Below are 92,342 nucleotides of genomic sequence, written 5' to 3' on the forward strand. Positions count from 1 at the left end.
CCGAAGGAGGTCGGCGACGACATCGTGCCTTACCTCGTCAACATGACCAAGCGCGGGGCCGAYCAGATCGGYGGCGCCGACTACACCTTCGACTGCACCGGCAACACCAAGGTGATGCGCCAGGCGCTCGAAGCCTCGCATCGCGGCTGGGGCAAGTCGGTGGTCATCGGCGTTGCCGGCGCCGGCCAGGAGATCTCCACCCGGCCGTTCCAGCTGGTCACCGGCCGCAGCTGGATGGGCACCGCCTTYGGCGGCGCRCGCGGSCGCACCGACGTGCCGAAGATCGTCGACTGGTACATGGAGGGCAAGATCGAGATCGATCCGATGATCACCCACACGATGCCGCTCGAAGACATCAACAAGGGCTTCGARCTGATGCATTCCGGCGAAAGCATCCGCTCGGTGGTGCTTTATTAGGCAGCTACCCGGGCCCGTGGCAGCCGCGCGTTGGCCAGATTCAAACAAAGACCAGCCTGGCCGTCGCCGAGCTGGTCTTTTTGTCGGATCGGATCTTGGAAGCCTTCCTATCGCTCGATGATGAGATCGCTGAGCGGCTTGGAACAGCACGGCAGGAACAGGCCGGCGTCCACTTCCCTTTGCCGGATGCCGCCATTGTGCATCATGTCGACCGTGCCGGAGACCAGCTTGGACTTGCAGGTTCCGCAAACGCCGTTGGCGCAGGACGACGGGATCTTGATCCCCGCCTTCTTGGCGCAGGAAAGGACCGTCTGCCCGCCAGAAACGTCAATGGTTCGAGCCTGCTTCGAAAACGCCACCTGGAAAACGCGGGCGCTTGCATCTGGCGTCGGTTGGATAGAAGGCTCTTCGAGAGCTGCCGCATCGAAGCTTTCCTCGAGGTAGTTCTCCGGCGGAACGCCGGCTGCCTCTGCGATCTTTCTTGCTGCTGCCATGAACGGAGCAGGTCCGCAGCACATCACGACACGCTCGGAGAGGTCCGGAACCGCCAGCTTCACGTAGTCGGCGGAGATGCGGCCGGCGAGACCTGGCCATGACGGCTCGTTCGTGACTTCTTCCGGCAGAAAGTGAAGTCTCAAACCCGCAAGCTTGTTTGCCAGGCAGACGAGTTCCTCGCGGAAAATCAGATCCTTGGGCGTGCGTGCGGCGTGCATGAAAACTGCATCGATAGGTTCGTATGTGTCGGCGAGCGCCCTGACCATTGACATCACAGGCGTAATGCCCGAACCCCCGGACAGGAACAGAAATTTCCTGGCGGCTCCTTTGGGGCGGATGAAATGGCCAAGCGGCCCATTCGCCTTGACGGTGCTGTTGACGGCCAGATTGTCATGCAGCCAGTTGGATACTCTTCCGCCAGCGACCCGCTTCACCGTGACGGAGAAGGCATTGCGGCGGTAGGGCGAGGACGAGATGCTGTAGCAGCGGCTTTCGCTTTCACCCCCAAGTTCGAGATCGAACAGGAAATACTGTCCAGGCTCGAAATTGAACTCCTTGCCGTCGGGGGAGGCGAAGGTGAAGGTCTTGACGTCGTGGGTTTCCTGCCGAACGTCGATGCACACGAGTGTGTCATCGGTCTCCGGATTCCAAACGAGGGGCAGCTTCAAGGCAATCGACATGGTCTCCGGGCTCCTAATATCCATGGGCGCGCATCCGCTCGATGTACCAGTTGGCGAATTTGTCGAGGTTCGTTTCGGAAAAGCGAGAGTAGGGGCCTGGCTCATAGGCGGGATCCAATGTGCCGGCATGGGAGCGTGCCACCAGTTCGGCATCCTGCTCGGTCGTTGCAATCCAGACGTTCGTCAGTTTCTCCAGGTCGTAGTCGACGCCTTCGACCGCATCCTTGTGGACGAGCCACTTCGTTCTCACGAGCGTCTTGCCCGCTGACAACGGAATGACGATCGCGACAACCGCGTGGTCACCCATGAAATGGTTCCAGCTGTTGTGACCCCACAGATGCATGTCGCCGAGATCCTTGCGGGTCATCGTGCCCAGGAGCTTGGCGGATGCGGCAGTAGCGTCTGCTGTCTGGGACTCGCCGGCGCCTGAAATGATCAGCCGTTGCGTCCGGAAGTTCGTCGCGCAGTCGACGAGTTGCTCGACGGCTGCCGAGGGGTAGCCATCCGCCTCCCAGCGCCTGGTGCGTTCCTCGTAGAGAGCCTGGTGCTGCCTTGCCGTCTCCTGATCTTCGGGGCTGAGACTTTCAGGATCGAAGCCGAAGTCGAGATCGACGAAGGAAACACAGAGTTCGGGGTGATTGGCCGAGCAATGGTAGCACTCGCGATTGTTTTCCATCGTGAGCTTCCAGTTGCCTTGCTCGATGACATCCGACTGGAACGCTACCTTTGCGTTACTGATATCGTAGGGCGCGAGCCGTTCTGCCATCACCTGTTCGAGGCGATCGATATCCTGCGGAGGATTGTCGGAAAGACAGACGTAAATCAGACCGCCGATGGACTTGAAGGCGATGGGCTTGAGGTTCTTGCAGCTTTTGTCGAAATCGGTGCCCATGTGGGGTGCGTAGCTAAGTTCACCCGAGAGCTCGTATGTCCATTGATGATAGGGGCAGACCAGCTTCGAAACGATGGTCGGACCCGCATCGAGCAGCCTGGAGCCACGATGGCGACAGACATTATGGACGACGCGAATTTCCCCATCATCATCGCGCAGCAGGATCAGGCTGCTGTTGCCGACATCGACAACGACAGCGTCACCTGCTTCCGGGACGTCGCATTCAAGTCCGACGCAGATCCAGTGCTTGCGGAAAAATACGTCCAGATCCGCCTCGAACACGTCCTCTCGCGTATAGAGGCCGGCTGGCAGCGAGTGACCGTCGATCCGGTCATCGAGCAGGGATGAAACGGACGCTGGGAGCTTCTGTAACATAATTTCTCCTCATCTAAATCTGGAGAATCTATGTGCGCAAAAAACCATGCTCTCAACGGCATTAATATTCAGCGTTGACATAACGATATGTAATGCGTGAACGTCCTGTTTTCAGGTGCGCAGTGATCGTTTGTCATGCCGCGCGGGAGATGAAACAGAAGGCGACTTCGCATGGTCAGTTTGCGTCGAAAGCTTCCTCCTTTGACCGCTTTGACGACGTTTGAGGCTGTCGCTCGCCTGTCGAGCTTTACCCGCGCGGCGAGCGAACTCGGCGTCACGCAGGCTGCTGTCAGCCGCCAGATTCATCTTCTCGAGGAAACGGTCGGCAGCCCCTTGTTTCGGCGCTTGCACCGCAGGGTCGAATTGACGGAGAAGGGTAAGGCGCTTTCATCGGCAAGCACGCAGGCGCTCAATCTGATTGCCGATACGCTTGCGGATATCACCGCGCAGGACAGCAGCAACGAACTCGCGATCAGCGCGACGATCTCGTTTTCGCATTTTTGGCTGCTGCCGCGCATCGCCTCTTTTTCGCGTGCCCATCCCGAGATCAAGCTACGCATTATCACCCAGGACAAACTTGCCAGTCTCGACAATGATGAGGTGGACATTGCCATCAGATATGGCAATGGAGCCTGGCCCGACGGACAGGCGGAGCTTCTGTTTCACGACGAGATCTTCCCGATCTGCAGCATCGACTATGCGCAAGAGCATGGCCCGATCGCTTCGATCGAGGAACTTGTCCGCCATCCGCTGATCACCAACGACACGGATGATCCCACCTGGACCGGATGGCGCGATTGGCTTGCCGAATTCTCGGTCAAACTTCCCCCGAAGCCTTCGGGCATGCGCTGCAGTTTTTACACCGAAGCCATCTATGCGACGCTCAATGGGCAGGGAATTACGCTCGGTTGGAAGCGCCTGGTCGAAAACCTGTTGAACCAGAACAGCCTGGTTCGTGTGACCGAAGCATCGGTTGCCACCAGGAACGCATATTTCGTCGTCCTTCCGCATCGCCGACAAGGCAACGCCGCGGCAAGCACCTTCGTTCGATGGCTGAAAGACAGTTCAACGGAGGCGATTTGATCAGTGCTGCATTCGCATATGCTTCGCCTGCCAATGCCGTCTCCTGCTCCCATTGGTCCGCAATTTTCCTAGAGGGAGATAACGCTCTCTCATCAACGACTTACGCTCGTCTCCGCCGCAGCACTTGCGCGCTGCAAGAGAGGGTCGCTTCGACGTGGACGTCAGTCGCTCCGACGCCGGGCCTTCGCGCTCTGCGCGGCAAGCCGTCGGCCAATCCAGGAAAGGTATGAGCAGGAGATGAGGAACCAGACGCCAACGAAGACATAGGCCTCCAGCGCCTGATTGCCCCAGGCGACATCGCTGAAGGCCATGCGCGCGGTGGCGCTGAGATCGTGCAGGCCGAGGATCACGACAAGGGACGTATCCTTGTAGGCGCCGATGGTGCTGTTGACCAATGCGGGCATGGCCCGCTCGGTCGCCTGTGGCAGGAGCACGAGACGGGCGGTCTGCCAGAAGCCGAGGCCAAGCGAAGAGGCAGCCTCATGCTGGCCGGCCGGCAGCGCCATGAGGCCGCTTCGCACATCCTCGGCGAAATAGGCAGCATGGAAGAAGACGAGGGCGATCAGGACCGCCACGATCGGATCGATGGCCATGCCCTTGGGGAGCGTCAAGGGCAGTACGAAGACACCGACGAACAGCAGCGTCACCATCGGCACTCCACGCATGATCTCGACATAGGCGCCTGCGGCGCGGTGCAGCAGCCGATGGCGCGTCTGGTAACGGGCGAGTGCGAGCAGCACCCCGACCGGCAGGGCGAGGGCCAGCGCGATGGTGGAAAGGATGAGGAGGATCGGCAGGCCATTCCACTTGGTGGCATCGACCGGAACGAGTCCGAGGATGCCCCCGCCCATCAGCGTGAAGGACGCGGCCATGCCCGCCAGCCAGAACCCGGCGAAGAGCCTCATGTCCAGCCAGCGCCCGCTGACAGCCATCTGACCGGTGGCGATGGAAAGGCCGAGTAGCAGCAGCGAGGCGAGCATCGGTCGCCACTGCTCGTCGAACGGATAGGTGCCGAACAGGATGAAACGGGACTTCTCCGCCCAGAAGGGCCAGCAGGCGCCTGCCGCCTCGGCACATCCGGCCGGATCGGCAAGTGGTGGCACGGCTGAGAGGACGAGCCAGTCGACAATGGCCCACAGGATGACCAGCACGAGGCAGCCGCCAGCGAGCGACAGGAGGCTTGCGCCCGGTCGGGAAAGCTGCCTCAGCAGCCAGGCGGAAAGCCGGCCGAAGCCGATCGATTGTGTCATGCCGCTCATCGTCCGCCCCTCCCTTCCCGGGCGCGGGTGCGGGCGTTCCAATGGTTCAGTACGCCGGTGAGCGCAAGGCAGAGCAACAGGTATATCGACATGGTGATCAGCATGGTTTCCAATGGCCGGAAGGTTTGGTTGATCGCGGTGCCGGCGACCGACATGAGGTCCGAATAGCCGACGGCAATCGAGATCGAAGTGTTCTTCAGGAGATTGGCGAACTGATTGTTGAGAGGCGGAACGACGGTGCGCAGCACCTGGGGCACGACGATGAGCCGGGTGGTCTGGCCGCTCTTGAGGCCGAGCGCCGCCGCGGCCTCGATCTGGCCCTTAGCAACACCTTCGATGCCGCCGCGCAGCACCTCGGCGATCTGCGCGCCGTGATAAAGGCCGAGCGCGACGGCTACGGTGCAGAACTGGATGGAAAGGGCGACGCCGCCCTCCACCGAAAATCCTGCAAGTGCCGGCCAGGAGAGCCCGAGTGGTGCGTTGAGCGCGACGGCAAGCGCAGCCGGCACAGCGACGCATAGGGCAAGCGCGACCGGCAAGACCGGCAGGCGACGGCCGGTGAGGGCCTGGCGGCGGGAGGCGTGGCGCGTCCACAGCCAGATGAGCGCGCAAACGAGAAAGAGGCTGGCGAAGAGCCAGAGCGTATTGCGTGGATCTTGCGAAAGCCAGGGCAGGTAGATTGCCCGGTTGGAAATCGTGAAGGGGCCGAACACCAGCGCCTGTCGGACGGTAGGCAGCCCGTTCACTGCGGCGACGAAGATGATCAGCAGGACCAGAATCTTCGGCAGGTTGCGGAAAAGTTCGATGTAGGCCAGCGCGAAGTAGCGTGCGACGGGCGATGTGCTGACGCTGAGTAGGCCGAGCAGAAGGCCGGCAAGCGATGCAATGACGAGGCTCGCGACAGCGACGACGACGGTGTTGGCGAGGCCGGCGAAGATCGCCCGCAGATAGGTGTCATTCGCCCCATAGGGGATGATCGTTTCGCTGAGATCGAAACCGGCCTGCTGGGAGAGGAAGGCAAAGCCCGGCCGGATGCCGGCCGCCAGCATGTTGGAATGGACGTTGAAGGCGATGACGGCGAAGGCCGCGAGGATCGCTAAACCGACAGCGATATCGGCAAGAGAAACGGCAGGCCCCACCTTGGGGGGACCGTCCTGCGAGGCTGGAGGAGTTTGCAGTTTCCGGTCCATGGAGGCGCTCAGGGATTGGTTTCGACAGGCAGGGCAAAGCGGGCGACCAGCGCCTTCTGCGCCTCGGTCTCCGGCCCGGAGCCAGCGCTGGCGACAAGGGCGGTGGCCTCCGCCACATCGAGGCCGAAAGCACGCAGAATGCAGATGGCGAAAGTGCCGGTGCGGCCTATGCCGGCCGCGCAATGGACGAAGACCTTGTCGCCGGTGGACAGCGACCGCGCCGTTTCGCCGGCGAGGGCGAAGAGCCCGGCCTCGTCCCCGGGCACGCCGAAATCCGTGATCGGGAACCGTACGACGGCAATGTCCATCCCTTCGGCGAGGGTAGCAGCGTAGCCGGGCGCCTTCTCCTCGATTTCGGCATGCGGAGTGAGGTTGACGATGCGGGTGATCTCGTGTGCACGCAGGTCGTCCATGTCGTCGGCGAACGGTCGCAGGCGGCCGGGCATCGGCCCGAGCCAGAGTGTGCCGGCAATGCCTGACGGCAGCCGGAGGGGGCGCAGGAAATGTGTATCGGTCATGCGGTTTCCGCTGCGAGCTCCGAGAGAAGGTAGGCCGGCGTCTGCGCCGTCGAAACTGCCGTCACGGTCACACGCAGCGCGGCGAAGGCGGCCTCGAGATCCCCATGTGCGGCTTGCATGCGCCAGCGGATCACGCGCCAGTGCAGGGCGGCATGGGCCTCGGCGGCAATCGGATCGAGCACAAGGCCGGAGACAAGCTCAAGGAGCCGGGCGCGGATGGCGAAGTAGCTTTCGACGAGCGCCTCGCCGGGGTTGGCCGCAAGTTCGCCGATCGTGGCGAGCTGGATGCGGGCGGACATGGCGAAATTCGGCGCGCAGCAGCGCGTGCAAAGGTTCAGCATGTCCGACAGCATGGAGAAATGCAGGTTGCGCTGGGCGGGATCGAGAGTGCTTACCACCGTGCCGACACCTGAGCGTGTTTCGAGGAGATGCTCGAAGGAAAGGCGCTGCAGGACCTGGCGGATCGGGGTGCGGCTGACGCCAAACTCCTGCGCCAGCTTGCCCTCGTGCAGCATCATCGGCGTATCGGGGTGGGTCGTGCAGATGCGGAAGCGCAACTCCTGCAGCATGTCCTCCGAACGGGGCGGACCGGATCTCGATGTTTGCGGCAAGCTCACGCTTTCCCCTTTCCTGTGATTTGGCCCGCATCCGCGCGGCCGTTGTTCTGGTTGTGCAGCCAAGCTTCCTGAAGCGGGCTCTCGACCGATTCCGGAAAGGCCCGGCGCACCATAGACAGGGCCTCTTCGACCGAAAGGCCCCGTGCATTGAGAATATGCGCTGCGACCATGCCGCTACGCCCGGCGCCGTAGCTGCAGCACAGCGCGATGGCCCGGTCCCCGGTCAGCAGGGCCGAAACCCGCCCTTCCAGCCGCCGCCACGCCTGCATCCACGCCGCGCCGGGTGYGGAAAAATCGTCGATCGGCAAGGCCGCAAACGCGATGCCTCTCTGCCTGACGCGCCTGCGCAGCAGGGCGCGGAAGCCGGGTGGGCAGTCACCGTCGCGCGCCAGAAACAGGAAAAGACCGGCCCCGCAGGCGGAAAGCGCGGCGAGCGTCTCGTCAATCCCCTCGGGATCGACCCAGATCTCACCGCGAGGATCGATCGTCACACCGGGCGCGCCGAGGGTCACGAGGCGTCCGCCGCCGGGGCAATCGACGGTGGCGCGGATGGATATGAGATCGACTACATCCGCCACGCCGCCGTTCCTCCTTCTGRCCGCTCTCTTTACCGTATCGGATAGGCGTACATCAGGCCACCATTGGTGGTCGAGGCATTCTGGGTACCTTCGCGCTTGAGCTTGAAGGGCGTCGCAGGACCAAGATGGCGGTCGTACACTTCACCGTAGGAACCGACCTGCTTGATCACCTGGTAGGCCCAGTCGGCGGGCAGCTTCATCTTGGCGGCCATGTCCGCGGTCGCGCCGTCCTTGGCGAAAAGACGCTGTACGGCCTTCGGCTGCTTGTCGAGATCGGCAATGGCGGCATCGACATTGGTCGAATTGATGCCCAGTTCGTCGGCGTTCAACATGACCTGGAATGCCCAGCGCACTGCCTTTTCCAGCGTTTCGTCCGGTTGGGTCACCAACGTTAGCGGTTCGGCGGAGATGATCTCTGGCAGGAGCTCGTAGTCGTCGGGAACCTTGGCCAGGCGGCGGTCGGCGGCAAGCGCAGTCATGTCGGAGGCGTAGGCGTCGCATTTGCCGGCGAAGAAAGCCTGCAGGCGTGCGGTCTTGTCGGCGATGTTTTCGACCTTGTAGGCAAGGCCTTGGGCGGCGAACCAGTCTGCGATGTTGAGCAGTGTCGTCGAACCGTCCTCGGCGCAGATCCTTGCGCCCTTCAATTCTGTAGCGGACTTCACGCCCAGTGATTTCGGCACCATGAAGCCTTGGCCGTCATAAAATGTGGTCGCGACGAAGGCGAGGCCGGGATCGGCCGAGCGCGTTCCGGTTTCCGTGACCGAGCGGGAAGCCATGTGCGCTTGCCGGGAGACCAGGCTCTTCAGCGAGTCGGAAAAGCCGATGCCGCGGATATCCGCCTTGCTCGCATCGCCGAGGATGGCGGCGGCCGCCATGCGGCAGAAATCGGCATTGAAGCCCTGGAAGACGCCGGCGCTGTCGGGCACGGAAAAGCCCGGCGCACTGGGGCTGACCAGGCAGACGAGCTTGCCGCCAGAGACCACCTCATCAAAAACCGGACCCGCCTGAGCCTGGGACGTAATGGCAAGACCGGCGGCGCAGGTGAGCGCTGCCGCGAGATAAGACCGAAGCATGATGTTTCCCCTCCTCAATCAGGTAAAGACAGCTATACCTGTATACATGTGTAAGGTAGAAGCGGTCTTTCCTGCTGTCAACGGGGTAGTCGACGGGACAGAATAGTATTGCGTCGACTATCGGGGCTCGACCGAGTGAGTGGCGGAGGAGGACCGCTTGCTCAGCGGTTCGGGTTCGCGCCGTTGGGCATGCAGGCGGTCGGCCAGATATGCGCCGGCTGTAACGCCACGAGGGACCTAGCCAAAGGGGCCGAACCAAGATCGAGGATATGCCAACCGTCTGAAAAGATGGAACGCTACTCCGTTGCCCATCAGCCAGTGATCGCTGCGAGGGAAAGCCTGTTCGAGTTACACACAACTGTCACTCTGGGCTGTTACACATCGTGTCATCCGAATGAATTCAGGAGTCATTCGAATGATAAAGATGACTGAGGATATCGCGGTCCGATCCAAATGGGGCCAATGGCAAACCGTCGAGGAACAGCTCAATCGGGATATCGCGTCCGGCGCTCTTGCGGCGGGTGCCCGGTTGCCGACCGAGACGGAGATGATGGAGCGCTTCGGCGTCGGTCGGCATACGGTTCGCCGCGCGATAGCCGAACTCGCTGCGGCCGGAAAGGTGCGGGTGGAGCAGGGGCGGGGCTCCTTCGTGGAGGAGCAATCCGTCATCCGCTACAACATCGCGCGACGGACCCGGTTCAGCAGGAACTTGAAGGAGCAGGGCCGCGTTCCCTCCGGCCAGCCGGTCGAGGAGCTTGAGATAGCGGCACCGCCGGTGGTCGCATCTTCGCTGCGCATCGCCGAGGGCGATGCGGTCTATATGATCGTGCGTCGCGGTTTTGCCGACGACGTGCCGATCACTGTCAGTCGCGCCTACCACCCGGTGGCGCGCTTCCCGAACATGCATATCCGCCGTGGCCAGGGCGTTTCAGTGACCGAGATCTACAGGGACTTCGGCATTCCCGACTATCTGCGCCATCGCACCATGATCTTCACCCGCCTGCCGATCGGCGAGGAAGCGCGCCTGCTCGCGCAATTGGAGGAGCAGCCGGTGCTCGTCGTCCAGAAGGTCGACGTCGATATGGCCGGCAATCCTATCGGCTACTCGGAAGTCGTGTGGGCGGGCGAGCGTATCCAGTTCGTTGTCGATTACGACGAGCAACCCGCCGACGAGGGCGGGGATACCTGAAGCGATACCAGCAAATGCCGCAGCGGTTTGCGTTCGGCGAAAAAGGGGTGGGAGCACCTCCGACGTCTTTGCCTTGGTGGAGGGTACTCCCGCGAAATTCGAGGTCTATCAGAGAAAGAACGATGAGCGACGTGAGAGAAACGGACAGAGTTATCGGCCATTACCGCCATGACGAAATCCTGAGCATTCTGGCTGCGGGACGACCGGACCCTATCAAGAACTGCGCCGAACAGGTGCTGGATGCGCTGGGCGAGGTTTCGGTCCTCGTCAATCGCACAGGGCTGGCCATGCTGCCCTTCGTTGATACGGTTCGCAGCACAGCCTTCCATCTGGGTGAAGTGCTGATGGCGGAGGCGCATATTCGCGTGCCCTCGCACGGTGTCGAAGGATATGGCGCCGTTGTGGGCCGCGATCTCGAGCATGCCATGAGCGTCGCCGTGATCGATGCGGCAATTGCCGCCGGGCTTTCCCGCGAACAGATTCTTGCCTGCCTCGATGCGGAACGCGCGCAACAGGATGAGGCCGACCGGGCGCGGCTGCGCAAGGTCGAGGCTACACGCGTAGAGATGGAGACCTTCTGATCATGACGCTCGCCATCACACCGACCGTTGACGACGTTCGCACCAATGCAGTCTTCGAGGAACTGATGTGGGGGATCGCCCGCCCCGGTATCGAACGGCGCCTTCCGGCCGCTGGTTTCAATGCCGTTGCCGAAAGCCTGATCGACCGCGAATGCAGTTTCCACGCCGAAACCGACAGAGCACTTTCGGACCTGATCACTCTGACGGGTTCAAAACCTGCTGCGATCGACAAAGCCGACTACGTCTTCGCGCCCATTGATGCGGAGACAGGCGTGGCAGCGCTTGCCGCGCTGAAGATCGGTTCGTTGTCCTACCCGGACGAAGCCGCGACGCTTTTTGCGACCGCCCGTTTCGGTTCCGGTCAGGCCTTGCGCCTGTCCGGCCCCGGCGTTCGTGACACCCTGACGATCGAGGTTGACGGTATTCATCCGTCTTTCTGGTCCATGCGCGCGAAGTCGCTCCGTTATCCACTCGGCTGGGATCTCTTTCTTCTGGATGGTGACCGGCTGATCGGCATTCCCCGCTCAACCAAAATCGAGGTGCTGTGATGGCCTATGTGGCAACAAGGGGCGGTGAGCGCGCCATCGAGCAATCCGAACGGCTCTACCGGGAAGACCTCGGCACGATCACCAAGGCGCGGGTCGATGCCGTGCGCGATGGTCTGCCATACCTGGTCGACCGCGTCATGGGTGAAGCTTCCTTCTACGAGCCGGACCTGGCGGCCTTGGCCCTGGCGCAGTCCGGTGGAGATCTTTACGAGGCGGTGCTGCTTTTGCGCGCCTATCGCACCACGCAGCCACGGCTTGCCGTGGCCGAGCCGGTCGAGCAGCCGGATCTGTTCACGGTGCGGCGCATTTCTGCGGCCTTCAAGGATATTCCGGGGGGACAGATCCTCGGTCCGACGCTCGACTACTCGCATCGCCTCCTGGAGGTCGGCGTTCTGGGCGGTGAGGACTATGCAGCACCGGGTGTCGAGGATGCCATGAAACCTGCGCCGGCCACGCAGCCGTCGCTGGCCGCCTGGCAGAAGATGCAGGGGCTGATACCGGATCATCCGACAGAGCCGGTACAGCCGGAGGAAATTCCCGACGTTACCCGCGAACCGCTGCTGTTCCCGGCAAGTCGCGCTCACAAGCTTCAGTCGCTTGCCCGCGCCGATACCGGCGGCACGCTCGCACTCGGTTACGCCACCATGCGCGGCTATGGTTCGGTGCACCCGACCGTCAACGAGCTGCGGCTTGCCGAAGCACCGGTGCGCATGCGGCATCCGCGCGGCACAGTCTTTTCCGCTGGCCGCATCAGGGTCAGTCAGACGGAGGTGATCTCGAAGGCTGCCACTGGCCTCGAGCTCGGCTTCTCGGCGACCTTCGGTTGGAACGAGGTGAAGGTGATCGCTGCTGCGACCCTCGACCTTGCTTCCAACCAGCCCAATCCACATCCGGCCTCCAACGAGGAGTTCGTGCTCTATCACACGGAACCGGTGGAAAGCTCCGGGTTCTGCATTCACTTCAAGCTGCCGCACTACGTCACCTTCCAGTCGAGCCTCGACGCGCTGCGCCGGGTTACGGCCGACCGCGCGCAAGCGACGGCGAAGGTCAAATCGAAGACGGAAAACGAGGCAAGAGAAGATGAGGTCGTGTCGTGAAGTCCAACGCTAAACTGAAGGAACTGACAAAGCCTTGGGCGGCTTTCAACTACGGCTTCCTCGACGAATCTGCCAAGCGGGAAATCCGTCGACGCCTTCTGAAGGCGATCGCCGTTCCCGGCTACCAGGTCCCCTATGCCAGCCGCGACGTGCCGATCGCCCGTGGCTGGGGAACGGGTGGCTTGCAGGTGACGCTGACGCTCCTGAAACCGGATTCGGTGGTGAAGGTCATCGATCAGGGTGCCGACGATTCCGTCAATGCGAGCAGCATCCGCAAGTTCCTCGGCAAGGTGGGGGGCGCCACCGAGACGAGCGATACCGAGGAGGCGACGCTCATCCAGTCCCGGCATCGCATTCCCGAGGAGAAGATGCGCGAGGATCAGATCCTCGTCCTGCAAGTCCCCAATCCGGAGCCGCTGCGGCCCGTCCAGCCGGACATGTCGACCGCGCGCGAAATGCATGGGGACGCCGACTATGGCCAGCTCTGGCTGGTGCTCTACGAGCAGCTCGTCAGATCCGGGCGCATCATGCAGGGATCGAGCTATCCGAGCATGGTCAACGGCCGCTACGTGATGACGCCGTCACCCATTCCGCGCTGGGACGTGCCGAAGCTCGATCAGGCCGACCATTTGACGATCCTGTCGGCCGGTCGCGAGAAACGCATCTTCGCCGTGCCGCCTTACACCAGCGTCGAGCCGCTCGTCTTCGACGATGTTCCCTATCGCGTCGAGGATCATCAGGACAAGACCTGCCACCGCAGCGAGGTCACCGGCTTCTTCATGAACGAGCTTCCGCAGGAAGACGGCACGTCCCGCTATGAACTGTCCGACAGCTATTTCGGCATCAAGAACATACGCAAATCTGAAGGGGAGCCGGTGAACATCGGCGCAACCTGGTACAACAATGGAAGGATGGACTGATGCCCTCCACATTCTTCGATGGCCAGCCGGCCATTCAATACCAGCCGCCACGGCTGATGACGGCAGATCCGATCCTGAGCATGCGCGGCATCAGCCGCAGCTTCGGTGATGTCAGAGCATTGGTCGACGTGGATGTCACGGTCTATCCGGGTGAGGTGCTCGGCATCGTCGGTGAATCCGGTTCAGGAAAATCGACGTTGCTGCGCATGATGAACCTTGAAGATACGCCCGACAAAGGCACCTATCATCTGGCATTGCCAGGTCGTGATGACGGCAATCTCTTCGGCCTCGACCGTTTCCAGCGGCGGATACTGCGGGCGCTCCATATCGGTATCGTCTATCAAAACCCGCATCTCGGACTGCTGATGAACAACAGCAGCAGCGGCAATGTCGCCGAGCGGCTGCTGATTGCCGGGGAGCGCAACTTTGCAGCCCTTCGGGCCCGCGCCAGGGAAGCGCTGGAAGCATCCGAGTTCCCGCTGGCGCGCATGGATGCGCGTCCCGTCGAGCTTTCCGGCGGGATGCAGCAGCGCGTTCAGCTTGCAAAGGCGATCGCGCTCGAACCGGCACTGTTGCTTCTCGATGAACCGACTACGGGCCTCGATGTCAGCGTCCAGGCACTCGTTCTCGATACACTCAAGAAGCTGCAGCGCGACCGGGCCATCACCATGGTTCTCGTCTCGCACGACCTGGGTGTCATACGGACAATGGCGGACCGCGTTATGGTGATGCGCCGGGGCGAGGTTGTGGAACAGGGGCTTGCTGACCAGATTTTTCAGGATCCGCAGCACGCCTACACACAGCAACTCGTTCACGCGAAGCTTTGAGTGGGGGACTGGAAGATGAATATCCATACGTCCGCCACGCCGATGCTGGCTCCTGTACTGCGCGTCGAGGGCCTGTCGAAGCACTTCCAGATGCATCATCTGAAGCGCACCCTTTTTGCCTTTGAACAGATCGCCTTCGAGCTCGGCGAAGGCGAGTTCATTCTGCTGAGGGGCGAAAACGGGGCCGGTAAGTCTACACTGCTTCGCACGCTCTATCGGTCCTACCTGCCGCGCGCGGGGCACGCTTACTATCACACGAAGGAAGGCGTCATTGATCTGGCGTCGGCCGCAGACGTCGACGTGGCGCTTCTTCGCCGTCGGGAAATCGGCTTCGTCACGCAGTTTCTCAATGCCCGACCGCGCGTTGCGGCGGAGGAGCTGGTGGCTGAACCGTTGCGGCTTGCCGGGACGTCGCATGCAGAAGCACTGGCGGAAGCCCGCCGCTGGCTCGCCGCATTCGGGGTGAAGCCGCAGCTCTGGCTGGCCTATCCCTCGACATTTTCGGGCGGCGAACAGCAGAAGGTGAACCTTGCGAGGGCGCTGATCCTGCCGCAACGGCTTTTGCTGCTGGATGAGCCGACCGCTTCCCTCGACCGCACGGCCCGACGCGCGCTCGTCGAGCGGCTGACTGAACTCAAGGCCGCGGGCGTGGCGATGATCGGGGTCTTCCATCATCCGGAAGATGTCGCCGGTCTGATCGATCGGGAAATACATTTGGAAACGATCAGGATTGCAGATGAGGCAGACGATGTGGCTGAGTGACTTCGAGATCGTTCTCAGGGACCGTGTCATCGAACGGGGTTCGTTGAGGATCGAAGATGGGGTGATTGCCGAAATCCACGAAAGGCCGGTGGCCAATGCGGATATCGACGGGGAAGGGCGGCTTTTGCTGCCCGGGTTTATCGATATTCATGGTGACATGATCGAGAAGGAGGTTGAGCCGCGCGCCAACGTCCGCATGCCGCTCGAACTCGGTATCTATGACCTCGACAAGAAGCTCGCGGCCAACGGCATTACCACGGCTTACGCGGCGCTGGCCTTCACGCCAGCGACTTACGGCCACGTCCGTTCGCTGGAGAACACCATTGCCATCATCGAGGCGCTGGCTTCGATGCGCAGCGAGCTGCTCGTCGACCATCGGGTTCATGCCCGCTTCGAAGTCACATTTCCATCGGCGGTCGCCGTTGCCGAAAAGCTGATGGATAGCGGCTCTCTCGGACTGATCTCGCTGATGGACCATACACCCGGGCAGGGCCAGTACCGCGACCTTGAAATCCACACCCGCAACATGGCCAAGACCAAGAAGATCGACTACGCCACGGCCGTCGAAATGGTCAAACAGCGCATTGCCGAACGGGAGACGCACGGCGATGCCATGCATGTCGTCAGCGGTCTGGCCGAACTGGCACGTGCGCGGGGCGTCGTCGTTGCCTCTCACGATGACGACACCTTGGAAAAGGTGGCGCTTTTGCACGGTCTCGGTGCGGCGATCAGTGAATTCCCGATCACGCTGGAAGTCGCGGCCGAAGCGCGGCGGCGCGGCCTAGCGACGGCGATGGGAGCTCCGAATGCCTTGCGCGGACTTTCCTACTCCGGCAACCTCTCGGCCCGCGAGGCCTTCGCGGCCGGTGTGCTGGACATTCTCGCCAGCGACTACCACCCGTCGGCGATCTTGCCCGCGGTTCTGGCGCTTGGCGAGATGGGCGAGGGGGGATTGCCTGCGTCCGTAGCGCTTGCCAGTGCCAACCCTGCCGCCGCGCTCGGAATGACGGATCGTGGCCACATTTGCGAGGGGCTGAGGGCAGACTTGGTCATTGCAGAACGCGGCAGGATGCCGAGGCTTCGTGCGACCATCTGCGGTGGCCGGAAGGTGTGGTCGGACGGCGCGGTGACGGTGGGAGCCAAAGCGGCCGCGTGATCGGCCACAGGATCATCTGCAAGTTTCAGGGAAGCCGGGCAAGTATGCCCGGCTTTTTTTGTTTTGGGATGAAAGTCTAATAATACCGAAATTCATTTGAATGTATCGGATGATTGTTGAGTTGTATAAAATCATTTTCCAAAAAAATAGACGTTATAATACATTTGTCATGTGCGTTCTGTATTGAAGACTTTCAGAAGAAAGGCGCGAGATTTCGCGATTTCGCACTGGACGAAGTGATTGCTTCATTTTTGGGTGAAGAATATGCTGGAACTGTACTCGATGAAGAAGTCTTTCGGGCAGCTGAATGCAGTCGATGACGTGACCGTGACGATCGAACCCGGTCAGATGGTCGGGGTGATCGGGCGAAGCGGAGCAGGAAAATCAACGCTGCTTCGACTGATCAACAGGCTGGTGGAACCCACGAACGGCAAGATCCTGTTTGGGGGTCGCGATATCACGAAGCTTAAAGGGCGTGACCTCCGTCTTTGGCGAGCGTCGTGCGCGATGATCTTCCAGCAGTTCAATCTGGTAGAGCGCATGGACGTGCTGACCAACGTGCTGATTGGTCGAGTGGCCCATCAGGGCGTCGTATCGACGATCATCAAGCGGTTTACAGAGGAAGAGAAGGCGATGGCCGTGCAGGCGCTTGATCGCCTCGACCTCTTGTCGCAGGCTTTCCAGAAGGCCGGCACTCTGTCAGGCGGCCAGCAGCAACGCGTGGCGATCGCGAAGGCGCTCGTGCAGCGGCCGGAGATCATGCTGGCCGACGAGCCGATCGCGTCCCTCGATCCGGCCAACGCCACCCGCGTCATGGAAGCGTTACGGAAGGTCAATCGGGAGGACGGGATCACCGTTCTCGTCAACCTGCACACACTCGACACGGCCCGCGCCTACTGCGACCGCATTATTGCGATGAAGGCCGGCCGCGTCGTGTTCGAGGGACGGCCGCACGATCTGACGCGCGAACGCCTCAACGCCGTTTACGGTTTCGACGATGCCGATTCCGCGATCGATGAAGCCGTGACATGGACCGCCATTCCTTCCCTTGCCGATCAGCATGAGAAGCAGATGGCCGTGGCCTGATTTCCCCTCGGCTTCGGCAATGGCGCCGAGCCGTGATCCATCCCCGGAGAACTATGATGAAGAACGTCCTCATGACGATGGCCGCAACGGCCGTGTTTGCGCTTTCGGGTTCCGCGCATGCGCAGGAATGGAAACAGCAATACAAGACCATCCGCTACGGCATCACGTCAGCGGAAAATGAAAAGGATCGTGTCGCCCGTTACAAGGGCTTTACGGCCTATCTTGAAAAGCAGCTCGGCGTGAAGGTCGAGATCTTTACGGCCGGCAGTTATGATGGCGTGGTCCAGGCGCTCGCCGCCGACCAGATCGAATTCGCAAACCTGGGTTCGTCGGCCTATGCAGCAGCCTACACCGAAACCAAGGGCGGCGTCGAACCGATCCTGGCTCAGGTCGATAAGGAAGGCGCCAGCGGGTATTACTCCGTCATCAGCGTGCGCTGCGATTCTGGCTACAAGTCGCTCGCTGACCTGAAGGGAAAGGTTCTGGCCTTTGCTGATCCGGACTCGACCTCCGGCTACGCAGTTCCCTATTTCAACCTGGTGAAGGAAGGTATCGATCCGACCACCTACTTTTCGGCCGTGCCTTTCTCCGGCGCGCATGAAACCGGTGTAATGGGCGTCTTCAACAAGCAGTTTGACGCGACCGCGACCTACATCAATACCGAGAAGAGCGGCATTCCGCAGCGCATGGTGACCAAGGGAATGATCCCCTCCGGCGAGATCTGCAACATCTGGAAGTCCCCGGAGATCACCAACGGTCCGGTAACGGCACGCAAGAACCTGCCGACCGACATGATCGAGGCCGTCAAGACCGCTCTGCGTGAGCTGCCTAAGAACGACCCGGCCGTCTACAAGGAGATCACCTCCGGCGACGAGACCGCCGACGGCTACATCGAAGTCAGCCACGATCGCTATCAGTGGATCGTCGAAATGCGCGACTGGCTGCGCAAGCAGCGCCGCCAGGGCTGATCACTGCCGATGATACGAGGCGGCACCGGAAGGCTCCGGTGCTGCCTTTCTTGATAGAGCATTATTGGTCAAGCGCATGAGCGATCTCTCCCCTTCAATCCGAAATTTCGAGACCGAATACCGCGAGGTGCGGAGAAGCGCGCGGCGGGTTCAACTTGCCTCGACGCTGGTGTTCACTGCCCTTGTGGTGGTTTCGGCTTACCTGGGCGGGTTCTTCGCCTTCACCGAAGTCACCTTGCCCTCGGGCGAGCGGGTGGCGATGTTGAAGCTCTGGGCCGGCTTGCCGCGGCTGGGGGAATACCTGGAAAAAACCATCCCGACCTTGCGGTTCTCGACGCTTGGTGCGGATCTTGCAGAATGGTTCTGGCGCTGGAAAACCTGGCTCGCGTTGCTCTGGGAGACGATCCTGATCGCCTATGCGGCCACCGTTCTGGGCGTCTGCGGCGGCTTCGTTCTGAGTTTTCTTGCCGCTCGTAACCTGAGCCCGGCCGGATGGCTGTCGATCGCCGTCCGCCGCTATCTCGAGATCATCCGGACCGTGCCTGAACTGGTCTGGGCGTTGATCTTCGTCTTTTGCTTCGGGGTTGGCCCGCTTGCAGGGGTGCTTGCCATCGGCCTGCATGCATGCGGTTCGCTGGGCAAGCTCTATTGCGAGGTCAACGAGAATATAGACATGCGCCCGCTCGATGGCATCAAGGCCTCCGGCGGAAGCTGGTTGCAGCAAATGCGATACGGCGCCGTGCCGCAGGTCATTCCGAACGTCATCAGCTACACGCTCCTGCGCTTCGAGATCAATGTCCGCTCATCGTCGATCATCGGGTATGTCGGCGCTGGCGGTCTTGGTCAGGAGATCCGCACGGCCATGTCGCTGCAGGAATACACGGACCTTTCGGCGCTGTTCGTCATCATCCTGGTCAGTGTGACCGTTATCGATTTCCTGAGCGAACGCCTGCGTCACCGCATCATCGGCATCACGGAGCATTGGGCATGAGCGACGCGGACCTTCCTCTCGAAACGAACATGGTCAAGGACGCCAAAGCTCGGTTGCGTGGCGCATTCGAACGGCCGCTCATCCGCCGCCTTGCGCCCTGGATCATCGTTGTCTCGCTGTTGATCCCGTTCGCCTTTAGCGCGGTTGCTTTCGATGCGACGCCAGCCCGGTTTGCAGAAGGGCTGTCGCGGCTCGGCGGCATCATTGCCTTCATGTTCCCCCCACACGTCTGGACGACCTGGGTGGAGTGGAGCGAAGTGCTGGAGGGGCTTGGCCAGACGATCGTGATGGCATTCCTTGGCACCTTGCTTGGCGCTGCCGTTTCGCTGCCGCTCGCGCTGCTCGGCGCAAAGAACATCATGCCGTTCGGTTGGCTGCGGCTGTTTTCCCGCCGGGGATTCGATGCACTGCGTGCGGTCGAGCAGATCATCCTGGCGCTGGTGTTCATTCGTGCCTTCGGGCTCGGTCCGCTGGCTGGAATCCTTGCGATCGCAGTCTCCGAGATCGGCACGTTTGCCAAGCTGTTTGCCGAAGCAATCGAGAATACGTCACGCAAGCCGGTCGATGGTGTGAAGGCTTCCGGTGGCAGCACTTTGCAGGCGATCCGCTATGGGATCGTGCCGCAGGCTCTGCCGGTCATTTTCTCGATCATCCTCTACAATTTCGAATCCAACGTTCGCTCGGGCACCATTCTCGGCGTCGTCGGGGCGGGCGGCATCGGTTTCCTTCTTGCTGATCGCATGCATGCCTTTCGTTGGCCAGAGGCCTGGTCGATCATTTTCCTGATCGTGGCCATGGTCTATCTGATCGACCTCGCCTCCGCGTCACTGCGGCGTCGGCTGGGCGCTGCGGGGCGGTGAAGGAAGGCGTTGTCCGCATGGCAACGCTTGCCGCCGGCGAAATACGACGCTTGCATTGACGTCTCCTGAACCAAAGCCATTTGAACGATCAGGCATTCGTGAAGACCGGCAGGTTGCGTCCCGATTTCCGGTGCGGTGACTCCTGGTCGCCCCAACGGGGTCTCCGCCGGTCTGCGGGGACGCCGACCATCGGTCCCAGAATCGTCAACGCGTGGAGAGGGGCGGGGGAGGTGGTGGCGTCGTCGAGCCTGTGCCGAGCGAACGCTGAACCATGACGCTGTCGGCCCAGCGTCCGTAGCGGTAGGCGATCCCGGGCAGCAGGCCGACGCGCACGAAATTGAATCGCTCATGCAGGGTGAGCGAGGCGACATTGTCGGCGTCGATATAGCCGATCATCTGGCGAAAGCCGGCCGCGGCACAGGCGTCGATGAGGCCGCGCAGGAGCAGGCGGCCGACGCCTTGGCCGTGATGCTCGTGATGAACATAGATCGAGTGCTTGACGGTGTAGCGGTAGGCTGGCCGCTTGCGAAACAGAACGACGTAAGCGTAGCCGACCACTGCGTCGTCCTTGGTCGCGACAAGATGCGGGAAGCGGCGGCTCTTCAGGTTCTTCCGCCGCTCGCGCAGGTCGTCGGGTTGCGGCGTGTCGCCTTCATCTACACCTTCCTCGATGCCGCGACGGATGTGCCGGCGATAGATGGCCAGCATGGCATCGACGTCGCTTTCCCGCGACGGGCGAATGACGATTGTTTCATCCTGCGGCATAAGGGATCCGAAGCTCCTCGATCCTATTCGGCGACCACATAGGTATGAAGTCGTATGCGGCCCGATGAGTCGGTTTGACGGTAGAGCCCCTGAATCTCGACGTCAAAGCCGGGAAACGCGTTGAAACAGGCTTCGAACATCTTGAGGTAGTCGATCATCGGCTGCGCGCGCTCGGTCAGCCGCTCTCCCGGCACGATGGTCGCGATCCCAGGCGGATAGACGACGAAAGGCGTCGTTGCGATCCGCCCGGCGATGGCGTCGATCGGCAGAAAGTCCACATCGTTGCGCACAAGGCAGCGTGCGGCGTCGTGGGGCGAAAGAGCGATATCCGGCAGGTGTGCCTCAGAAAACTGCTTGGCCTGCAGCGCGCTGACATTGGCGTCGCGGAAGAAGCGATGCATGTCGCCGCACAGGTCCCGCAGGCGCACGCCGGCGTAACGACCGGGTCGGCGTCGATAGAACTCCGGGATTGCCTCTTCGAGAAGCGCATTGTCGTCGTGTAGCTTCTTGAAAGCGACAAGGCCGCTGATCAACGTGCCGGCCTTGCTTGCCTCGACGCCGGGCGTGAGCAGGAAAAGCAGGGAGTTCAGGTCGTTCTTTTCCGCGACGATCCGGTTCTCGCGCAGGTATTGCGCGACGATCGGCGCGGGAATGCCGTGCTCTGCATAATTGCCGGTTGCCCTGTCAAACCCGGGAGTGAGCAGCGTAAGCTTGTTGGGGTCGGTCATCGCGAAGCCCGGCGCCATATCGGAAAAGCCGTGCCAAGCAGCTCCTGGGGTGAGGTGCCAGAAGGCCGGATTGGTGGCGAGCTGATCGGTAGCGACGCTCTCCCACGGTACGTCGTGGACCGCTCCCGGGCTTGCCACATCGGGCATGGCCACGCGGTCCGGCACGAAGGGCTCGAAGAACCAGCGGCGCTCTTGCCGACGTTCCTTTTCCTCGAACTCCCGGCGCACCGTCCGTATCTTCTTGCGGAGTTCGATGCCGAGCCGGATCGTATCGTCCCATAGAACCTCGCCGGAACGGCCCTTCATCATCTGCGCGCCGACATCAAGGGATGCGAAGAGCGGATAGAAGGGCGACGTCGAGGCGTGCTGCATGAAACTTTCATTGAAGCGCCGGTGTTCGACCCGGCGCTTCTGGCCGCTGATGTGCCGATCCTTCATGTGGATCTGTGACGCCTGCGAAAAGCTTGCGAGCTGCTTGTGCGTGGATTGCGTGGCGATGATGCCCGGCGCCTCGGGTCCGAGTTCGCGAAGGCCCATGGCAAAACGCCCGGCATAAAGCGGATGAAACTTCATGAAGCCCGCCCAGGCTTCGTCGAACAGGATATAGTCGCACAGATGCCCGATGGCGTTCACGATCATCTCGGCATTGTGGATCGTGCCGTCATAGGTGCACTGCTCAACCACCGCCACCCGAAACGGGCGCGGCTTCTGCCAGGCATCCGGGTCCTTGACCAGCGGATGGGTGCGGATGCGCTCCCGCAGCGTCTCCTCGTTCAAGGCGCCGAAATCCATAGGGCCGATCAGGCCATGGGCGTTTCTGGCTGTCGGCACATAGATCGGGATACCGCCCGAGATCATCAGGGCACCGTGATGGGCCGCCTTGTGATTGTTGCGGTCGAACAGCACCAGATCGCCATCGGTGACGAGGGCGGAGAGAGCGACCTTGTTGGAGGTCGAGGTGCCGTTGAGGACGAAGTAGGTCTTTTCGGCGCCAAAGATCTTGGCGGCTTCCTTCTGTGCGGCAAGGGCGGGGCCTTCATGGGTCAGGAGATCGCCGAGATCGAGCACGGAGTTGTCGAGATCGTCGCGGAAAACCGCTTCGCCCAGATGCTCCATGAACACGCGGCCGACCGGGCTGCGGCTATAGAACACGCCGCCGTTATGGCCGGGGCAGGTCCAGAGCTGGTTGCCTTCCTCGGCGTAATCCACCAGCGCGCCAAAGAACGGTGTCTTCATCGTCTCGGCATATTGCTTGAGACGACTGATGAGGTTTTTCGCGATGAAGGCAGGCGTCTCCTCGGACAGGAAGACATAGCCGTCGATGAAGTCGAGCACTTCGACGGGCACGTCCTCGAAGCGCTTGCGCCTTATCAGGAGGATGATCGGGAATTCGAGACCGCGCCGGCGCATCAGATTGATGAGGGAGGCCGTCTTGCCTTCCATGCCCTTCTTGCCCCAGTCGACCATCATGCAGCCGATGGCTGCATCCGTCTGGACGGCGATTTCGGCGTCTTCGAGATTACGCGCACGGACCACCTCGAAACCGGACCGCTCGATCTCCTCGACGATCTGCTTATACCGGGCCCCTTCGAGATCCTCGTTATCGAAGGCTGGCGTCGCGAACAAAAAGGTGAAGCGTCTGAAGTAATCCATCTGAGCCTCCGCCATTTACACGGAAGCGAGTTGTTCGTGCGTTTCGTGACGATGTTGTGACGGTGGCTCCGATTACCTGCTCCATGGCCTGATGCATACTTCCGACAGCGCATTCTGCCGTCACCCGATTGACGTGGGAAAGTTCACCAAATAGGGCCAAGCCGAAATGTGTGGTAAGCACCAGCAAGACAGCAACAGGAGTTTAGAGTGAGCGAACCGACCGTAGCAGAGGCGACAGATCGCATTTACGAATCGCTTCAGGCAGACAATGCCGACATCGATGTGCATATCGCGACCCTCAAGGCAGCATTGATGCGGGCCGGTTTGAAAGAGGCTGTGTTTGACCCGGCCAAGCTCGTGCAGAACAATCGTTCCGGACGGAAGCTGATGCAGGCATATTTTCGGCAGCGCGGCGTGACGGTGAAATTCTCCGCTGCGTGAAGTCTTCCAGGGTTCTAGACATGCCGCAGTAAGGCTGCTGCGGCAGCTCCCTCAAGGACCCGACAAAACGTTTTGGCAACGTAAGCTCTCGGCCCACAGAACAAGCGACTTTGGGCCGAAAGTGTCTCTTCGCGCCGCTAGTTGCTCCTCGAATAACGCCGGGGATAGACGCTCGCCGGTTTGCTCCCTTCTCCAAGGTCAGCCGCACTTCGCCCAAAGGGATCGAAGGATCATTGATTGATTCCAATCAACACGGCAATGTTCGCTGGACCGCCGTGAAGAGATGATGCTGCGGTTGACGGGGGAGGCGAATATGGTGCCGAAAGGGCAGGGGAAGCGGGTGACGTTTTCCGATGTCGCCAGACGGGCCGGGGTCGGCACGGCAAGTGTCGATCGGGTCATCAATGATCGCGGAAACGTCAGCGAGGAGGTCAGCAAGCGCGTTTTACAGGCTGCAAAGGAGCTCGGCTTGCGACGGTTGCTGCCGGAGGCGCATCGTCGTCTGATACGGATTGACGTGATCCTGGCTCGGCCGGAGCTGCCGCTGATCGCCCGGATGGGGTTCGAGTTTCGCAGGATCTCCACGTCGCTCGATCGCTCGATCGTCATTCACAGAACGGTGCTTGAGGATGAACGGCCGGAAACGTTGGCGAAGGCGCTCGAAAAGACGAGTTGCGATGCCGTTGTCTCCTACATGCAGGATCACCCGATCGTCCATGCTGCCGTCGAGGAACTGAGCGCGCGGAGCGTCCCTGTTGTCACCGTCATTTCCGATGTTCCCGGGTCTGCGCGCATTGGCTATGCGGGGACGGATCACTACAGGGCCGGTCGATCGGCCGGCTATTTCATCACAAGGATGACGGGGGCGCCGGGTCCGGTCATCGTCCTTTGCAATCATCTCGGCTTTCAATCCCATGCAGACCGTGTGCGCGGTCTCAAACAGTTCCTGGAAGAAAGAGCGCCGGACTGGCACGTGGCAGAGATCGTCGAAGGCGGCGACGACCGGGTCCGTTCGGAGCTGCAGCTGCTTGAGGCGTTTCGAAAGCATCCGGACACGGTAGCGATCTACAATGTCGGTGCCGGGAATATCGGCGTGGCGCGGGCGATCCGCGCCGATATCCTCCATCGCCGTCCAGTGTTCGTCGGTCACGAATTGACCCGCAACACGGCGGCGTTCCTCAGGGAGGGCTTGATGTCACTGACGATCGACCAGAGCCCCGAACTGCAGGTCAGGCTAGCCGTCAACATGCTTCTCCGGCATTTCGATTTCTTTGGCGCCGAACAGGCGGCCTATCCGCACGAAACGGAAGTGCCGATCGTGCTCTATGGACCGGAAAATATTCCCAACCCGCTTCCGTTCTGACGAACCGATCGGCTGATGGATTTCCATCAGCAAGATGTTTGTCGGCGGAGGGGCGTCGCGTCATGCTTCCGGCGTCAAGAGGTGCGTGCACCTCTTCAGGGAAGGAAACAACCATGAACGATATCGTTGCCCCCGTCCGATGGGGCATTCTTGGTGCCGCGCGCATTGCGGACGGCGCCATCATTCCGGGTCTCACGAAGAGTGCCTGGTGCGAACCGCTGGCGATCGGCGCGCGCAGTAAAGAGCGTGCGCGTGCCATGGCGGACAAACATGGCATTGCCCGTGCCTATGGCAGCTACGAGGAGGTGCTTGCCGATCCGGATGTCGAGGCTGTCTATGTGGCCTTGCCGAACCATCTCCATGTGGAATGGACCCGCAAGGCCGCGGACGCCGGCAAGCACGTGCTTTGTGAAAAGCCGGCGGCAATGACGGCCGCGGACCTCGATCTGCTCGAAGGGGTCGATCCGGCGCTGAAAATTTCCGAAGCCTTCATGGTCCGCCAGCAGCCGCGCTGGATCAAGCTGCGCGAGATCCTCGCGGCCGAGGAATACGGCAAGCCGCTTTCCTTCTCCTCGCTCCTCTCCTTCATGATGACGAACCAGGCCGATTTCCGCCAGAAGCCGGAATTTGGCGGCGGTGCCTATTACGATCTCGGCTGTTACACGGCCATGACTGCACGCTACGTCTTCGGCGCTGAGCCGGAGCGGGTCTTCGCGGCCACTCAGAACAATGACGGCGGCATCGACATGTTCACCTCGGTGATCCTCGATTTCGGCAGCGGACGGCACGCGACCTTCATGGTGTCGCTGGCGCAAGCCTCCTCCCAGTCGATCCAGATCGTCTGCGAGCGCGCCTTCATCTCTTTGCCGCAGGCCTATGTGCCCTCCCGCGTCAGCCCGAACACGATCGCGATCGACACTTCGGCCGACCACGCGAACTCCAACATCCATACGCTCGAGTTCCCAGCTCTCGACCAATACGAAGAAGAGGTGACCAACTTCGCCCGGGCGATCCGCGGCGAGGCCGTTCCCTATTTCGACATGAAGGACGCGCGCGCCAATGCGACCGTCGCGGATGCGGTCTTTGCCTCGGCAAGGAGCGGCATCTGGATTGATGTGAAAGGATACTGAAATGACGATCAAACTTGCCCTGATCGGCGCCGGGCGCATCGCGAAGATGCATGCCAGGGCCGTCGCTGCCAGCCCTGACGCAGAACTGGTTGCGCTCACCGATGCCGTGCCTTCCGCCGCGCAGGCGCTGGCTCTTGCAACCGGAGCCAAGGCGTCCGACGCCGACGCCATCGCGTCGGACAAGTCCGTCGATGCCGTGCTGATCTGCACCCCGACGGATACGCATGCCCATCTCATCGCGAAATTTGCCAGGGCTGGCAAACATGTCTTCTGCGAAAAGCCCGTCGATCTTGATCTCGGCCGCGCCGAAGAGGTGGTGTCGATCGCGAGAAAGGCCGGCGTAAAGCTGATGCTCGGCTTCAACCGCCGCTACGACCCCAACTTTGCCGGCGTGCGCGCGGCAATCGATGCCGGCCGGATCGGTGACGTCGAGATGGTGACGATTACCTCGCGCGATCCGGGCGCTCCGGACATTTCCTATGCCTCGCGCTCCGGCGGCATTTTCCGCGACATGACGATCCACGACCTCGACATGGCGCGGTTCATGCTGGGCGAAGAGCCGATCGTCGTTTCGGCCCATGCTTCGGTCCTCGTCAAGCCGGAGCTGAAGGAGATAGGGGACAGCGACAGCGCAACTGTCATCCTCGAGACTGCGTCGGGCAAGCAGGCTGTTATCACCAACTCCCGCCGCGCCACCTACGGCTATGACCAGCGGGTGGAGGTGCACGGCTCACTGGGCGTCGCCCGGGCGGAGAACCATCACGAAAACACGGTCGTTATTGGCAATGCGGAAGGCTATAGGAGCGCGCCGCTGCAGAACTTCTTCATGACCCGCTACACCGCGTCCTATGCCGGCGAGATCGCCGAATTCATTGCGGCCCTCAAGGAAGGTCGCGAGCCGGCGACGACAGGTGCCGATGGTGTCATCGCGCTGAAGCTCGCCAATGCCTGTGTCGAATCGGTGAAGACCGGCAGGCGCGTCGCCGTCTAGATCGGGGCTCTCCAATTCTGGAAGGCGCGCCAAGCCCTGGCGCGCCTCTTCTGTCGCTAGATTTCCGTGCCCGATGAGCGGCGGGCGACGAGTTCGGGGGCGATGATGAGATTGCGGATCGGCGCTGTCGGATCGGCGAGCCGTGTGGTCAGCGTTTCAACAGCCGCGGCGACCATGTCGGGTACCTTCTGGCGAATGGTCGTGAGCGAAATCGGCTCGGATGCGGCCATTGGAATATCGTCGAAGCCGATGACGGCAACTTCGTCCGGTACACGGAAACCGTGCCAGGCGAGGCGGCTGATCGCACCAAGCGCAATCAGGTCGTTTGCGGCGAAGATCGCCGTCGGCCGGTCCTTGCGTGCCATCAGCGTATCCGTGGCCGTGCTGCCGGCGTCGACGTCGTATCGGCCCTCGACGATGATGGGCTTCAGGCCATGCTCCTGCATGATCTTGCGGTAAGCGTCCGCGCGGCGCTGCGCACCGGCGCCCGGACCGCCGGTAATGTGGGCGATGTCGCGATGGCCGAGCTTCAGCAGAAACTCGGTCGCGAGTCTTGCTCCGAGCGCGTCATCGGAGCTGACGCTTTCGACTCTCTCGGATTTCAGGTCCCGGCCGATATAGACGGTCGGCAGGAGCTTCGAGACGGCGACGATCTCATCCCGCTCCGCGGGCGCGCCGATCAGCACGAGGCCTGCGATGCGCTGATCGATGAAGGCGCGGATCGTGCTGGTCGTACCGCTGACGGCCAGCATGGCGAAGTAGCCTGCGTCCCTGAGTGTCCTGTCGCATTCGCGCGCAAGCATCGCCTCATAGGGGTTCAGCACGTCGCCGACAACGAGACCGATCGATCGGCTCTGGCGGCTGGCGAGCGTCTGGGCCGCAAGGTTCGGGGTGTAGTTGAGATTGGCAGCGGTGGCGAGGATGTGGGCTTTCGTATCGTCCTTGACGCCCGGGTCGTTGCGAAGGGCGCGGGAGGCCTGCGAGCGCGACACGCCAGCCGCCTTGGCGACGTCCTCCAGCGTAATTCCGGATCGGGTGGGAAAGTCCTTCATGCCTTCCTATAAAAAGGGTCTGGCCGAAACGCGCAAGCGGCGAAGTGATGTTTGCAGGGCCAGCCGGGGATTGGCCCCGGCCTGCTGATATCGTTGCGGTTATTGTTTCGCCTTTCCAGCTTGCTCGATGCAGAAGCGAAGGGTGGTCGCCGAGGTGGCGACAGCCTCGATCGCCGACATGGAATAGTCTTCGTTCTCGATGCTGATGACGTCGTCGTAGCCGATCTGCTGCAACGCCTTGACGATATCGAGCCAGCCGTGGACGGCCGTTCCGTGACCGAGAGACACGAAGTTCCAGGAGCGGCCGTCGACCGGCGTCACGTGCTTCGGATCGAGCAGGCCGTCGATGCGGGCGCGCTGCTCGATCCGGGAATCCTTGCCGTGCACGTGGTAGATGCTGTCGCCGAGCGCTGCGATCGCAGACAGCGGATCGCCGCCCATCCAGATGAGATGGCTCGGATCGAAATTGACGCCGACCGTCGGGCCGACCGCCTCCCGAAGACGGAAAAAGCTCTCCGTGTTGTAGACGCACTGGCGGCCGTGCTGCTCCACGCAGATGCGTACTCCCTTTGCTTCGGCAGCCCGAGCAAAAGGCCTCCAGAATGGCAGCACACGCTCCTGCCACTGCCACTCCAGCATCTCCATCGCTTCCAACGGCCAGGAGGAGGTAATCCAGTTCGGGTTCCGGTCGTCGGGGCCACCGGCCGGCAGGCCGGACATCATGACGATACGTTCGACGCCGAGGAGGCTCGCAAGTTCAAGGGTATCATAGGCGAGTTTTGTGTCGGAGGGACCGATCTCGCCAGGATGCAGCTGGTTGCCCGAGCAATTCAGCGCTGAAATTTCAAGGCCACGCTCCGCCAGCATGCCCTTGAACCGGTCGCGGGACGAGGCCTTGGCGAGAAGGTCGGCGATGTCGACGTGCGGCGCGCTCGACCAGCCGCCGAGGCCGAATTCGACGTGCGTAAGGCCGAGTGCGGTGACCTGATCAAGGCACGCGGCGAGGGGAAGGGCGCCGAAACCGTCGGTGTTGAGACCAATTTTCATCGTTTACTCCATTGGCACGCGGCATCAGGCGGCGGCGTGCTTGACCTTGGCGGGCTGGTTGGTGTCTGCGGCTTGCTGGATGGCGTCGAGGATTTCCGAGGCGCGCAAACCGTCGAGAATGGAGCCGTTCGTCATCGGGTGGCCGTTGGCGATGGCCTCGAGAAATTCTTGAATCATGAAGCCGAAGACCTCGGCATATCCAATCGCCACGCCGTCGTGGGGCACCGGCAGAAGCCCGGCGAAGGGCAGTGTCGGATTGTTCGCGACGATCGCGAAGGGCGACTGACCGGAGCCGTCGAAATGCGCAATCTCGTAATGTGCGGGGGTACGTGACGAGTAGCGTACGGCGCCCTTTGTGCCGGTGATCGCGATGGTCAGGCTGTTGCCCATGCCAACGGCGACCCGGCTTGCAAGGAAAGTCCCCTGGCAACCATTCGCGAAACGCAGCAGGGCAGACATCACATCGTCATTGTCGACGCGCCGGCTTTCGCTGCTGAGTTCCACGTGGTTGTGCCCGATGCTGGCGCCAGCCGGAAGGAAGCGCTGCCTGATCGAGATCGTGGCGATCGCGCCGGCAATCTCCTCGACCTCGCCGCACAGGAAGCGCGCGACGTCGACGGCGTGCGTTCCGATATCGAGGAGCGCGCCGGGACCGGCCCGGTCGCGCTCGTAGCGCCAGCTGTGCGGGAGCTGGGGATCGGCGGCATACTCGCTCTCGTACTGGACGAGGGCATTGACCAGATCGCCGATCTCGCCGCTCTCAATCAGACGCTGCATGGCCGCGACCGCGGGGATACGGCGATAATTGAAAACCGTCGCAGAAACGCTCGAGGCCGCCTGGGAGGCTTTGTAGATTTGCGCTGCCGTCGCTGCATCGAGTGCCAGCGGTTTTTCGCAAATGACATGCTTGCCGGCAGCGAGCGCTGCGAGGGTGACCTCGGCGTGCAGGAAGTTCGGAAGGCAGATGCTGACGATGCCGATGTCCGGATCGGCAAGCACCGACTTCCAGTCGGAGGCAATGGTCTCGAAGCCCCAGGTCGCAGCCATCGAAGCGGCAAGTTCGCCATTCGCGTCGCAGACTGTTTTCAGCCGAAGCCCGCGGATCTTTCGTGAGAAGCGGTCGATCGCGACCTTGTAGCCGAAAGCATGTGCGGCGCCGATCATGCCGGCGCCAATCACCGCGATTGCGGATCCTGTCATATTTTCCTCCCGTGTTCCGTAACCTGAAGTCGCCACCAACATGAGAGCGCTCCCATATCGTCAACGATACGAAGGAATATCCAAAATTTCACGGAAATGGTGATTGAATTCAATCAACGGAGTGCCGGAGTGGCTGATGATGGCGAATCCGTCGTTGACAGAATGGGAGCGCTCTCAATAATGGACCGCATGAGAGCAGAGGAGCTCTTGATCTGAGCCGGGCATCCGGCGATTTGAGGAGGAACGAAATGAAATCTCTACTGGCCGGATTGTTGCTGTCGACCACTCTGCTGACGTCGGCGAATGCCGCGAACATCGGCGTTGCGATGTCGAACTTCGACGACAACTTCCTGACGATCCTGCGTCTCGCGATGCAGAAGGTGGTCGAGGGTAAATCGGATGTGGAGCTGCAGTTCGAGGACGCGCAGACCGATATCGGCAAGCAGCTCGATCAGGTGAACAATTTTGTCGCCCAGGGGGTCGATGCCATTATCGTCAACCCAGTCGATGCTTCCGCGACGCAGCCCATAACCGCAGCCGCGACGGCGGCCGGCATTCCGCTCATCTACGTAAACCGCCAGCCGGTGGAGAAGCTTCCGGAGAGCGGAGTGAGTTTCGTCGGCAGCAACGAGTATGAGGCGGGCACCTTGCAGATGACTGAGGTCTGCCGGCTCCTCGGAGGGAAAGGCAAGGTCAACATCATCATGGGCGACCTCGCCTATGAGGCAGCGCGCGTGCGCACCCAGGCGGCGGAAGACGTGTTGAAGAAGCCGGAATGCGCAGGCATCACTGTCGCTGAAAAGCAGGCCGGCAAGTGGACGCGCATTTCGGGGACCGACCTGGTGACGAACTGGCTGAGCGCGGGTCTCGATGTCAACGCGATCATCGCGAACAATGACGAGATGGCGCTCGGGGCCGTTCAGGCGCTGAAGGGTGTGAACAAGGAACTTGGCGCCGGCGAAGGCAAGATCGTCGTCGGCGGCATAGATGCGACCCAGGATGCGATGAAGGCCATGAAGGCGGGCGACCTTTCCGTCTCCGTGTTCCAGGACGCGGCGGGGCAGGGCAAGGGCGCCGTGGAGACCGCTCTCAAGATGATTGCCAAGGAACCGGTCGAACAGAATGTCTGGATCCCATTCGAGCTCGTCACGCCGGCAAATCTGAGCAGCTACGATAGCCGCAACTAGATCCTCCTCCCAGGGTGCAGCGCGGCGCGGCACGTGGCGAGACCGCGTTGCCGCGCCGCGCTGAGTATATTGAAAACAGGCAGCCTGGTCATACGGGATCAGCCCGCATCGCGACGACGCCAGGCACGGGATTGCCACCAAGGTCGGGCATGATCGTTCCACTAAAATGGCTGTACGCTCGAGGCCCGTCTTGGACGAAGTCCGTCGCCTTGCGGGCGCGACCGCGGCTGCGTCACACATGAAATCGGCATTGCCAGTAGAGACGCCAACGGCACCGTCTTCATGGGGGCGGCGCCGTCTTTTTCCTGGCCAGTGGTGCCCATGCGCCCGGTCGGATGGCGTGTTCGGCGGATAAAAACGATTAGGGAAAACTAAAAAGCGACAAGAATGGACGGATTCGCGGCAAAGCGTACTGGACAGTACTCTGAAGTTTTGCTTGTTCTGCTGTCGCATTTGTTGAGGGACATAGGCGTTGCGTAGTCGGCAGGAGAGGACAGACAAGCATGGCGATTAAAATTGGCGCGCCGCGGGAGGTAACCGCAAGTGAGGCGCGTGTGGCGCTGACACCTGACAGCGCGGTGCAACTTGCGAAACTTGGCTATAGCAGCATCATCGAGATGGGCGCGGGCGTTGCGGCCGGTTTTTCCGATGATGCCTATCGGGCCGCGGGCGTTGAGGTGGCCCCGTCGGCGGACGCGCTCTGGGCTTCGGCCGATGTGATTGTCAAGGTGCGGCCGCCTGAGCCGAGCGAGGTCGCGCTTTTGTCTGCGGACAAGACGCTGATCTCGTTCTTCTATCCGGGCCAGAACCCGGAACTGCTTGAGCTAGCCAAGGCGAAGGGCGCCAACGTCATCGCCATGGACATGGTGCCGCGCATCAGCCGCGCGCAGAAGATGGATGCGCTGTCGTCGATGGCCAATATTGCCGGCTACCGTGCGGTGATCGAGGCCGGCAACAATTTCGGCCGCTTCTTCACCGGCCAGGTAACGGCCGCCGGCAAGGTGCCGCCGGCCAAGGTGCTGGTGATCGGTGCGGGCGTTGCCGGTCTTGCGGCGATCGGTGTCGCCACCTCGCTCGGTGCCCAGACCTATGCCTTCGACGTACGCCCTGAGGTCGCCGAACAGATCGAGAGCATGGGGGCCGAATTCGTCTATCTCGATTTCGCCGATGGTGAGGGGGGAGGTCAGCAGGACGGTGCTGCCACCGGCGGCTATGCGGCGCCTTCTTCGCCGGAATTCCGCGAGAAGCAGCTTGCCAAATTCCGCGAGCTTGCACCGCAGATCGACATCGTCATCACCACGGCGCTGATCCCCGGCCGTGATGCGCCAAAACTATGGCTTGCCGACATGGTGGCCGCGATGAAGCCGGGATCGGTGATTGTCGACCTTGCCGCCGAGCGCGGCGGCAACTGTGACCTGACCGTTGCCGATCAGCGGATCGTCTCCGACAACGGCGTCGTCGTCATCGGCTATACCGATTTCCCGAGCCGCATGGCCGCGCAAGCGTCCACGCTCTATGCCACCAACATTCGTCATATGCTGACGGACCTGACKCCGGGCAAGGATGGCAAGCTCGTCCACAACATGGAGGACGACGTCATCCGTGGCGCGACCGTCACCTTCGAGGGGGCGATCACCTTTCCGCCGCCGCCGCCGAAGATTGCCGCGATCGCAGCGCAGAAACCCAAGGAGAAGGTGAAGGAGCCGACACCGGAGGAAAGACGCGCCACCGAGGCTGCAGCCTTCAAGGCCCAGACGAAGAGCCAGCTGACGCTGCTCGCCGTCGGCACGGCGCTGCTGCTTCTCGTCGGTGCCTTTGCGCCGGCGGCCTTCATGAGCCACTTCGTCGTCTTCGTGCTCGCCTGCTTCGTCGGCTTCCAGGTCATCTGGAACGTCTCGCATTCGCTGCACACCCCGCTGATGGCTGTCACCAATGCGGTCTCCGGCATCGTCATTCTCGGCGCTCTGCTGCAGATCGGGTCTGGCAACTGGCTGGTGGTACTGCTTGCGGCACTCTCGGTGCTGATCGCCACGATCAATATCGTCGGCGGCTTCCTCGTCACACGGCGCATGCTCGCCATGTTCCAGAAATCCTGATCGGGCAGGGGTAATCAATATGATGATCGGTATCGTATCGGCCGCCTATATCGCGGCAGCCGTTCTCTTCATCCTCTCGCTCGGCGGGCTTTCGGGCCAGGAAAGCGCCAAGCGCGCCGTCTGGTACGGCATGACCGGCATGGGCCTTGCCATCATCGCCACGGTCTTCGGACCTGACGTCGGCAATTGGCTTGTCATCGTGCTGATGATCGCGGGCGGCGCCGTGCTCGGCCACTTCGTCGCCTCCCGCGTCCAGATGACCGAGATGCCGCAGCTCGTTGCCGCACTCCATTCCTTCGTCGGTCTGGCTGCCGTGTTCATCGGCTTCAACGCCCATATCGAAGCGGTTGACGTTGCCGGCCTCGACGCGGCGGCCCGCTCTGCGCTGACCGGTTTTGCCGCGATCCTTGCGCACAAGGAACCGGTGGAGCTGTCTATCATGAAGGTCGAGGTCTTCCTCGGCGTCTTCATCGGCGCCGTCACCTTCACCGGCTCCGTCATCGCCTTCGGCAAGCTCGCCGGCAAGGTCGACGGCAAGGCAAAGAAGCTGCCGGGCGGTCATCTGCTCAATGCAGGTGCCGCACTGCTCTCGCTCGTGCTGCTGGTGCTCTACGTCAACGGTGCCGGCACCTGGACGCTGCTCGCCATGACGCTCGCGGCATTCTTCATCGGCTACCACCTGATCATGGGCATCGGCGGTGCCGACATGCCGGTGGTCGTGTCGATGCTGAACAGCTATTCCGGTTGGGCGGCGGCCGCCATCGGCTTCACGCTCGGCAATGACCTGTTGATCGTCACCGGCGCGCTGGTCGGCTCGTCCGGCGCGATCCTCTCCTACATCATGTGCAAGGCGATGAACCGCTCCTTCCTGTCGGTCATCCTCGGCGGCTTCGGCGCCACCACGGCCCCGGCCATGGAAATCACCGGCGAACAGATCGCCATCGATGCCGAAGGCGTGGCCGCCGCCCTCAACGACGCCGACAGCGTCATCATCGTGCCGGGCTACGGCATGGCGGTGGCGCAGGCGCAGCAGTCGGTCTCCGAGCTTACCCGCAAGCTGCGGGCGGCCGGCAAGAACGTGCGCTTTGCCATTCATCCGGTCGCCGGCCGGTTGCCGGGCCACATGAACGTGCTCTTGGCCGAAGCGAAGGTTCCCTACGACATCGTGCTGGAGATGGACGAGATCAACGAGGACTTCCACGAAACCGATGTCGTCATCGTCATTGGCTCCAACGACATCGTCAATCCGGCCGCCCAGGAAGACCCGAACTCGCCGATATCAGGCATGCCGGTGCTCGAGGTCTGGAAGGCCAAGCAGGTGTTCGTCTCCAAACGTGGTCAGGGGACCGGTTATTCCGGCATCGAGAACCCGCTGTTCTACAAGGACAACACCCGCATGTTCTACGGCGACGCCAAGAAAAGCATCGACCAGTTGCTGCCGGCGCTGGCGTAGCCGTATCTCAAACTGAACTCACCGCCCCGCCTGCGCGGGGCGGTGGTTCGATGCCGTGCAAGAGCTAGGCAACTGTCGGGCGCTGGGGCGAGGATCGTCCAATCGGTCGCCCCTGTGGGGAACACTTCGGACGGCCGAAGGCAATGAACGTATTCCCTCGGAGCAAGGTCGCTATCACGACGACTACGGGGCCTCCGCCGCGGCGATCGCCGGCAATGGCCGGCCCCCGGTGACGGCAGAGGAGGCGATTGCCGTTCTCGCGGTTCTTGATGCGGCAAGAACGAGCGCAGTCGAAGGCCGCACCGTCCATGTCTGAAGCGCTTTTCCAAAAAAGCCGATCGGCCCCGCAAAGTCTTGGCTGAAACAGAGGATTGTCGAGCGGCGGATCGCGCTGCCGGCTTCGCCCAGGCGCGCTATGCATCGTATCTTAAGCCAGCCAGAAATCGTGGCTTTTGGAACCGTAGAGTCCGTTGCCGCAGCCTGTGGCGTTTCGGGCACGACGATCGGACGGTTGTGCTCTCGCGTCGGCTACGAGAACCTCGGGGAAATGCGGCGGGTTCTTTAGAAACAATTCGACCTGCATGCAGCAAGCTACCCCTGAAACTAGAATACAGGAACCGGGTGATCGCGAGGCAGGCCAGCCCACTGCGGCCTCTCGAGGACCCGGGAAAGGTCGAACTATCCGCCGAGGGGCGTGCCGGTAATGCGGCGCCGAAATCAAGATCGCAATTGCCATCCGGTAGCGACAGTCGGCGTTTCGGCGTGTGAGATGTGGCTCGACCTGTGACACCACCTGATCGATCGAAATCGGCCAGATCAATCTCGAATGCATCCGTCAGCTGGAAAATATGCGTTCGAGGGCGGCGAAGAAAACAGTTCTTGATGGAGCAGGCTTCGTCGGATGAGCCGTAAAGCTGCCGTGTAATGGTCAGCAAATTGCCCCGGTACCGCCGCACCTAGCCCTTCCCAGGATTCCATCGTCAGCGACGCGTTCGGTATCCGGCCGACCTAGGGGGCGATTGAAAGGCAGTGTCGCTTCCGATCACACCATGCACATCATAGAGGAATGAATATGATCACCGGTTACAAGCCCATTGCGTCGTTCACGGCTGCAGTCTTCGGTCTCATGGTATTCAGCCCGGCATCCGCCCTTGAGATTGCCCAGGCGCAACAGACCCAGCCGACGCAGGGCCAGGCTGACAGCAAGGGCGCGGGGGCCGCTATCAGCGAACAAAAGATCGAGGCTTTCGCGGTTGCTTATCTTCAGGTCGACAAGGTCAGGCAGGAATATTCCGCGAAGATAGAGGCAACATCGGACGAAGCGGCGAAGAAGCAATTGCAGACCGAAGGTAGCAAGAAGATGGTCGATGCGGTCAAAGCCTCACCTGCCATTTCGGTCGAAGAATATTCGGCAATCCTTACAGCGGCGCAGAGCGATCCGACCGTCGCCAAGAAGGTTCAGGCAGAGCTTCAAAAGACCGCTCCCGTACAGAATTAACCGGTCTCGGAAGAATCCGGTTCGCCAGAAACTATCTGGCGCCCGCGAACCAAGTTGCGGGCTCCCCGCTGTGCGACGGTACCCTGCCGGTCGGCCCAGGCACTGTCTACGGGTGCCAACCGTCTCTGGCCGCTTTCGCGGCCAGAGACGGTACGCGCATCACAAAGTGATCGGGCAGTATGTCGCCCGTCACTCAGTCACTGGCAGCAGGGTCAGTGAAGCGTGATTCCGTCGAGTGCGCGGCCTGCGAGCTGCGTCCGCTTACTCCACTAGATCCGGGACGCCGAGCCTTGCCAGTTCTGCCTCGGTCGGCGTCTGGGTCTTGCCGCGCGTGCGCTTTTCGGCAGGGAGGAATTGGCCGGCGCCGGGTTTGCCACAGAAGGTATGGTATTCGGCGATCACCTTGCCGCGCAACAGGGTGACGGCTGGCCAGCCCTTGATGCGCAAGCCCTGATAGGGCGTGTAATCGACCGAGTGGTGGAGACGGTCGTTGTCGATCACCGTCTCGTACTGGTCGTCCCAGATGCACAGATCCGCGTCCGAGCCGACGGCGATAGTGCCCTTTCGCGGGTAGAGGCCGTAGATCTTCGCCGCGTTGGTGGAATTGAGCGCGACGAAGCGGTTGATGTCGATGCGACCGGTCATGACGCCTTCGGAAAACAGGATCGGCGAGCGGGTCTCGATGCCCGGCACGCCGCTCGACATGCGGTTGAACGGCACGTCGCTGCCATGAGGGAACTTGCCGGTCGAATCAAAACGGTAGGGACTGTGGTCGGAGGAAAAGACGTCGAAGAAGCCGTCTTCGATCCCTTGCCAGATCGCTTCGTCGTTACCCTGCCAGCGGGGCGGTGGGCTGCAGAGCGCCTTGGCGCCCTCCAAGCCAGGCCGGTCGAGGTCGGTCGAATCGAGCGCGATGTATTGCGGGCAGGTCTCGGCATGGACGGTAACGCCGCGGCGTCGGGCGGCGGCAATGATACCTATCGATTCGCCGCTGGAGACATGAACGACCATCAGCGGCACGCCGGTCACTTCCGCAAAGGCGGTCATGCGGTAGATCGCCTCCTGTTCCATGATGGCAGGGCGCGCGGCGGGATGGTATTTCGGCGCATGCAGGCCGCGCTCCAGGAGCCGTTCCGTCACCCAGGCGATGCCGGCGGCATTCTCGCAATGGATCATGACCATGGCGCCCTCGCGCCGGGCGGCGGCCATGGCGTCGAGCAGCTGGCGATCCTTGAGCATCACATCGTCATAGACGGTGAAGAATTTCAGCGAGGTGCAGCCGCCGGCAATGATGTCCGGCAACTCTTCCTGCAGCGCCGCAGCCGTCGGATCGGCGACGATGAGGTGGAAATTGTAGTCGATTGCCGTCTTGCCGTTCGCGCGGTCGTGATATTCTTCGATCGCCCAGCGTAGCGTTTGGCCGCGATCCTGCGTCGCAAAGGGAATCATGGTCGTGGTGCCGCCGCAGGCCGCGGCAACGCTGCCCGTCGTGAACGTATCGGCTGTCAGTCCGCCGCCTGTCTGCCGTTGGTCGACGTGCACATGGCTATCGACGCCGCCCGGCAGCACCCAGCGTCCGCCCGCATCGATTTCGCGCCGCCCGGGGCTGAGCGACTGGCCGAGTGTGTGGATGCGGCCATCGGTGATGCCGATATCGGCCATGAAAATGTCCGACGCGGTGGCGCAGCGCGCGTTCCGGACGACGAGGTCGAACTGGGACATGAAATACTCACTTCCGATCTTTGGAAAGGGGAACGATTTGCGGCGCCGCACCCCCGCGCGGAACGATATCGGCGGTGAGCTGATAGCGTTCGGGGTGGTAGAAGCCGTTGATGAAGGCGACGGGAGTGCCGCGGTCGTCGAAGTAAAGCCGCTCGACCTGGATCACGGGAGTTCCCGCCGCAAGGTCGAGATGGACGGCGAAGGCCTCGGGAATGGCCGTCGCGCTAATGCTCTGCTCGCCGTAGGCGATGCGAAGGCCCGCCCGGCGGAGGATGCGCTCCGTCGGCTGCTCGTGGCTGGCGAAATCCTCCGGGTCGATGGCAAGGACCAGGTCGGCGGGGAAGTAGCCCTCGCCCACCATGAAGGGTTGGTCGTTCAGGAGAACGATGGTGCTCTCATGGGAGACAAGTGCCTTTTCGGCCAATCGCAGCCGCTCAGCCACCCGTTCGGGCGGGGACCGGGTGTCGGTTCCCAGCAGCCGGAACCGCAAATGCCGGTCGAGTGCCAGGATATCCTCCAGGTAGGCTCGCAGGCGCACTGATTGCAGTGCATGGCGGAAGCCGGCGACGAAGGTGCCGACCCCCTGGCGCCGCACGACGAAGAGATCGGCCACCAGCCCGTCGACCGCGCGCCGCACGGTAATGCGGCTCACGCCATATTCACGGCACAGCTGCTCTTCCGTGGGCAGCATCTCTTCCGGTTCGAACTCGCCGGAGGAGATGCGGCGTTGCAGGTCGTACTGAACCTGCATGTAGAGCTTTCCGGCCAGGGGCGATCCCATCATCTTTGAATCCTATCTCGTTGCGCGCCGCGCTGCCCGGAACGCCGTCACGGCGGGGGCATTTTCGGCAATCCAGTCAATTCCCAGTTTTTCCACGGTTCGACCGGTCTCGCGAAAATTGCAACGGAACGCGCTGTTGACAAGGTCGATCATCGCGGTTGTGAGCGGGGTAGGGCAAGCGACCAACCGCGCGATGTCCTCGAAGGGTACCAGATCGCAGGGCAAGTCCTCGGTGAGGTAGCGCATCTGCAGCTTCGGACCAAAGCGTTCGACCTCTTCCAGGCGGGTGCCCGGTGGATAGGCCAGCGCGTCGAAATCGGCGACCGGGAGCGGATCGAGGCCGAGTGCGCGGATGACTGCCAGACGTTCGCGCTCGAAGGCGTCCGCCAGGTTGCCGACCAGCTCCGTATAGGCTTCCCCGAAATGCAGGACGCCAGTGGTGAGCGCGCCGTGATCGGCTTTCAAAAGGCCAAGATGGCCGAGCATCACCGGCAGGTGGCCCAGGCTGTTGGGATTGTTGAGGCCGCATTGCAAGGCATTCTTGCCGAGTTTCAATTCCGGCCAGAGCGCGCCGATCCGGGACAGGGCGAACTCCGCGTCGCCAGGCGCCGTGCCCACTGTTTCCAGCCACTGCTTGTGGCTGCGTGCCACCATCCGCGCCGGGCTCGGCCGGCCGGCAAGGTGCAGCGAATTCATGGTTTCAACGATTTTCGGGCGACCTTTGGCGCCTGCCGCCTCAAGTGCGAGCGAGAAGATGCGCCCGCCACCGACATAACCGCAATGCAGGACCACGAGGTGGTTATCGGTAAGAACGCCAGCTAGGCGCTCGGCCACTGCCGCATGCTGGTCCGCCGTCACGGACACGACAATGACCGGCGCGGGCGCCAGCTCGTCCGGCGTCTGCGCCATGGGCGGGAGGGCGAGCAGCCCCTCGCCGAAAATGCCTGAGTAGAGGAAACCGCCCTGCGCAGTTACGCCCGCTTCGACCGCCGGGTCCGAATCATACCACGCGGCAATGCGGACCCCTCTTTGGTGGGCGTGAGCCGCCAATCCGGCGCCCGATGCTCCCATTCCGACGAATGCCCAATCATCCTTCATTGAAATACCCCTCTTGCGGATCGACTTCATTTGTGATGTCATCATAACAACATGATGAATTGAATTGCAAGACATGACATCGAGGGAGGAATGCGATGAGCCGACGTCTTCAAGAGCAGAGCGCCGCCGAAGGGCGCCGCATGCCGGGGCGGCACCGCGGCAACTGGGTCAGCCGAGCGGTCGTTGACGGGAGGGAATTCTGGTGAGCAGTGCAGGCAGAAACATCCACAGAGCCGCGCCCGCTGACGCGGCATTCGCTGGCGGGGCGGGGGTCGCCATACCCGATGACGCCCCGATCTTTTCGCGACACCAGCCCTGGACGCCGGTGGCCRCCGTCGCTTGCATCGCCGTTCTTGCCTACGTCTTCTGGAACCTGTCGCAGAACCCCGTCATCGATCAGGCGGTCATCCTTGAGTATCTGTTCAAGGACGTGACGCTGCAGGGCGTCGCCGTGACACTTTATCTGACGGTCGTCTCCATGGTGATCGGTCTTGTCGGCGCAATTGTCCTTGCCATGATGCTGCTGTCGAGCAACTGGGTGCTGTCCAGCCTTGCGCGACTCTATGTGTGGATCTTTCGGGGTACGCCGCTTCTCGTCCAGCTTATCTTCTGGGGCTATCTCGGCATCTTCACGCCGAACCTCTCCTTGACCCTGCCTTTTGTCGGGACCCTGTTTTCCGTGCCGACCGCGCAGGTCGTCACGCCGATGGTCGCCGCCATGCTTGCTCTGTCGCTCAACGAGGCCGCCTACGCGGCGGAAATTGTCCGCGGCGGCATCCTCTCGGTACCGCGCGGGCAGGTCGAGGCGGCGCGCTCCGTCGGGATGACGCAGTTCCGCACGTTCCGGCGGGTCGTGATGCCGCAGGCGCTTCGGGTCATCATTCCGCCGATGGGTAACGAGGTCATATCAATGTTGAAGGCGACCTCGCTCGTTTCGGTGATCGCCGGTGCAGACCTGATGACCAACCTGCAGCGCGTCTATTCCCAGACATTCCAGATCATCCCGCTGCTGATCGTGGCCAGCATCTGGTACCTGTTCATGGTCAGCATTCTCACGATCCCACAATCCTGGCTCGAGCGGCGGTACGGTCAGTCGACCGCCCGTTCAAAGCCGCGCCGCAGGCCGCGGCGCGCCACGGCCCGGAATTCCCAGGCAATTGGTCTCGTCGGCAAGGAGAAGTTGGCCCAATGAACGCTGAACCTCTCGTTAGCGTCAGAACACTGACGAAATCCTATGGACACAAGGTGGTCCTGAAACGCATCAGCCTCGACATTGCCGAGGGCGAGGTCGTGGCGATGATCGGCCCGAGCGGTTCGGGAAAGAGCACTCTCCTGCGCTGCATGAACCATCTGGAGTCTCCCGATAGTGGCTGCGTTCTGGTCGGGGGCGATCCCGTCGGCTACGCCATGAAGAAAGGCGAGTTGCACGAGCTTTCCGACAAGGCTCTCTCCCACCAGCGGCGCGGCATCGGCATGGTGTTTCAGAGCTTCAACCTGTTCCAGCACATGACGGTGCTGGAGAATATCGTCGAAGGGCCGATCGGCGTTCTCAAGCAGCCGCGCGCGCAGGTCTATAACCACGCCCGGTACTTGCTCGACCTCGTCGGACTTGCCGACTGGGCCGACCATTACCCCTCGCAGCTCTCTGGCGGCCAGCAGCAGCGCATCGCGATTGCCCGGGCCCTGGCGATGCGACCCCGCGTCATGCTCTTCGACGAACCAACCAGCGCGCTCGACCCCGAACTCGTCGGCGATGTGCTTGAGGTGATGCGCACACTCGCCCGCGAAGGCATGACGATGATCGTCGTCACGCACGAGATCGGTTTCGCCCGCGAGGTCTGTGACCGGGTGGTCTTCATGGCTGACGGAGAAATCGTCGAGCAGGGCGAACCCGGCACGGTCCTGGCTGCGCCGCAGCAGGAACGTACCCGAGAATTTCTTCGAAGACTTCTCTAAAGAAAAAAAGGGAACACCTATGAAATTCGCCAGCAGAGCATTTCGCTTCGCGGCCTCGGCCGCCCTTGCGCTCGCTATGAATGGGGGAGTGACATTCGCACAAGCGGGTGCCTCGACCGACCAGGTCATCGTCGGCAAGACGATAACGCGGGACGAGACGATTGCCGCCCTTGTTCCGGCCAAATTCAACGGGGGCCTGCGCTTCGTCGTTTCGGTCCCCTATCACCCCTGGATGTATTTCGACGACAACGGGGAGTTGACCGGGATCGAAGTCGATGTCGTCAAAACCATCGCCGCGAAGATGGGCGTTGATATCACGTTCATCAACGTCAAGTTCGATGGCGCCATTCCCAGCCTCCAGGCCGGAAAGGCCGATGTTATCGCCGCCGGCATGGGCGATACACTGGAGCGGGAGAAGGTTCTCAACTTCATCAATTACAGAACTCTGGGCAATGTCGTCGTGGTGCCGGCCTCGGATCAGTCGATCAACGATCTCGTCGACCTTTGCGGCAAGACCGTCACCCGCGAAAGCGGCGACGTGTTCGCCACGTTCATCGAGAAGGTCCAGCCGCGATGCCAGGGTGCGGGCAAGAGCGAGATCACCATCAAGACGCTGCCGGATTCCAACGCCGCCTTGCTGGCGATCAAGAGCGGCTCCGCGGATGCCCAGATCGTCAACCTTTCGGCGGCTGAAAGCTTGATGCGCGCAAAGGCAAACAGCGGCCTGTTCCGCATCGTGCGTCCCGCGCACAGCCCGCGCGGATGGCGGCTTTCCAATGGCGGCCTGGGCGTGCTGAAGGCCGAAACGGAGTTGGCCGCTGCGATCGAGGCCGCATTGAAGGCGGCCAAGGCTGAGGGAACCCTTCAGGCTATCGCCGATCACTACGGCAACCCCAGCATCATCATCGATGAGGTGGGCGTGAACACACCGACCAGTGGAGAGCTGTGACGAGCCCGATTTGGGCTTCGCATCCGCCACGCATGAATTCCTTCGCTTATCTCGCAAACATAAAATGGGGACACGCATGAAACTCGACACACACGCATTTCTTTCGCTCGCCTTCATTACTGCGCTTTCAGCCTCTGTTGGCTCGCTTCCGGCCGCCGCAGCCGATGAGACGGACCAAACCGTCGTCGGCAGGACAATCACCAAGGATGCGGCAGTTGCCGCCCTCGTTCCCGCCAAGTTCAATGGAACGCTGCGTTTCGTGACCTCAGCGCCCTATGCGCCCTTCGAATTCTACGACGACAAGGGCGAATTGACCGGCATCGACATCGACGTTTCGCGGGCGGTCGCGGCCAAGCTGGGCGTTACAGCCACCTTTGAGAACGCGCAGTTCGACGGCATCATTCCCGGCGTTCTGGCGCACAAATACGACGTGATCGCCGCCTCGATGGGGGACACGGCGGAGCGCGAGAAGGTGATCAACTTCATCAACTATACGACGCTCGGCAATGTCGTTCTCGCCCGGGCCGGTGACCAATCGATCAGGGATCTACCGGATCTGTGTGGCAAGACCGTCACGCGGCAGAGCGGCGACGTCTTTGGCACCTTCATCGACAAGATCCAGCCCCAGTGCAAGGCCGCAGGAAAGGCTGAGATCGTCATCAAGACTCTGCCAGATTCCAATGCAGCCCTCCTCGCCATCAAGAGCGGCTCGGCGGACGCGCAAATCGTCAACATGTCGGCCGCCGAAAGCCTCGTTGCGGCCAAAGAGAACGCAGGCCTGTTCCGTATCGTGAAGGCCGAAGAGCGCAAGCATGGCTGGAGCCCGCAGAACGGTGGCTTCGGGGTGCTGAAAGCTGAAACGGAGTTGACCGCTGCAATTGCGGCAGCGGCCAAGGCCATCAAGGCCGATGGCACGCTCGCTGCGATTGCGGAACATTACGGCCAGCCTAACGTCGTGATCGACGAAGTCGTCGTTAACGTGCCGACAAACGGCGAAATGTGATTGGGCCAAGGTGTGGGGCGGGTTTCGCCTGCCCCACACGCGACGTCGAACAGGGCTTGAACATGGATACTTTGAGAATTTCCTGCGCGCACGACCTTGCCTATGTCCCCCAATATGTGGGCCTGGCGACTGGTCGGTTCGCCGCGCAGTCGATCGACCTTACGTTCTACAAGAGCAATGGCACGGTCGAGGACACGGTCGGAGCGGTCAATCGGGGTGATGTCGATCTTCTGCTTGGAAGTTGCGTTTACGGCCTGAGGCTGGCGGAGACAGGGATGAACCCGGTCATCGTGGCGCAAAGCAACCAACAGACCCGCCATATGCTCGCGCAGCGCTTGGACGGAACCGCTGCACTTGCCTGGCCTGACTTGCGCGGGAAGACCATCGTCGTCTATCCCGGCGAAGCGCCGACCGCCTGGGCGGCCTTTGTCTATGCGCTCGGCCGGGCGGGACTGACACTTGCCGACGTGAAGCTTATCTTCGGTTTCACCGCAGAAGACGCCGTGGCCGAGTTCGTGCGGGGTGTCGGCGACGTGTTCTTCGTCGATGGCGAGGTGGCACTACGCGACGACCTGCGTGTGACCCTGCCTGTCAGCAGCCAGGCCGGTCGTCTTCCCTGGAGCGTCTACTTGGCCGATCGGACGGTGCTGGAAGCGAAGCGGCAGCTCTTTACTCGCTTTGCCGCGGCGCTGGACGACAGCCAAAAATGGCTTGCCGCGCAATCAGCCGAAACCATCGCCAGCACTGTGGCGCCCTATTTCCCGCACTATACACCGGAGCGGCTCGTCAAGATCCTTGCCTGTTATCAGTCGATCAGTCTGTGGGCGTCGACGAGCGCTGTCCAGCGCGACCAGCTCGAGCGCTGGTCCACGGCCCTCCAGCAGAACGGGTTGCTTGCGCAAGGCAGGCAACTGACGGATCACCTCGGTGTTGTTTGACCGCCCCTTGGCCGAAATCGCGGAAAGGGCGCTTGCCGAAAGGCAGCTGCTGCCGGCCGCCTATGCGGCGCTTTTCGCAAAGATCGGGCGTGAAGATGCAAAGCTGCATTCCCTGTGTGATCCCGCCTGGAGCTGGATCGAGAAGGAGCTCGCCCGGCTCGACGCGCGGCTTGACGCGGGCTGCGGCAGGCCGCTTGCCGGTGTTTCTCTCGGTGTGAAGGATACCATCGCCGTCGCCGGCCTGCCGACCAGGGCGGGAACCCCTGTTGATCTCGGGGAGCTTCTGCCCTTGAAGCCAAGCGCGGCCGTGGCCGCGTTGCAAGATGCGGGCGCAGTGGTTGTTGCAAAACAGGCGACGCACCAGTTCGGCTCGAGCGCGGGGCCTGCCACGACGCGCTCGTTGCGCGGACCGGACCACTACGCCGGCGGCTCGACCGTGGGCGGAGCAGTCGCAGTTGCGGCCGGCTTCACGGCGCTCGCCATTGGGACCGATGGCGGTGGTTCGTTGCGCAAGCCGGCGGCTCTTGCCGGTGTTGCCGGTCTGCGTCCAAAAAAGGGAACGATCTGCGACGAGGGCGAGGTCAATGGCGCACTCTTCGGGCAGAGCACCGGGCTGATTGCCCGCAGCGTGGCGGATATCACGGCTGTGATTGAGCGTTGCCCGAGCATGCTGCGCACGGCGCTGGAGGCGGAACAGCCTGGTCCGCTCGTCGTCGGCATTCCCGATGCAGCCCGCAGCGCTATTGTACCAGCTGCAGAGCAGGCACTTGATGCTGCGGCTGAAAGGCTGGTGCAGATGGGGCATGCCGTCGTGCCGGTGCCGCTGTGGATCGGCGAGGCGGCGAGCCGCGATTTCCTGATAGCCGTGAATTTCGACAACTGGACCTTCCATGCTCCGCTATTGGCGGCCCATCCGGAGATCTATATGCCAGCCGTCGCCCGCACGATGCGCCAGGGTGAGGTGATTGCGCCGGTCGAGGCGGCTGCGGCAAGGTGTCGGCTTGCCGATCATCGCGCCCGCTTGCTTGAGGCGGCGCTTTCAAGCGGCGTCGATCTTCTCCTCACGCCCAGCCTTCCGTCGCCGGACGCGCGCAATGGTGCTGCAAGCCCGCAGGACCTTTCCGCAACTACCGGGCGTTTCACCATCCTTGCCAATATCTACGATCTCGACAGCGTATCCCTGCCGCTCCTGCGGGAAGAGGCGGGCACCCGCTCAGTGATGCTGACCGGGCTGGGCATTTCGCTTGCGACGCTGCTTGCCTGCGCGCGTCAGTTGGAGATGTCCAATGCATGAAGAAGAACTCTCGCGCCTCCTGCGCCAATGGCTTGACGAGACTGGGGCACCGGGAATCTCGGTGGCCGTGGATGACGGTCGGACGATCCGATGCCTTGTCGCTGGCGTTGCCGATCCTTTGACGCGAACGCCGGTAAGCGCGCATTTCGCTTTTCAGTTTGGCTCTGTGTCAAAGATGGTCACGGCCTTCCTTTTGATCGAAGCGCTTGCCGACAGAGGACTCGACCTGGAAACGTTGGCGGTTGCGATTGCGCCGGATCTTGCAGCCAGCAATGATCTTGCCTTTCATAGCGTCACCGCTCGCCATCTCCTCAATCACACGAGTGGGCTCGATTCCCAATGGTGGGCGGATATGGGGCAGGGCGGTGAGGCCCGTCGAGCTGCTGCCCGTGCCATCGTTGCCTTGCCGATGATCGCAAGGCCGGGCGATCTCTTCTCTTATTCCAATTCGGGCTATGTGCTTGCCGGCTATCTGACGGAAGTCCTGACTGGCCAGATCTGGGAGGCCTTTGCGGAGGACCGGATCGCCCGGTATCTCGGCGACCATTCCCTTTCGGCCCGGGCGGAGACGTTCCTCGTGCGACCGACGGCGACGGGCCATGACGCACCGCCATCGGAAGGTGCCCCCGCACTGCCGGCCGCCCGCTGGTATGCGCCTGTCGCGCTGGCGCCCGGCGGCGGCCTGGCCGGAACGCCAGCAGACCTTGCGAGGCTGTTGCGCGTCCTGCGTGGGCGACTAGGACCGAATCAACGGCCTTCGCTCGTGCCGACGATCGGCTGGCGCTATGCCGGTTGGGCACCAGGGATCGCTCGCTACGGGTTCGGCGAGAAGACCTTCGCTTGGGGACATGACGGCACCACAGTCGGCCAAGCATGTGCCGTGCGTCTTTGTGAGGGCCGACCGGAAACCGTCGTTGTCGCTACCAATGCCGCTTGGACCGCTCCGCGTGTCGGACGGCTCGCGGATAAAATCCTGCGCACCGTCACCGCCACCCCTGACCCTGGGGCCTTCGTCGAGCCCCTCGCAGGATACGAAGATTGGACAATGCCGCCGGAAGCCGATCCGTCGGGTTGCTACGCTCGGCTGAACGCGACGTTGACCGTGGCCATGCAGCCGAACGACGAGCTCCTGCTCGCTGAAGCTTACTCCCCGCAGGACGCTCTCCACTGGTTCGGTGCCAAGACCGCAGACGCAGCCGGCCCCGCCCAGGAGCGCCTCCGGCAATGCTCGCCCCATTCCTTCGCCGCGGCCGACAAGGAACTCCACTTCCTGCGCCACCCCAAAGCTCCCGGCCGTCTCTATGCGCACGACGGTATGCGAGCGACCCCAAAGAGCACCCGCTTTTGGCTGTGAGGGGGTGAGCACCGGCAAGCAGCGGATCCAGGCGTGAGGTAGGAAGAGGAGGGCGACCGCGACCGGCAATGCGGATCGTCCGCTCGCATCGATCATCGCGATGTCGCGAGTGATCATTCCATGGCGAGTCCGCGGCCGAAGACCGGCCGTCGACGCCTACGCGCCCCTGCCAAATCGATGTTCGAGATACGCCACGCCAAACGACACGATGTCCCGCGCGCCGAAGAGGTGGCAGAAGGCGTCTCCAACTTGGCCGCTTCGATGCCGGTTGATCGCAACATAGGCTTTGGCGATCGTTTCGACTGCGTCCGGCTCGCCGTCGACCGCAAAACAATCGAGAATACCATTGCTGTCAAAGTCCTCGGCAGTCTCCCACACCGTTTCGCCATTCGGGCCACGAAGCGGCATCTCATAGGTCACGCGCCGCTTGCCGGGGATATTGGCTATGGCTTCCGCGTAATGCAGCGCGGTAACGGAGTTCAAGGGTGCACCCAGCAGGAGGACATTTCCTCCCAGTTCGACAAACCGTTCGACAGGCGAACCTTTTCCCAGTGCCTGGCCGAGGCGATGAGGCTCCGTCAACGCTTCAGAAAGAGGCCCAATCGCAACCATCGATGCGTCAGGGTGAGCGCTACGGCGCGCGCCGGGCGCGTCGACAAGGAATTGATTGAGCAGGCCAAAGCCCGGATGTGTTCGAGCAGTTGCGGGGTCGAACAGCGGCCAGGCGCGACGAAGTTCGTCAGGCATCTGCGCGCCGTTCAGTGTTTCCTCGTAGGGCGAGAGGTCCCATGAAGCATATCCCATGAGTGTGCCCGATGGCCCGACTGCGTCGAGAAGTGCGCCGACAATGGCGGATGCTCCGCCTTCGACGGGGCCAAGGGCTTTCAAAGAGGCGTGAACCATCACGAGGTCGCCCGTTCGCACACCTAATCGCTGAAGATGCGTCGCAATTTCAGTCCGGGTTTTCATCGAACCGGCTCGGATGGCCAAGATATTCGAAATCAGGCCGCCAGGGCCAGTGCGACCATCCAGGCGACGAGYGCGATCGAAAGCCAAAGCCAGGCGTGCCTGTTGCGCTGCCGACGGGCGCCTTCCCAATCATAGGACATGACGTTCCTCCTCTTGGAAGCAAACAATGCCCAATTGAGGTCGGATGGAAAAGCGAGTTCTACGCGATGTTCACAGTATACATCCGACAAGCTGCAGCGAGCACCACGACCTAGAGGGCTTCGCTTGCGACCTTGGCTGCCACCGATACTAAAAGCGCTGCCAGAGCTACGGCCGTTCCGAACCTCGCGATCTTCATCCGGCGTTCGCGACGACCATTCCAGTCATATCCCAAGAGCGGCTCCTCCCGTTTGCGTTTGATACTGGTCCACCAAAGCTTCAATCGACCTTGCGCCCTCGCTGACGCTCCCGAAGCAATGTGATGTATCGGCGCCGGATGCCGTCGATGGGCACGTCGCCGGCGATCCACAGTTTGAGCAGAATCTCAAACTCGGTGTCACGCTCGATCGCCATGCCGCGCTCGGCCTATTTCGCAATGACGCGATCGGCGATTTCCTTGCGCGTGGCCATGTGCTTCCCGTTGCCTCCTGGATCCGGCGTTTGCTACCTGGAGACAAAGGCCTTTCGGCAGTCGCCAGGGGCCGCTGACGAGGACGACTGATCCGCAAGGGAACCCAGCGTCCCGCCGATGTGGTCGGCCTGTTGCCTGGTCAATCTGAACTGTAGCGCCGACACATCCGTAAGGTTTGGATCGACGCTGAACTCGATCCTCAAAAAGACGTCGCCGGTTTCATCGCCGGTGATTGCCTCGGCTCTCCAACCGACAACGGCCGATGACCTGACATTGCCACGCCCATCCGTACTCCAATCGTTCATGCGCTTGCGAACCTCTCTCATTGCGAAAACCAACGACAGAAAAGAAGCGTCCTGACCGCGCCTATCGGGAAGAAAGTCCGGGAGGTGCGCGTATGAGAATTGGTACATACCAGTGTTAAGCAATAGTTTTAAATTGCCCGTTCGGCATTCGAAAATTACGGCTTACTAAAAGATCGAAACGACAATAGCGCCACACTGTGTCTTTCCTGCTGTTGGCAGCTCCTTTCCAGGGCGAACATCTTCCCAACCATGCGATCAGGTGTGCGCTCGAACCTGCATCGCCGCCAGCATCTTGCGCCCATCTGCAGGCTTCCTATCTCTACTGAAAATCCTCGACATGGAGGCTCGAGATGAATCGGCCGGCACTAAACGCAATTCCTGACCACGAAATTGAAGTGATCCCGCCGGAGCGGGATGAGGCGGGAAACACCGTGATCTGTCTCTGTTGCCACAGGAAGCGGTTGGCTTCCGGCATGGATGCCGACGGTTGCGGCATATGTGAGGAATGCCTCGCGCCGTGACGCAGCCGGAGCCGGACCTTCAGCCCGAAGTGCTCATCGCGTTTGAGAAAGCCCTTGCAGAAATGCGCGAAGGCTACGTCCACGGAAGCTTCGAAGGCCGGCCTTGGGGCGTGACGGTCAGACGTTCACTCGATCGGAAACGGGTCTGGCTCTATGGCGAGGAGTTGGGCGGGACGGACGTTGTCAGCTTCAATCTTTATGTGCTTTCCGGCTCGGGCTTGACGCTCAAGCCTTGCGAAATGTCCTCGTCGAAGGTCATCGATTTCGTGTTGGGCTTTAAGCCAACCTAGGGCGTACCTGCTCATTGCGTTGGCTTGCGGTGTCGGGGCGTCCGGCTGTCCAACGAGCGACTGGCCGGAGACGGTGCCTTTACCCTTACAATTTCTGGCTTTGTAGTTCCTCGAGCAAGGCAAGCAAAGCGACGACGTCGATTTGGAGATCCCGACAGATTTGCTGAAGTTCGCTCACCAGATCCTCTTGACGGGGGGCTTCGTGCATCAAGTGGTCGTGCGCGGTCGACGCGACGGCATAGGCCTCGAAGAGTTCATACAAATCTTGGCTCTTTGTGGAGCGGAGCTGCTGACGGCAACCGGGAAGCGCCATCGCCAGGCGCGCTCGGCCCAAGTGCATCAATCCCATGACTGTCTCTCCCGTTTCATGACATCGGAAAGCCACCGCCGCTCTGCCCGCTGTCGCGACCCGGTTCCTGAAGTCGCAGCTACGATGGCCGGCTTATTTCGAGATCGTCAGCGCGGGCTTTGGCAGGACAATCGCGACAGCCTGCCCACCATTATCCAGGGACGCACTTCCGATAAGCAGGTACGCTGCGATTGCCACCATCGTGACGATCGTCACCGCGAGCGGGAGACCCGTCGAAGACTGATGCTTCGGCTGTCCGTATCTATGCACCTCGTACACGCTGGCCTCCTCGAGATCTCAACCGGCAACGACACCAGGACGGTCCGAAGGGATGATTGATCCGCCCTGGAGCCGTTGCCCGCCCATGGCCGCTAAGGGCCGAACCGCCATGGGCTGGTAATGGAGGAGATAGGGCGTTCGGACTAGGCAAGAACGGGACTAGGACCTTTACCGAGCCGGCATCGGACTGAAGTCCGATCGTGGAACCTTTTGCGCTTGCCGACTTTTCGAGTGCCCTTTCGATGAGTACCGCCACCAACGCGCAAGGTCGGTCGTCGGTCTGAGGGGCACAGGTTGTAGTCTGAGGGTATTTTTACCCTATTGCCGCGGTTCTGCCTTAGATTGTATTCGGCACGACGATGTGAATGACAAGCATGGCAATGGCGAGAGAAACACCCTTCAGCGCGGTCACGCGCAAGATGCTCGACAACTGGCTCCAGACCGATCCCGAGCAACCGACGTCACCAGAAATGGTCTATCGCGACATACTTGAAATGTTGTCGATAAAGATGCGCCTGACCGTTTTCACGGTTGAGGGCAACGACCCGAAGCGCTGGTTCATGAAGGCCGTCCGGCATTCCGGTTTCACGTCCCGTATTCTCAACATCAACAAGATCTTTGCCGACGCCTATATCGGTGAATTCAAGGACCAGACCTACATGGAGGAAGCGGTGATCCCGCGGCTTCTCCAGGTCATGGCCAGCCAGCAGCCTTCCATGGAACTGGTCAAGACGAGGCTCTTTGGTATCAATCTCGGCTACGACCGTATTCTCTTGCCACAACGCAACACCGACCGGCCCCAATGGATCATCTCATCCTCCTACGCCCAGTTCCTGCTTAGTCCGCCACGACGGATCGAGCAGATGGACGTCGCCGACGAAGCCATCATCCAACTGCTGGTAGAGGGCGCGACCGCAAAGGAGATCGCGGTATCGCTTTCCATATCGCACCGCACCGTCGAGCATCGCCTGGAGCGAATGAAGGAACGATACGGAGCCAGGAACACCGTGCACCTCGTGGCGATGCTGATCGCCACCCACCTTGACCGCTCGGCAGAACGTTAAGGGGCAAGCAAGACCCGCGGGGTGTCACCTGAACAAGAGAAGGATCGCTTCGGCGTTGTTGTTGGCGATATGCAGCGATTGCGTCGCCAGTTGTTCCTGGGCCTGAAGCGCCTTTAGCCTGGTCGAGACCACATTCATGTTGGCATCGATGAGGCGGCCGATGCCTTTGTCGATGGTTTCAATCAGCCTGTTTGCAAATTCCGACTGCATGTCGATGCGTTTCTTCAGCGCGCCGAGAACGGACGCGCCTTCCACCACCCTTTGGCCCGCCACCTCCATGTAGTTGATGTAGTGGTCGATCAGGTCGGGGTTTTCTTCGATGTCGATGGCGAGGAAATTGATCGCCGGAAGCGGCTCGATGCTGACGACGATGTTCGAGAACGCCGCGCTCGTTCCCGAACCCCATTTCCGGTCCGCTGACGGGTCCGATTTTAGGATGATCCGGCCCGGATCGGCGGAGGATACTGCGATAATCGCGTCTGGCCAGTCCGCATCGAGCAGGGAGTGAAGGAGGGCCACCATCTCATCGGCCGTTTCGACGGCGCCTGTGTCCTTCCCAAGAAGGTTGTTCACATATGTCCGGTCAAATGAATACGACTTCGCAGGAGCTCCGTTCAGAGAGAACTGAAAGCTGACCTGGACACCGTCAGGATTGTTCCCGTCGATGTGGAGCGTAAATTGCTCAAATGGCAGCGTTAGCCCCGATCCTCTTTCACCGAAATCCGATTTTTGTATCAGGCCGCCTGTGCTGACGCCGGTGCTGCTGAGGTTCGCGATCTCGACATAAGAGCCGTCCCCGTGCGTCTGGCCCGTTGTAATACTCATGAGGAGGTCGTCGTGAACCCAGTTGTTCGAGCCTGGTGGCTCGTAATGGCCATAGCTCGCGCTGACAGACGCCCCTTCCGGGCCCAGCAACGTGTTCAACAGCCCCGCAAACTGGGTGTTCGTCGAGATCACGCCACCCAGGCTTGCGTCATAGGCATCAACCTGTGCCTTGGTGATCGTTATGGTCTGCTTGTGTCCTGCGTAGTATGGACCTGGGAGGTCGCGCAATTCGGCATCAATACCAGTGTCCCCCGACGGGTCGTATTCCTTGTCCAGGATGATATCGAACTTGATTTCAGCGCCCGCACTATTGAAATCGGGCGGCGAGCCATGCGGGAAATTGAAAGAGAACGTTCCAGCTGAGCCTGAGTTCTGCGCTGGGTTCATCCAGCTCGTTCCGGTTTCGGTGTAGTAGATCGTGGCCGAAGCCCTCACAGGGTAGAGGGTGTCGTACCTCATTCCGCCGATCGTCTTCACATCGCGCGGGTCTGCCTGGAGCAGACCTCCACCCGTGGTGTTGAATAGGCTGATCTCGTCAAGGTGAAGGTCTATCGTGCCTACGGAAACGCTGCCGGACGACCTGGAGAAAGACGAAACCAGCGACACCTTGTTCATGTCGATGTCGTAGATCTGTCCGATGTCCGTATTCAGCCAGTTCTGACCGCCGAAGCTCGAAGACGTGGCGATGCTTACGATCATCTGCTTGAGTTGGTCGAGTTCGGATTGAACTTTCGCCTTGTCGACACCGGGCTCCTTCGCGGCGACGAGCTTCGCCTTGAACTCGTTGAGGACGTCTATGACGGCTTCCATCCCGGCGTAAGCGGTATCGACCTTGGCCGCGCCGAGACCGAGGGCGTCCGACACCGCGGAAATTGATATTCGGTCGGAGCGCATGGTCGTTGAGATCGACCAGTAGGCGGCATTGTCGGCGGCTGTGCGGATGCGAAGCCCCGAACTGGCCTCGCTCTGGGTGTTGGTAAACTCGGAACTGATCGACCTGAGTGTCTGAAGGGCCGCCTTTGCGGAAAGATTGGTCAAGATACTGGTCATCAAACAGCGCCGCTTCTATAAATTCTTGAAATGAACGGTATCGTCATGATGCCAGCCAGGCTGCACGAGCCACCGGGCGACTATGGTTTGCAGAACCTTAACGGAAGCGGCTGACTGGCAGGGTAGAAATACCCCGGGGCAGATGAGGCCCACTTTCTCCACTCGAAAAGATTGACCGAAGCGTATGGTCTTCAGAGCTCTAGGGGGCGATGCGGCGATCACCGGTCGCGAAGGCCGCATTGCCTTCGTATCCACGCGTCAGTTGTCGCGGTCCGTCGATTGGCGGACGTGCGCCCGGTCGTCAACCTGGCGACCGGTTTTCCGCGTCATCCGAAGGTCTCTGAGGCTGCTGCTGGTTCGTCCTGTGCTTCAGGAGATAGGCACTGGCAGGTTGGCGTTTGCTGCCCGTGTAGTGTTGGTTTGCGCCAATGCCCGTGTAGTAGTCTCCGTCGCATTCTTGCGCGGAAGAAGAATGGGKGGCGATGATTGCCATGGAAGCGACGACAGCCGCGAACAAGATGCTGCGTTTCTGTTTCATGGCGCGTCCTCCCGCGTTTTGCGAAATTGCCCGATGCAGATGCTACCATAAAGGCGACGCAAGGCCCTGGCGGGCAGCAGCTTTTGCATTCGCAATATATCACATTAAATGAAGCCCGACAGTTTCCAGCAACGCGTTCCCTAAGGCGTGGGGCGGGAATGGGTTGCGCCAGCTCTCATGCTTCAGGGCGGGCGTTTCACCTCTCCATCCAATCGAGACACGGCCGCTGCATCGCTCTTTGCGCCGTCGCAAGGACGCTCACCGCTCGGGCCGCTAGCACAGTACCCGAGCTCCCCATCGTGTAACCGTGGTCGGGGAGATTGCTGAGAGGGGGAGGCACAGCGACAATGTCAGTGAAACCGCAGTCCGACTGGGATCCCCGGTCCGATCTTGTCCTGTCTGACCAAATCGCCGCTTATGATGCGGTGCGCCGGCATTGTCCGGTGGCCTATAGCGATTTTCTTGGTTGGTCCTTGTTTCGTCATACCGATGTCGTGCAGGTTCTGGACGATCACGAGACATTCAGCAGCGTTGTCTCAAGCCACTTGTCGGTACCGAGCGGCATGGATCCGCCGCAGCACACGGCTTATCGGCAGTTAATCGACTGCCATTTTGAAGCCGCGCGCGTTGAGGCATTTGAACCGGAATGCCGCGCAATCGCCGCAGATCTGGTAGACGGCCTGCAAAGGGGCAGGGAGATCGACCTGGTCGCAGATCTTGCCAGGCTTTTCGCCGTGCGGATTCAGTGCGCGTATCTTGGCTGGCCCGATCGCCTGCATGAGCCGCTGCTGGAGTGGGTTCGCAAGAACCACGAGGCGACGCTGGCCAAAGACACGAAAGTGATGGAAGCGATCGCGCTCGAGTTTGACGGCTACATCTGCGATTTGCTGGCGGAGCGGCGCGTAAACGGCGGTCCTGTGCCGGAAGACATCACGACCGATCTGTTGAGAGAAGGGATCGGGGATCGGCCGTTGAGCCATGAAGAGATCGTGAGCATCCTGCGCAACTGGACGGTTGGCGAACTCGGCACGATCACTGCTTGCGTCGGTATTTTGGCCCACTATTTCGCGGAAAATCCGGCGGTTCAGCAGCGTCTTCGGGAGGACATGCACCTGTTGCCTGCCGCGATCGACGAGATTTTGCGGCTGCACGCACCGCTCATTTCAAATCGGCGGGTGGCGACCCGTTCCGTGGAAATCGGGGGACGCGAAATCGCTGCTGGCGAACGCATCACGGTGATATGGGCGTCTGCAAACCGCGACGAGGCGGTCTTCGGCGACCCGGATGAGTTCCGCCTCGATCGGCTTCCCGAAGAGAACCTCCTTTATGGCCGTGGTATCCATGTCTGCCCAGGCGCGGAACTGGCACGCCTTGAGCTGCGCGTGCTCGTGGAGGAACTCCTGAACCGTACCCGGTGGATCGCGCTGGCGCCCGGTCGGCAGCCGATAACGGCGGTCTATCCGGCAAGCGGTTTTGCCGCGCTTCCTATGCAGCTATCGTAGCGGCAGTCGGCTCTTGCCCAACGCCCGGGTGGCGGATTGGCCGAACGGCCGATCTTCTTACCATCAATCTCACGTACGGGGAGTGGGGGCATCCGGCTCATTTTCAGTGCCGATGCATCTGCCAGGGCTTTGATGCTGTGGTTCCAGAACCGCCCGGAAAGGCGTCGCAGGCGACCCTGGAACCACGTTTGCGACCATGGCGGTGGATGTCGCCAAGGTTGTATTAGGTTATTCTGTAATTGAATTGCGCGACAAGGCGGGTAGGATCTTTGCCGCCTCGGATAGGACTTAGGTCCTATACGGAACGGGACCTCGGCAACGAAGCCGGCGAGCATTCTGCTCCTCAGCCGTTCGAGAGAGTTTTTCTATTGCGAAGGCAATCTGATTATACCTTCGACTGATTGGGGCTAGTCCGTTTAGGGGTGTTGTCTTTGGGGAGGGTGCCTGCCACCCTTTGCTCATTGTGATTGTGATCCTCGATGCAGTCCCCGCTGCAGAGGCCAATTGCATGCACCCACTGAGCCTCGCCTTTGCCGGTAGAGGCTCTTTTTTTGCGGCGATCCGCCCGAGCGGCAGTGGAATGGCAGCCGGCCCGACGGGCGCACGCCTCAGAGACGCACCGTCTTGCGCGGGTTTTCCGCTTCAGAACGACTGCCCCGGGCCTTCATGGATCGGGAAACGGCTTCAGAGCCGTCCGGCGGGGACGGTTGGACCGCTCTGAAGCCGTTACCTACCCATGGCGGTTAGCGGCCGAAGTGCCATGGGATGATCAGGAAATAGGTTCGACGGGAACGCGTGACAACGGACCTCAGACCTTTGCCGCGAGGAATGGGACTGAAGTCCCATGGCGAAACCTCGGTCACACCCTAGCTTCCATGGAAGCTCCACGGACCGGAGCAGCGATCGACCTATTTCCAGCCCTGCTCCACATGCCCCTCATACTAGGTCGAACGGGCTTCAGCATGCGGCGCCCCGACACGTGGCCCTTCAGTTACCTCAGCGGCTCCTCCGGGAGCCGTCTTTTTCCACGCCGGCGTCGGGCACGACCTGACCTCAGCGCAGCCAGAGACGACGGACGCGTGACAGCGAGGTTGATCCGCAGGATCGCGCCTGAAAACGGTCCGACCATAGTCTGGCCTGGGTGGGACGAAGGTCTTGCCGACCCAGGGGAAAGGTCCGTGGCATGCAGGATCTTTGCTAGAGCGAGTTGACGGGGCATCGCGGTCATGGGCAAAGTCGGTTTGTTGCCCGCCGCGCTGAGTGCGCTTTGCGCACGAAACGCCCTGGAGAAAACATGATCACGCGTCGGATGGTTCTGACAGCATTCTGGCCGGCGGTCTGCGCCCTCGCTGTTACTTTGCCTTACAATCTCGAAACGTCGGGTGCCGGCCTCAAGCTCGTCAAGACGGCTGCCTTCGCCAACAATGGCAATGGAAACGGTGGTGGCGGTGGGAACGGAAACGGCGGCGGCGGTGGTGGCGGCAATGGCAACGGCGGCGGCAATGGCGGTGGGAACGGCGGAGGAAATGGTGGCGGGAACGGCGGAGGGAATTCCAACTCCAACAGCGAGCGTTCCAACAGCTCCAATCGCGGGAACGCAAAGGCCAATGGAGCGGATGTCGGTGTTCGCCACGATGGCGGTATCACGGAAGAGATTGCCGGCGGCCGCTACATCATGAAGGACGCCCGCGGACGCACGATCATAAACCGCCGTGCGACCGCAACCGATAGAAAACGCATAGATTCATTCTTGCATTAGGTGAGCGGTGGCACGCGAAGTCGGTTGCGCCATTCTCTGGTCAGCGTGGATCAGACTTCACGCGCATCGCGCAGCACCATGGCCGCTTCTGTGCGGTTGCCGACGTCCAGCTTCGTCATGATCTGCGTCATGTGATGCTTTACGGTCTTTTCCTGCAGGTCCAGTTCGATGGCGACATGCTTGTTGCTCATGCCGGCTGCCACAAGTTCCAGAACCTCCCTTTCGCGTGGCGTTAAGCTGGCGACCATGCCGGATTTTCCGCTTGGCGCCGGTGTCCGGCTGGACAAAAGCTTGGCCGACAAGGTCGGGGCCACATAGCGCTCTCCCGAAGCCACGGTTCGAATAACGTCGGCAAGCGTTCTCGCGCCGACGCCCTTCAGCACGTAGCCGGTAGCACCGCGATCCAGTGCGGTTGTGACGTCGTCACCGTCTTCGGAAACGGTGAGCATGATGATCTTTTGCGATGGGGCGATTTCCAGGACTGCCGGAATGGCCTCCAGGCCGCCACCGGGCATGGAGATATCCATGAGCATGACGTCCGGTGCGAGGTTTTTCGCGATCTGAGTGGCATCGTCCTTGGAGCTGCCCTCGGCGACGATTTCAAAGCCCTCTATCTCCGACAGGCTGCGGGTCACGCCTTCCCGAAACAACGGATGATCGTCGACGACAGCAACGCGAATGGACACCATGATTGTCATATCTCCTTGACGCTGGTTGTCATGCGAACGGTTGTGCCGCTCGCGGCCGCAACGAGCTCGAACGTTCCTCCGAGACTTTCGATCCGTTCCCTGAGGCCGGCAAGACCAAGACTTGTGGGCAGAACTGTGTCCGGGTCAAAACCGGGTCCCCCGTCCACAACCTCGATCGTGACACGGTCGCCATCGGTTCGCTGCGACACGCGTTGCCCGACACCACCCCCGTGACGATAGCCGTTGTTGAGCGTCTCCTGCACGAAACGGTAGATGCATATCTTCGCCGCCTGGGACAGACGCTCGGGGGGACGCGCCAGGTTGAGTTCGACCGGCGAGCCAGTCCGTTGCTGGTGCGCCTTCACGCACCGTTGCAGAATTTCAGTCAGGCCTGCCGTCTCGATCTGCGGCAGGACCAGGCCACCGCAGATCGTGCGGATCTCCTGCATCGCTTCTTCCAGGCTCGCCTTGATCGCGCCGATTTCGCGGTCGCGCGTGGCTGCCGGCGTCGTATCGCGCTTCAAGGTCTCGCTGTCCAACCGGAGCGAGGCATAGGCCACCAGTTGGGCGGGGCCGTCGTGCAGGTCCGCTCCGATCCGTCGCAGATAGCTTTCGTTCAGTGCGGTGGCGCGCTGCGAAGCGCGCTGGAGCCGACCGCGCAATTTTTCGTTCTGCGTGAGCGATGCCTGGAGCTCGTCGACCCTTTGATTGAGGGCATGGCGCTGGCTCTCGATCGTCCTGCTGCCGCGAAAGACGATCGCCGAAAGCACGACAAAAAAGGCAAGCGTGAAGGCGGCGACCGCCAACCAGGTGTGCATGCGCGCCTGATTGAGGCTTTGCTGAAACTCGTTGGCGACTTCGTGGAACTCCGACACGGCAACCACCTGTCCGGACCAGGGCTGCAAGACGGGATTGTAGATCACCAGCGCCGGCACTCCCGATACCTTGTCAGCCGTTGCTTCCCCTTCTTGATCGAAGCGCGCAGCCATCTTGCCGGAGAATGCAGTTTGCAATTCCCCGCTGAGTTCGGATTTTGTGCCGACATCGGCCCGGTCATTCGAATAAAGCACCGTGCCGTCCGCGCGCCAAAGACGGAACGAGAGAAGCCGGTCACCGAGTGCACCTTGGCCAAGCGTCTCGTCCAGCGCATGCGCCACGGTCCCGTCGAGGACTTCGTTCTTCTGCATGTCGGGAAGCAGCGGCGCGATCACGCTATCGACATAAAGAGCAGTCGTGGCTGCCGAGTTTCGGGTGACCGCATCTTCGATCCTGTTCGATACAAAAGCGCCGATCAACACCATGGCACATGCGGATACGGCTCCCCCGATCAGCAGGAACTGTGTCGCGAGTGATTGAGAATTCCAGCGGGTGATGAGTTGATTGATGCGCACCAGGTCTCTCGGATCGGGCCGCCGGCTCGTGCGGCGCGACGATTGTAGCAAGGCCACGCCAACCTAACCACTCTCGAGACGCGGTCAATGGCAGGCGCATCGACGCGCTCTTGATCGGACTTTTGATGCTGTGGCCTCGGACCTAAGTCCCAAGCGGGGAGGCAATGGTCTGGGGCCGATGGCGCCTCATCCGGGGCGCAGATATCGTCCTTGCATCAATGATCGTGCGTCAGGTCCCCAGGCGGACCGTGAGCAGCACGTTGGAATGAACGGAATGAACAAGGAGATTCTCATGGCTGCGACGAAACTAATCGCGCGAAGCATCATGGCACTGACGCTGGCAATCGCGCCCGCGGCTGTTGGTAGCTTGGGGCTGAACAGTTCCGCCTATGCCAAGGGTGGCAATGGTGGTGGCAACGGTGGCGACCATGGTGGCGGCCACGGTAGTGACCATGGTGGTGGTCACGGCAGCGATCGCGGCGGCAGTTCCAGCCACGGCAATTCCGGCAATTCCCGCAGCGGCAAGGAGACCAAGGACAACAAGTCCGGCGAGAAGTCGCATCAGAAATCCCACACATCGAACGGCAAGGAAAAGACCTCCAAGCCGGCGAAGGCGGAGAAGGTCGTCACATCAGCTCCGGTGGTGGATCCGGTCGTGGAACCCGAACCGCTGCGTGCTGCACCGGGCTTGCGTTCACTGAACCGGAACTACCACGCCTATCTCAATTCGAGCGACCCGAAGATGGCCGGGATTTCGGCCTACGCGATCGCCTATGCCGAGTTTGAAGCTGAAAACGGCGTGGACGCCATTCCCACCGATCCGGCATTGAGCGACGAAGCGTTGCGCGAGGCGCTCGCCGGCTTCACCAAGGACGGTGTTGTGAGCGACGATATGGTCGATGACGCCAAGGAGATACTCGGTGTTGGCCCCGCGGTCGGCAAGATCGACGAAATCCGCGAAACGCTGCCGCCGGTGGACGAAACGGATCCGGACGCGGAAGTAGCTGAATAATCAATGGGGCCGGTTCCGTCGAATGTTGTCGGGCCGGCCGCCAAACCGGGTGGAGTTTGAATGTTCGATCGTGTTGCGGAAGCCTTCGACCACGCTGTAACGCACGGGCGCGTGGGCTTTTCACTTCAACACATCAACTCAGTCGCCGACGTCGGCCGCGTGCTTTATTCGGAATGCTTGGGAAGGCTCGTCAAGCCCGATGGCGAGATCATGACAGCCAGCGAATTCATCGGCTATCTGGAGGCGGCGGGCCGTGTTGCCGTGCTCGACAGGCATATGCTCGCGCTGGCTTTCCACTGGCTCGCGTGCCAGCCATCGGGCGTGCTCGGGTGCAATATTTCAGTCGAGAGCATCGCTGATGAACGCAACAGAGCACTTCTCTTCGATCTGCTGTCTGCAAACGCGACGTTTGCATCGCGCCTTGTGCTCGAGCTGACGGAAAGTCTGCCGGTGTCGGGATTGCCGGTGGCCAGCCGGTTTCTTCAAAGCGTGCAGGCGCTTGGCTACAGAATTGCGGTCGACGATTTTGGTACAGGATTCTCGACGCCTGAGGCACTGCTGTCGCTGCCCGTCGATATCGTGAAGATCGACGGGTTCTTCCTGCGCCTGGGTCGTAATGATGCGGAACGGTTTCTCTCGCACATGGTCGGCCTCGCATCCTGTGTCGCCCCGGTAGTGGTCGTCGAAGGCGTGGAAACCTATGCGCAGTTCGAAGCTGCACAAGCCGCTGGAGCGACCCATGTACAAGGGTTTCTGCTCTCCGAACCCACCCTCGCTCCACTATATGGCGCAGAGGTGTACCATCGCGCAAACATGATGGTCTGCTGAAAACACGGCAGTGCGCGCGTCGGCTTGGGGCTTCGCCCTCGCAAGCTGGCGTCTGGAGAAAATCGTCCCAATTTCTTGAAGAGAGTGCCTGTGCCGGCCGTGGTCACAGGGGACCCCAGAGCGCTGGGGTCGCTTGGGGCTGGGGCGCGCTCTGGGGTCACGAACGCCAAATGCTCATTAGCGCTCAACCCGCAATGGCAGGGCTGCTTGGATTCGGCAATGCAACTAGGACCTTTGCCTGCGCGTTTCGGACCTAAGTCCTAGGTGCCTCGCCCGCCTCTGTACCGACGACGTCGCCGGCCTCCATCGCTTATGTCGTGTGAACGAACCGGACCTCGTCTCAGACTTCTTTCCTCGGGCGGCGCCTCGACGCGATCGCAGTTTCTCCGTAGTCTATCGGAGCGGCGCATTGCGAATGGAAGTGACGATGCGGGCCCTACACCTCATTGCCTTTTGCCTTTGCTCATCCGCCGTGGCGGCGCATGACGCGCCAAGCGGATGGTCGTATCCGGCCGCCTGTTGTTCGAACCTTGATTGTCGTGAGGTGAGTGCGACGGAGATTGACGAACGCAACCGGGGTATCATCGTAAGAGCGACTGGCGAACTCATTCCCTATTCGGACAGACGCCTCCGTCGCTCGCCGGATGGCAAGTATCATCGGTGCTCTGTCAACGGCTCCGCCCATGGGCGGACGATCTGTCTCTTCGTGCCGCCCCGCAGCTTCTGAGCGCTAGGTTCGACGGGTCATCAAGCCAACCGTCACCGCAATCCGCAATGAATGGGCGGTCTTGCCTTGTTCCTTGAATTCGAGATCCAGGGAACACGCGATCTCGGCAGATGCTTCAAGGTCTCGTAGTGTCCCGACTGCAACCGACAAGCCCGGCCTGAACATGTCAGTCCCCACTCCTGGCAAGAATTCCGGCGAGCGCTGTGACCTCACGCTCAAGCACTTCGGGCGTTATTCCGATGAACCGTCCTTCAAGGCTGAGAGAGATCACGCCATGAACGGCCGCGAAGAATGTCCGAGCACGAATTGCCACGTCTTCTGGAGAGGCGTCGGGCAATTGCCGGGCGAGTGGTGCTGCGATCAGACCGATGAGAAAAGCGTGTTCGGCAACGTGCCATTCAGGAACGGCGACGCCCTCGGGCATCCGGTGTTCGAAAAGAGCCGACCACAGGTTTCGCTCTGCGAGCGCAAATCGGAGATAGGCTAGCGATAGGCTCAGGAAGGTTTCCTCGATTCCGGCCGCTGGCCGTACCGCGGTGTTGAGGGCGGTTTCGAGGCGCTTCAGTGTACCCGAATTGACATGGAGGATCAGTCCGTCGAGATCATCGAAGACCGTGTAGAGCCCACCGAGCGCAGCACCTGCGCGCTCGGCTATGTCGCGGGCGCGCAGGCTCTTCAGACCTTGCTCCTGGATAAGGTCCGTGCCAGCGGCAACAAGCCTCGCCTTCAGCTCTTCCTTCTTCGTTTCACGCTTTCCAGCCACCTGCCACCTCATTTTTGAACGATGTTCATTTTTATCTTGAACGTCGTTCATTTTTGTGCGAAAAGATTTTTGAACATTGTTCATACATGGAGGTGAGGAAATGTTCAAACAAATCGTAACGCTGTTACGGGGGCGCGCCCATGAGGCGGAGGAAGCCTTCGGCGATCGGCACGCGCTACCCATTCTTGCGCAGCAAATCCGTGATGCCGCCCAAGGGGTCGAGAATGCCCGTCGGGCGGTCGCTCTGGCCATCGCGCAGAATCGCCTGGAGAAGGAAAATGCCGCGAGGCTCTCCACGCATATCGGAGACCTCGAGGTACGCGGCGTCGCAGCCCTTGAAAAGGGGCGAGAGGATCTGGCAGCCGAAGCCGCTGCCTCGATTGCGCGGCTCGAAACGGAATTGCAGAACGCACGCCAGGTTCAAGCGGAATTTGCAACGGGAATCGATCGATTGCGGCATGCGGTGCGACAGAGCGAAACGCGTCTGGCCGCGCTGCGCCGCGGTGAACGCCTTGCCGCGGCACGTGACCGGACGCGGCGTCTTTCCCGCGATGTGCCCGGCAACGACCTCGCAACGCTTAGCGATGCCGAGGCGACGCTTCAGCGGCTCGAAAAGCACCAGCGCGAGGCGGAACTGACGGCTGAAGCGCTGACGGAGTTGGCAGAGGGGCCCGACCCAGCCGCGCTCGCGGAGAAACTGGCGGCGGCCGGTTGCGGGCGCCCTCTCGTGACCAGCGCCGATGAAGTGCTCGACCGCCTGCGCGCCAAAGCAAATTCAACTCTTTGACCCCTTATTTCCAAAGGACAACGACGATGAATGACAGCCTGATGAAACACTCCCCCGCCTGGACCTCCTTCTCCTATGTGAGCTTCGGCGTGGCCGCCTTCATGGTGGTGATCGGCCTCTATATGATGCCGATCGATCTGTGGGGAAAAGGCTATCTTGCGATGGGCATTCTGATGCTCCTGCAGACGGCCGTAAACGTCACCAAGACGCTGCGTGACAATCTGGAAGCCGAAAAGCTCATTCGCAGGATCGACGATGCAAAAACGGAGAAGCTGCTGCTCGGCATCAAGGGCGACGAAGTTTAATCGATTATTAGCCCTGCCGTCACAATGCACAACCTGTGAACGAGCGTGAAACGAATTTCATCTAGAACGCTCAAAAAATGGGGAGACGATCCGTGAAAGACAATCTCATGACTTCCCGGCGCTTTGCGCCGCTCTTCTGGACGCAATTCCTGTCGGCGTTCAACGATAACTTTCTCAAGAACACGCTCGTCTTCCTCATCCTTGCAACCGTGGCGGCCGATGATGCAGGATCGCTCGTCACTCTTGCCGGCGCCGTCTTTATGGCCCCGTTCCTGATCTTTTCCGCACTTGGCGGTCAACTTGCCGACAAGTTCGACAAGGCGGTGGTTGCCGAACGACTAAAGCGCTGGGAGCTCGCTGCCGCGGCTGTTGCCGTTGTCGGGATTGCGTTCTCCTCGATCGCGGTTCTCCTGGTTGCGCTCTTCCTGTTCGGCGCCATCTCCGCGCTCTTCGGGCCGGTCAAATACGGCATCCTTCCCGATCACCTGGAGCGCAAGGAACTGCCGCGTGCCAACGCCTGGATCGAAGGTGCGACGTTCATCGCCATTCTCAGCGGAACCGTCATCGCCGGGGTTGCCGCGGCCGATGGCGTCAATCCCTGGCTGTTTGGTCCGATGATGCTCGGCCTGGCGCTCGCCTGCTGGCTTTCGAGCCGCTACATTCCGCGTCTTGGCGCCAAGGCGCCGGACCTTGTCGTCGATCGCAACGTCCTGCGCTCCACTGGCCGGCTCGTTGCTTCGCTGCGTGGCGACAGGCGGCTTTGGCGCACGGCGCTGATGGCCGCCTGGTTTTGGCTGGCGGGCGCTATCGTGCTGTCGCTGTTGCCACCGATGGTGAAGAACCATCTCGGCGGCGACGAAACCGCAATTACCGCCTATCTCGCTGTCTTTGCCGTGGCCATCGGTGTTGGCTCCGCAATCGCTGCCTGGATGTCTGCGGGCCGTATCGTGCTGCTGCCGGCGCCAGCCGGTACGCTGATCATGGCGCTGTTCGGCCTGGATCTCGCCTGGTGCGTCGGGCATGCCGGTGCGGTCGCCCCGACTGAGACGCTCTCCGCCTTCTTCGCCGGTCCCTATACGGTGCGGATCGCCATCGATCTTGCCGGCATGGCAATCGCCGGGGCTTTCCTCGCTGTGCCGACGCTTGCGGCCCTTCAGGCCTGGGCGCAAGAAGACCAGCGCTCGCGGGTCATCGGCGCATCGAACGTGCTCTCTGCTGCCTTCATCACGGTCGGTGGCGGCCTTGTCGCCGTCCTGCAGGCATCCGGCGTATCAACGCCCGTGCTTTTCGCCGGCCTCGCGCTGGCCAATGCCGTGGCGGCCTGGGTCATGCTGCGCACACTGCCAACCAACGCTTTCCGCGATTTCGTCTCCATCCTCTTCCGTGCCTTCCTGCGGTTGGAGGTTGAAGGCCTCGACAACCTGAAGAAGGCAGGCCGCGCACCGATCATTGCGCTCAATCATGTGTCCTTCCTCGACGGCGCGCTGGCGCTGGCGCTCACCGACGAGGAGCCAACCTTCGCGGTCGATTACACGATCGCCAAGGCTTGGTGGGTCAAGCCGTTCCTGAAAATGTGCAACTTCCTGCCGCTGGATCCTTCGAAGCCGATGGCAACCCGGACGCTCATCAAGACGGTCAATAATGGCGAGCCGCTGGTGATCTTTCCAGAGGGCCGCATCACGGTCACCGGGGCGCTGATGAAGGTCTATGACGGTGCCGCGATGGTGGCTGACAAAACCGGCTCCATGGTGGTTCCGGTGCGCATCGACGGGTTGGAAAAGAGCTACTTCTCGCGCCTCAGCGCCCTGCACGTTCGTCGCCGCCTGTTTCCGAAGGTGAAGGTCACCATTCTGGAGCCGGTTCGCCTCTCGGTGCCGGAGGAGCTGAAGGGCCGCAAGCGCCGGATGGCGGCCGGGGCGGCGCTTTACCAGGTGATGTCGATGCTGATGTTCCGTACGACGAATACGGACACCACGGTCCTCCAGAAGGTCATCAAGACCGCCAAGGAGCGCGGCTTCAAGCAACTGGCTGTGCAGGATCCGGTTACCGGCTCCCTGTCCTACGGCAAGCTGCTCACCGGCGCTGCCGTGCTTGGCGCGAAGTTCCAGTCGCTCTTTCCTGCCGAAAAGACGCTTGGCGTTCTCCTGCCCAACGCCAACGGTGCAGTCGCCACCATCCTCGGCGTAATGTCGGCCGGCAAGGTGCCGGCCATGCTCAACTTCACGGCCGGTGCTGCCAACATCATTTCGGCCTGCAAGGCAGCCGAGGTCCGTCATGTGCTGACGTCGCGCGCCTTCGTCGCCCAGGCGAAGCTCGGGCCCGTCGTCGAGGAGTTGTCGAAGACGGTGGACATCGTCTGGCTCGATGATTTGCGCCAGACGATCGGTCTTGCCGACAAGCTGCGCGGTCTTTTGCGAAAGGGGCGGCCGCTTGTGCGACGCACAGCTGACGAACCGGCTATCATTCTCTACACCTCCGGCTCGGAGGGAACACCGAAAGGCGTGGTGCTGACGCATCGCAACCTTCTTTCCAATGCAGCTCAAGCCGCTTCCCGTATCGATTTCCACTCGGGCGACAAGGTGTTCAACATCCTGCCGGTGTTCCATTCCTTCGGGCTCACCGCGGGTACGGTCCTGCCGCTCATCTCCGGTGTTCCGGTATATTTCTACCCTTCACCGCTGCACTACCGGATCATCCCGGAGCTGATCTATGCGTCCAACGCGACGATCATCTTCGGGACCGACACCTTCCTGAACGGTTATGCCCGGACGGCCCATCCCTATGACTTCCGGTCGATCCGCTACTGCTTTGCCGGTGCCGAGCCGGTCAGGGCCACCACCCGTGCGCTCTACATGGAAAAATTCGGTGTCCGCATCCTCGAAGGCTACGGCGTGACCGAGGCCGCGCCGGTGATTGCGCTCAACACGCCGATGTTCAACAAGGCCGGCAGCGTCGGCAAGATCATGCCGGGCATGGAGTACAGGCTCGAAGCCGTACCCGGTGTCACTGAGGGCGGTCGTCTCTTCATCCGCGGCGCGAATGTCATGGCCGGCTATCTCCGGGTGGAAGCGCCCGGCGTGCTCGAACCGACGCCCGACGGCTGGCATGACACTGGCGACATCGTCACAGTTGATGAAGATGGTTTCATCGTCATCCGGGGACGGGCCAAACGTTTTGCCAAGATCGGTGGCGAGATGGTTTCGCTTGGCGCCGTGGAGGCGCTGGCCGGAGAGTTCTGGCCGGGTCATCTCACAGTCGTCGTGTCGCTGCCGGACGCCAAGAAGGGCGAACGCCTGGTCATGCTCACCGATGCTCCCGGTGCGACACGCGCCGCCTTCCTCCGCTTCGCCAAAGACAAGGGTGCCATGGACATGATGGTTCCCTCAGACGTGAGGGTGGGTGCCGTACCAGTGCTTGGTACCGGTAAGGTCGATTTCGTCAGTGCGCAAAGGCTTTTGGCAGAGACGGCGAAGACCGAAGACGCCGCCTGAGCCTCGACAAGAGAGCCGGCCTCAGGCCGGCTCTCCGCTCAGCAGGAGATCACATGCCGGAAGCCGGTATTTGGGAACGGTCGTCGGCGCCGGCCCGACGCGTAGCACGTTGATCAGCCGGTGGCCTGGCGGCAGTGGGAAGCGCTGATGCAACGCCTCAGCGGCCAAGGGCAGATCGGCCAACACCGCCATCGGCCACCCAGCAAGGCCAAATCGCGTAAAGCCCAGCCAGAAACGGTAGAAGGCTTGTCCCGAGACGATCGGGCTTTCGCCCTCCGGTCTGTGGAATAGGATGCAGGCCGTCGCCGTCATGGTCTTTGCCGATTCCGCGACGAGGGCTTTGCCAAGCCCCAGGCGGTCGGCAATGTCGAAAAGCGGCGATGCGAGGACATGTCCCGCCAATGCCCCTTCCAGCCGCCCCATCTGCAATGCGGTGAGGTTGAGGCCGTCAGTGGAATAGGCCGGATGCCGGGATGACAGCCGCATCCACCTTGCGAGTTCATCGCGGAACGCGCGTTCACGCATGATTGTGAGGCTTGCGCGGTCGTTCAGCGACGCAATGAAGGCAAGGTCCTCGTGGCCGTACGCAAGCCTCACATCGGCCGCCTGGGTAGCCCAGTGCTCGAGCCTCTCGATCTGCTCGGGCGAGGCTGGCGAGAAACGCGCCCGCCATGTGAAGCGTCTGGTGGTCCACTCGGAAAGCTCCGGTGGCGCTGCGTCCTCGCCGGTAAGCCTTAGCCGTGCCGCTAGGCGGTACCCGGGTCTCCATTCGAGTAGATTGTCCGTCCAGAGATCATCGATCACCGCACCGATCCTGCGCGCGGCGAGTGCCATCACCATGCCTTCGAGCGCCGCTCCGCAGGAAAGCCCCATGTCGCGACTGGTCGGGTCGCCGACGCCGAGGTGACGGGAGAGGTCGGCGGCAAGCAGGATGCGGCCTTCATCGTCGAGCGCCCAACGCGCCGGCTGGGTGTTGTGGACGGAAGGGGCGAGGTTGGCCTCTGCCGCCAGATCGGCGAGCGCGGCGTTGTCGATGCGGTTCATAGCGATTTTCCGAAGAGATGCAGACGGTGCAGGGGCCTTGCACCAGCTTTTTCCGCCTGCCTCAGGCTTGCCGCGTTGACATCCGCGATCCAGGTGCCGCCGGCAGTCTCGTAGCCGGCACGGCGCATTTCGCCGAGGACGTGGGCGAGTAGCAGCGGATTGAGACCGCGGCCCTGATGCTCGGGTTTAACACCCTGGAATATGATAACCGCACGTCGCCGCTGGAGGCGGTGTTTGATCAGATGCCACGGTGCGCTGAAGCCCAGTCGCGAACCCATTGCCCTCAGCATCGGGTTGACGTCGGGTATCGCGATCACGGCGCCGGCAGGCATGTCGTCCTTTTCAGCTACCGCCGAGATCCGTGGGTCCATAATCCACTTCATCTCCTTGGCCTGGAACTCGAATTCCGCCCGGCTGACGGGAACGAACATCGGATTGTCGGCGAAGCTTTCGTTGAGGATCAGCCGGGAATCTTCCAGCCTCCGGTCGAGCGTCGCGCGGCGGATCGGCGAAAAGCGGAAACCATCGTCGAAAAGAGCGCGCATCTGCGCACTGGCGAGCAATCCGTCGATCGCGACTGTACGGACATCGATCTCGAATGTGGTCATCGGGAAGCTTGGGGAATATCCCCGGCGCTCCAGCAGACGGGGCAGATACGGCGGCCCCCAGATCTGATCCGTATAGGGCGCGTTCTCGAAGCCATCGGTCATGACGCCGATTTGCTGCATGGCGGTCAGGTTGAAGTTTCCGAGGATTTCCTGAAAGCCCCTTGCCCGAGCCCAGTCCTCGGCCTGCGCTAGCAGAGCGGCTGCAACATGCTCGTCGTCGACGCAGTCGAAGTAGCCGAAATAGGCCCGATCAAGGCCGAACCGTGCGTTCGATGCGCGATGCACATGCGCCGTGATGCGCCCGCACACGGCACCATCCTGATGGGCCGTGAAATAGGCAAAGTCTGCTGCCGTCTCAAACAGCGGATTCTTCTCGGCAGAAAGGAAGCGCTTGAGGTCGCTCAGCATCGGCGAGACATAGGGTGTCCGCGCACCATAGATCTGAAAGGGTGTGGCAAAGAAGGCGTTGATATTGCCGGTGCGGATCTCAATCATGCAGCGCGTTTCTTTCGGAAATCAGCATCGCCATGCGCTGGACGACCTTCAATTCGGTTTCTGCACCCGGAGTGGCTGAGACCGAGGGCATGTTAAGGGCAATCAGCCGGAATGGTCGGCTCGACACCAACATGACGTGGGTTGCCTCGTATTTTTCGAGCAGCCAGGCGAGTTGCTCCGCATCCTCTTGAGAAAGGCTTCCCGTTTCGGCAACGCGTAGCAATGGCCGGGCCGCAAAGAGCGCTTTGATCACCGGCAAGTCGAGGTCGGAAAGCTCATCCTCGCCAAGCAGAAGCGCACCATCCACCAACGGGTGGTTCTGCAATTCCGTGAGGAAGCCGAGCGTGTCGTCGATGCGGTCTTCGGCCAGATGCCTGATCAGGCTCTGCCGCCGTTGCTCGGTGCGAAGGCTTATGCTGTCCTTCCAGATCACGCCAAGCAAGGCGGCACTCAGAATAACGCTTGCCGCACGCACCAGCGCGGCTGGCCCGAGCCCGTTTTCGAGGCCGATGACAAGGGCTGCGAGCAGGGCGATTGTCAGCAGGATGACGAAGGAAACGACGGTGTCGCGATGTCCGACGGCACGTTGGCCAAGGCTGATCAGCAGCCAGCACAGGAACAGGATCGCGACGCCGCCGAGCCGCACCGGCTGGTCGATGTAGACCGAACGGAAATCGGTGACCAGAAGTGGCAGGATCAGAAGCAGCGAGAGAGCAATGCGGTCGATTGCCTGGTTTTCTGCTTTCGACAGGCTCGTCCGATCGCGCGTCACCGTCATGTGTCCGGCAAGCGCGAAGGTGGCCAATTGATAGAGGAACAAAAGCGCCACCCGCCAGGGTTCGGCGAGCGATACCGGCAGGAATGCGAGGACGACGAAGGTGGCCGCGCCACCGGCAGCGATCCACTTCGTCGTCCTTGGCGCATGGCGGCGCAACAGGCCTTCGGCAAGAAGCACGGTCGAGAGCGGAACGAGCCCCGCCGTTATGATGGTCGCAGCCTTGAAGATGAAAAGATCTGTCCACCAGGCGAGCACCCGGCTCACCATCAACGCCGCCAGCACCTGCAGGCCGAAGAGGAACCGCCGGTTCAGGGGGCTCGCCGCGTCGAAACTGCGTATGACGCCGATCAGCACGAGCAGACCGCCAAGCGCTGCCAGCGAAACGAAACTATCAGCAATCAGCGACGTGTTCATGGTGCTGCCGGAGCCGCAAGGCGCATCAGATAGCGCCTTACCAGTGGACGCAGCAGCGCCGCAACGAGCGCACTGCGCGGACGCTCCACGCGGCCGGCATGCGGGTTGAAGAACCAGCCGCGGCAATCGGCGGACTGTGGACGGCCGAGCACCGTGTGGATCGCCTCGTAGGCCATCAATGTGCCGGTGGAGATGACCATCGGTGCGAACGACATGCGACTGCGGGTGCCGGCAATCACTTCGCCGGCGAGCGACAGGTCGACATGGTAACGCGACGACGAATTGACCATCACGTATTCCGCTTCACGCAGGAACGCTTCCGCCCGTTGGTCGGTCGTGAGCGCGTTCCAGGCGGTTCCGGCGGTCGGATAGCCGAGCCGCTCCTCGGGCATCGGATCTTGCGGGCGCGTCACGTAGACGGAGGGTAGCGGCGATGCGTAGGCATCGATCACCGTCCGGCCGCGACCTCGGCAGATGCGATAGAGCAGCAGGCTGGCGCCGAGATCGTCCGTTCCGTTGATGACGACATCCGCTTCGGCAATGATCGCATCGGCATGGTCGGTCCATTCCGGCCCGTAGACGGTGACGCCCAAGCCGGGATTGATCTTCAAACAGAGGTCGCGGGTCGCCTCCGCCTTCGGCGTGCCGATGGTGTCGGCGAAGCAGAAGACCTGCCGGTTGAGGTTCGAGAGTTCGAAGTGATCGATATCGGCGAGAACGAGGCGACCAATGCCGGCCCGCGCCAACGCCTGGATACAGGCGCCACCCATGCCGCCGGTTCCACAGACAAAAACCGTCGCCTGGCTTAGACGCTGCTGTTCCGCCTCGGTTACGAAGCCGATGTTGCGGGTGGTGAAGGTCTCGTAGGAGAAGACGCTGCTCATCGGTTCGAAGGCCTCAAAATGCCCCACTGCCGGCGGCTATCGGTCCAATGCAACACCGGAAGGACCAGCCGCTGCACCAGGATAACGAGACTGGCAACGGCAAGGCGTCCGAGCGCGTTGCGCGGAACGCTTTGCATGAGGTACCGCTGCGCCGCGGTGAGGTCGAGCTGCCCAATTTGCAGGAGGTCGTCGCCGCGCTCGTAGTCGAGTTCGGCGGCGCAGAAGTCGTTGTATTCCGCCTTGCGGTGCTTTGGCGCGGCGTCGAAGGTCTTCTTCAGATTATCGGAGCCGCCGGTATAGGCGTTGGTGATGACAAAGCGATCGGCATCGAAACCGGCATCGGTGCCGACACCGAAGACATGGCGGTGGGAATCCATGATCGCCGTAGCGATCAGTTGCTGGCGCAATGATCGGCGTGCGCCGCGCGTTGGCGCCGGAAAGACGCTGCTGAAGGTCTCGGCCACCATGCCGGCAACCGCCGGAACCTGGGTTACATTCGAGATCCAGAGCGGGCGAAGCTGGTTGCGCAGGAACAGAAGGAAGCAGGTGAGGCCGTAGAGAATCCAGGAGAGCCCCTGGCTGCGAACCGCGGGGTCGATCATCACGAGCCCCAGGTGGAGAACCTCGACCGGTTTGCCGGAGAGGGATACCTGGAGGACAGGCAGCGCGTTGAAGGCAACCGGTTCGCCGTCGGAGACCCGATAGACGAGCGTGACGATCGTCCGGGCGAGGGCGTCCTCATGTTCGGAGAAGACACCGTAGTCGAGCTCCCCATCGGGAACTGATCGTTGCGCGACTTTTCGCAGATCCTGCCGCAGCCTGGCGACTTCGCGCTCGTTCATCCATAGCCCGGGAGCCTCCACGATCCTTGCGCGGAAGTCTGGCGATGTCTTGAATGAAAGATCGAGGCGCTTCTTCAGAACGACCGATATCAGATTGTACAATGTCCCTCGTCCGCAGCTTCAATTCTGGAGTGGAGTTTTCTGCAAGTTTGGGTCGTATCCTTGCGGAAGGGGCAAACATTTGGTTTAATTTTCGGATGGTATCCATCACCTGGAAAAATTGACGCTGACTTAGTGGAGCGCATTCTTGATAGCCTCCACCGTCGCGCGTATGGCGGGAACTTCCCTGACTTCCCGGTGGGCCACCAGCCAGATGTCGCGCGTCAGCGCAGGGCTGTCACTCACCCGCGTGAGGCCGCTCGATCCATGGACGGCGAAATCCGGAAGCATGACAACGCCGCCGCCCTGGCAAGCGGCTGCGGCCTGAAACTCCAGTACGGATGACCTGATTGCGATCCGCCGTCCCGCGGCGAGCTCGACAAGCCGAATCTGTTGGGGCGCACTCGACATGGCCTCGTCATATCCGATGAAGGTCCAGTCCTTGCATGGCGTGGATGCGATGTAGGACGGAGCCGCATAGAGATCGAATGCAATCGAGCCGATCCTGACGATCGAGTAGTCGCCATCTTCTGGACGCGACAGGCGCACGGCAATATCTGCCTCTCGCCGATTGAGCGAGGCGAAGCGCTTCTCGCCGACAAGGGTCACCTCGATGCCGGGATGCTGTTTCCGCAGGTCCAGCAATGGCTTCACGAGCAGAGCACTGGAGAGGGCAGGCGGCGCACTGATCCTCACGTTGCCCTGAAGCTCGGTCGAACTGTTGCGACTGAACTGCTCGATTGCCAGAGCATGAGCGACGATCGGTGCGGCAAGGTCGGCGACGCGCTCGCCGTCGGCTGTCAGGATGATGCGCCGCCCGCGCCTGTCGATCAGCTTTCTTCCGAGTTTCCTTTCAAGGGCCGAGACCCGCCTGCTGATCGTTGCATGTTCGACACCCAGAAACCGCGCCGCGCCGAGGAGCGTGCCGGCCTGAGAGAGCGCCATGAAGTGACGCAGGTCGTCCCAATCCATGTGTGTGAATTTTCTATCATCCATTGGGACAACATAGGGAATTTTCAACCAATGCGCCATGAGGCAAACCTTCTGGAAACAAGGAGGAATCCAAAGTGGTTGATCATGTGGTTGTGTTGACAAGCCCTGGGGGCGTGGAGCGGTTCGAGGTGCGTACCCAGGAGCCGGCGCGCCCGGCCGCCGGAGAGATTCGGGTCCGGCATGAAGCGATCGGCACCAACTTTCTCGACATCTATCATCGAAAGGGCATCTACCCGCTGCCGGCCTATCCCGCCGTCCTCGGTGTTGAGGCCGCCGGCGTCGTAGAAGCGTTGGGCGCGGGCGTTACGGCGTTCCGCGAGGGCGACCGTATCGTCTATGCGGGACCGCCGGCCGGTGCCTATTGCTCCACCAGGGTGATCTCGGTCGACAGGGGTGTGCTGCTACCCGAAACGATTGCGATGAAGACGGCGGCAACCTCGATGCTGAAGGGTATGACGGCTTATATGCTACTGCGGAAGTCCTACGAGGTCCGGGCCGGCTCGGTTGTTCTGGTGCATGCGGCGGCCGGCGGCTTGGGAAGCGTGCTTGTTCGAATGGCCAAGGATCTCGGCGCGATCGTCATCGGCGCCGTGAGCACCGACGAAAAGGCCGCGCTTGCCGCCTCCTACGGTGCGGATCATCTGATCGTCGGTCGCGATGCCGATCTCGTCGGCGAGGTGAAACGGATCACCGACGGCAGGGGCGCCGACGTCGTCTATGACGGCATCGGCGGAGACATGCTGGTGAAGAGCATCCGAGCGGCTCGCCCGTTCGGGACGGTGGCCACGATCGGACAGGCGGCAGGTCCCATTCCGCCCGTGTCAGTGGATGAACTTCGTCCGGGCAAGACATTGTCCCACCCGAGCATCATGGCGTTCTCTGCCGACATCGAGCGTTATCGCGAAGCCGCGACGGCGGCGCTCCGCGCCATGGAGCAGGGCATTGTCGCCAATGTCGCTGCCGAACACGCGCTGGCTGACGTCGCACGCGCTCATCGTGAAATGGAGTCAGGGCGCAGCGCGGGAAGCATCGCATTGATACCGTAGCGGCCTCGCGTCTTGCTGGAGAGGCGACAGCGTCGACTTGGCCGATCTTTGCGGCCGGGCGCTTTCCGGCTGCAGTCTCCCCCTCCGCTCGTGATCATCATCGTCTCCTCGGCCCTGCGGCGGAACGGCTAAGGGCTGGAACGTGCCGTCAGAATTCTCGGGCCAGCCCCCTTTCAGGGCTTCTGGCTGGTGACCTTGCCTTCGATCGGGCCAGCCATCATCTCCTCGGTGATCGTTGCGCTCTTCATCATGGGTGGCAAGGAAACCCTGCCGATGATGATCTGGGCGAATCTCAAATATGAGTTGACGCCAGCGCTGACTGCCATCGCTTCCCTCCTCATTGTCTTCACCTTTGCCTGTATTTTGCCGGCGGAATACTATCGGCGGAGGAAGCTGACGATGGCGGCAGGAGCCGAGGCCTGACCGGGGCGGTGAACCGGCGCGCAGCCTCTGCGGGCCAGTTCCTATGGGCGTCGGACGTCGACGCCTTCCGCCGTGGGCAGGCGCCTACTTTGGCGCGACAGCCCCCTGATAGTAGTCACCGTCTCCGCCTTCGTAGCTCCCGCCGTAACCGCCGCCACCGCCGCCGCCGGTTTGGGAACACGCGGCGAGGCCCAGAACCAATACCAACAAGATTGTCGCACGCATTTACTCGACCTCTTTCCAGTTGAACATCCACGACAGGGGCTGTCGAGAATCGATACCTACCATGCGCAGTGGAGCTTGATCGAGTGTGACTGGGTGGTGAGGCGGGCGCCAATGCGACACGCCACGAACGGTTCCCCAGGCAACCCGTGGTGTCCGCTCGCATCCACGGGTCTTAGGATTGAGCGAAGCGGGAGCGCCGTCACGGTGGTGAGGTCGTCAAATGTCCGCGTTCCCCGCCGGCACGTCGTGTGCTCGAGCTGTCATCTCAACAGTTGCGGCGCATAGAGGGAAACGGCCATCAGCGTGAACAGTCGACGTGCGGTATCGTGGTCCGTTCGGATCCAGGCGGAAAGCCGCTCCCTCAGGAGATCCGACCCTTCGTTATGGATGGCTCTGCGGCCCATGTCGATCGCCTCCAGGCGATGCGGGTCCGGGGCCACCGCCGCGTGCAGGTGTGCCTCGCAGATCATCGCGTAGTCCTTCATGACCCGTCTGAAGGGCGTCAGCGACAGGATATGTGAAACGATCGGGAAGTCGTCTCGCGTCGTGATCTGAAAGGACAGCTTCGCGTCGCGGGTGGACAGTCGCAATTTGTACGGACCGCGCTCACGGCCGATCAGCTCAAACAGGTTGCCTTCCAGCAAATCCGCAATCGCAACCGATTGTTCGCGTTCAAGAACCGCATCGAGGCGGGCTTCCGCAAGGTCAATTCGAACGGCGCACAGGTGGTTACGTCCAGTGGTCATCGACAGTCCCTGGGGCTCCCTGCCGTCGGCAACATCATTCGATACGCCGAAGGCGATGGTAGAGGTTCGAGTATTTCAGACCCTCAGGGCTCTCCTTGATCTCCTGCAGGTAGTAATTGACGGCAACCCGGATGAGTTCGAAGTCCTCGTTCGAGAACACGGCGCGAGAACGCTGTGGCTCAGGAATGGCCAAGGTTTCGATTGTTTCCATCATCGTCGTTCCTTCTCGAGACGGAGGAGGCGGCCCGCGCCTCCTCCGCCACTGATGCCTCCGTGGTGGCGATCAAGCCGCGAACTGGTTCATCGTGTTGTGCTCGCCGGCCGCCTTGAGAGCCGCTTCGCCCGAGAAGTACTCCTTGTGATCATCGCCGATATCGGATCCGGACATGTTCTGGTGCTTCACGCAGGCGATACCCTGGCGAATTTCCTTCCGTTGGACACCTGCGACGTACCCAAGCATGCCCTGATCGCCGAAGTAATCCTTGGCGAGGTTATCGGTGGAAAGCGCTGCGGTGTGATAGGTCGGCAGGGTGATCAGGTGATGGAAAATGCCTGCGCGCTGCGCCGCATCGTGTTGGAACGTCCGGATGCGCTCGTCGGCCTCGGCCCCAAGCTCGGTCGCGTCAAACTCGGCGCTCATAAGCTTGCTGCGGTCGTACGCGCTCAGATCCTTGCCCTGTTCCTTCCAGGCGTCGAATACCTGCTGGCGGAAGTTGAGCGTCCAGTTGAACGACGGCGAGTTGTTGTAGACGAGCTTCGCGTTCGGAATGACCTCGCGCACCCGGTCGACCATGCCGGCGATCTGCTCGATATGCGGCTTCTCGGTCTCGATCCACAGGAGGTCGGCGCCATTTTGCAGCGCATTGATGCAATCGAGAACACAGCGTTCGGCGCCCGTGCCTTCGCGGAACTGGAAGAGGTTCGAGCGAAGCCGCTTGGGCTTCAATACCTTGCCCGCGCGGGTGATCAGTACGTCGCCGTTAAGCGCCTGGCCGGGCACGACTTCGTCGCAGTCCAGGAAAGCGTTGTACTGGTCGCCGATGTCACCGTCCCTAGCCGAGAAAGCGATCTGCTTGGTCAGGCCGGCGCCGAGTGAATCGGTGCGGGCGACGATGATCCCGTCGTCGACGCCAAGTTCGAGAAACGCGTATCGGAGAGCCCGGATCTTGGCCACGAAATCCTCGTGGGGAACCGTCACCTTGCCATCCTGGTGACCGCATTGCTTTTCGTCAGAGACCTGGTTTTCGATTTGCAACGCGCAAGCGCCGGCTTCGATCATCTTCTTCGCAAGCAGGTAGGTTGCCTCGGCATTGCCAAATCCAGCGTCGATATCGGCGATGATCGGCACGACATGTGTCTGGTAGGTGTCGACCGAGTTTTGCAGCTGACGTTCGCGAACGGTGTCGCCAGCGGCGCGAGCCTTGTCGATGTCGCGAAACAGCATGCCCAGTTCACGCGCGTCGGCCTGACGCAGGAAGGTGTAAAGCTCTTCGATCAAGTCAGAAACGCTGGTCTTTTCGTGCATGGACTGGTCGGGCAGCGGCCCAAATTCGGACCTGAGGGCGGCGACCATCCAGCCCGACAGGTAGAGGTAACGGCGGTCCGTGTTTCCGAAGTGCTTCTTGATCGAAATGACCTTCTGCTGACCGATGAAACCGTGCCAGCAGCCCAGCGACTGGGTGTATTTCGCCGGATCCTGGTCGTAGGCGGCCATGTCCTTGCGCATGATCGCTGCGGTATATTTGGCGATGTCCAGCCCGGTCTGAAAACGATTTTGGAGGCGCATCCGAGCCACCGCTTCGGCAGTGACGCCGGTCCACTTCTCGTTCGATGCGATGAGCTTTTCTGCTTCTTCCACAAGGCTTTGGTACGACATTGTTCCTCCGAAGGTCGTCATGCTGCGTTGCAGAAACCATAGGCATGATTTGGTGCGACGCGAGGGGTTTCGGTGTCACGTTGTCAAACTTTACAAAAGTTCCTTGTAATGTTGTAATGTCCGTCATGGAAAAGCACGGTGTGTATCTCGGGCCGCGACTTCGCAGGCTCCGACGCGATCTGGGATTGACGCAGGCAGAGATGGCCGGAGATCTCGATATCTCGCCATCGTACATCGCGCTGATGGAGGGAAATCAGCGCCCCGTGACTGCGGAAACGCTCCTGCGTCTCGCCAAAGCCTACAAGATCGATTTCTCCGATTTTGCCAACGACGCCGGTCCTGATCTGGTTACACGCCTGCAGGGCGTTGTGAGGGACCCGATTCTCAGCGACGTCGACTTCGGGTCGTTGGAGATTGCCGATGTCGCCCACAGCTTTCCGGCATTCGCCGAAGCGATGCTGAGGCTTCATACTGCCTACAAGGAGGGGCAGTTCGCGCTCGCCGACAAACGCCAATATTCGTCGAACGGAGAGGGCGCGGGCCCCGGAGATCCGATAACGGCGGTACGCAGCTTCTTGTCCGCGCGGCGAAACTTTTTTCCGGTGCTGGATGCTGCCTCCGAAAAACTCTCCGCCAGAATTACCGAGAAGGGTGGGCTGAGCGCTTACCTCGAAGCCCGACACAATCTCAAGGTCCGCCGTTTGCCTGTGGAGGTCATGGTAGGATCGCTCCGGCGCCTGGACTGGCACCGGAAGGAACTCTTGCTCAGCGAGGCACTCGATCAATCGAGCCTGAACTTCCAGATCGCGCTGCAGCTTGCCTATCTCGAACTTGAGCCGGAGATCCAGTCGGCCGTCGATGAAGGAAACTTCGACATCCCGAATGCGGTGCGGCTGGCCCATCGGGCGATTGCGGCTTACTCGGCGGCTGCGATTGTCATGCCTTACGCGGCGTTTGCGAAAGCTGTCGAAAGCCGGCGTTACGACGTCGAGGTCCTTTCCCGGCAATTCAGCGTCAGTTTCGAACAGACCGCACACCGCCTCACCACGCTTCAAAAGCCTGGTCAGGAGCGAATCCCGTTCTTTTTCATCAAGGTTGACGTCGCTGGCAACGTTTCAAAGCGGCTGAACAGCGGTGCCTTTCCGTTCGCCCGTCATGGCGGGGGCTGTCCCCTGTGGACGGTGCATCAGGTCTTCGTAACCCCGAGGCGGGTCGTCACCCAGTGGATGGAACTGCCGGACGGCCAGCGCTTCTTCTCGATCGCGCGGACCGTGCATGCCGGTGGGGGCAGCTATAGCGTCTCGAGCGTCGAGCGGGCGATTGCGATCGTCTGCGAGGCGCAATACGCAGATCGCCTGGTCTACAGTCGCAATCATCCACAGGCCGACGCGCCCACGCCGATCGGCATCGCCTGCCAACTCTGTCATCGCGCAGGTTGCACGTCTCGATCGGAACCTCCGATCGGTCGTCAGCTTCTTCCCGACAACTACCGTCGGACCGAGGCGCCGTTCGGATTCTCTGATGCCTAGGTGTACCTGTGATTTAGCGTCCAGCTGCCTGGCCTTGAGCGATCAGGCAGGATCCCTTGCTTTCTCCAGAAAGGTGAAGACCTCATCTCGGTCGGGCATGGCCTGTCCGGCGCCCTTGCGTGTGACAGTGAGCGCGCCGTAGGCATTGGCGAGGCGGCAGCAGTCAGGGCCGGAAAGGCCCGTGACGCGGCCATGGATATGGCCGGCGGCGAAGGCGTCGCCCGCGCCGATCGTGTCAACCACGTCGACGGGGAACCATGGCGCGCTGTCCGTGCTGCCAGCCTGATAGAGGCAGGATGCCGTTCCGCCGGATCCCTTCACCGCCACGCGGCGGGCGCCGCGCTCCAGCAGCATTCCGATGAGTTCTTTCTCGTCCGTTTCTTGCGGCTGTTCCAGAAGGTCGGGGAGATCGGCGCTGCCGAGCACGATCGTGTCGATCCGGGGAAGCAGTGCCCTGACTTGCGCGGCGATGCCCGCCACCACGCCGCCGGGAATGTCGAGGCTGACGCAGATACCTGCATTGACGGCGAGGTTAATGGCGGCGAGGGCGGCTTCGGTCTGGCGCGGCTGGAGCAGAGCATAACCGGAAAGATGGAACAGCTCGGCGTCTGCAAAGGCTGCCGGATCGACATCTGCAGCCGACAGGCATGCGTTTGCGCCGCGATAGGCGAACATTGTGCGCTCGCCGGACGGGCTGACGGTGATGACGTTGATCTGGGTCGGCTCCCGTTCGTCGCGGCCGATCCAGCGCGTCGAGATGCCGGTGGCAGCAAGCTCGGATAGTGCCTCGCGCCCCCAGGAATCGACACCGACCCTGCCGATAAAGCGGCAATCGTGGCCGGCTCTGGCAAGCGCGATGGCCGTGTTCGTCGCCGAACCGCCAATCATCACCGTCTGGCCGGTGGCAATCGCCTCGCCACCCTCGCCGGGATAGGCGGGAATGGCGAGCACGAGATCGATGTTGATATCGCCGAGAAGGACGATGGCGGCCATGTCCCGCCTCAGAGCTCTACGTGCATGAGGGCGATGGCCTGGTCGACGTCGGCGATGATGTCGTTGATATGCTCGATGCCGACCGAGAAGCGCACGAGGCCGTCGACGACGCCCATCGCTTCGCGTTCCTGGCTCGGGATATCGAGGAAGGCCATGGTGGCGGGCACCTGTGTGGTGGTGCGAAGGCCGCCGAGGCTGGCCGCGAACGAGCAGAGCTGCAGCCGCTTCAGAAGCCGCACGCCGCAGGCTTCGTCATCCACCTGGAAGGACAGCATGGCACCGCCGCCGATCAGCTGTTCCGACGCGGCGGCATAGTTCGGGTGGGACGGCAGGCCGGGGTAGAAGACGCGCTTGACGGCCGGATGCGCCTCGAGGTGCATGGCGAGTGCCAGCGCGTTGGCGCACTGCTTCTCAAGGCGCAGCGCCAGTGTCTGCGCGCCGCGCAGCAGGAGCCAGGCGTTGAAGGGCGACAGCGGCGCGCCGAGCTTGTTCAGTGTATTCCAGCGCACATCCTCCAGCCAGTCCTTCGGCAGGATATCGGACTTCAGCGTAATGACGCCACCGACCGCATCGTTGTGGCCGCCGATGAATTTCGTCGCGCTTTCAACGACGACGTCGACGCCGAAATCATGCGGGCGGCAGACGGCGGGGGAGGCAAAGGTGTTGTCGCAGATGACGACGATGCCGCGCGCGTGAGCGATCTCGACGAGCTTCCGGAGCGGTGGAACCTTCATCGTCGGGTTGGCGATGGCTTCGACATAGAGCACCTTCGTCTCGGGCGTGAAGGCGTTTTCGACGGCGCGCACGTCCGAGCAGTCAACGAGGCTGACCTTCAGGCCGAAATCCTGGGCGCGATGGTCGAAGAACTCATGGGTCGAGGAATAGGTGGTGAGGTCGGCCACGATGTGATCGCCGGCCTTCAGGATGCCGAAGAGGGCGTGGGAGATCGCGGCCATGCCGGAGGCGGTGGCAAGGCAGGCGGTTCCGCCGGTCAGCTGCGCGATATGTTCTTCGAGCTTGTACTCGGTCGGGTTACCGCAGCGCGAATAGATGTTCACTTCCTTGCGTGCGCCGGCGACGATCTGGTCATAGATATCGCCGCCATACTGAAAGTTCGCCGACATGTAGATCGGGTAGCTGATCGACTGGGAATGTTCCTCCGGCTCGTAGAAAACGGCGCGGCTGGCAAATTCGAGGGCTTTGGAAGAGGTGTCGGACATGGGCATTTCTCCTGGAAAGATCATTCCTTCACGGCGCCGCCGATAAGCGCGGCCGTGATCTGGCGTTCGAAGAAGATGAAGAGGATGAGGGGCGCGATGGCGGCCATCAGGATTGCTGCGAGCATGACCGGATAGTTGGTGACATGTTCGCCGACGAAATCGGTAAGTCCGACCGGCAGCGTCTTGCGGGCGGGATTGTTGATGAAGACGACGGGAAACAGGAAGTCGTTCCAGACCCAGATCATATTGACGATGCCGACCGTGAACATGGCGGGCCGGGCGATCGGCAGGGCGACGACGCGGAAGATCATCCATTCGGAGGCGCCGTCGACGCGGCCGGCGTCGAAGAGCTCGCGCGGCAGCGTGTTGAAGAATGCCTGCATGATGAAGATGGAGACCGGCACGTTGAAGGCGGCGGTCGGCAGGATGACTCCGAGATGTGTATCGAGCAGTCCTGCCGTGCGCAGCATCACCACCAGTGGCACGAGCGCGACATAGGCGGGGATGRCCATGGCGGCCGTCAGCGACAGTTCCACCACAGGCATCCAGCGTGGGCGGTAGATGGCAAGCGCATAGCCGGCGAGGGTCGAGACGAGCACGGTGATGATGGTCGCGCCGCCCATGATGATGAGCGAATTGACCGCGTAGCCACCGAGCGCGCCGCCACTCCAGGCGCCACTGTAGGCATCGAAATTGAGGCTTGTCGGCAAGGACCAGACGGAGCGCATAAACTCCTTGTTGGTCTTGAACGTGCTGTAGATCATCCAGAGGAAGGGGAAGATCACCATCAGCACATGCAGCGTGAGCAGGATGAGCACGACCGTGCTCGTGCGGTTCCAGCGGCGGACGGCGCTCATGCGTCCCCCTTGCGGCGCAGGAAGCGGAAGACGACCCAGGCGGCAAGCGCCGTCAGCACCATCTGCACGAAGCCGATGGTCGCGGCATAGCCCATCTGGAAGCTGCCGAAACCCATCTTGTAGAGATAGGTGGAGACGACCTCGCTGGCGTGGCTGGGGCCGCCATTGGTCAGGACGAAGACCAGCGAGAAGGTCTTCAGCGAGCCGATGATGGCGAGCAGCGAGTTGGCGCGCACCGCGTCCCAGACCATGGGCACGGTTATCGAGAAGAACTTGCGGAAATCGCCGGCACCATCGAGTTCTGCGGCCTCATAGACGCTTTCCGGTACGCTGCGTACGGCAGCGGTGAAGAGCAGCACATAGAGGCCGAGATACGTGAAGCTCATCACCACGACGACGGCGAGGAAGGCGGTTTCGGACTCGCCGAGCCAGCCGCGTTTCAAGCTGTCGAGGCCGACGGCCTTCAGCGCCGCGTTCACCAGCCCGAAATAGGGGTTGTACATGAAGCGCCAGAGCAGGCCGATGCAGATCTCGCTGACCATGACGGGCACGAGATAGAAGAACAGGAAGATGCGACTGAAGGCCGGGACGATGCGCACCAGGCAATAGGCGATGGCGAGCGCGAGAAAAACCTGGAAGACGATGGCGGAGAGGGCCACCAGAAGGTTGCGGCCGAGCGACGCCCAGAACACGGGGTCGGCGGCAAGCTTCAGGAAGTTGCCGGCGCCGACGAAGACGGGATCGGATGCTCCATCCCATTCGAACATGGACAGCCAGCCGGCATAGACCACCGGATAGGCGACGAAAGCGCAGACGAAGATCAGGGCCGGCGCCAGGAAGAAGAGCGTCGCCCGATTGTGTCTTTTCGCTAGGCCAATGTCCGTGCTCATGATTCCGCCGGCGTCTGGAAATGCGCGCAGCCGCCGGAGGGCCGGCGGCTGCGGTTTCGGAAGGCTTACTTGTTGTCCTTCAGGGCGCCCTCAAGGCGCTTGGCGGCGTCGGCCGGCGTCACGGACCCATCCAGTGCGCCCTGCAGGGCCGTGTAATAGGTATTGGTCGCGGCCGGCGGCATCGCCGTGTCGTAGAAGGAATCGAGATGGCCAGCAGCATTCATCAGGTCGTTGCTGATGCCGTAGAGCACGGGGCCGGCGGCCGCTTCCGTCGTGGCGCCCTTCACGGTCACCATCGTCTTGCGCAGCTCGACATACTTGGTCATCACCTCGGACGAGGAGAGGAACTTCAGGAGCGTCACGGCATCAGCCTTGTTCTCGGCTTTTTCGGAAATGCCGAACGAGGCAGCGACACCGGCGAGCACGTCGGTCTGGTCACCGGCTCCGCCCGCCACGGTCGGGAAGGCGAAGTAGCCAAGGTCGAAGCCTTCGGGCGCATCGGTGGACGCGCCGATCTGCCAGGTGCCGTTGAGAAGGATCGCAGCCTGACCGTTGAGGAAGAGCATGTTTGCTTCCTGGTCGCTCATGCCGTTGAAGCCGGTCGGGAAATATTCGTTCTTGGCGATCTCGGCGACCTTTTCAAAGGCCTTTTCGCCTTCCGGGCCGAGCGCCGCATTGGCGTCGCCATTGACGAAGGAGGCTACGACGCCGGAGCCCTTGAGCCGCATTTCCATGTACTGGAACCAGAAGGTTGCCGGCCAGGAATCCTTGTTGCCGAGCGCAAAAGGCACGACGCCGTCGGCCTTGATCTTCTCGGCCAGCGACATCAGTTCGTCATAGGTCTTGGGAACCGTCCAGCCCTTTTCGGCAAACAGCGCCTTGTCGTACCAGAAGACGACGGAATCGACGTCGACGGGCACGGCGTACGTATGGCCGTCCTTGCTGGTCTGCGCGATGGCGCTTTCCAGGAAGCTTTCGCGCCAGCCGTCCTTGGCCAGTTCCTGGTCGAGTGCGTACATCTGGCCGCCCTTGACGAAGGCGTTCAGGAAGCCGCCGGGCAAGGTGTAGAATACATCCGGCGGATTGCCGGAGGCCATCGCGGTGTTCAGCTTCGTCTTGTAGGCCGACTGTTCGGCGGCGACGACATCGAGCGTGATGTCTGGATGCTTCTTTGCGAAGGCGTCCAGCGCGAAGTTGATGAAATCGACCTTGTCCTGCTGTCCGGCATAGGCGTGCCAGAAGGTAAGCTCGCCGGCTGCTGCCGGGAACGTCGTCAGCGCCAGGGATGCGCCTGCAATGAGAACAGACTTCAGCTTCACGGTTTCCTCCCAAAAAGCGTGTTGCAGCACCTTCCGCTGCGTTGATGTAGTGATGCCACATCAAAAATCATGTGTCCATAGTGACACCACAACATCGCCATGTTAGCTTCCTTCACGAAAGCGTTTGCCAGCGAGAGAGCCGTTCATGAGTATCGACCCGCGCGCTACCCTAGGCCCGGCCAGCAGCCGGTTGCGCAGCGTTCTGCCGAAGCTGTCGGACTCGGAGCGCCGCGTCGCTTTGTGGGTTCTCGAAAATGTCGAGGCGACGATCCGCAACTCCATGTCCGTCATCGCCCAGGCGACAGACGTCAGCGACACGACGGTCTTGCGCATGTGCCGGACGGCAGGTTTCGAAGGCTTTACGGATCTGAAATTCGCGCTGGCGCAGGAGCCGCGCGGTGGCCGCGCCGAGACGGCGAACGATCCGGAAGCGAGCGATCTCCACGCGGCAAACCGCCTCTTTCGCGCCGTGGCGCAGGCGATCAGCGATACGCAGGGCGTGCTGAACGAAGGGACTTTTGCCAAGGCGCTCGATCTGATTTCGGGCGCACGGCACATCGTCGTCGGCGGCGTCGGCGGGTCCGGCATCGTCGCGCAAGCCTTCTACCAGCGCTGCATCCGTCTTGGCCTTCGCTGCGATGCGCCGGTCGATTCCCAGCTTCAGATCATGCATTCGGCACTGACCGGACCTGACGATCTCGTCGTCGCAATTTCCTATTCGGGCATTACCAGCGACCCGGTCCTCGTGCTGCAGGAAGCCAAATCCCGCGGGGCGGCGACGCTCTGTATCACCGGCAACAGCGCATCGCCGCTGGCACGTCTTGCCGATGTCGTGCTCGTCAGTGTCTCGCATGAGCAGGGCAGCGAGCCGATGGCCGCCCAGATTGCGCAGATGGCGCTGATCGATGCGCTTTATTCGGCGCTCGTGGCGCGCAATGCCGAACGGGCGCAACTCACCGAAGAACGGATGGTCAACGCCATCCTTCCAAAATCCATCTAGTACTCAGACACAGGTAGTGCCGTGAAAGTCCAGATCTACACCATGCAGACCGTTTCCGAGGCCCTCGCCGCAGCCGCTGCCGGCGTCGACTATCTCGGCCTGACCCCGTCCAACCGTGGCCTGCCAGGGGAGATCGACTTTGCGACGGCCCGCGAGATTGCCGATGCGCTCAAGGGCAAGGCACAGCGCGTTGCTCTGTCGGTTGAAAGTGACCTCGCCGCCATTGCCGACATGGTTGCCGCGGTCCAGCCGGACGTGCTGCACCTTTGCGGTAATATCTCGCTGGTGACGCCTGAGCAGGTAAAGGCGCTGCGCGAGAGGCTCTTGCCGCTCTATCCGGAACTGCGCATCTTGCAGGCCATTCCGATGACGGGGCCGGAGGCGCTCGACCACGCGGCTGCCTTCGAGCCCTATTCGGACATTTTCATTCTCGATTCGGTTGCTGCCCACATCGGTGGCATCGGCGCTGCAGGCGTCACGCACGACTGGTCGCTAAGCCGCGAAATCGTCAAGCGCAGCAAGCTGCCGGTGATCCTTGCAGGCGGCCTCGGCCCGGACAACGTCGCGGCAGCCATCACCGCCGTACAGCCCTGGGCAGTAGATTCGCTGACCCATACCAACAAGCCGCTGCCGGAAGGCGGCTTCCGCAAGGACATCGACAAGATCGCCGCCTTCGTGAAAGCGGCAAGGGCGGCTTAATCGTCGCGGAAAGCTGGGAAGGGCGAGCACGCCGCGCCGCCCTTCCGACCGGATCTTTCCGTCCAGCCTCAGGCTGTGTTTGCCCGCATGGGCCAGGCGGCACCGCTGCGGGCAAAGGAATCCGCGGCCTCCATGATTGCCTGCGTATCGATGCCGAAATGGGCATAGAGATCGGCGATCGTTCCGGTCTGGCCGAAATGCTCCACGCCGAGCGATATCGTGCGATGTCCCTCCACTGCGCCCAACCAGCCGAGGGTTGCCGGATGCCCGTCCGTGACGGTGATGAGGTTTGCCGTTTGCGGCACGGTTTCCAGCAGCGCCTCGACATGGCTTCGTGCCGCTCCGTTACCGTGGCGGCGAGCCCGTTGCGCTGCCGTCCAGCCGGCATTCAGCCGGTCGGCCGAGGTGACGGCCAGGACGGCGATGTCGCCGTGGCGCTCGGCAAGCCGCCCGGCGGCCATCAGCGCTTCCTGCGCGATACATCCCTGATAGGCGAGCACGATACGGGTGCGGGCGGATGGCGCGCGCAGCCAGTAGGCGCCGTCGATGACGCCCTGCCGGAAGACGGGATCTTCGCGTCTAAGCGCTATTTGCTCCAGCGGCCGTGTCGTCAGGCGCAGATAGACCGAGCCGCCGGTCTGGTCACGCAGCCAGGTGCGCGTGTCATGCGTCCCATCGCCGTCGCGCTGCATGTAGTCGAAGGACCAGTCCATGATGACGGAGAGTTCGTCGAGGAAAGCGGGCTCGAAGCTTGCAAGACCATCCTGGCTCATGCCGATGAGCTGCGAGCCGATCGATTGATGCGCGCCACCCTCCGGTGCCAGCGTCACGCCCGAGGGCGTGCCGACGATCATGAACCGCGCATCCTGATAGCAGGCGTAGTTCAGCGCATCGAGTCCCCGGGCGACGAAGGGATCGTAGACGGTGCCGATGGGGATGAGCCGTTCGCCGAACAGCGAGTGCGAAAGGCCCGCGGCGCCGAGCAGCAGGAAGAGGTTCATTTCGGCGATGCCGAGTTCGATATGCTGGCCGGATGGGCCGAATTCCCATTTCTGCGCTGAAGGGACTCGCTCGTCGCGGAACGTATCGGCGAGCTTTTCACGGGCGAACAGGCCGCGGCGGTTGACCCAGGGGCCGAGATTGGTCGAGACGGTGACGTCGGGCGCTGTGGTGACGATGCGGGCGGACAGCGCGTCATCACGCTTGGCAAGGGCGTCGAGGATCTTGCCGAAGCCGGCCTGGGTCGAAAGTTCGCGATCGTCGAGGAAGACAGGACCGGCCGAGGATACGGCCGGGGAGGTGAAGCGCCGGGCACCCTCGGCGAAGAACGGCACGGCCTTCAGGAAATCCTTGACCGGAGCCGGCGAGGGGATCGCGCTGAACGTCTCCCATTCCGTGCCGGGCCTGACGCCGATGCGTGCCTGGAACGCCTCCATCTGCGCCTTGGTCATGAGGCCGGCATGGTTGTCCTTGTGGCCGGCGAGCGGCGTGCCCCAACCCTTGATCGTATAGGCGAGGAAGACGGTCGGCCGGTCGTGGTCGATGCTTTCGAAGGTACGGATCAGCGTTTCCAGGCAATGGCCGCCGAGATTGTTCATGAGGTCGGAAAGCGCGTCGTCGCTGCGTGCGGCGAGAAGGTCGGCGACGCCCGGTTCACCACCGATTTCGTCGGTCAGCCGCTTGCGCCAGGCCGCACCGCCCTGGAAGGTCAGTGCCGAATAGAGCTGGTTGGGGCAACGGTCGATCCAGCCGCGCAGCGCTTCGCCGCCGGGCTCGCGGAAGGCGGCCTGCTGTAGCGCGCCGTATTTCAGCACCTTCACATCCCAGCCGAACGCCGTGAATATGCCCTCGATGCGCTGCCACAACCCCTCGCGCACCACGCCGTCGAGGCTCTGTCTGTTGTAGTCGATCACCCACCAGGTGTTGCGCAGGTCGTGTTTCCAGCCCTCCTGGAGACACTCGTAGATATTGCCTTCGTCGAGTTCCGCATCACCGACCAGCGCGATCATCCGGCCTTGCTGGCGCTTCGACCAGTCTTTGGCGGCAATGTAGTCCTGAATGATCGAGGCGAAGGCGGTGATGGCGACGCCGAGGCCGACGGAGCCCGTGGAAAAATCGACGTCGTCGATATCCTTGGTGCGGCTCGGATAGGATTGCGCACCGCCGAAGCCGCGGAAATTCTCCAGCTTCTCCCTGGTCTGGTTGCCCATGACATACTGGATGCCATGGAAGACCGGCGAGGCATGCGGCTTTACCGCCACGCGGTCTTCCGGCCGCAGCACATGAAAATAGAGCGCCGTCAGGATCGAGGCGAGCGAAGCCGAGGAGGCCTGATGCCCGCCGACCTTCACCTCGCCCTTCTCGCGCAGGTGATTGGCGTTGTGGATCATCCAGCAGGCGTGCCACAGGACCTGCCGCTCCAGGCTTTTGAGATGCGCCAATATTTCGGGCGTCAAAGCCGGTTCTGTCATGAATATCCTCCCTCATGCTCCATCAGACAGGTTAACCCGGCGATTTCGGCAAATCTGACCTAAGTTGACGGAATTTTCGCAAGATGCGAATGATTTGACCTCAAATGTGGATTTCTCAGGTCAATCATGTCTCAGCCGAAGCCTTCCCTGGATTCCGCCACCATCCGCATCCTCGATCTCCTTCAGCAGAACGCCGAACGGAGCATTTCGGAACTGGCGGAAGCGACCGGCCTTTCCGCCTCGCCCTGTTGGCGGCGCGTCAATGATCTCAAGGAAAGCGGCGTCATCAAGGGCACCGTGGCGCTGGTTGATGCGCCCTCGCTTGGCCTTGCGGTCAACGTCTTCGTCCAGGTCTCGCTGAAGCAGCAGGACCGGCAGTCCCTCGACATCTTCAACGCGGCGATCCGCACCAAACCGGAAATCGTCGAGTGTTATCTGATGACAGGCGAGGCGGATTACATGTTGCGCGTCGTCGTCGAGGATCTTGCCAAATTCCAGGCGCTGGTGGTCGATTTCCTGACGCTCATTCCCGGTGTCGCCAATATCCGGTCCAGCTTTGCACTGAGCCAGATCAAGTACACGACGGCGCTGCCGACCGAGCATCTCAAGGGTAAGGGAGCGTGATTTCGGCTTCCGTTTGACGATGGGCAATCTGAGCGGAAATGATGGCGATGTCATTCGTTTGGCTATTGGACGTCGGCCTTTTTGCGGTGTCCTCCGCGCGCTTCAGGCCTCTTGCGCTTGCCCGCAAGCCCCGGAAATGGCGCGAAACTTGATAGCCTGCCATCGGATGTAGTCGTTGAGCAGGGTTTGGGAGACGAATAGGTCGCCGCGATTGCCGGGAAGGCTCCAGACGAGAAGCCCTTCCGATTTTGCCCGGGCAAACACCCTCTGCACGTGGCCTCGCGACAGGGTATGTCGGTTCGAGACGTCACCTGCAGGGAGTGGTCCAAGGCAGGCCGGTCGATCAAATCCTTCAAGATCGGCAGGCACGCGGCATATGAGTTCGTGCAGGATGTTGCTTCCCGACTCCGTGCGAACGAACAGATCAACACTCGCCGGCGGCTGTGCCCACGCCGGATCAAAAACAAGGGAACGAGCAACCAGCGGGTGGATGCGCGCAAGCAGACGCTGGTCGCTATTGAACCCGGACGCGCGATTACCTCCATCGAGCCGGTCAAGCGCCGTAAGATGGCTTGCGAGCCATTGGCCGATCATGGTTTCGCCGTAGGCACTCAACTGTAATGGCCTGACGCGCCTGTCCTTGCTTTCCTGGGGGATGAGCAAGCCGTAGGCCGCCATTTCGGCCAGATGGGCCGTGAGGGTGTTCTTGCTGAAGGGCAGGTGTGGCGCGAAGAACTCTATGAGCGCCCCGGCCGTCAGAGGCGGGCGCGTTTCATCGTGCTTCCGCTCGAAATGAAGGGCAACGATCGCCTGCGTGATCCGCCACTTCTGCATGCTGGCGACATAGCGCACCACCCTTGGCGCGACATCGTGCATCGCGAGCAGTTCTTTCGCCGCATCTCGCAGCACGGCGAAAAATGCCGAGCCACCACTCCACGTCATGGGGCTGAGAACGTCTTGCGATCCTAATGGCATCGTTGTGTCTGTCGCATCACAGGTTATGGCATCCCCGGCATTACTACCCTTCCAGTTTCGCATCACTATGACGTGTCGTCACCTGCGTGACTCAATTTTGGGTGCACTCACCCACAACCTGCTTCTTTAGTTGATCATGTTCTTCCGCTCTCGCTATGAGTGACCAGCTTCTGGGGAAACATCATGAAATCAATTCTTTGTCGTCTACGCGCAGGTTGAGCCATCGCCTTGCCGAGGCCGACCGTCGCTGCGGCCGAAGCTTGATTTAACCGGCTGACCGAACGAACCGTCCAGGTCCATGCACGTCTCGCAAGGCGCGCGATGGCAAGGGTTTTCTGCGCCCTTTTTCTGGCCCTGTAACAACGCCCTTAGGCAAAATCGAATGCTCAAAAGCCTGCCGCTCGCCCCCGTGTTTTCTTCTTTCGCGTTGCCAAAGATGGTCCTGAGTCCGTTGCGACGGTGCTTCCGCATGTCGCGAGCGTTGCTGATGCTGCTTGTGGGCGTGATCGCAATGTGTGGGCTGGCAGACGAAGCGATGACCGCCCCGTGCAGGCCGAACATTTCATTTACGGGCGTTGGACTGGCGGTCGACAGAAACTTCAACGCCTGCGATGTCTACTTCCCCGACATTCCTCCGACCTGGGGCGGACTGTACAGGCTTCACGGAACCCGTTTGGATAATCAGGCTCCGATCGGAGTCGTGGACGGCACGTCTTACGCCCCCAAGCCGGACGACCTGGTTGATACGGTAAATGCCCGTTACGGCTTCACTTTCGACGCGTCCACGGGCACCTACACAATCAGGCTGCTCTCCATCCGAAACGAGGCCGCCACCTCGGACAGCATCGTGCTCTACAGCTACGACAGAAACGGGACCCCGTACGGCGGCGAGACCGCAATAGCTACCCAGACCAACACGATCTCAGTCACGCTGCCGAACGCCCTTCCAGCCATCGGTAGCGTCAGTCCCACAACCGGCTCGCCTTTGGGCGGTACCTCGGTGGTCATCACGGGGACCGGATTTGCCGAAGCCACCTCGGTCAAATTCGGTGGTACTGCCGCGACGAGCTTCACGGTCGACAACGAGAGCCAGATCACGGCAGTCGCGCCCGCAGGAGCGGTTGGCCCGGCAGACATCGTGGTCGCAACGGCCATCGGGTCGACAACGTTTCCGGGTGGCTTCAATTACGTGGTCAGCGCTCCCGGTGCACCGACGATCGGCGCGGTAACGACGCTCGATCCGGATGGCGCCCAGGTCAATTTCACACCACCGGCCAACAATGGCGGCGGGGCGATTACTGAGTATGTCGTAACATCGTCTCCGCATGGAAAAATCGGTGTCGGTACCCAAAGCCCGATCTCCGTCCGGGGCCTGTG

At 61.6% G+C, this 92,342-nt stretch carries 87 protein-coding genes; 46 read left to right on the forward strand and 41 right to left on the reverse strand.

What is annotated here, in order from left to right; all coding sequences use genetic code 11:
* Positions 1-417: zinc-binding dehydrogenase (locus tag AB4Z53_RS27950; RefSeq protein ID WP_441598802.1), on the forward strand; the 417-nt coding region annotated here is incomplete at its 5' end.
* A gap of 107 nt (positions 418-524) precedes the next feature.
* On the opposite strand, the gene AB4Z53_RS27955 is transcribed toward AB4Z53_RS27950, so the two are convergent.
* On the reverse strand, positions 525-1,616 hold the full coding sequence (locus AB4Z53_RS27955; RefSeq protein ID WP_441598803.1) for an FAD-binding oxidoreductase: 1,092 nt from the start codon (positions 1,614-1,616) through the stop codon (positions 525-527).
* Positions 1,606-2,859 carry an aromatic ring-hydroxylating oxygenase subunit alpha gene (locus AB4Z53_RS27960; RefSeq protein ID WP_441598804.1) on the reverse strand — a complete coding sequence of 418 codons (1,254 nt, stop codon included), beginning with the start codon at positions 2,857-2,859 and terminating at the stop codon, positions 1,606-1,608. Before AB4Z53_RS27960 ends, AB4Z53_RS27955 begins: the two co-directional genes overlap by 11 nt.
* Before the next feature lie 171 nt (positions 2,860-3,030).
* Between AB4Z53_RS27960 and AB4Z53_RS27965 the strand changes: the two genes are divergently transcribed.
* Complete coding sequence (locus AB4Z53_RS27965) at positions 3,031-3,942, forward strand: LysR substrate-binding domain-containing protein (protein ID WP_113540148.1); 912 nt, start codon at positions 3,031-3,033, stop codon at positions 3,940-3,942.
* Positions 3,943-4,103: 161 nt separating this feature from the next.
* Here the strand turns inward: AB4Z53_RS27965 and AB4Z53_RS27970 are convergent, their stop codons facing one another.
* From AB4Z53_RS27970 to AB4Z53_RS27995, 6 genes are read right to left on the reverse strand one after another with little or no spacing between them, the layout of a single operon-like run.
* Complete coding sequence (locus AB4Z53_RS27970; RefSeq protein WP_441598805.1) at positions 4,104-5,201, reverse strand: amino acid ABC transporter permease; 1,098 nt, start codon at positions 5,199-5,201, stop codon at positions 4,104-4,106.
* Positions 5,198-6,391: an ABC transporter permease subunit gene (locus tag AB4Z53_RS27975; RefSeq protein WP_441598806.1), complete on the reverse strand. Its 1,194-nt coding sequence runs from the start codon at positions 6,389-6,391 to the stop codon at positions 5,198-5,200. The genes AB4Z53_RS27970 and AB4Z53_RS27975 overlap by 4 nt, the downstream gene beginning before the upstream one ends.
* 8 nt (positions 6,392-6,399) lie before the next feature.
* Positions 6,400-6,909 (reverse strand): protein-tyrosine phosphatase family protein, encoded by a 510-nt coding sequence (locus AB4Z53_RS27980; RefSeq protein WP_441598807.1) that lies wholly within the window; start codon positions 6,907-6,909, stop codon positions 6,400-6,402.
* Positions 6,906-7,478, reverse strand: a complete 573-nt coding sequence (locus AB4Z53_RS27985) for a GntR family transcriptional regulator (RefSeq protein WP_441598808.1) — start codon at positions 7,476-7,478, stop codon at positions 6,906-6,908. Before AB4Z53_RS27985 ends, AB4Z53_RS27980 begins: the two co-directional genes overlap by 4 nt.
* A 44-nt stretch (positions 7,479-7,522) precedes the next feature.
* Entirely contained in the window at positions 7,523-8,104 is a 582-nt protein-coding gene (locus tag AB4Z53_RS27990) for a protein-tyrosine phosphatase family protein (protein WP_441598809.1), read from the reverse strand.
* A gap of 29 nt (positions 8,105-8,133) precedes the next feature.
* Positions 8,134-9,177 (reverse strand): transporter substrate-binding domain-containing protein, encoded by a 1,044-nt coding sequence (locus tag AB4Z53_RS27995; RefSeq protein ID WP_441598810.1) that lies wholly within the window; start codon positions 9,175-9,177, stop codon positions 8,134-8,136.
* Positions 9,178-9,592: 415 nt separating this feature from the next.
* On the opposite strand from AB4Z53_RS27995, the gene phnF reads away from it, so the two are divergent.
* The 12 genes from phnF (at position 9,593) to phnE (AB4Z53_RS28055) (ending at position 20,162) form a co-directional block, all read left to right on the forward strand.
* Positions 9,593-10,366 carry a phosphonate metabolism transcriptional regulator PhnF gene (gene phnF, locus AB4Z53_RS28000; RefSeq protein ID WP_441598811.1) on the forward strand — a complete coding sequence of 258 codons (774 nt, stop codon included), beginning with the start codon at positions 9,593-9,595 and terminating at the stop codon, positions 10,364-10,366.
* A 122-nt stretch (positions 10,367-10,488) separates the two neighbouring features.
* Positions 10,489-10,947: a phosphonate C-P lyase system protein PhnG gene (locus tag AB4Z53_RS28005; RefSeq protein WP_441598812.1), complete on the forward strand. Its 459-nt coding sequence runs from the start codon at positions 10,489-10,491 to the stop codon at positions 10,945-10,947.
* Between the two features lie 2 nt (positions 10,948-10,949).
* Positions 10,950-11,495 carry a phosphonate C-P lyase system protein PhnH gene (phnH, locus tag AB4Z53_RS28010; RefSeq protein WP_441598813.1) on the forward strand — a complete coding sequence of 182 codons (546 nt, stop codon included), beginning with the start codon at positions 10,950-10,952 and terminating at the stop codon, positions 11,493-11,495.
* Complete coding sequence (locus tag AB4Z53_RS28015) at positions 11,495-12,592, forward strand: carbon-phosphorus lyase complex subunit PhnI (protein WP_441598814.1); 1,098 nt, start codon at positions 11,495-11,497, stop codon at positions 12,590-12,592. The genes phnH and AB4Z53_RS28015 overlap by 1 nt, the downstream gene beginning before the upstream one ends.
* Entirely contained in the window at positions 12,589-13,512 is a 924-nt protein-coding gene (locus AB4Z53_RS28020) for an alpha-D-ribose 1-methylphosphonate 5-phosphate C-P-lyase PhnJ (protein ID WP_441598815.1), read from the forward strand. The genes AB4Z53_RS28015 and AB4Z53_RS28020 overlap by 4 nt, the downstream gene beginning before the upstream one ends.
* Positions 13,512-14,339 carry an ATP-binding cassette domain-containing protein gene (locus AB4Z53_RS28025; RefSeq protein WP_441598816.1) on the forward strand — a complete coding sequence of 276 codons (828 nt, stop codon included), beginning with the start codon at positions 13,512-13,514 and terminating at the stop codon, positions 14,337-14,339. Before AB4Z53_RS28020 ends, AB4Z53_RS28025 begins: the two co-directional genes overlap by 1 nt.
* A 15-nt stretch (positions 14,340-14,354) precedes the next feature.
* Positions 14,355-15,101 carry a phosphonate C-P lyase system protein PhnL gene (locus AB4Z53_RS28030; RefSeq protein WP_441598817.1) on the forward strand — a complete coding sequence of 249 codons (747 nt, stop codon included), beginning with the start codon at positions 14,355-14,357 and terminating at the stop codon, positions 15,099-15,101.
* Positions 15,088-16,257: an alpha-D-ribose 1-methylphosphonate 5-triphosphate diphosphatase gene (locus AB4Z53_RS28035; protein ID WP_291151547.1), complete on the forward strand. Its 1,170-nt coding sequence runs from the start codon at positions 15,088-15,090 to the stop codon at positions 16,255-16,257. Before AB4Z53_RS28030 ends, AB4Z53_RS28035 begins: the two co-directional genes overlap by 14 nt.
* 264 nt (positions 16,258-16,521) lie before the next feature.
* Positions 16,522-17,343: a phosphonate ABC transporter ATP-binding protein gene (gene phnC / locus AB4Z53_RS28040; protein ID WP_441598818.1), complete on the forward strand. Its 822-nt coding sequence runs from the start codon at positions 16,522-16,524 to the stop codon at positions 17,341-17,343.
* A gap of 56 nt (positions 17,344-17,399) precedes the next feature.
* A complete protein-coding gene (phnD, locus tag AB4Z53_RS28045; protein WP_441598819.1) occupies positions 17,400-18,311 on the forward strand; it encodes a phosphonate ABC transporter substrate-binding protein in 912 nt (303 codons plus the stop codon).
* Between the two features lie 76 nt (positions 18,312-18,387).
* Positions 18,388-19,302 (forward strand): phosphonate ABC transporter, permease protein PhnE, encoded by a 915-nt coding sequence (gene phnE / locus AB4Z53_RS28050; RefSeq protein WP_441598820.1) that lies wholly within the window; start codon positions 18,388-18,390, stop codon positions 19,300-19,302.
* Positions 19,299-20,162 (forward strand): phosphonate ABC transporter, permease protein PhnE, encoded by an 864-nt coding sequence (gene phnE / locus AB4Z53_RS28055; protein WP_441598821.1) that lies wholly within the window; start codon positions 19,299-19,301, stop codon positions 20,160-20,162. The genes phnE (AB4Z53_RS28050) and phnE (AB4Z53_RS28055) overlap by 4 nt, the downstream gene beginning before the upstream one ends.
* A 204-nt stretch (positions 20,163-20,366) precedes the next feature.
* Here phnE (AB4Z53_RS28055) and AB4Z53_RS28060 read toward each other — a convergent pair whose 3' ends face one another.
* Positions 20,367-20,927 carry a GNAT family N-acetyltransferase gene (locus AB4Z53_RS28060; protein WP_291151453.1) on the reverse strand — a complete coding sequence of 187 codons (561 nt, stop codon included), beginning with the start codon at positions 20,925-20,927 and terminating at the stop codon, positions 20,367-20,369.
* Positions 20,928-20,950: 23 nt separating this feature from the next.
* Complete coding sequence (locus AB4Z53_RS28065) at positions 20,951-23,308, reverse strand: Orn/Lys/Arg decarboxylase N-terminal domain-containing protein (RefSeq protein ID WP_441598822.1); 2,358 nt, start codon at positions 23,306-23,308, stop codon at positions 20,951-20,953.
* Between the two features lie 207 nt (positions 23,309-23,515).
* Here AB4Z53_RS28065 and AB4Z53_RS28070 point away from each other — a divergent pair, with 207 nt between their 5' ends.
* The 4 genes from AB4Z53_RS28070 to iolG all read left to right on the forward strand — a co-directional run bounded on the left by AB4Z53_RS28070 (position 23,516) and on the right by iolG (position 27,233).
* Entirely contained in the window at positions 23,516-23,749 is a 234-nt protein-coding gene (locus AB4Z53_RS28070; RefSeq protein ID WP_223737405.1) for a hypothetical protein, read from the forward strand.
* A 313-nt stretch (positions 23,750-24,062) separates the two neighbouring features.
* The gene (locus AB4Z53_RS28075; protein ID WP_223737407.1) at positions 24,063-25,112 is read left to right on the forward strand and encodes a LacI family DNA-binding transcriptional regulator; all 1,050 of its coding nucleotides are present in this window, start codon (positions 24,063-24,065) and stop codon (positions 25,110-25,112) included.
* Positions 25,113-25,225: 113 nt separating this feature from the next.
* Entirely contained in the window at positions 25,226-26,242 is a 1,017-nt protein-coding gene (locus AB4Z53_RS28080; protein WP_441598823.1) for a Gfo/Idh/MocA family protein, read from the forward strand.
* 1 nt (position 26,243) lies between these two features.
* Entirely contained in the window at positions 26,244-27,233 is a 990-nt protein-coding gene (gene iolG, locus AB4Z53_RS28085; RefSeq protein ID WP_441598824.1) for an inositol 2-dehydrogenase, read from the forward strand.
* 56 nt (positions 27,234-27,289) lie between these two features.
* Here the strand turns inward: iolG and AB4Z53_RS28090 are convergent, their stop codons facing one another.
* From AB4Z53_RS28090 to AB4Z53_RS28100, 3 genes are all read right to left on the reverse strand, one after another.
* The gene (locus tag AB4Z53_RS28090) at positions 27,290-28,285 is read right to left on the reverse strand and encodes a LacI family DNA-binding transcriptional regulator (RefSeq protein WP_441598825.1); all 996 of its coding nucleotides are present in this window, start codon (positions 28,283-28,285) and stop codon (positions 27,290-27,292) included.
* A 99-nt stretch (positions 28,286-28,384) separates the two neighbouring features.
* Positions 28,385-29,332, reverse strand: a complete 948-nt coding sequence (locus AB4Z53_RS28095) for a sugar phosphate isomerase/epimerase family protein (protein ID WP_441598826.1) — start codon at positions 29,330-29,332, stop codon at positions 28,385-28,387.
* Positions 29,333-29,356: 24 nt separating this feature from the next.
* Positions 29,357-30,532: a Gfo/Idh/MocA family protein gene (locus AB4Z53_RS28100; protein WP_441598827.1), complete on the reverse strand. Its 1,176-nt coding sequence runs from the start codon at positions 30,530-30,532 to the stop codon at positions 29,357-29,359.
* A 248-nt stretch (positions 30,533-30,780) separates the two neighbouring features.
* Here AB4Z53_RS28100 and AB4Z53_RS28105 point away from each other — a divergent pair, with 248 nt between their 5' ends.
* From AB4Z53_RS28105 to AB4Z53_RS28120, 4 genes are all read left to right on the forward strand, one after another.
* On the forward strand, positions 30,781-31,719 hold the full coding sequence (locus AB4Z53_RS28105) for a sugar ABC transporter substrate-binding protein (protein WP_441598828.1): 939 nt from the start codon (positions 30,781-30,783) through the stop codon (positions 31,717-31,719).
* 509 nt (positions 31,720-32,228) lie between these two features.
* Positions 32,229-33,815 (forward strand): Re/Si-specific NAD(P)(+) transhydrogenase subunit alpha, encoded by a 1,587-nt coding sequence (locus AB4Z53_RS28110; protein WP_441598866.1) that lies wholly within the window; start codon positions 32,229-32,231, stop codon positions 33,813-33,815.
* A gap of 19 nt (positions 33,816-33,834) precedes the next feature.
* Positions 33,835-35,268 carry an NAD(P)(+) transhydrogenase (Re/Si-specific) subunit beta gene (locus AB4Z53_RS28115; RefSeq protein ID WP_441598829.1) on the forward strand — a complete coding sequence of 478 codons (1,434 nt, stop codon included), beginning with the start codon at positions 33,835-33,837 and terminating at the stop codon, positions 35,266-35,268.
* A gap of 1,072 nt (positions 35,269-36,340) precedes the next feature.
* Positions 36,341-36,766, forward strand: a complete 426-nt coding sequence (locus tag AB4Z53_RS28120; protein ID WP_113540223.1) for a DUF4168 domain-containing protein — start codon at positions 36,341-36,343, stop codon at positions 36,764-36,766.
* 261 nt (positions 36,767-37,027) lie between these two features.
* Here AB4Z53_RS28120 and hydA read toward each other — a convergent pair whose 3' ends face one another.
* From hydA to AB4Z53_RS28135, 3 genes are read right to left on the reverse strand one after another with little or no spacing between them, the layout of a single operon-like run.
* Positions 37,028-38,488 carry a dihydropyrimidinase gene (gene hydA / locus AB4Z53_RS28125; RefSeq protein ID WP_441598830.1) on the reverse strand — a complete coding sequence of 487 codons (1,461 nt, stop codon included), beginning with the start codon at positions 38,486-38,488 and terminating at the stop codon, positions 37,028-37,030.
* Positions 38,489-38,495: 7 nt separating this feature from the next.
* Complete coding sequence (locus tag AB4Z53_RS28130) at positions 38,496-39,272, reverse strand: GntR family transcriptional regulator (protein WP_113540178.1); 777 nt, start codon at positions 39,270-39,272, stop codon at positions 38,496-38,498.
* 9 nt (positions 39,273-39,281) lie between these two features.
* A complete protein-coding gene (locus AB4Z53_RS28135; protein WP_441598831.1) occupies positions 39,282-40,397 on the reverse strand; it encodes an NAD/NADP octopine/nopaline dehydrogenase family protein in 1,116 nt (371 codons plus the stop codon).
* 295 nt (positions 40,398-40,692) lie between these two features.
* On the opposite strand from AB4Z53_RS28135, the gene AB4Z53_RS28140 reads away from it, so the two are divergent.
* The 7 genes from AB4Z53_RS28140 to AB4Z53_RS28170 all read left to right on the forward strand — a co-directional run bounded on the left by AB4Z53_RS28140 (position 40,693) and on the right by AB4Z53_RS28170 (position 47,861).
* Positions 40,693-41,559, forward strand: a complete 867-nt coding sequence (locus AB4Z53_RS28140; protein WP_441598832.1) for an amino acid ABC transporter permease — start codon at positions 40,693-40,695, stop codon at positions 41,557-41,559.
* Positions 41,556-42,323, forward strand: coding sequence for an amino acid ABC transporter ATP-binding protein (locus AB4Z53_RS28145; RefSeq protein ID WP_441598833.1), 768 nt, complete (start codon positions 41,556-41,558; stop codon positions 42,321-42,323). The genes AB4Z53_RS28140 and AB4Z53_RS28145 overlap by 4 nt, the downstream gene beginning before the upstream one ends.
* 88 nt (positions 42,324-42,411) lie before the next feature.
* Complete coding sequence (locus AB4Z53_RS28150; protein WP_441598834.1) at positions 42,412-43,272, forward strand: transporter substrate-binding domain-containing protein; 861 nt, start codon at positions 42,412-42,414, stop codon at positions 43,270-43,272.
* A gap of 76 nt (positions 43,273-43,348) precedes the next feature.
* Positions 43,349-44,275, forward strand: a complete 927-nt coding sequence (locus AB4Z53_RS28155; RefSeq protein ID WP_162768909.1) for a transporter substrate-binding domain-containing protein — start codon at positions 43,349-43,351, stop codon at positions 44,273-44,275.
* Between the two features lie 62 nt (positions 44,276-44,337).
* Positions 44,338-45,213 carry an ABC transporter substrate-binding protein gene (locus tag AB4Z53_RS28160; RefSeq protein ID WP_113540183.1) on the forward strand — a complete coding sequence of 292 codons (876 nt, stop codon included), beginning with the start codon at positions 44,338-44,340 and terminating at the stop codon, positions 45,211-45,213.
* On the forward strand, positions 45,203-46,507 hold the full coding sequence (locus tag AB4Z53_RS28165) for an amidase family protein (protein ID WP_441598835.1): 1,305 nt from the start codon (positions 45,203-45,205) through the stop codon (positions 46,505-46,507). Before AB4Z53_RS28160 ends, AB4Z53_RS28165 begins: the two co-directional genes overlap by 11 nt.
* Positions 46,500-47,861, forward strand: a complete 1,362-nt coding sequence (locus AB4Z53_RS28170) for a serine hydrolase domain-containing protein (protein ID WP_441598836.1) — start codon at positions 46,500-46,502, stop codon at positions 47,859-47,861. The genes AB4Z53_RS28165 and AB4Z53_RS28170 overlap by 8 nt, the downstream gene beginning before the upstream one ends.
* 156 nt (positions 47,862-48,017) lie before the next feature.
* Here AB4Z53_RS28170 and aac(3) read toward each other — a convergent pair whose 3' ends face one another.
* Entirely contained in the window at positions 48,018-48,830 is an 813-nt protein-coding gene (aac(3), locus tag AB4Z53_RS28175) for an aminoglycoside 3-N-acetyltransferase (RefSeq protein WP_441598837.1), read from the reverse strand.
* 417 nt (positions 48,831-49,247) lie between these two features.
* On the reverse strand, positions 49,248-49,382 hold the full coding sequence (locus AB4Z53_RS28180; protein WP_441598838.1) for a hypothetical protein: 135 nt from the start codon (positions 49,380-49,382) through the stop codon (positions 49,248-49,250).
* Between the two features lie 868 nt (positions 49,383-50,250).
* On the opposite strand from AB4Z53_RS28180, the gene AB4Z53_RS28185 reads away from it, so the two are divergent.
* The gene (locus AB4Z53_RS28185; protein ID WP_113540189.1) at positions 50,251-50,556 is read left to right on the forward strand and encodes a hypothetical protein; all 306 of its coding nucleotides are present in this window, start codon (positions 50,251-50,253) and stop codon (positions 50,554-50,556) included.
* Between the two features lie 85 nt (positions 50,557-50,641).
* Here the strand turns inward: AB4Z53_RS28185 and AB4Z53_RS28190 are convergent, their stop codons facing one another.
* Positions 50,642-50,905 (reverse strand): hypothetical protein, encoded by a 264-nt coding sequence (locus AB4Z53_RS28190; protein WP_291151503.1) that lies wholly within the window; start codon positions 50,903-50,905, stop codon positions 50,642-50,644.
* Positions 50,906-51,549: 644 nt separating this feature from the next.
* On the opposite strand from AB4Z53_RS28190, the gene AB4Z53_RS28195 reads away from it, so the two are divergent.
* Complete coding sequence (locus AB4Z53_RS28195; protein ID WP_441598839.1) at positions 51,550-52,248, forward strand: response regulator transcription factor; 699 nt, start codon at positions 51,550-51,552, stop codon at positions 52,246-52,248.
* 24 nt (positions 52,249-52,272) lie between these two features.
* On the opposite strand, the gene AB4Z53_RS28200 is transcribed toward AB4Z53_RS28195, so the two are convergent.
* Together AB4Z53_RS28200 and AB4Z53_RS28205 are read right to left on the reverse strand one after the other, a co-directional pair.
* A complete protein-coding gene (locus AB4Z53_RS28200) occupies positions 52,273-54,123 on the reverse strand; it encodes a flagellin N-terminal helical domain-containing protein (RefSeq protein ID WP_441598840.1) in 1,851 nt (616 codons plus the stop codon).
* Positions 54,124-54,424: 301 nt separating this feature from the next.
* The gene (locus AB4Z53_RS28205) at positions 54,425-54,661 is read right to left on the reverse strand and encodes a hypothetical protein (RefSeq protein WP_441598841.1); all 237 of its coding nucleotides are present in this window, start codon (positions 54,659-54,661) and stop codon (positions 54,425-54,427) included.
* Positions 54,662-55,008: 347 nt separating this feature from the next.
* Between AB4Z53_RS28205 and AB4Z53_RS28210 the strand changes: the two genes are divergently transcribed.
* Complete coding sequence (locus AB4Z53_RS28210) at positions 55,009-56,163, forward strand: cytochrome P450 (protein ID WP_113540194.1); 1,155 nt, start codon at positions 55,009-55,011, stop codon at positions 56,161-56,163.
* Between the two features lie 1,294 nt (positions 56,164-57,457).
* Positions 57,458-57,922 carry a hypothetical protein gene (locus AB4Z53_RS28215; protein WP_441598842.1) on the forward strand — a complete coding sequence of 155 codons (465 nt, stop codon included), beginning with the start codon at positions 57,458-57,460 and terminating at the stop codon, positions 57,920-57,922.
* A gap of 50 nt (positions 57,923-57,972) precedes the next feature.
* Here the strand turns inward: AB4Z53_RS28215 and AB4Z53_RS28220 are convergent, their stop codons facing one another.
* Positions 57,973-58,614, reverse strand: coding sequence for a response regulator (locus AB4Z53_RS28220; protein WP_113540225.1), 642 nt, complete (start codon positions 58,612-58,614; stop codon positions 57,973-57,975).
* Positions 58,615-58,616: 2 nt separating this feature from the next.
* Entirely contained in the window at positions 58,617-60,002 is a 1,386-nt protein-coding gene (locus AB4Z53_RS28225; protein ID WP_441598843.1) for a sensor histidine kinase, read from the reverse strand.
* Between the two features lie 292 nt (positions 60,003-60,294).
* On the opposite strand from AB4Z53_RS28225, the gene AB4Z53_RS28230 reads away from it, so the two are divergent.
* From AB4Z53_RS28230 to AB4Z53_RS28240, 3 genes are all read left to right on the forward strand, one after another.
* Positions 60,295-61,014, forward strand: a complete 720-nt coding sequence (locus AB4Z53_RS28230) for a hypothetical protein (protein ID WP_441598844.1) — start codon at positions 60,295-60,297, stop codon at positions 61,012-61,014.
* 60 nt (positions 61,015-61,074) lie between these two features.
* Positions 61,075-61,842, forward strand: a complete 768-nt coding sequence (locus AB4Z53_RS28235) for an EAL domain-containing protein (protein ID WP_441598845.1) — start codon at positions 61,075-61,077, stop codon at positions 61,840-61,842.
* A 427-nt stretch (positions 61,843-62,269) separates the two neighbouring features.
* On the forward strand, positions 62,270-62,569 hold the full coding sequence (locus AB4Z53_RS28240) for a hypothetical protein (RefSeq protein WP_113540227.1): 300 nt from the start codon (positions 62,270-62,272) through the stop codon (positions 62,567-62,569).
* Positions 62,570-62,735: 166 nt separating this feature from the next.
* Here the strand turns inward: AB4Z53_RS28240 and AB4Z53_RS28245 are convergent, their stop codons facing one another.
* Entirely contained in the window at positions 62,736-63,332 is a 597-nt protein-coding gene (locus AB4Z53_RS28245; protein ID WP_113540228.1) for a TetR/AcrR family transcriptional regulator, read from the reverse strand.
* A gap of 100 nt (positions 63,333-63,432) precedes the next feature.
* On the opposite strand from AB4Z53_RS28245, the gene AB4Z53_RS28250 reads away from it, so the two are divergent.
* The 3 genes from AB4Z53_RS28250 to AB4Z53_RS28260 all read left to right on the forward strand — a co-directional run bounded on the left by AB4Z53_RS28250 (position 63,433) and on the right by AB4Z53_RS28260 (position 67,915).
* The gene (locus AB4Z53_RS28250) at positions 63,433-64,119 is read left to right on the forward strand and encodes a PspA/IM30 family protein (RefSeq protein ID WP_441598846.1); all 687 of its coding nucleotides are present in this window, start codon (positions 63,433-63,435) and stop codon (positions 64,117-64,119) included.
* Between the two features lie 26 nt (positions 64,120-64,145).
* Complete coding sequence (locus tag AB4Z53_RS28255; protein WP_113540199.1) at positions 64,146-64,424, forward strand: YiaA/YiaB family inner membrane protein; 279 nt, start codon at positions 64,146-64,148, stop codon at positions 64,422-64,424.
* Between the two features lie 92 nt (positions 64,425-64,516).
* Entirely contained in the window at positions 64,517-67,915 is a 3,399-nt protein-coding gene (locus AB4Z53_RS28260; RefSeq protein ID WP_441598847.1) for an acyl-[ACP]--phospholipid O-acyltransferase, read from the forward strand.
* 21 nt (positions 67,916-67,936) lie between these two features.
* Here the strand turns inward: AB4Z53_RS28260 and AB4Z53_RS28265 are convergent, their stop codons facing one another.
* The 6 genes from AB4Z53_RS28265 to AB4Z53_RS28290 form a co-directional block, all read right to left on the reverse strand.
* Entirely contained in the window at positions 67,937-68,959 is a 1,023-nt protein-coding gene (locus AB4Z53_RS28265) for a hypothetical protein (protein ID WP_441598848.1), read from the reverse strand.
* Positions 68,956-70,062 carry a GNAT family N-acetyltransferase gene (locus AB4Z53_RS28270; RefSeq protein ID WP_441598849.1) on the reverse strand — a complete coding sequence of 369 codons (1,107 nt, stop codon included), beginning with the start codon at positions 70,060-70,062 and terminating at the stop codon, positions 68,956-68,958. Before AB4Z53_RS28270 ends, AB4Z53_RS28265 begins: the two co-directional genes overlap by 4 nt.
* On the reverse strand, positions 70,055-71,254 hold the full coding sequence (locus AB4Z53_RS28275) for a hypothetical protein (RefSeq protein ID WP_113540203.1): 1,200 nt from the start codon (positions 71,252-71,254) through the stop codon (positions 70,055-70,057). The genes AB4Z53_RS28270 and AB4Z53_RS28275 overlap by 8 nt, the downstream gene beginning before the upstream one ends.
* The gene (locus tag AB4Z53_RS28280) at positions 71,251-72,138 is read right to left on the reverse strand and encodes a HesA/MoeB/ThiF family protein (protein ID WP_441598850.1); all 888 of its coding nucleotides are present in this window, start codon (positions 72,136-72,138) and stop codon (positions 71,251-71,253) included. The genes AB4Z53_RS28275 and AB4Z53_RS28280 overlap by 4 nt, the downstream gene beginning before the upstream one ends.
* The gene (locus AB4Z53_RS28285; RefSeq protein WP_441598851.1) at positions 72,135-72,980 is read right to left on the reverse strand and encodes a hypothetical protein; all 846 of its coding nucleotides are present in this window, start codon (positions 72,978-72,980) and stop codon (positions 72,135-72,137) included. Before AB4Z53_RS28285 ends, AB4Z53_RS28280 begins: the two co-directional genes overlap by 4 nt.
* A 231-nt stretch (positions 72,981-73,211) precedes the next feature.
* Positions 73,212-74,075 (reverse strand): LysR family transcriptional regulator, encoded by an 864-nt coding sequence (locus AB4Z53_RS28290; RefSeq protein ID WP_441598852.1) that lies wholly within the window; start codon positions 74,073-74,075, stop codon positions 73,212-73,214.
* Between the two features lie 71 nt (positions 74,076-74,146).
* On the opposite strand from AB4Z53_RS28290, the gene AB4Z53_RS28295 reads away from it, so the two are divergent.
* Positions 74,147-75,118, forward strand: a complete 972-nt coding sequence (locus tag AB4Z53_RS28295) for a quinone oxidoreductase family protein (protein WP_113540206.1) — start codon at positions 74,147-74,149, stop codon at positions 75,116-75,118.
* A 189-nt stretch (positions 75,119-75,307) separates the two neighbouring features.
* The gene (locus AB4Z53_RS28300; protein WP_441598853.1) at positions 75,308-75,541 is read left to right on the forward strand and encodes a hypothetical protein; all 234 of its coding nucleotides are present in this window, start codon (positions 75,308-75,310) and stop codon (positions 75,539-75,541) included.
* 84 nt (positions 75,542-75,625) lie between these two features.
* Here AB4Z53_RS28300 and AB4Z53_RS28305 read toward each other — a convergent pair whose 3' ends face one another.
* The 4 genes from AB4Z53_RS28305 to AB4Z53_RS28320 all read right to left on the reverse strand — a co-directional run bounded on the left by AB4Z53_RS28305 (position 75,626) and on the right by AB4Z53_RS28320 (position 78,388).
* Positions 75,626-75,766 (reverse strand): hypothetical protein, encoded by a 141-nt coding sequence (locus AB4Z53_RS28305; RefSeq protein WP_441598854.1) that lies wholly within the window; start codon positions 75,764-75,766, stop codon positions 75,626-75,628.
* A gap of 260 nt (positions 75,767-76,026) precedes the next feature.
* Positions 76,027-76,512, reverse strand: a complete 486-nt coding sequence (locus tag AB4Z53_RS28310) for a UPF0262 family protein (RefSeq protein WP_441598855.1) — start codon at positions 76,510-76,512, stop codon at positions 76,027-76,029.
* Between the two features lie 34 nt (positions 76,513-76,546).
* Positions 76,547-76,723: a hypothetical protein gene (locus AB4Z53_RS28315; RefSeq protein ID WP_441598856.1), complete on the reverse strand. Its 177-nt coding sequence runs from the start codon at positions 76,721-76,723 to the stop codon at positions 76,547-76,549.
* 72 nt (positions 76,724-76,795) lie between these two features.
* Positions 76,796-78,388 carry an isocitrate lyase gene (locus AB4Z53_RS28320; protein WP_441598857.1) on the reverse strand — a complete coding sequence of 531 codons (1,593 nt, stop codon included), beginning with the start codon at positions 78,386-78,388 and terminating at the stop codon, positions 76,796-76,798.
* A 116-nt stretch (positions 78,389-78,504) separates the two neighbouring features.
* On the opposite strand from AB4Z53_RS28320, the gene AB4Z53_RS28325 reads away from it, so the two are divergent.
* Entirely contained in the window at positions 78,505-79,917 is a 1,413-nt protein-coding gene (locus AB4Z53_RS28325) for a helix-turn-helix domain-containing protein (protein ID WP_441598867.1), read from the forward strand.
* Between the two features lie 42 nt (positions 79,918-79,959).
* On the opposite strand, the gene AB4Z53_RS28330 is transcribed toward AB4Z53_RS28325, so the two are convergent.
* From AB4Z53_RS28330 to AB4Z53_RS28350, 5 genes are all read right to left on the reverse strand, one after another.
* The gene (locus AB4Z53_RS28330; protein WP_441598858.1) at positions 79,960-80,910 is read right to left on the reverse strand and encodes a carbohydrate kinase family protein; all 951 of its coding nucleotides are present in this window, start codon (positions 80,908-80,910) and stop codon (positions 79,960-79,962) included.
* A gap of 8 nt (positions 80,911-80,918) precedes the next feature.
* Complete coding sequence (locus AB4Z53_RS28335) at positions 80,919-82,130, reverse strand: trans-sulfuration enzyme family protein (RefSeq protein WP_441598859.1); 1,212 nt, start codon at positions 82,128-82,130, stop codon at positions 80,919-80,921.
* 20 nt (positions 82,131-82,150) lie between these two features.
* The gene (locus AB4Z53_RS28340) at positions 82,151-82,987 is read right to left on the reverse strand and encodes a carbohydrate ABC transporter permease (protein ID WP_441598860.1); all 837 of its coding nucleotides are present in this window, start codon (positions 82,985-82,987) and stop codon (positions 82,151-82,153) included.
* Positions 82,984-83,877, reverse strand: coding sequence for a carbohydrate ABC transporter permease (locus tag AB4Z53_RS28345; RefSeq protein WP_223737484.1), 894 nt, complete (start codon positions 83,875-83,877; stop codon positions 82,984-82,986). Before AB4Z53_RS28345 ends, AB4Z53_RS28340 begins: the two co-directional genes overlap by 4 nt.
* 65 nt (positions 83,878-83,942) lie before the next feature.
* Entirely contained in the window at positions 83,943-85,196 is a 1,254-nt protein-coding gene (locus tag AB4Z53_RS28350) for an ABC transporter substrate-binding protein (RefSeq protein WP_441598861.1), read from the reverse strand.
* A 145-nt stretch (positions 85,197-85,341) separates the two neighbouring features.
* On the opposite strand from AB4Z53_RS28350, the gene AB4Z53_RS28355 reads away from it, so the two are divergent.
* Positions 85,342-86,196, forward strand: a complete 855-nt coding sequence (locus AB4Z53_RS28355; RefSeq protein WP_291158886.1) for a MurR/RpiR family transcriptional regulator — start codon at positions 85,342-85,344, stop codon at positions 86,194-86,196.
* A 21-nt stretch (positions 86,197-86,217) separates the two neighbouring features.
* Positions 86,218-86,895, forward strand: coding sequence for a phosphoribosylanthranilate isomerase (locus tag AB4Z53_RS28360; RefSeq protein WP_441598862.1), 678 nt, complete (start codon positions 86,218-86,220; stop codon positions 86,893-86,895).
* 68 nt (positions 86,896-86,963) lie between these two features.
* On the opposite strand, the gene AB4Z53_RS28365 is transcribed toward AB4Z53_RS28360, so the two are convergent.
* Positions 86,964-89,366 (reverse strand): transketolase-like TK C-terminal-containing protein, encoded by a 2,403-nt coding sequence (locus AB4Z53_RS28365; RefSeq protein WP_441598863.1) that lies wholly within the window; start codon positions 89,364-89,366, stop codon positions 86,964-86,966.
* Positions 89,367-89,492: 126 nt separating this feature from the next.
* Here AB4Z53_RS28365 and AB4Z53_RS28370 point away from each other — a divergent pair, with 126 nt between their 5' ends.
* Positions 89,493-89,990 (forward strand): Lrp/AsnC family transcriptional regulator, encoded by a 498-nt coding sequence (locus tag AB4Z53_RS28370; protein WP_113540217.1) that lies wholly within the window; start codon positions 89,493-89,495, stop codon positions 89,988-89,990.
* A gap of 102 nt (positions 89,991-90,092) precedes the next feature.
* On the opposite strand, the gene AB4Z53_RS28375 is transcribed toward AB4Z53_RS28370, so the two are convergent.
* Positions 90,093-90,932, reverse strand: coding sequence for a hypothetical protein (locus AB4Z53_RS28375; RefSeq protein WP_441598864.1), 840 nt, complete (start codon positions 90,930-90,932; stop codon positions 90,093-90,095).
* 415 nt (positions 90,933-91,347) lie between these two features.
* Here AB4Z53_RS28375 and AB4Z53_RS28380 point away from each other — a divergent pair.
* Positions 91,348-92,342 (forward strand): IPT/TIG domain-containing protein (locus AB4Z53_RS28380; protein ID WP_441598865.1); only part of this gene is annotated, 995 nt, incomplete at its 3' end.

The sequence above is a fragment of the Ensifer sp. 2TAB8 genome (assembly GCF_052115125.1).
In the GTDB taxonomy this organism is placed as follows: domain Bacteria; phylum Pseudomonadota; class Alphaproteobacteria; order Rhizobiales; family Rhizobiaceae; genus Ensifer.

Bases quoted from the DNA above. Each gene is read 5' to 3' on its own strand.
- AB4Z53_RS28355 (WP_291158886.1), top strand. From the start codon at position 85,342: ATGAGTATCGACCCGCGCGCTACCCTAGGCCCGGCCAGCAGCCGGTTG.
- AB4Z53_RS28320 (WP_441598857.1), bottom strand. From the start codon at position 78,388: ATGTCGTACCAAAGCCTTGTGGAAGAAGCAGAAAAGCTCATCGCATCG.
- AB4Z53_RS27980 (WP_441598807.1), bottom strand. From the start codon at position 6,909: ATGACCGATACACATTTCCTGCGCCCCCTCCGGCTGCCGTCAGGCATT.
- phnC (WP_441598818.1), top strand. From the start codon at position 16,522: ATGCTGGAACTGTACTCGATGAAGAAGTCTTTCGGGCAGCTGAATGCA.
- AB4Z53_RS28035 (WP_291151547.1), top strand. From the start codon at position 15,088: ATGTGGCTGAGTGACTTCGAGATCGTTCTCAGGGACCGTGTCATCGAA.
- AB4Z53_RS28005 (WP_441598812.1), top strand. From the start codon at position 10,489: ATGAGCGACGTGAGAGAAACGGACAGAGTTATCGGCCATTACCGCCAT.
- AB4Z53_RS28365 (WP_441598863.1), bottom strand. From the start codon at position 89,366: ATGACAGAACCGGCTTTGACGCCCGAAATATTGGCGCATCTCAAAAGC.
- AB4Z53_RS28240 (WP_113540227.1), top strand. From the start codon at position 62,270: ATGCGGGCCCTACACCTCATTGCCTTTTGCCTTTGCTCATCCGCCGTG.
- AB4Z53_RS27960 (WP_441598804.1), bottom strand. From the start codon at position 2,859: ATGTTACAGAAGCTCCCAGCGTCCGTTTCATCCCTGCTCGATGACCGG.
- AB4Z53_RS28120 (WP_113540223.1), top strand. From the start codon at position 36,341: ATGATCACCGGTTACAAGCCCATTGCGTCGTTCACGGCTGCAGTCTTC.
- AB4Z53_RS27995 (WP_441598810.1), bottom strand. From the start codon at position 9,177: ATGCTTCGGTCTTATCTCGCGGCAGCGCTCACCTGCGCCGCCGGTCTT.
- AB4Z53_RS28325 (WP_441598867.1), top strand. From the start codon at position 78,505: ATGTCCGTCATGGAAAAGCACGGTGTGTATCTCGGGCCGCGACTTCGC.
- AB4Z53_RS28170 (WP_441598836.1), top strand. From the start codon at position 46,500: ATGCATGAAGAAGAACTCTCGCGCCTCCTGCGCCAATGGCTTGACGAG.
- AB4Z53_RS28200 (WP_441598840.1), bottom strand. From the start codon at position 54,123: ATGACCAGTATCTTGACCAATCTTTCCGCAAAGGCGGCCCTTCAGACA.
- phnE (WP_441598821.1), top strand. From the start codon at position 19,299: ATGAGCGACGCGGACCTTCCTCTCGAAACGAACATGGTCAAGGACGCC.
- AB4Z53_RS28315 (WP_441598856.1), bottom strand. From the start codon at position 76,723: ATGGAAACAATCGAAACCTTGGCCATTCCTGAGCCACAGCGTTCTCGC.
- AB4Z53_RS28090 (WP_441598825.1), bottom strand. From the start codon at position 28,285: ATGAAGGACTTTCCCACCCGATCCGGAATTACGCTGGAGGACGTCGCC.
- AB4Z53_RS28255 (WP_113540199.1), top strand. From the start codon at position 64,146: ATGAATGACAGCCTGATGAAACACTCCCCCGCCTGGACCTCCTTCTCC.
- AB4Z53_RS28145 (WP_441598833.1), top strand. From the start codon at position 41,556: ATGAACGCTGAACCTCTCGTTAGCGTCAGAACACTGACGAAATCCTAT.
- AB4Z53_RS28265 (WP_441598848.1), bottom strand. From the start codon at position 68,959: ATGAACCGCATCGACAACGCCGCGCTCGCCGATCTGGCGGCAGAGGCC.
- AB4Z53_RS28060 (WP_291151453.1), bottom strand. From the start codon at position 20,927: ATGCCGCAGGATGAAACAATCGTCATTCGCCCGTCGCGGGAAAGCGAC.
- AB4Z53_RS28180 (WP_441598838.1), bottom strand. From the start codon at position 49,382: ATGGCGATCGAGCGTGACACCGAGTTTGAGATTCTGCTCAAACTGTGG.
- AB4Z53_RS27970 (WP_441598805.1), bottom strand. From the start codon at position 5,201: ATGAGCGGCATGACACAATCGATCGGCTTCGGCCGGCTTTCCGCCTGG.
- AB4Z53_RS28275 (WP_113540203.1), bottom strand. From the start codon at position 71,254: ATGAACACGTCGCTGATTGCTGATAGTTTCGTTTCGCTGGCAGCGCTT.
- AB4Z53_RS28270 (WP_441598849.1), bottom strand. From the start codon at position 70,062: ATGATTGAGATCCGCACCGGCAATATCAACGCCTTCTTTGCCACACCC.
- iolG (WP_441598824.1), top strand. From the start codon at position 26,244: ATGACGATCAAACTTGCCCTGATCGGCGCCGGGCGCATCGCGAAGATG.
- AB4Z53_RS28065 (WP_441598822.1), bottom strand. From the start codon at position 23,308: ATGGATTACTTCAGACGCTTCACCTTTTTGTTCGCGACGCCAGCCTTC.
- AB4Z53_RS28075 (WP_223737407.1), top strand. From the start codon at position 24,063: ATGGTGCCGAAAGGGCAGGGGAAGCGGGTGACGTTTTCCGATGTCGCC.
- AB4Z53_RS27975 (WP_441598806.1), bottom strand. From the start codon at position 6,391: ATGGACCGGAAACTGCAAACTCCTCCAGCCTCGCAGGACGGTCCCCCC.
- AB4Z53_RS28130 (WP_113540178.1), bottom strand. From the start codon at position 39,272: ATGATGGGATCGCCCCTGGCCGGAAAGCTCTACATGCAGGTTCAGTAC.
- phnF (WP_441598811.1), top strand. From the start codon at position 9,593: ATGATAAAGATGACTGAGGATATCGCGGTCCGATCCAAATGGGGCCAA.
- AB4Z53_RS28370 (WP_113540217.1), top strand. From the start codon at position 89,493: ATGTCTCAGCCGAAGCCTTCCCTGGATTCCGCCACCATCCGCATCCTC.
- AB4Z53_RS28345 (WP_223737484.1), bottom strand. From the start codon at position 83,877: ATGAGCACGGACATTGGCCTAGCGAAAAGACACAATCGGGCGACGCTC.
- phnE (WP_441598820.1), top strand. From the start codon at position 18,388: ATGAGCGATCTCTCCCCTTCAATCCGAAATTTCGAGACCGAATACCGC.
- AB4Z53_RS28100 (WP_441598827.1), bottom strand. From the start codon at position 30,532: ATGACAGGATCCGCAATCGCGGTGATTGGCGCCGGCATGATCGGCGCC.
- AB4Z53_RS28230 (WP_441598844.1), top strand. From the start codon at position 60,295: ATGGCTGCGACGAAACTAATCGCGCGAAGCATCATGGCACTGACGCTG.
- AB4Z53_RS28305 (WP_441598854.1), bottom strand. From the start codon at position 75,766: ATGCGTGCGACAATCTTGTTGGTATTGGTTCTGGGCCTCGCCGCGTGT.
- AB4Z53_RS28080 (WP_441598823.1), top strand. From the start codon at position 25,226: ATGAACGATATCGTTGCCCCCGTCCGATGGGGCATTCTTGGTGCCGCG.
- hydA (WP_441598830.1), bottom strand. From the start codon at position 38,488: ATGTCCCAGTTCGACCTCGTCGTCCGGAACGCGCGCTGCGCCACCGCG.
- AB4Z53_RS28215 (WP_441598842.1), top strand. From the start codon at position 57,458: ATGATCACGCGTCGGATGGTTCTGACAGCATTCTGGCCGGCGGTCTGC.
- phnH (WP_441598813.1), top strand. From the start codon at position 10,950: ATGACGCTCGCCATCACACCGACCGTTGACGACGTTCGCACCAATGCA.
- AB4Z53_RS28310 (WP_441598855.1), bottom strand. From the start codon at position 76,512: ATGACCACTGGACGTAACCACCTGTGCGCCGTTCGAATTGACCTTGCG.
- AB4Z53_RS28155 (WP_162768909.1), top strand. From the start codon at position 43,349: ATGAAACTCGACACACACGCATTTCTTTCGCTCGCCTTCATTACTGCG.
- AB4Z53_RS28250 (WP_441598846.1), top strand. From the start codon at position 63,433: ATGTTCAAACAAATCGTAACGCTGTTACGGGGGCGCGCCCATGAGGCG.
- AB4Z53_RS28190 (WP_291151503.1), bottom strand. From the start codon at position 50,905: ATGGGATTGATGCACTTGGGCCGAGCGCGCCTGGCGATGGCGCTTCCC.
- AB4Z53_RS28015 (WP_441598814.1), top strand. From the start codon at position 11,495: ATGGCCTATGTGGCAACAAGGGGCGGTGAGCGCGCCATCGAGCAATCC.
- AB4Z53_RS27985 (WP_441598808.1), bottom strand. From the start codon at position 7,478: ATGCTGCAGGAGTTGCGCTTCCGCATCTGCACGACCCACCCCGATACG.
- AB4Z53_RS28105 (WP_441598828.1), top strand. From the start codon at position 30,781: ATGAAATCTCTACTGGCCGGATTGTTGCTGTCGACCACTCTGCTGACG.
- AB4Z53_RS28030 (WP_441598817.1), top strand. From the start codon at position 14,355: ATGAATATCCATACGTCCGCCACGCCGATGCTGGCTCCTGTACTGCGC.
- AB4Z53_RS28115 (WP_441598829.1), top strand. From the start codon at position 33,835: ATGATGATCGGTATCGTATCGGCCGCCTATATCGCGGCAGCCGTTCTC.
- AB4Z53_RS28185 (WP_113540189.1), top strand. From the start codon at position 50,251: ATGCCTCGCGCCGTGACGCAGCCGGAGCCGGACCTTCAGCCCGAAGTG.
- AB4Z53_RS28335 (WP_441598859.1), bottom strand. From the start codon at position 82,130: ATGTCCGACACCTCTTCCAAAGCCCTCGAATTTGCCAGCCGCGCCGTT.
- AB4Z53_RS28135 (WP_441598831.1), bottom strand. From the start codon at position 40,397: ATGAAGTCGATCCGCAAGAGGGGTATTTCAATGAAGGATGATTGGGCA.
- AB4Z53_RS28280 (WP_441598850.1), bottom strand. From the start codon at position 72,138: ATGAGCAGCGTCTTCTCCTACGAGACCTTCACCACCCGCAACATCGGC.
- AB4Z53_RS28160 (WP_113540183.1), top strand. From the start codon at position 44,338: ATGGATACTTTGAGAATTTCCTGCGCGCACGACCTTGCCTATGTCCCC.
- AB4Z53_RS28375 (WP_441598864.1), bottom strand. From the start codon at position 90,932: ATGACGTGGAGTGGTGGCTCGGCATTTTTCGCCGTGCTGCGAGATGCG.
- AB4Z53_RS27955 (WP_441598803.1), bottom strand. From the start codon at position 1,616: ATGGATATTAGGAGCCCGGAGACCATGTCGATTGCCTTGAAGCTGCCC.
- AB4Z53_RS28195 (WP_441598839.1), top strand. From the start codon at position 51,550: ATGACAAGCATGGCAATGGCGAGAGAAACACCCTTCAGCGCGGTCACG.
- phnD (WP_441598819.1), top strand. From the start codon at position 17,400: ATGAAGAACGTCCTCATGACGATGGCCGCAACGGCCGTGTTTGCGCTT.
- AB4Z53_RS28025 (WP_441598816.1), top strand. From the start codon at position 13,512: ATGCCCTCCACATTCTTCGATGGCCAGCCGGCCATTCAATACCAGCCG.
- AB4Z53_RS27965 (WP_113540148.1), top strand. From the start codon at position 3,031: ATGGTCAGTTTGCGTCGAAAGCTTCCTCCTTTGACCGCTTTGACGACG.
- AB4Z53_RS28285 (WP_441598851.1), bottom strand. From the start codon at position 72,980: ATGAACGAGCGCGAAGTCGCCAGGCTGCGGCAGGATCTGCGAAAAGTC.
- AB4Z53_RS28330 (WP_441598858.1), bottom strand. From the start codon at position 80,910: ATGGCCGCCATCGTCCTTCTCGGCGATATCAACATCGATCTCGTGCTC.
- AB4Z53_RS28095 (WP_441598826.1), bottom strand. From the start codon at position 29,332: ATGAAAATTGGTCTCAACACCGACGGTTTCGGCGCCCTTCCCCTCGCC.
- AB4Z53_RS28235 (WP_441598845.1), top strand. From the start codon at position 61,075: ATGTTCGATCGTGTTGCGGAAGCCTTCGACCACGCTGTAACGCACGGG.
- AB4Z53_RS28210 (WP_113540194.1), top strand. From the start codon at position 55,009: ATGTCAGTGAAACCGCAGTCCGACTGGGATCCCCGGTCCGATCTTGTC.
- AB4Z53_RS28290 (WP_441598852.1), bottom strand. From the start codon at position 74,075: ATGGATGATAGAAAATTCACACACATGGATTGGGACGACCTGCGTCAC.